Raw genomic sequence first — 86,179 nt, 5'->3', positions numbered from 1 at the left:
AATTTACTTTTTTGATAAATATCAACGAATAAGATTAACAAGCAGAATATTCAGTAAGAATTAACAGAATGCCCGGATATATATTTTAAGGGCAGATAGATGTTTATTTAATATTCATGAGGTCATTATATTTAATCTGTGAGATTATTCTGTTCGGTGCTCCATCATGCTTGCGGTAAAACCGTTTGCTGCTGTCTGCCTGTTGTTGTATCGCTTTGTCGTGCTTGCAAAATCAGTTCCACCGGGAATTTGTGTTTGCAGGTGCTCGGTTTATTTGTTGATTCAGGGAGCCGGGAAATCCATTCAATGGGAATAGCTTTCTGAAAGCCGGAGAGTGAAGCAGGCTCAGCCCAGGTCTGCGTATCATCCAGCCAGGTTGAAAGCATAAAAAAGCCCCATCAGAAAATTGATGAGGCTATTGTTGTCTACCCGCCGGATCGTTCAAACGATCCTTTTTCTTAACCGATCAGTGTTACGCCGGAGCGAGGTTTTATCAGCATTTTACGGTTGGTTGCCGCAAAGCACACTGTGTTATGTCAACAACAAAAGTATACGCGTTCTGCGGAGAACACGCAATTTCGGCACGAATTTTGACGCATTTGAGTATGGATCAGAAGTTCGTTACCGTCCACAAATAACTGTTCATTTATACAGTATTTATCTATAATGTCTCAGTACGCAATGTGTTAGGTGGGGCCGCATCGTAAACCGGCGCAACAAAGTCCTGGCTGAAACGGGTGGTGCCGTCAGCGCCTTAACCCCCCCGGTGAGCACACTGTGTTATGTCAACGAAGGTGCTGACAACAGGCGGCGGAAAGGTACGTCAGCACCGTGCTCCTTTGTTTAAAGGAGACGCGTATGAGCCTCGTGGATATCGCTATTCTTATCCTGAAACTCATCGTTGCAGCCATGCAACTGCTTGATGCTGTTCTGAAATACCTGAAGTAATTCAGATTCAAGTCGCACCAAAGGGGAGCGGGCAACCGCTCCCCTTTTACATGTGGCGGGTGCTTGCATCGTGATGATATGTTACGTTTTTATGACATTCACTCACGACGCCCAAACCATGACCCTCTCCGTTTTCTGCATTTTGTTGTTCGCCGCACTGCTGCACGCCAGCTGGAACGCCATTGTGAAAGCAGGAAACGATAAGCTCTATGCGGCGATCGGCGTCAGCGGTTCCGCTTCAATTATGGCGCTCTTGTGTCTGCCTTTCGCGCCCCAACCTTCCCCTGCCAGCATCCCGTTTTTGGCGGCTTCAACCGCTTTACAGGTGATCTACACCGTGCTGGTCGCCAGAACATACACCGTCTCAGATATGAGTCAAACCTATCCGCTGATGCGCGGTACTGCGCCGCTGCTGGTGGCGATTATCAGCGTACTGTTTCTCGGTGACAGCCTGTCAGTACTTGCGTGGGCTGGTATCGCGGTTATCTGCACAGCGATTCTCTGCATGGCCTTTAATGGGCGCTCGCGGTCGCAGCAGGGCATTATTCTGGCGCTGATTAACGCCTGCTTTATCGCCGGATACACTCTGGTTGATGGCACCGGCGTCAGACTCTCTGAAACCGCGCTGGGGTATACGCTCTGGACCTTCTTTTTGAACGGTTCCTGTCTGCTGGGATGGGCGCTGATGGCCCGTCGCCGCGAGGCGTTGCGCTATCTGACGCAGCACTGGAAGAAAGGCATTTTTGGCGGCATCTCTACCATGGGCTCTTACGGCCTGGCGTTATGGGCGATGACGCTTGCCCCGCTGGCCGTCGTCGCCGCGTTGCGCGAAACCTCAATCCTGTTCGGTGCGCTGATCGCCTGGTTGCTGCTGAAAGAGCGCGTGGCGGGATTGCGTCTCGTTGCTGCCGGGGGAATTGCCGCCGGAGCAATCCTGTTGCGCCTGTCGTAAAATACATACTCGGCAACATTTGTTGCCGCTTTTTGTTTACATATCCTGCCGTCGCCGCCTTTTTCATTCCCGATGACCATCTGGTCTTCTTTTTTTAGTGTGGTAGATTTCACTCGCATTTATGGGAATGCGTAGCACCTTATTCTTATTTTTTCTCTTTTTGAAAAGTATTCAGCGAAATGAAAAGGCAGAGAAACGTCAATTTGTTGTTGATGTTGGTATTACTTGTGGCTGTGGGTCAGATGGCGCAAACCATTTATATCCCTGCCATTGCCGATATGGCACGGGATCTGAATGTCCGCGAAGGAGCCGTACAAAGCGTCATGGCAGCCTATCTGCTGACCTATGGCGTGTCGCAACTGTTTTATGGCCCGCTTTCCGACCGCGTTGGACGCCGCCCGGTGATCCTCGTCGGGATGTCGATTTTTATGCTGGCCACACTGGTCGCCATTACCACCGACAGCCTGACAGTCCTGATCGCCGCCAGCGCGTTGCAGGGAATGGGAACCGGTGTGGGTGGGGTTATGGCGCGAACGCTGCCGCGCGATCTGTATGAAGGCACGCAGCTACGACACGCCAACAGTCTGCTCAACATGGGGATTCTGGTCAGTCCGTTGCTGGCCCCGCTGATTGGCGGTCTGCTGGATACGGTATGGAACTGGCGTGCCTGTTACGTTTTCCTGCTTGTGCTCTGCGCAGGTGTAACCTTCAGTATGGCGCGCTGGATGCCTGAAACGCGTCCCGTTGGCGCACCACGCACCCGACTAATCACCAGCTATAAAACCCTGTTTGGTAACGGCGCATTTAACTGCTATCTGTTGATGCTGATTGGTGGACTGGCAGGCATTGCCGTGTTCGAAGCCTGTTCCGGCGTGCTGATGGGCGCGGTGTTAGGGCTAAACAGCATGGTGGTTAGTATTCTCTTTATCCTGCCGATCCCGGCGGCCTTTTTCGGCGCCTGGTTTGCCGGTCGCCCAAATAAACGCTTCTCCACGCTGATGTGGCAGTCGGTAGTGAGTTGCCTGTTGGCAGGGCTGATGATGTGGATCCCCGGCTGGTTTGGCGTGATGAACGTCTGGACCCTGCTGATCCCTGCCGCGCTGTTCTTCTTCGGCGCCGGGATGCTGTTCCCGCTGGCGACCAGCGGGGCGATGGAGCCGTTCCCGTTCCTCGCCGGAACGGCGGGCGCGCTGGTGGGCGGTCTGCAAAACATCGGTTCCGGCGTGCTGGCCTGGCTTTCCGCTATGTTGCCGCAAACCGGACAGGGCAGCCTCGGCCTGTTGATGACGCTTATGGGTCTGCTGATTTTACTGTGCTGGCTGCCGCTGGCGGCGCGTTTTTCACACCAGGGACAGGCGATTTAACCGCCGCGTGGCCGGGTTTTTCACAGTCCGGCGTAATCATCGTGATAAGCAGCGGCTCCAGCGCGGGCCGCCACGCCCCCTCTTCTCCATCATAAAACAGCGTATCGGCGTTGATCGCGTAGGGAATTTTCGCTTTTTTTAGCTCGCAGGCCATGAATGTGGCGAATGCAAGCTGTGAGGTGGAAGGGGGATTCTTGCTGGTTTCGCCGGTCGCCCAGCCGCCCACCCAACTGACATGACCGGTTTTTTGTTGCCAGTGTACGGCGCTGGCAATACGCGTGCGGATGGCTGTTTTTTCTGCCGCCGTACCCGATGTCCAGGGATACTTCCCGTTATTTTTCACCGGCCCCCACGGGAAAATATGCCACTCTGCCAGCACGTAACTCTGACTCTGCGGCGGCAGTTTGAGGTTCGCCAGATCTTCCGGCACGGCGCGCAGACGCGGCGCGACAAAAATCATGCGTTGCGGATCGATAGCATGGACAGTGCGAATGGTTTTGTCATACACCCGGTTCAGCGAGGCCAGATCGTGATTCAGTTTACCGGCGGGTTCGTAGATCAGATCAAACCCCAGCAGTGGCGCGCTTCGGGAAAAATAGTGCGCGACCGCCACCCACCAGTTGGTCACCTCTTTTTCGTTACTCGCGCTGGGGTCATTTTTATACTCGTCCGCCTGATACGCGATAATCGGTATAACGCCGTACTGCTCGCAGGCCTCCACCAGTTTGCGCAGATGGATGAGTCGCGCCTCGGTGGGCTCGCCCGCCACCCGGATGCGCACATGGCTTATCCCTTTCTCGTGGAAATCCCGCACCACCAGCGGATCAAACTCCCGAATGCCTTGCTCAGTGCGTGCCCAGTCGACGTCCATTCCCACGCCAAGCTGTTGCGCATAACGTTCTGCCGTCAGCGGCGTCTGTGTCGCGCACAATGTGAAACTGGCAAAAGCCAGCAGAGCGATAAGCGGTTTTAGCACGATAACCCTCAGCAACGTTACAGGCGTGATATCACGTATTTAGCACGCTTTTTTGTTTACCGAGAAGCAGTTTCGCTTCCAGAAAACGACGTCGCCTGTTCATGCAGCCAGCCGATAAATGCCTCAATTTTCGGCCACTGTCTGCCGGGCAACGTGGTCATGTAGTAATGCTGGTGGCAGGTTAATGCCATTTCGCCAAAGGGCGCGACCAGTTCGCCGCTTTCCAGACGCTTTTGTACCAGCCGTTTACGGCCCATTGCGACGCCGATGTGGTTCATGGCGGCAATCACTGCCAGGTCGGAGCGATCGAAACCAATTCCCGATGATGTCGGCAAGTTCACCCCAAAGTGCTGCGCCCAGCTATGCCACTCATCAGTACCTGAATCATTGCTCCAGGCCTGGCGATCGTGCAGCAGCGTGCAGTGCGGCAGGTTCACCAGCGAGTCCATTAAATCAAAACGCCGCGCATAATCCGGGCTACAAACGGGGAGAATCGCTTCGTCCATTAAGAAGTGGTGTTCCAGTTGCGCCGACGGCGCATCGTCAAAATAGAGCGCCAGATCGATACCCGCACGTTGCAGGTTTACGTTGTCATTGCCGGTTAATATGGTGAGCGAAATCGACGGGTAGCGACGGGTAAAATCCCCCAGCGCAGGCACCAGCCAGCACTGCGCGATAGAGGGGCGAGAATAGACGGTTAGCGTCCCGGAGAGTTCCTGATTCTTGATGTCGAGAATCTCCTGATTCAACGTATCCAGCGACGATTTCAACGCCCAGAACACCCGTTTACCTTCATGGGTCAGCTCCACTTTACGGTGCGAGCGAACAAAAAGCTGGATCCCTAACTCTTCTTCCAGTTGGTTGATGCGATGGCTGACGGCGCTGGGGCTCAGTGAAAGCTCCTCAGCCGCCATAGCAAAAGACTGATGCCGGGCAGCCACCTCAAACGTATAAAGTTTAGATAATTGCCAGCCGTTCAGAAGATGATTTCTGACTTCGCGAAGGGGTTCCATAATCACCTCAATAACGTCAACGTCGGTCCGTCGAAGTGTAAAAAAAATCGCAGAAAAAATCCGCAGTAAGATGAATGAGAGTGAACCATATCGCAAAATACAGTGATTATTCGAAGCAAATCACCCCCTTGATTCAATCTGGTTCATGTGAAAGGGGATTTATATCGTTTGTCAGCCCACGCCGAATTTTTGTCCAATAGGGGCAGGTAAATCACAGGGCAAGGTGAGATATGCACTCTCAAATCTGGGTTGTGAGCACGCTGCTAATCAGCATCGTGTTAATCGTTCTGACCATCGTGAAATTCAAATTCCACCCATTCCTGGCGCTGCTGCTCGCCAGTTTCTTCGTGGGAGCCATGATGGGCATGGGGCCGCTGGATATGGTCAATGCCATTGAGAGCGGAATTGGCGGAACGCTGGGCTTCCTCGCCGCCGTCATCGGTCTTGGTACTATTCTCGGCAAAATGATGGAGGTCTCCGGCGCGGCGGAACGCATCGGTTTGACGCTCCAGCGCTGTCGTTGGCTCTCCGCCGACGTCATTATGGTGCTGGTTGGGCTGATTTGCGGGATCACGCTGTTCGTTGAAGTGGGCGTGGTGTTGCTGATCCCACTGGCGTTTTCCATCGCCAAAAAGACCAATACGTCGTTGTTGAAACTGGCGATCCCGCTGTGTACCGCGCTGATGGCCGTACACTGCGTCGTGCCGCCGCATCCGGCAGCGCTGTTTGTTGCCAATAAGCTGGGGGCGGATATTGGCTCGGTGATCGTCTATGGCCTGCTGGTAGGTCTGATGGCATCGCTGATTGGCGGCCCGCTGTTTCTTAAATTCCTCGGTAACCGTCTGCCGTTTAAACCGGTTCCCGTTGAGTTTGCCGACCTCAAAGTGCGCGAGGAAAGCACGCTGCCATCACTGGGTGCCACGCTGTTTACCGTCCTGCTGCCGATCGGTTTGATGCTGGTAAAAACCGTGGCTGAACTGAACATGACCAAAGGCGGCACGCTGTATACGTTCCTGGAGTTTATCGGCAACCCCATTACAGCGATGTTTATCGCTGTCTTCGTGGCCTATTACATTCTCGGCCTGCGCCAGCATATCGGCATGAGCGCACTGCTCACCCATACCGAAAATGGCTTTGGCTCCATTGCTAACATTCTGCTGATTATCGGTGCTGGCGGGGCGTTCAACGCCATCCTCAAGAGCAGCGGGCTGGCAGATACGCTGGCGGTGATCCTCTCCAATATGGACATGCACCCCATTCTGCTGGCGTGGCTGGTGGCGCTGATTCTGCACGCGGCGGTCGGTTCCGCCACGGTCGCGATGATGGGGGCGACGGCGATAGTTGCACCTATGCTGCCGCTCTATCCCACCGTCAGTCCGGAGATAATCGCCATTGCTATCGGTTCCGGCGCCATTGGCTGCACCATCGTCACCGACTCACTCTTCTGGCTGGTTAAGCAATACTGCGGGGCCACCCTGAATGAGACGTTCAAATACTATACAACCGCGACATTTATCGCCTCGGTCATTGCACTGGCTTGCACATTCCTGCTTTCCTTTATCATCTAAGCGCAGAGAGACGTACTATGGAAAACATGCAAAAACTCATCGCTCAATATCCTTTGGTAGAGGATCTGGTGGCACTGAAAGAAACAACCTGGTTTAACCCGGGGACCACCTCTCTGGCGGAAGGTTTACCCTATGTGGGTCTCACTGAAGACGATGTGAAGGACGCCCACGCCCGCCTCGCGCGTTTCGCGCCGTATCTGGCTAAAGCCTTCCCGGAAACCGCCGCAACCGGGGGAATTATTGAATCTGAAATTGTCGCCATTCCGGCGATGCAAAAACGGCTGGAAAAACAGTTCGGACAGACAATCTGCGGTGAAATGCTGCTGAAAAAAGACAGCCATCTGCCGATTTCGGGTTCGATCAAAGCACGCGGCGGCATTTATGAAGTGCTGGCGCACGCCGAAAAACTGGCTCTGGAAGCCGGAAAGCTTCGTATTGAAGATGACTACAGCATCCTGCTGGATCCGCAATTTAAGTCGTTCTTTAGCCAGTACAGCATCGCGGTAGGTTCAACCGGTAACCTGGGGCTGTCTATCGGCATCATGAGTGCCTGTATTGGCTTTAATGTCACTGTACATATGTCCGCCGATGCCCGGGAATGGAAAAAAGCCAAACTGCGCAGCCACGGTGTGACGGTGGTGGAATACGAAGAAGATTACGGCGTGGCGGTTGAACAAGGCCGTAAAGCGGCGGAGTCCGATCCCAACTGTTTCTTTATCGATGATGAAAACTCGCGCACCCTGTTTTTAGGTTATGCCGTTGCCGGACAGCGTCTGAAAACGCAATTTGAGCAACAAGGTCGCGTGGTGGATGCCAGTCATCCGCTGTTTGTGTATCTGCCATGCGGCGTGGGCGGCGGACCGGGTGGGGTAGCGTTTGGCCTGAAACTGGCGTTTGGCGATAACGTGCACTGCTTCTTCGCTGAACCGACGCATTCCCCCTGCATGTTACTGGGCGTCTATACCGGACTGCATGATGGTATTTCCGTCCAGGACATCGGTATCGATAACCTGACCGCAGCAGACGGATTAGCTGTCGGTCGCGCCTCGGGTTTTGTGGGCAGAGCGATGGAACGCCTGCTGGATGGACTGTACACCCTTGACGATCAGACGATGTACGACATGCTGGGCTGGCTGGCGCAGGAGGAGAACATTCGTCTGGAGCCGTCAGCGCTGGCGGGAATGGCCGGACCTCAGCGCGTCTGCGCATCCACTGACTATCAGGAAATGCAGGGCCTCAGCGCAGGCCCGTTGCACAACGCGACACACGTTGTCTGGGCGACGGGCGGCGGAATGGTCCCGGAAGCGGAAATGGCGCAGTACCTGGCAAAAGGGCGTTAACCCTCTTCAGCGCAGCATTGCCATCAGCTCTGCCGGTGAGCGATGCTGCCTGATGAGATCGCGCATGACACGCATATAGGGCGCGGAATGGTTGATGAATGCGTGGTAGCCCGCACAGAGCTCACTTTTCCCACTGTCGTCCCGATGTTTTGGACAATCGCCACGACAAAAGCGAAAGACTGAACAGTTCCGACACGCCTCGCCGGGTGTCGGTTTTTCCGCAGAATGCGAATGCCCACACCACAGATCCAGCATGACATCAAAAAGCCGGATAGAGACACGTCCAATATCTTCACGCACCCAGATATCAAATATGGCGGTAAGAAAGGTTCCCCATGCCTGCGGCTCGACCGACTCTGCCGTCAACATGCCGCACGCATCCCACTCGACAAGTGGAATAAACTGGAGTGACGCGCCGCTCTGGCGAAGTTGCTGATATACCTGTTCGGGTTGTTGACTGTTCTGGCGATCCACCAGTACGGAACCGGAAGAGGTATCATTGTAAAAGCAGTAACAGCAATCCAGGGCGCAATGAGAAAGCGCTGTCCTTGCCATAACCTGACATCCTGTCATGTGAAATTCCCGATAAATACGATGAGTTGGCGAATATGCGTTACAGCAAACAGTATTGCGAGAGATAACACCGCGAGGGAGATCATAAATTTGTCACGAACCGCACGGGATTGAGAAAAATCTGGGTGCGTAACATCCATCAGATTGCGATTGCGGGTATAACGCCAGAGGATCAGCGCCACAATAGCCAGCACCACCAGCGAGACCCAGAACAGATATCCCGCCTGATGCCAGCTGTGTTTCACCGCCAGCGCCATGAGTGCGATATAACCCAACAGCGTGCGAAACCAGGCCAGCGAGGTGCGCTCAGGTTGCAGGCCGGGATCGGCCATGCGACGAGCCTTACGGCTATCCGGCATACAGCACCAGTAGCATGACAACGGCCGCCACCGCCATCAACAGCAGACTGATAATCAACAGGCTACGGGTGTAAGGTAAATCATCCTTCAGACGCATCGCCTTTTCATTACGCAGCCAACGCAGATAACCGTAAATCGCCAGACCGCCGGCGAACAGGCACAACAGCAGCGCCAGCAGTTCACGAATGACCGGGGTGGCGAAATCGGGGGCCAGTTGGTCAAGGCCCACGCCCGCGGCCAGAAACCCCAGGGCGGTGCGGATCCAGGCTAAAAATGTGCGCTCATTGGCCAGAGAGAAGCGGTAATCCGGCGCTTCGCCGAGGCGAGAAAGTTTCATGAATATTCCTTGTCGGGCTGTAAGCTGGCTCCAGAATAGCCTAAATCGACAGGAACGAGGAGACCGGCATCGGCTGATGCCGGTCCGAAGGTTTAGTGTAATTCCGGCCAGTAATCTTTATTGGCTACAATCAAATCATCGAGAATGGCTTTCGCTACGGACGCGCTCGGTACCGTTTTCGATAAGGTGATCGCCTGCCAGAGCTTCTGATACGAACGCTGTTCCCAGGCATCCACCACCAGTTTTTCAACCGCCACCTGCTGGCTCATCAGTCCTTTCTGGAAGTGCGGAATATCGCCTACGGTTAGCGGTTCCGGGCCGTTATGTCCCACCAGACATGGAATTTCCACCATGGCTGTTTCATCAAAGTTATGAATTGCCCCGTTGTTTGGCACAATCAACAGCATGCGTTCCTGGGTATTGAAGGCGATCGCCGCCGCCAGATCGACGATGTAGGAAGCATGTTCATCAATTTCCAGTTCCCCCGCAGAAGAATGACCCGCATTGATAATCGCCCGGCATGAACTGAAAACATGCTTCTCACGGTGATCCATCACTTCGTTGGCGCGGGTGCGTTCCGGGTTAGAGTGCGCCACCACATAGTCCGGGAAGAGATAATATTTCAGGTACGTGTTCGGCATGGTTTCCGGATCGAGCGCCTGCACATCTTTGGCCTTGGCAAAGGTGTCATTCCAGCTTGCTTCAGTATGAGCATCGTCAGAAGGCGGCACATAGCCATTTTTCGCCACATATTCACGGAGTTTCGGCATCAGATCGTTTCCGTTCAAATCTTCAATCGACGTCCACCAGCCAAAATGGTTCAGGCCATAGTAACGAACACGCATTTGTTTACGATCTTTGAGGCCAACAATCTGCGCCATGCGCCCTTCAATCCCGATCGGCATATCGCAGATATTGAGAATTTTGGCATTCGGCCGTAAACGACGGGTCGCTTCCGCCACAATCGCCGCCGGGTTGGAGTAGTTCAGCATCCAGGCATTAGGCGAGTATTTTTCCATATAATCCACCAGTTCCAGCACGCCGCCGATGGAACGCATGCCATAGGCTATCCCGCCGGGACCGCAGGTTTCCTGGCCCAGAACACCGTGGCGTAACGGGATTTTTTCGTCTTTTTCGCGCATCGGGTATTTTCCTACGCGAATGTGCGCCATCACGAAATCTACATCGGTAAAGGCGGTTTCGGGATCGGTGGTGTAACTAAATTCAATTTCCGGCGCCTGCTCCTGAAGAATGATTTTGCACGCCTCGGCAATCACCTCCTGGCGCGCCCCGTCGTTGTCATAAAATTTCAGCGAACGCAGGGGAAACCGGTCCTGATTAGCCAGTAACATCAGTACGATGCCAGGCGTAAAAGTACTCCCGCCGCCTGCGATTACCACCGAGAATTTTTTCATGATACTGCCTCCGTCATGGGGATCTGTTCGTTTGATAAAGAAGATTTCATTAGCGTTTCGAGCTGCTCGCGAACCTGAGGAACATGCAGGCCGACAATCACCTGGATACCGTTGCCGCTACGCACAACGCCGTGTGCGCCGAGCGCTTTGAAGACGTCATCACTTTGGGTTTTTGCCATGTCAACCAGGGCGATACGTAACCGGGTGGCACAGTTGTTAATACTTTCGATATTGGCAGCGCCGCCGAGCGCCTGGAGCAAACCGGCAGCCAGGCCTGCCTGGGTATCTGGAGTGGCTGCGGCGCTGGTTTTACCGCGCGCGGCCTGGTAATCCGCTTTGCTGTAGAGTTTGATTTCACTCTCTTCACGGCCTGGCGTATTGAGGTTGAAACGCAGGATCAGGGCGCGAAAGATGACGAAGTAGAGGCCCGTAAAACAGACGCCAACGGCAATCTGGATAAACATCATGGACGCATGGTTGTGGAACATCGGTATCCAGTTTTGCGGCAGGAACTGATCCAACAGACCACCGCCAAAATTGCCTACCACGCCGCATATATACATCACTGTCGCCATTGAAGCTGCCAGCACCGCGTGCACGGCAAAAAGCAACGGCGAGATAAACAGGAAGGTGAATTCCAGCGGTTCGGTAATCCCTACCAGCATGGCTGTTAACGTTGCCGGAATCAGCAAACCAGCCACTTTTACACGGTTTTCCGGGGCGGAAGTATAGTAGAGCGCCAGCGCAATGCCGACGGAGCCAAAGACTTTCGAGTTGCCATGAAGCGCAAAACCGCCTTCAGGGAACAGGACTTTCAGGGGTTCAGTACTCTGGCTGAATTCCTGCAAGTGCTGCGCCCAGTAAACCTGAATGCCACCTTCCACCACCGCCGGGCCAAAAATGAACGGACCATAGACAAAGTGGTGTAAACCGGTTGGGATCAGGATACGTTCGAGGAAAATATACACCCATACGCCCAGGGCGCCGGCAGAGCGCAAAAATGCCTGTAACGATTCGATACCCATTTGTACTTTTGGCCACCCCAGCAGAGTGAGCCAGGCACAGGGAATCATCACCAGGAAGGCAATGATGACCACAAACGACGATCCCTGGAAAATGCCGAGAAAAACCGGCAGCGGTTTATCGAAATAACGGTTATGCAGCGCAGTGACAATGCCTGAAATGACAATCGCGCCGATAATGCTGGTATCCAGCGTTTTAATCCCGGCTATCATGGTCAAACCGCTACCCGCGGTCGGGTCAACGCTGAAATCGACACCAAAGAAATGACCCCAGGTCATCCCCATCGCATTGATAAAGTAATTCCATGTCAGAAAGCTGACCAGCACAGCGAGGCAGGCGCGACCCTGAGCCTGTTTCGCCAGACCAATGGGCAAACCCACCGCGAAAATCAGCGGCATATTGCGGAACACCGCCCAACCGCCTTCTTCAATAATGGTCACAATTTGCGCGAACAAACTGTTGGGATCGGTAAGCGCTTCACCCACAAAAAGCGGGTTACGGAGCATGATTGCGATACCCACCACAATACCGGCAAAGGGAAAAAGCAGTACCGGGGTGAACATCGCGCCACCAAAGCGTTGTATTTGACTGAGCATCTTCACATCCTCATATAACAACCAGTAGGGAATGGCCTTTTTTGTAGTGATTGCTGGCCTGATACGAGAATAGGAAGTTGCGATCATCGGAACATGACATGTCGCTGCGATTCGTGATCGCTTTCATGGTTTTAATTTCACCAATGAGGTCTACTTTTTTAATAAAATTTAGACATCTATGGTTTTTTATGGCGGTGTTTAAAGGGAAAAAGAGGTCTGGTAGTGATCTACAAATCGATAGCCGAACGACTACGAATTCGTCTGAACTCTTCCGATTACAACATCGGTAGCCCGTTGCCGGGTGAAAAAAAGCTCGCCGTCGAGTTTGCGGTCTCGCGGATGACGATCCGTAAAGCCATAGACGTGCTGGTGGAGTGGGGTTTAGTTGTGCGGCGTCACGGTAGTGGAACCTACGTGGCGCGCAAAGATGTCCATCATGAAACCTCCAACCTGACCGGGATGGCGGAAATACTGAAGCAACAGGGCAAAGAGGTGACCAGCCAGGTGCTGGTTTTCGAAGTTATGCCTGCGCCACCGGCGATTGCCAGCCAGCTACGCATTCAGATTAACGAACGCATCTATTTTTCACGCCGCGTACGCTATGTTGACGGTAAGCCCTTAATGCTTGAAGACAGTTATATGCCGGTAAAACTCTTTCGCAATCTTTCACTTGCCCATCTTGAGGGGTCAAAATTCGATTACATTGAGAATGAGTGCGGGATTACGATCAGCGGTAATTATGAAAGTCTGTCACCTGTACTTGCCGATAAACAGCTTTCCAGCCAAATGAATGTACCGGAGCAGACACCGCTGTTACGGATTACATCACTGTCCTACAGCGACAGAGGGGAGTTTTTGAATTACTCGGTGATGTTCAGAAACGCCAGCGAGTATCAGGTGGACTACCATTTACGGCGCGTCCACCCGGACTCAGCCTGAGATTACCCCATTCCCCAGAAAATCACCGCCAGCAGTTGTGGGGTGATGATGCGCAGGAACATCACCAGTGGATACACAGTTGCATACGACAGCGCCGCTGCGCCGCTGGTGGCGTGAAGGTTATTGGCAAACGCCAGCGCGGGTGGATCGGTCATGGAGCCAGCCAGCATCCCGCACAGTGTCAGGTAGTTCATTTTGGCAAAAATACGCGCCAGTAACCCGACGGTGATAAGCGGGATGGCGGTGATAAAAATCCCGTAGCCCACCCAGCTCAGACCATCGCCTTGCGTCAGGGTGTCGATAAAATCACCGCCCGATTTCAGCCCTACAACGGCGAGAAACAGCACAATACCCAGCTCACGTAGCGCCAGGTTCGCACTCGGCGGCATGAACCAGTACAGCTTACCAATGCTGCCAATACGTCCCAGAATCAGCGCCATAATCAGCGGCCCGCCCGCCAGCCCCAGTTTTAACGCTACCGGGAAGCCGGGAACAAAGAGCGGGATTGATCCAAGCAATACCCCCAGTCCGATACCGATAAACACCGGCAGCATCTGCACTTGTTGCAGTTTTTGCTGGGCGTTCCCCACCACATTGGCAACGGCATCAATTGAAGAAGGACGCCCTACCAGGTTGAGGATGTCACCAAACTGCAGGCTGGCATCGCTACTGGCGACCAGTTCTACGCCCGCACGGTTGAGTCGTGAAATCACCACGTCATAACGTTCTTTAAAGTGCAGATCGCGGATACGTTTGCCGAGCACTTTTTCGTTGGTCACCACGACGCGTTCGACCCGTAAATCAGTACCGCGCGTCGACAGAGAAGTATCCACCTCCTGACCAATCACCAGTCGTGCGTTATGCAGATCCCCCGGCTGCCCGACCAGGTGCAGTAAATCGCCGAGTTGAATCACGGTTCCCGGCGAGGGGACCATCAGCGTCTCTTCACGCTTCAGGCGTGAGCAGATGATTTTGTCGCTGTTGAGGATAGGGACATCCTGAATCGCCATATTGTTGAGGTTGGGGTTCTCAACGCGGATGTTGATTGTCTGGATCAGCGAATGCCCTTTCGTCAGCGTGGACTCATGCTGCCTGGCCTCTGCTTCCACATTGACGCGAAATATCAAGCGCATCAGCCACATGGTCAGCAAAATGCCGCAAATCCCAAACGGATACGCCATCGCGTAGCTCATCCCCATCTGGTCCACCAGCTCCATTGGCGTACCCAGATCGCGCAGGATTTGTTGCCCGGCCCCCAGCGCAGGAGTATTCGTGACCGCGCCGGAGAATATCCCCAGCACCACCGGCAGCGGGATGGCGAACACCTTATGCAGGATCGCCGTGACCAGGCCGCCCATAATGACGATCAGAACGGCAAACAGATTGAGACGCAGACCCGATACCCGCAGTGACGCGAAGAAGCCAGGCCCCACCTGAATCCCGATGGTGTAAACGAAAAGGATCAGGCCAAATTCCTGAATGAAATGCAGCATATCGCCGCTCAGCGTCAGGCCAGCCTGATCGACAAAGTGACCGACGATGATACCGCCGAACAATACGCCACCGATGCCAAAGCCGACACCCCGCACCTTGATATTGCCGATCCATAATCCGACAACTGCCACCAATGCCAGAACGCTGACCGTCAATGCTATATCACTCATCTTCTGTTCCCTGTGAATAACATCATTGAGTAAATGGATTCTCGCAGAGTACAAGGGCAATGTATGGGTGGTAAAGCACAAAAAAGCCCCGTCATTTCTGGCGGGGCTAAGGCAAGGAGCTAATTAGCTATTTAATGCGGGACGTTCGCTGATGGCAATCCGTTGCGGGGCAATTGTTTCTGGCTCATTTCGGGTTAAATCGATGTGTAACAACCCGTTCGTAAACGTCGCGCCGGACACCTCCATATTCTCAGCCAGTGTGAAGCTCAGGCTGAACGACTGGGTGACCAGTCCCTGATGCAACCATTGCGTCTCTTTTTCAGGTTGCGGCGGCGTACCTTTAACGGTCAGACGCGTGCCTTCCAGTTGAATATCCAGATCTTCCTGACGGAAACCGGCTAACGCAAGGGTGATGCGATAGTGGTTGTCGTCGCTTTTTTCAATGTTATAGGGCGGGAAGCTCTGGCTTTCACTGGTGTTTTGCAGTGCGTTAGCCAGTTTGTCAAAACCGATCCATTGACGCAGCAGTGGGGATAAATCGTAGTTACGCATAAACATTCTCCTTCTAAGAAGCGAGTGATATCTGCAAATCCGTAGATTCGCATAGGCTCCCTGTCGGCGAGCCCGGGTTACCAGGCCGCGTAGTGCGGCCCGACTGAATTAGTTGATTTCGATACGGCGTGGTTTGTTCGCTTCAGGAATCACACGCTCAAGATCGATATACAGCAGACCATTCACCAGATTCGCGCCACGAACATGAATGTTCTCGGCTAACTGGAACTTACGTTCAAAGTTGCGTTCCGCGATACCCTGGTAAAGGTAGGTACGTTCTTTTTGCTCGTCCGCATGGGCGCCTTTCACCACCAGCAGGTTGTCCTGCGCGGTAATTTCCAGCTCGCTTTCAGCGAAACCGGCAACGGCGATAGCAATGCGGTAATGGTTTTCATCTACCAGCTCGACGTTATACGGAGGGTAGCCGCCATTACTCTGGCTCTGGTTGTTTTCAAGCAGGTTAAACAGACGGTCAAAACCAATAGCAGAACGGTACAGCGGGGATAAGTCAAAGTTACGCATAATCAATAGCTCCTGAAATCAGCGAGAATCAAAATAACCTTCCATCATGGACAGGTCGGGTAGTCAGAACACCCATCAGGCGTGCCCTTCAATTGTCTATGCTATTAAAATGGGTTTGATTACGAACTTTTCAAGACTTTCGGACTGACTTTTTTTTGCAGTTTGCTGTCTATTGCATAGACTGGGGAAAGGGCACTAAACGTTAAAGTGGGATAGCCGCCACAGTGCGATGTGATGAGGATGTTCTTTCTGGCAAGGGATAGCTATAACTCATCATGCAAACACCGATGATCAACAGATGAATAAATCATGATAAGAAATGTGTTATTAACGCTGATGATGTGCAGTGGGATAGTGTTTTTAAGTGGTTGCTCCAGCGTAATGTCACATACCGGTGGTAAAGAGGGAACGTATCCGGGTACACGTGCCAGCGCCACGATGATAGGTGACGATGAGACAAACTGGGGAACCAAATCACTGGCGATACTGGATATGCCCTTTACGGCAGTGATGGATACCATTTTGCTGCCGTGGGATCTGTTCCGGAAAGACAATTCGGTCCGATCGCGTGTCGAAAGAAGCGAGGAGAGAACACAGGTAACTAACTCCGTGATCCCCCCTGCGACGATGTCGGCTCCCTGATTACCGCCCGGTTTCGGTCATCCATAACTGACGGAAACCGTCCACCTCTTCCATCCACGCCACGAACTGACCGTCTGGCGAAAACACCACGGCATCCGCAGAGGGTGGATTGCCGTGATTCTGCGTTAAAAAGATGATGTCGCCGCTGTGGGCATCACAGCAGGCGATACGGTTATCCAGCACAAACCCCAGCCATTTCCCCGACGGATGCCAGTTAAACGCGGATTGAATGCCCGTGGCATGATGCGTCAACTGGCGAGGCTCACCGCCCTGCGCCGGGATCAGCCAAAGTTGCACAATGCCCATCTCATCGCGCATCAGGAACGCAATTTCTGTCGCCTGTGGATTGCTACGCACCCAGTGGCGCGGAACATTCACCAGGCCGGGAAAACGGCGCGTATGTGTGAATGTGAGACGGCGCTGAACCACGCCCCGCGGCGGAGCAGGCAGCGTAGTGTCCGTCCCCTCCAGCGGCGCATCCCCGGGCGTTTTCCAGCCCGTTTCATCCTGCGGCAGTTCAACCAGAAAGAGTTCAGGCACTTTCTCGCCATTGACGGAAAGCGTATCCCCGATAAACGCCAGGGCGTGATTTCCCACCCAGCCCTCTTCGTAAGCGCGGTTGATCTCATCACTGCCAGGTCGGGGGACGGGCGTGGTCTGGCTGACCAGAACGCACCAGTGGCTGCCGCTATATTCTCTGGGATGCTGCACAGAAACTGTCACCGGTCCGTAAGGCACTGCGACGCCGACGTTGCGTAAATCCAGCACCAGATCGCGTTCACGCATCACATGGTCGTTGTAGGTAAAGCTGACCCTCTCACCGTTCGGGCTGAACACATGCACGTGGCTGCCGCCGCGCAACGCCCCAGCCGTGTAGGGAGAGGTGATATCCATCGCATCCAGATTCACTACCTTTCCCTGTCCGGCAATCACACCGCGCCGATGGTGAAAATCGTATTGCCATGTGGCATCGGGGTTTTCAGGCCCATGAATAAACACATATTTTTCCGTCTCAGGATGAACGGTCACCACACCGACGTGTGCTCCTTGCGTTGCGCGGTAAATCACCTGCAGTTCGCCGGTGTGAACATTCACCCGTTCAATCGTCTCCCCGGTAAATGACGCGCCCGATGGACGAACATCAAATACCAGCCACTGGCTGTCCGGCGTCCAGGTACGGGTATTGGTCAGTTGATGGTGGCGCGGCGAAAAGGTGATTTGCTTCATGAGATGCTCGGTCCAGGACAATTTCATCCATCATACTTCACAAGGACTTCACTTTCAGGCATTAGCGTAGCGCCATCTTCATTTTGGTGGACAATATGATGGAACATTTCGACGTAGCGATTATTGGTCTCGGCCCGGCCGGTGCCGCGCTGGCGCGTAAGCTGAGTGGCAAAATGCGCGTGATTGCACTGGATAAAAAACGCCAATGCGGTAATGAGGGTTTCACCAAACCCTGCGGCGGTTTACTCGCCCCGGATGCACAGCGGTCATTTATTCGCGACGACATCACGCTGCCGGTGGAGGTTATCTCTAACCCGCAGATTTTCAGCGTTAAAACCGTGGATGTCGGCGCATCGCTGACGCGCAACTACCCGCGCAGCTATGTCAATATCAATCGTCATGCCTTTGATTTATGGATGAAATCGCTGATCCCGAATGATGTAGAGGTCTACCACGACAGCCTGTGTCGTAAAATCTGGCGAGAAGAGGGGAAATGGCACGTCATCTTTCGTGCTGACGGTTGGGAACAGCAGATTACAGCCCGCTATCTGGTAGGGGCTGATGGCGCTAATTCGCTGGTACGTCGCCATCTCTATCCGGAACATCAGATTCGTAAGTATGTCGCTATCCAGCAGTGGTTTGTAGAAAGCCATCCGGTGCCGTTTTACTCCTGTATTTTTGATAACACCGTGACGGACTGTTACTCCTGGAGCATCAGCAAAGACGGCTATTTCATCTTTGGCGGGGCATATCCTATGAAAGAGGGCCAGACACGCTTCGAGGCGTTGAAAGAAAAAATGGCGGCGTTCCAGTTCCGCTTCGGCGAGCCGGTTAAAAGCGAGAAATGCACTGTGCTTTTCCCTTCGCGCTGGCAGGATTTTGTCTGTGGCGAAGAGAACGCGTTTCTGATTGGCGAAGCCGCCGGGTTTATCAGCGCCAGTTCACTGGAAGGTATTAGCTATGCGCTGGATAGTGCGGAAATTCTCAAGTCTGTGCTGCTGCAAGGTGCGCCAGAGACGAATCGTGCATACCGCAAAGCCACTCGTAAACTGCGCATTAAGCTGTATGGCAAGATCCTGAAGAGCCGCTGTTTAACCGCGCCGGTGTTAAGAAAAGCCATTATGAAAAGCGGGTGGGGGCATATCCCACTGAATCAGAACGAACAGCCCGCCACAACGTCTGGCGGGCTGGCAAAGGAGCATTAACCCACGCGTTTTACATCACCCACCAGCAGGATGTAAGAGAGTGCGCCAATCAGGGCAACGGCGGAGATGTAGACCAGCGCAGGGCCAAAGCCGTAATCCTGCGCGAGGTAACCAATCACCAGCGGTACGGTGATACCGCCCAGCCCACCGACAAAATTAAACACCCCGCCTGTCAGACCAATCAGACGCATGGGTGCCAGTGAGGAGACCAGAGACCAGGTGATGGAGGCAAAACCGTTTCCGAAAAACGCCAGCGCCATCAGGGTCATAATCCACACCGGATCGTTGGTGTAGTTTGCCCCCATAATGCAGGTTGAGATCAGCAGCCCGCAGATAATCGGCGTTTTACGCGCCACGCCCAGCGAGAAGCCTTTTTTCACCAGCTTATCCGCCAGCCATCCGGAAAGCAGCACGCCGAAGAAGGCCGCCAGGAACGGAACCGTAGTCATAAAGCCTGCTTTCAACGCGGTAATGCCTTTTTCCTGTGTCAGATAGTTCGGGAACCATGTCAGGAAGAACCACAGCGTGGACGTTACTGCAAACTGGCCCAGGTAAACGCCCACCAGCTTACGGTGGAACACCAGTTTCCAGTCCGCTTTGGTCATCGGCTGACGCGCCTCTTTTTTCACCGGGGCATCACCGTCGACCAGGCCACCGCCGTCGCGAATATAATCCAGCTCCGCTTTGGTGATGCTTTTCGTCAGACGCGGCGGCTGATAGACCTTGAACCAGATCAGCGACCAGATAATCCCAATGCCGCCGGTGACAATGAACACCCAGTGCCAGCTCAGCATCTCCTGGATCCAGATCAGCAAGGGGGTCAGGAACGCCAGCCCGACAAACTGTCCTGAGGTGTAAAAACCTACGGCGGAAGCGCGCTCATGTTCCGGGAACCAACTCGTCACCATCCGGTTATTGGTCGGGAAGGCTGGCGCTTCAAAAATCCCGGTAATCGCACGCAGGCCAATCAGCGACATTAACCCGGTGGCAAAGCCCTGGAAGAGGGTTGCTACCGACCAGCCAAATATGGCGATAAAGTAGGTGAGGCGTGAACCAATACGATCCAGGAACCAGCCCCCCGGGATCTGACATAGCGTATACAGCCAGGCAAAAGCCGAGAAGACGTAACCCATTTCCGCTTTCGTAATGCCAAACTCTTCCTGAATATGCGCCGACGCCACCGCAAGGTTGGCACGGTCGACATAACAAATGACCACAGTAATAAAGATCATCACCAGCGTCAGATAACGGCGACGCCCGGTTTTTGCAGCAGTAACTGGAATATCCATCGCAATCTGTCTCCAGATTTTGGGCATAGCGAAGCCGCTCACCATGCCCTGTAATTTACAGAGGGTGTTTGTTTTTATATTTCAAACTTATTGCCCGGTGGCGCTGCGCTTACCGGGCCTACGAGTATGTAGGCCGGATCAGCGTAGCGCCATCCGGCGAATTACCACTCGGCGACCGATCCATCTTCATGCCGCCACAGCGGATTACGCCAGTCCGGCGCATTTTTACTCAGCTCAATAACTTTGGTTTCATCAATATCCACGCCAAGGCCCGGCTTCATCAACGGTTTAAAGAAACCGCCTTCCATGTTGAAGTCTTCCTTATTCTTCACAAAGTCGAGTAGCTCCGCGCCCTTGTTATAGTGGATGCCCATGCTCTGCTCCTGGAACACGGCGTTGCGTGAAACAAAATCAATGTGCAGGCAGGCTGCCAGCGCGATCGGCCCCAACGGGCAGTGCGGAGCCAGCGCGACGTCATACGCTTCCGCCATCCCGGCAATTTTGTAGCATTCGGTGATGCCGCCAGCGTGTGACAGATCCGGTTGCAGAATCGCAATACCGCCCGCTTCCAGCACCCGTTTGAACTCAAAGCGCGAAAACATCCGTTCACCCGCCGCGATCGGAATATGGGTCTGTTCCGCCAGTTTCGGGTAATACTCCGCCTGCTCAGCCAGCACCGGTTCTTCAATAAACAGTGGACGATAGGGTTCCAGCTCTTTAATTAATACTTTCGCCATCGGCGCGCTGACGCGTCCGTGAAAATCCAGCCCAAATTCAATCTCGTTACCAAACGCCTCGCGGATTTGCGCCACGGTATTCACCGCACGGTCGACCGCACGTGAGTTATCAATCACGCCCATCTCTTCGCAGCCGTTGAGCTTAAAGGTGTCAAAACCGATATTGCGCAGTTGTTTGATACCGTCGATCACTTCCGCAGGACGGTCGCCGCCAACCCAGCTATACGCCTTGATTTTGTCGCGCACCAGGCCGCCCATCAGTTGCCAGACCGGGGCGTTCAGCACCTTGCCTTTGATGTCCCACAGCGCCTGGTCGATACCGGCGATGGCGCTCATCAGGATCGGGCCGCCACGGTAGAAACCTGCACGGTACATCACCTGCCACAGGTCGTTAATCCGCGCCGGATCCTGACCAATCAGATATTCGCCCAGTTCATGTACCGCAGTCTCTACGGTGCGCGCACGGCCTTCAATTACCGGTTCGCCCCAGCCAACTACCCCTTCATCGGTTTCGATCTTCAGGAACATCCAACGCGGAGGTAAACGGTATGTCGTGAGTTTGGTTATTTTCATTTCACTGCCTCTCGATACGCTTTCACAAATGCCGCTGCCTGCTGTGCGGTACGTTCAACGGACTGCCCGGCACGATACAAATCGCTGCCCAGTCCGGCTCCCACACACCCTGCTTTCATCCATTGCGCCAGGTTTTCTGGCGTCACGCCGCCGACGGCAAATACCGGCACGCTGGCGGGCAATACCGCTTTCAGCGCCTTGATATAGTCCGGACCAAAGGCCGAAGACGGGAAAATTTTGAGCGACTGTGCGCCTGCATCAAGAGCGGTAAACGCTTCTGTCGCGGTGGCGCATCCGGGGCAGACGGTCATGCCATAACCCACCGCGCGGCGAATCACATCGGCATTAATGTTCGGTGTAACAATGAGCTTGCAACCCATCTTCGCCAGCTTGTCCACCTGTTCAGGTTGCAGAACCGTCCCGGCTCCGATCAGCGCTTTATCACCAAACGCCTCCACCACGGCCGGAATACTTTTTTCCCATTCGGGAGAGTTAAGCGGGATTTCCACAGCGTCGAAGCCAGCGTCGATCACCACACCAACGTGCGCGAGCGCTTCGTTCGGGGTGATGCCGCGCAGAATCGCGATAAGCGGAAGATTAGTTTGCCACTGCATGGGCGATACTCCTTATACCTGCCTGAAATGCCGTATCGCCGGACACAGCGGAGACGTCACGACCCACGGCGTGGAACGCCTGCTGATAGCGTGATGTCAGCGATGCGCCTGCGACAATCGTAAGGGGCTGCGATCCGGCGAATGATTCACTCATGCTGGCGACTTCTGCGCCAATCAACAGACCGGAGAGAAATTCGCTGACCTGTTCACGGGGGAGGTTTCCCAACACGTGCGAGGCGCGAACCTCAAAAAGCTGTGGCAAAACGGCAGGGGTGTTGATTCCGCGCGTCAACCCGGCAGCAAACGCCTCCGGCGAGGCCTCTTGCTCAGGCAACCCCGCGCCCACCAGCGAATGCTTCAGGAGCAGATGGTGCAATTCACCGGTCATCACCGTGCGAAAATCGTGGATCCGTTCCGCGTCGGCTAGTACCCATTTGCAGTGCGTACCGGGCATGACATAGACAGAAGAAGGAGAAAGCGTACGTGCGCCGAGAAGTTGCGTTTCTTCGCCACGCATGACGTTGTGGTTATCGTCACGCGAAACGCATAATCCGGGAATTATCCACACATTGTCGCTAACGGCGGTTAACCGCTCGCCAATGGCGGAGAAATGCACAGGAACGGGCAGGTATGGCGCAATCTTCCAGCCCACATTGCTGCCGACCATTCCCGCCATAACCACCGGCGTGGCGCTGTTGCGCCAGTGTTGTGTGATCTCTGCTAACACCGCTTCTGGAGATTTACCGTTCAGACGCGTAACGCCGGCTTCTGATTGCCTGCTTTCCAGGCAGTTGTCGCCCTCATAAAGCCAGGCGCGCAGATTGGTCGATCCCCAGTCAATTGCGATGTAGCGAGCTGTCATGTGATTTCCTTCAACCTTCGTGTCGAGCTGGCGATCATGGTGAGCGCCGCCTGCTCTGCCGCATCGCTATCCTGGTGCCGGATCGCATCGAATAGCGCCTTATGTTCCTGGAGCGTTTTTGGCATGTTGGCTTCATCGCCCATCCAGGTTTGTTCAAATACCGCACGCTGAAGTGACGTGATCGCCACGTTCAACTGCTGTAAAACCGGGTTATGTACCGACTGCAAAACCGCTTCGTGATAGCGAATATCGGCCTCATTAAACGCATCCCGGTCCTGATTGTTGGCGATCATGTCATTGAGCGCCGATTCAATTTCAGCTAAATCACTCGACGTTGCGCGTTCCGCCGCCCAACGAGCGATGGCGGGTTCCACCAGGTTTCGGACTTCGCTCATCGCGCTGATTAATCGCGGGTCGTAGTCGTTTTCCAGAACCCATTGCAGTACGTCGGTATCGAGGTAATTCCACTGATTTCGCGGGGTAACAAAGGCACCGCGATAGCGCTTCATCTCGATCAGCCGTTTCGCCATCAATGAGCGGAACACTTCGCGAATGATGTTGCGCGAGGTTTCAAACTCCTCACACAGTTCTGCTTCCGCAGGGAGCGCCGCCCCGGGTACGTATTTACCGCTGACAATCTGTTTACCCAGCGTGATCACGATGCGATCGGTTTTATTGAGAGTCATGGAGAGTCCTTGTGCTCTGTATGTCCATCACTACTTTACCGTTATCGCTGAAAATCGCCTCACTTTTGTACTACTAACGTGATGCCATTCATCGTTGTTATGTGTGCAATGTAGTACAACACAAATCAGTTGTACTACAATTTGGATCACAAAAACGACAATCGGTAATAAAAATGTTATGAGGAATACACTACAGACGTAAAAAAACCCGCGATTAACGCGGGTTACAGAGCGTAAGGTGCAGGAATTACTTCAGGACGTGCTGCTCAATGGCATAGGCCACGCCATCTTCCAGATTGGATTTGGTAACAAAATTTGCGATCTCTTTCACCGCAGGAATAGCATTATCCATCGCAACCCCCATTCCGGCATATTCGATCATGGCAATATCATTTTCCTGATCGCCAATCGCCATAATTTCTTCCGGTTTGATCCCCAGCGCATCAGCCAGCGATTTTACACCGGTGCCTTTATTGACGCGTTTATCGAGGATTTCGAGGAAGTACGGCGCACTTTTCAACACGGTATACTTCTCTTTTACTTCTGCCGGAATACGAGCGATTGCCTGATCCAGAATAACCGGCTCATCAATCATCATCACTTTCAGGAACTGCGTTTCTGGATCCATTTTCTCCGCTTCACAGAACACCAGCGGAATGGTCGCGACATAGGATTCATGCACGGTGTAATAGCTGATATCACGGTTTGCGGTATACAGCGTTGTGCGATCCAGCGCGTGGAAGTGAGAACCGACGTCGCGGGAAAGCTTTTCCAGATAGCGATAATCGTCATAGCTCAGCGCGGTTTGCGCGACAGTACTGCCATCACCCGCGTTCTGTACCAGCGCGCCGTTATAGGTGATGCAGTAATCGCCCGGCTGGTTCATGTGCAGCTCCTTCAGGTAGCTGTGTACACCTGCATACGGACGGCCTGTGGTCAGTACCACGTTCACCCCTTTTTCACGGGCGGCGGCGATCGCGCGTTTAACCGCCGGTGAAATGGTGTGATCGGGCAGCAGAAGGGTGCCATCCATATCGATAGCAATGAGTTTGATAGCCATGAATTCCCCGCATTAAATGAGTCCTGACTCATGCTAACGCGATTCCGCTCAAAAAACAGTAGGGAAAAGGGGGATAAGAAGGGGAATCGAGATTCCCCTTTTGTAAATCGGAAGTCGGTTATAAGCCTGATAAGCAACGCGCCATCAGGCATAACGCAGAATCTTGCCGGATGGCGGCGTAAACCGCCTTATCCGGCCTACAGGCATGGATTAAATATCGATATTTGCCGCTTTCAGCGCGTTCTCTTCAATGAAGGCACGACGCGGTTCAACGGCATCGCCCATCAGGGTCGTGAACAACTGATCGGCAGCAATCGCATCTTTCACGGTCACGCGCAGCATGCGGCGGCTTTCCGGATCCATGGTGGTTTCCCACAGCTGATCCGGGTTCATCTCACCCAGACCTTTATAACGCTGAATAGCAAGGCCACGACGAGACTCTTTCACCAGCCAGTCCAGCGCCTGTTCGAAGCTGGCAACCGGCTGACGACGTTCACCACGTTCAATGAAAGCATCATCTTCCATCAGGCCGCGCAGTTTTTCACCCAGCGTACAGATGCGACGGTATTCCGCACCGGTCACAAACTCGTGATCCAGCACGTAGTCGGTATCCACACCGTGGGTACGCACACGAACGACAGGCTCAAACAGATTCTGTTCGGCGTTGTTCTGGATGTCGAACTTCCACTGGCTACCGTGCTGCTCTTTTTCGTTCAGCTCAGTAATCAGCGCATTCACCCAACGCGTCACCGTCTGCTCGTCAGAGAGATTAGCTTCGGTCAGCGTCGGTTGATACACCAGCTCTTTCAGCAGCGCTTTCGGGAAACGACGCTCCATACGACCAATCATTTTCTGCGTACCGTTGTACTCAGAAACCAGTTTTTCTAACGCTTCACCCGACAGCGCAGGCGCGCTGGCGTTGGTATGCAGCGTCGCGCCATCCAGCGCGATAGAAATCTGGTACTGATCCATCGCTTCATCGTCTTTTATGTACTGTTCCTGCTTGCCTTTCTTCACTTTGTACAGCGGTGGCTGTGCAATGTAGACATGGCCGCGTTCAACGATTTCCGGCATCTGGCGATAGAAGAAGGTCAACAGCAGCGTACGGATGTGCGAGCCGTCGACGTCCGCATCGGTCATGATGATGATGCTGTGATAACGCAATTTATCCGGGTTGTACTCGTCACGACCAATACCGCAGCCCAGCGCGGTGATAAGGGTCGCCACTTCCTGGGAAGAGAGCATCTTGTCGAAGCGCGCCTTCTCCACGTTGAGGATTTTACCTTTCAGCGGCAGAATGGCCTGGTTCTTGCGGTTACGCCCTTGTTTTGCAGAGCCGCCCGCCGAGTCCCCTTCCACAAGGTACAGTTCGGACAACGCCGGGTCGCGTTCCTGACAGTCCGCCAGTTTACCCGGCAGACCCGCCAGATCCAGCGCACCTTTACGACGCGTCATTTCACGCGCCCGACGGGCCGCTTCACGGGCACGCGCCGCATCGATAATTTTACCAACGACGATTTTAGCGTCAGACGGGTTTTCCAGCAGGTATTCGCTCAGCAGTTCGTTCATCTGCTGTTCCACTGCCGATTTCACCTCAGAAGAGACCAGTTTATCTTTGGTCTGCGAGGAGAACTTCGGATCCGGTACCTTCACGGACACCACGGCAATCAGGCCTTCACGGGCATCGTCGCCGGTCGCGCTGACTTTCGCTTTCTTGCTGTAGCCTTCTTTATCCATGTAGGCGTTCAAAGTACGGGTCATCGCCGCACGGAAGCCTGCCAGGTGCGTACCGCCATCACGCTGCGGAATGTTGTTGGTGAAGCAGTAGATGTTTTCCTGGAAACCGTCGTTCCACTGCAACGCCACTTCTACGCCAATACCGTCTTTTTCGGTGGAGAAGTAGAAAATATTCGGGTGGATCGGCGTTTTGTTCTTATTCAGATACTCAACAAATGCCTTGATGCCGCCCTCGTAGTGGAAATGGTCTTCTTTACCATCACGCTTGTCTTTCAGGCGAATAGAAACGCCAGAGTTCAGGAATGACAGCTCGCGCAGACGCTTCGCCAGAATGTCGTATTCGAACTCGGTGATGTTGGTAAAGGTTTCATAGCTCGGCCAGAAACGCACCATCGTACCGGTTTTATCCGTGTCGCCGGTGACAGCCAGCGGTGCCTGCGGCACGCCATGCTCATAAATCTGACGGTGAATTTTGTTATCACGCTGGATAATCAGTTCCAGTTTTTGCGACAGGGCGTTTACTACGGAAACACCAACGCCATGCAGACCGCCGGACACTTTATAGGAGTTATCGTCGAATTTACCGCCTGCGTGCAGAACGGTCATGATCACTTCCGCCGCCGATACACCCTCTTCCGGGTGAATACCGGTTGGGATACCACGCCCGTCATCCTGTACGGATACGGAGTTATCAGCATGAATAGTGACGATAATGTCTTTACAGTGACCCGCGAGCGCTTCGTCGATAGCGTTATCTACCACCTCGAATACCATGTGGTGCAGACCGGTGCCGTCATCCGTGTCGCCGATATACATACCAGGGCGCTTACGCACCGCATCCAGTCCTTTCAGGACTTTGATACTGGAGGAGTCATAAGAATTCGACATCAACGTTTCTCGCTCATTTAAACTTGGGTTAATCCGTTATTTTACCCTTTTCCACGGTGAACATCTTCGAATTTTTATCCGACATGTCCAGAACGTGTTCAGCGCTGATTGCGCTGACAAAGACCTGCGATTGCGTCGCTTTTAATCGACTGGCCAGCAGTCCACGACGCGCATCGTCTAGTTCAGAGGCAAAATCATCAATCAGGTAGAGACACCGCCGCCCGCTTTCACGAGTGAGGAACTCCCCTTGCGCCAGACGTAAGGCGCACATCAGCAGTTTTAACTGTCCACGCGACAACGTATCTTCCACCGGCGCGCCGTCGGCGCGAATGCGAAAATCCGCTTTATGCGGACCGTGCGCGGTGTAAGTCAACATGCGGTCGCGTTCAAAACCGCGTTCCAGCACTTCAGCATAATCGGTCTCTTTCTCCCAGCCGCGCTGGAAAGAGAAAGAGAGAGAAAACTCAGGAAGAAACTGCTGGCAGGTATCCGCCATATCCTGCGCGATACCGGCGCTGTACTCCGCGCGCCAGGTGCTGATTTGTTCCGCCAGTGGAATAAGTTCTTTATCCCACGGACGCAATTGCTCGTAACGACTCACCTGGCGCAGCGCCGCATTGCGCTGTTTGAGCAGACGCTTAAGATTGCTCCAGGCGGTGAAGAATCCCGCTTCGTTGTGAAAGCATCCCCAGTCGAGAAATGCTCTTCTGTATTTGGGACCACCGTTGAGTAAAGTAAACCCCTCAGGGGTGATCAACTGCATTGGCATTAACAGCGCCAGTTCCGCCACTTTGTGACCGTCAGTGCCGTCGATGCGCACTTTGCTGTCACCCTGTTTATCTTTGGTTAAGCCAATCGATGTCTCGCGCTCTTCACCCTGCAACCGTCCGTGAAGCACGAACGATTCCTGCTCGTGCCGAATGACGCGTCCAATCTGCAAACTGCGAAACGCCCGACCGTGGCCGAGCGTATAAATGGCCTCAAGCACGCTGGTTTTGCCGCTGCCATTCGCGCCAACCAGGAAGTTAAAGCCGGGAGATAAAGCGAGATCCGCGCTTTCGATGTTGCGAAAATCTTTAATTAAAAGGCGCGTCAGTGACATATCTGGTTTTCTTCGGGCCAGGGCGTAATCGGCGCAGCCAGTTTCAACGCGGACTGCGCGCAGACCCTGGAGCGTACACGAAGTACGTGACAGGGGCGAGCACAGCCCAGGTTGAAACTGGCAAGTAAGATAGCCCGATAATTTTCACTAAAGTCTCATTGGCATGACAACGTAAGCCGCACTCTGGCTGGCCGCATCTTCAATTTGAACGCTCGAAACGGAATCAGTCAGCATAATGCGCACATTTTCGCACTTCAGCGCATTCAGAACATCCAGCACGTAGCTGACGTTAAAGCCGATTTCCATCTCGGTTCCCGGATAGGTGACGTCCAGAATCTCTTCCGCCTCTTCCTGCTCCGGGTTGTTGGCGGTAATTTTGAGCTGGTTTTCGCTCACATACAGACGCACGCCGCGGAATTTCTCGTTGGAGAGAATTGCCGCACGGGCAAAAGCCTGTTTGAGGATGTCGCAACCAGCTTCCAGATGTTTATCCGGGTTCTTCGGCAGTACGCGACGGTAATCCGGGAAACGACCATCCACCAGCTTTGAGGTAAAGATAAAGTCGCCGACATGCGCACGAATGTTGTTACTGCCAATCTGCACGCGCAGTGGGTTATCACCGCCGTCGAGCATTCGCATCAGCTCAATCACGCCCTTACGCGGTACAATCACCGAATGGCTGGGCAGCGACTGACCGATGGGCATTGAACAGACCGCCAGACGGTGTCCGTCGGTCGCCACGGTACGCAACTCCTCGCCTTCAGTCTCAAACAGCATACCGTTTAAGTAGTAGCGAACGTCCTGATGTGCCATTGAGAACTGCGTGGCTTCAATCAGGCGTTTCATCGTCGCTTGCGGGAGCGTAAATTCCACTTCACTCTGCCAGTCATCCAGATTCGGGAAGTCGGCAGCAGGCAGTGTGGAAAGCGAGAAACGGCTTCGCCCGGAACGCACCAGCATGCGGTCGCCTTCCAGTTGGACGGCGATTTCCGCCCCTTCAGGCAGACCACGGCAGATATCAAAGAACTTCCGCGCCGGGACGGTGGTTGCGCCTGGTTCATGCGGCTGAATCAACGCAACGCGAGCCACCATTTCCATTTCAAGATCGGTGCCCGTCAGAGAAAGCGCACCGTCAGCCACCTGCAGTAACAGGTTACCCAGAATCGGCAGCGTAGGACGACCACCCAGCGGGCCGCTGACCTGCTGAAGCGGTTTTAATAAATGTTCACGTTCAACGGTAAATTTCATAGCGTCACGAAGATAATGTTCTGATTAAGTTTGAGAAATCTTCTTTAATATCATGGCTTTCTTCACGCAACTGCTCAATCTTGCGGCAGGCATGAAGCACCGTAGTGTGGTCGCGGCCACCAAACGCATCGCCAATTTCCGGCAGACTGTGGTTAGTAAGCTCTTTCGCCAGCGCCATGGCCATCTGACGCGGACGTGCGACCGAGCGAGAACGACGCTTGGACAGCAAATCCGCAATTTTAATTTTGTAATACTCTGCCACCGTCTTCTGAATGTTGTCGATGGTGACCAGCTTTTCCTGCAACGCCAGCAGATCGCGCAACGCTTCACGCACGAAGTCGATGGTAATCGCCCGGCCGGTAAAGTTCGCGTTGGCAATCACACGGTTTAATGCGCCTTCCAGCTCACGCACGTTAGAGCGTAGTCGCTTAGCAATAAAGAAGGCCACTTCACCCGGCAGACGAATGTCATTTTCGTCAGCTTTTTTCATCAGGATCGCCACGCGGGTTTCCAGTTCTGGCGGTTCGATCGCCACTGTCAGCCCCCAGCCGAAGCGGGATTTCAGACGATCCTCGACGCCATTGATCTCTTTTGGATAACGATCCGAGGTCAAAATGATCTGCTGATTACCTTCAAGAAGGGCGTTAAAGGTGTGGAAAAACTCTTCCTGGGATCGTTCTTTATTAGCAAAGAACTGGATGTCATCAATGAGCAGGGCGTCAACAGAACGGTAATAGCGTTTAAACTCTTCGATCGCGTTGTTTTGCAGGGCTTTAACCATGTCCTGGACAAAGCGTTCGGAGTGCATATACACCACTTTCGCATTGGGTTTACGCGCCATAATGCCGTTACCCACCGCATGCAATAAGTGGGTCTTACCCAGACCTGTGCCGCCATAAAGGAACAACGGGTTGTAGGCACCGCCTGGGTTGTCTGCCACCTGTCGTGCCGCCGCGCGGGCCAGTTGGTTGGATTTACCTTCCACGAAGTTATCAAAGGTGTGTTTGACGTTGACGTTAGAACGGTAGGTCGGTTCCGCAGGCGCGGGCACATTGTCCCAGCCTGGACGCGCCGCCGCGGGTGCTGCACGCTGTGGCTGCACCTGATGAGCGACCTGCGCAGGCGCGGTAACGCTGTTATTGACGGGGGTTTTCAGCGTCTGGCTGACGGGTTTTGTTCCCACTTCAAAACGCAGTTGCGGGGCATCCGCACCGCAGAAATTATTCAGCAGCCCATTGATATTATTGAGATACTTGTCTCTTACCCAATCGAGTACAAAACGGTTTGGCGCATACAAAGCCAGCGTGTTATCGCTAAGTTCCGCCTGCAACGGGCGTATCCACATACTGAATTCTGTGGCTGGTAACTCATCCTGCAATCGGGCAAGACACTGCTGCCAAAGCGAAAGTGACACGGCGGACTCCACTCGAACAAAAGTCGATAAATGACAAAGGCTGAAACATTCATGATTGTTGGCGTGCGTCGACCAGGCCCTGTGTATAGGGTGACGCGCGAATTGCTATCTGCAATTTTACCCGATCAGGATCCTTTGAAACGATCGGGACCGTGGATCATAGCGTAAACCGCGAAAGAGATCTTCTGTTTCTCACAGATTCTTCCCGATTTATCCACAGGCCTTCCCGGAATTGGATAAGTGTAAACGATCCTGGAGAAGTGCTGCACGGTTTCGCACGCAGAATAGGAAAATTTAGTATCAAAATACACCAGAGAGATAAAACGATCTCATAAAGATCCCGCGCGATCCTTGCGCTTTACTCCCCAGGCCGTATAATCTTTCCCCCGTCGCGCGATGCCCATTACACGGCGTCACCGTTGCCTGTTTTTCACGCGAAAAGGTGCGTAAAAAGGCAGGGATTTAAGGAAAGAGAATTGACTCCGGAGTGTACAATTATTACAATCCGGCCTCTTTAATCACCCACGCTGAGGCGTTAGTCGTTCGAATCTCGTTCGGGTATACGCAAAAGTCAGTGAATTTATTCAAGTTTAGGTAGAAATCGCCATGAAACGCACTTTTCAACCGTCTGTACTGAAGCGCAACCGTTCTCACGGCTTCCGTGCTCGTATGGCTACTAAAAATGGTCGTCAGGTTCTGGCACGTCGTCGTGCTAAAGGCCGCGCTCGTCTGACCGTTTCCAAGTAATAAAAGCTAACCCCTGAGTGGTTAAGCTCGCATTTCCCAGGGAGTTACGCTTGTTAACTCCCAGTCATTTCACATTCGTCTTCCAGCAGCCACAACGGGCTGGCACGCCGCAAATCACCATCCTCGGCCGCCTGAATTCGCTGGGGCATCCCCGTATCGGTCTTACCGTCGCTAAGAAAAACGTTCGACGCGCCCATGAACGCAATCGGATTAAACGTCTGACGCGTGAAAGCTTTCGTCTGCGTCAACACGAATTACCAGCAATGGACTTCGTGGTGGTAGCGAAAAAGGGGGTTGCTGACCTCGATAACCGTGCTCTCTCGGAAGCGTTGGAAAAATTATGGCGCCGCCACTGTCGCCTGGCTCGCGGGTCCTGATAGCCCTTATTCGGGTCTATCAACGCCTGATCAGTCCGCTGCTTGGGCCGCATTGTCGTTTCACTCCAACGTGTTCAAGCTACGGAATTGAGGCATTGCGCAGGTTTGGAGTGATAAAAGGCAGTTGGTTGACGGTGAAACGCGTATTAAAATGCCACCCTTTACACCCTGGTGGTGACGATCCCGTCCCGCCCGGACCATTTGATACCAGAGAACACTAACGATGGATTCGCAACGCAATCTTTTAGTCATCGCTTTGCTGTTCGTGTCTTTCATGATCTGGCAAGCCTGGGAGCAGGATAAAAATCCGCAACCTCAGACCCAACAGACCACGCAGACAACGACCACCGCAGCGGGTAGCGCCGCCGACCAGGGCGTACCGGCCAGTGGCCAGGGGAAACTGATTACGGTTAAGACTGACGTGCTTGATCTGACCATCAACACCCGTGGTGGTGATGTGGAACAGGCCCTGCTGCCAGCTTACCCGAAAGAACTTGGTTCCAGTGAACCGTTCCAGTTGCTGGAAACAACCCCGCAGTTTATCTATCAGGCACAGAGCGGTCTGACAGGTCGTGATGGCCCGGATAACCCGGCTAACGGCCCACGTCCGCTGTACATCGTCGAGAAAGACGCTTTTGTACTGGCTGATGACCAGAACGAGCTGCAAATCCCCATGACTTATACGGATGCCGCAGGTAACACCTTTACCAAAACGTTTGTCCTCAAACGTGGTGATTACGCGGTTAACGTCAACTACAGCGTGCAGAACGCCAGCGAGAAACCGCTGGAGATCTCCACTTTTGGCCAGTTGAAGCAATCCATCAATCTGCCGTCTCATCGCGACACCGGAAGCAGCAACTTCGCGCTGCATACTTTCCGCGGCGCAGCGTACTCCACGCCAGATGAGAAGTATGAAAAATACAAGTTCGACACCATCGCGGATAACGAAAACCTGAACGTCAATGCGAAAGACGGTTGGGTTGCGATGCTGCAACAGTATTTTGCAACGGCGTGGGTGCCACGTAACGACGGTACCAACAACTTCTATACCGCTAACCTGGGCAATGGTATTGCCGCAATCGGCTATAAATCTCAGCCGGTTCTGGTTCAGCCGGGTCAGTCTGGCGCGATGACCAGCACCCTGTGGGTTGGCCCGGAAATTCAGGATAAAATGGCGGCCGTTGCACCGCACCTGGATCTGACCGTAGATTACGGTTGGTTGTGGTTCATCTCTCAGCCGCTGTTTAAACTGTTGAAATGGATCCACAGCTTCGTGGGTAACTGGGGCTTCTCCATTATCATCATCACCTTTATCGTTCGTGGCATCATGTACCCGCTGACCAAAGCGCAGTACACCTCCATGGCGAAGATGCGTATGCTGCAGCCGAAGATTCAGGCAATGCGTGAGCGTCTGGGCGATGACAAACAGCGTCAGAGCCAGGAAATGATGGCCCTGTACAAAGCAGAGAAGGTTAACCCGCTGGGTGGCTGCTTCCCGCTGATCATCCAGATGCCAATCTTCCTGGCGTTGTACTACATGCTGATGGGCTCCGTGGAACTGCGTCATGCGCCGTTTGCTCTGTGGATCCATGACTTGTCTGCACAGGACCCGTACTACATCCTGCCGATCCTGATGGGCGTAACGATGTTCTTCATCCAGAAGATGTCGCCGACCACTGTGACCGACCCGATGCAGCAGAAGATCATGACCTTTATGCCGGTTATCTTTACCGTGTTCTTCCTGTGGTTCCCGTCAGGTCTGGTGCTGTACTACATCGTCAGCAACCTGGTGACGATTATTCAGCAACAGCTGATTTACCGTGGTCTGGAGAAGCGTGGTCTGCATAGCCGCGAGAAGAAAAAGTCCTGATTCGGTTGTAGGCCGGATAAGGCGAAACCGCCATCCGGCAAACGGAACATAAAACAAAGGGCGGTCTTTTGACCGCCTTTTTTATGGGTATTGAAAGAGAACGATCATGAGCCATAACGACACTATCGTCGCCCAGGCAACCCCACCGGGACGTGGTGGGGTGGGCATTCTGCGCATCTCCGGCCTGAAAGCTCGCGAGGTGGCCGACGCCGTTCTGGGCAAACTACCCAAACCCCGTTACGCCGACTATCTGCCGTTTAAAGATGCCGACGGGACAGCGCTGGACCAGGGGATCGCCCTGTGGTTTCCCGGCCCAAACTCCTTTACGGGTGAAGATGTGCTGGAATTGCAGGGACACGGTGGCCCGGTCATTCTCGATCTGCTGTTAAAACGTATTCTGACGCTTCCCGGTTTGCGCATTGCCCGCCCCGGCGAGTTCTCCGAGCGCGCGTTTCTCAACGATAAGCTCGACTTAGCCCAGGCCGAAGCGATTGCTGATCTCATTGACGCCAGTTCAGAGCAAGCAGCGCGCTCCGCGCTGAACTCGCTGCAGGGCGCATTTTCCGCACGGGTTAATCATCTGGTGGAAGCGCTCACTCACTTGCGCATCTATGTGGAAGCAGCTATCGACTTTCCGGATGAAGAGATAGACTTCCTGTCCGATGGCAAAATTGAGGCACAACTCAATGGTGTGATTGCCGACCTTGATTTGGTTCGTGCAGAAGCGCGTCAGGGCAGCCTGCTTCGTGAAGGGATGAAGGTGGTCATTGCCGGTCGTCCTAACGCCGGAAAATCGAGCCTCCTGAACGCACTGGCAGGCCGGGAAGCGGCGATTGTCACTGATATTGCCGGTACCACGCGCGACGTACTGCGCGAGCACATCCATATCGACGGGATGCCGCTGCACATTATCGACACCGCCGGTCTGCGCGAAGCCAGCGACGAAGTAGAGCGTATTGGTATCGAACGGGCCTGGCAGGAAATCGAACAGGCGGACCGCGTGCTGTTTATGGTCGATGGGACCACCACGGATGCCATTGACCCGGCTGACATCTGGCCCGATTTTATCGCCCGCTTACCTTCTACATTGCCGATTACCGTTGTACGCAACAAAGCGGATATCACTGGCGAGACGCTGGGTATCAGCGAAGTGAATGGTCACTCACTGGTTCGTCTTTCGGCGCGTACCGGTGAAGGTGTGGACGTACTGCGCAACCATCTCAAACAGAGCATGGGTTTTGAAACTAATATGGAAGGCGGTTTTCTTGCCCGCCGTCGTCACCTGCAGGCGCTGGCCGAAGCGGCTGAGCATCTCCAGCAGGGCAAAGCGCAACTGTTGGGCGCGTGGGCGGGTGAACTTTTAGCTGAAGAACTTCGTCTGGCGCAACAGGCACTCAGCGAGATCACCGGCGAGTTTACCTCCGACGATTTACTCGGGCGGATTTTCTCCAGTTTCTGTATTGGTAAGTAATCCAGAAGCCGCGATAACCGCCTGTTCATTCGCGGCTGTATCGTTTTATAAGAGGACCTCTTTTTATGGAACATAAACGTTTACTTGATTGCTGTGCTTCAGATTTCGCCGGTATGGACAAAGCCGCGCTGCTGTATGCGATCCGGGCCAGCGAGGGCCGTGTGCTGGTCAGTGAAACCATTGCCATTACCCAACCGCTGCTGAACAACGTCACTAATGCCGAGCTTGCCGCATCGCAGGGGGCGGATATTTTGCTGATCAATATGTTCGACAGCGAAGCACCTCAGATTCAGGGTATGCCCGCCAATGTTGCACCGGAACAGACCTTACATGAACTGCAACGTCTGACTGGCAGACTTATTGGTGTCAATCTGGAAGCCGTCGATCCGCAATTTGCATCGGCGCATGATGACATCTGGAAAATGAAGCCAGGCCGCGCCGCAACGGCGGAGAATGCCCGTAAACTGGTGGCGATGGGGGCGAAGATCCTGGTCCTGACCGGGAATCCTAATAATGGCGTCAGTAATCAGTCGCTGACAATGGCAGTGAAGACTCTCCGGGAAGCCGTCGGCGACAACGCCGTCATCATCACCGGCAAAATGCACGGCGCGGGGATCGTCCGGGAGAGTGGAAGTGACATTATTACCGAAAATGACATCGCCGGGTTCGCCGCGCAGGGCGCAGATATCGTGCTCATTCCAGCACCGGGAACAGTACCGGGTATGAGCCAGCAAAAGGTAGAGTCGCTGATCGCATGTACACATGCTCACGGCGCGCTGGCAATGACGGCAATCGGTACCTCTCAGGAAGGAGCTGACGTCAGTACCCTTCGCCAGATTGCCCTGATGAGTAAAATGGCAGGCGCAGATCTCCATCATATTGGCGATACGGGATATATGGGGATGGCGTTACCAGAAAATATTATGGCGTATAGCGTGGCGATTCGCGGTGTCAGACATACTTATACGCGTATTGCACGTTCAGTAAATCGCTAAGGCAATATTTGAGCCTGATAATTAATTGAATGATCCTTAATTAATTATCCCAGATTTTAACTGTGAGTTTTATCACAGTTAAAATCATCTCTCGTGGACAAATAATTTCATTCCCATAATGTAGCATTGTGTCTAAAGAGGATAACTCAATCATGATTATCTTAAATGCATACATCATTTCTAAATGGTTTAACGTTGACAATAAAATTGTCAATCATCACCCTTAATCCCCCTGCCATTCTATTGCCATAACATAGAGCGTTTGTACTCTGTTCTTTTGGCATATCTCAAACATTCTCATTTTCATTATCGTTGCATAAAGCAATGCTGTAGTGACCTGTTTGTTTTAAATATTGTGAATGCAGACAGCGTTTGAATAAATGAGCATGTACTTATTGCTGGGCATATTTATATGCCTGCGGAGACCGTTTTTATCAAATAAAATGTAATAAAAGGATTAAGTCATGGACAACTTTAAACACTTACCAGAACCGTTTCGCATTCGTGTTATTGAACCCGTAAAACGCACAACAAGAGAACACCGGGAAAATGCGATTCTGAAATCCGGGATGAACCCATTCCTTCTCGATAGTGAAGATGTATTTATTGATTTACTGACCGACAGCGGCACCGGCGCGGTGACGCAAAATATGCAAGCCGCTATGCTGCGCGGGGATGAAGCCTATAGCGGTAGCCGCAGTTATTATGCACTGTCTGATGCTGTTAAAGATATTTTTGGTTACCAGTATACAATACCCACTCACCAGGGACGAGGTGCGGAACAACTTTATATTCCGGTATTAATTAAAAAGCGTGAGCAGGAAAAAGGGCTGGACAGAAGTAAAATGGTGGCTTTCTCAAACTATTTCTTCGATACCACCCAGGGCCACAGCCAGATAAACGGCTGTACCGTGCGTAACGTTTATATTAAAGAAGCCTTTGATACGTCCGTGCGCTACGACTTTAAAGGGAATTTTGACCTCGAAGGATTAGAGCGCGGTATTCAGGAAGTCGGTGCAAACAACGTACCGTATATTGTGGCGACAATTACCAGTAACTCCGCAGGCGGACAGCCAATTTCACTGGCTAACCTGAAAGCGGTTTACGCGATTGCCAAAAAATACGACATCCCTGTCGTGATGGATTCTGCGCGCTTTGCCGAGAATGCGTACTTTATCCAGAAACGTGAAGCGGAATACAGAGACTGGAGTATTGAAGAGATTACCCGCGAGACCTACAAATATGCCGATATGCTGGCAATGTCTGCGAAAAAAGACGCGATGGTCCCGATGGGTGGCTTACTGTGCGTGAAAGATGACACCTATTTTGATGTCTATACCGAATGCAGAACGCTGTGTGTCGTTCAGGAAGGCTTCCCAACTTACGGCGGGCTGGAAGGCGGCGCAATGGAGCGTCTCGCAGTTGGCCTGTATGACGGCATGAACCAGGACTGGCTGGCTTATCGTATTACACAGGTTGAATACTTAGTGGACGGTCTTGAAGCGATTGGCGTGACCTGCCAACAGGCGGGTGGACACGCGGCATTCGTGGACGCCGGTAAATTACTGCCACATATTCCAGCGGAACAGTTTCCGGCTCAGGCTCTTGCCTGTGAGCTCTATAAGGTAGCTGGCATCCGTGCCGTTGAGATTGGTTCGTTCCTGTTAGGGCGCGATCCTAAAACAGGTAAACAATTGCCTTGCCCGGCTGAGCTGTTGCGCTTAACCATTCCAAGAGCAACTTACACCCAGTCTCATATGGACTTTATTATTGAAGCCTTCGAGCATGTTAAAGAGAACGCGGTAAATATCAAAGGCCTGACATTCACTTATGAGCCGAAGGTATTACGTCACTTCACGGCGAAACTGAAAGAAGTTTAATTCTACGCATCAGGGGTGGCGATAATCAAACCACCCCTGCAATTAATCACTTCCTTTAATTGTTGCACACGTTAACAGTTATAGAATCACTATAATTAATGAGGCATCATGGAAGAAAATTCGAATGCTAAACATTCCTCTTTCTGGGGGATTATGGTTATCGCCGGAACGGTGATCGGTGGAGGAATGTTTGCTTTACCCGTAGATTTGTCCGGCGCCTGGTTTTTTTGGGGCGCGTTTATTTTAATAATCGCCTGGTTTTCGATGTTACACTCAGGTCTACTCTTGCTGGAGGCAAACTTAAATTATCCTGTAGGGTCCAGTTTTAATACCATTACAAAAGATCTTATTGGCAACACCTGGAATATAGTGAGTGGCTTTACTGTCGCTTTTGTTCTTTACATACTCACTTATGCCTATATTTCAGCAAATGGTGCGATCATCAGTGAAACACTTTCAATGAATCTGGGACACAGTGTTAACCCCCGAATTGTTGGAATCTGCACTGCAATCTTTGTCGCCAGTGTATTGTGGATCAGCTCATTAGCCGCAAGCAGGATTACATCGCTGTTCCTTGGCATTAAAATCATTTCCTTTATTATCGTTTTCGGATCATTTTTCTTCCAGGTCGATTTTTCGATATTGCGTGACACCGCAGGCAAAATCAATAACGAGACTTCTTACTTCCCTTACATTTTTATGGCGCTTCCGGTCTGTCTGGCCTCATTTGGTTTTCACGGAAATATCCCCAGCCTGATCATTTGCTACGGAAAAAGAAAAGATAAATTAATTAAAAGTATTGTCTTCGGTTCTCTGCTGGCGCTGGTGATTTATCTGTTCTGGTTGTATTGCACAATGGGTAACATCCCGCGCGAAAGCTTCAGTGATATCATAGCCTCAGGCGGAAACGTCGATTCATTAGTGAAATCATTCCTCGGTACCAAACAACACGGAATTATTGAATTTTGCTTACTGGTTTTTTCGAATCTCGCCGTGGCCAGTTCCTTTTTTGGTGTGACCCTGGGACTGTTTGATTATCTGGCCGATCTGTTTAAATTCGATAACTCCTCCACAGGTCGCTTTAAAACTGTTTTATTAACTTTCCTGCCGCCTGCAATTTTATACTTAATCTTCCCTAATGGTTTCATCTATGGCATCGGCGGCGCAGGGTTATGCGCAACCATATGGGCCGTCATTATTCCCGCCGTCCTGGCTATAAAAGCGCGGAAGAAATTCCCTGATAAGATGTTTACCGTCTGGGGCGGTATGCTGATCCCCTCCGTGGTGATTTTGTTCGGGATTGCGGTCATTATTTGCTGGTTTGGTAATGTATTCAATCTGTTACCAAAATTTGGTTAATTATCGAAGTTATAAGAAGGACATGTCGCAGAATGAAGCGGCATGTCTCTTCAACAAATCACTCTCCTCCCAAATGACCGGGTATGAAGCAAAAACATCCAATACGTTCCAGGAAATGTAAATACGTGCAAGTGAGGTTGATTCAGTCGTACTTTTTGGCGATTTACTCTGTCCATAATTTCCGTAAATGATACTCTCGTCACTCTCACCGACCATTAATCAGGGAGCGAAAAATGGCGACTCATTTTGCCAGAGGGATTCTTACGGAGGGGCGCCTGGTCTCAGTGCGTCTGTCATCATTATGCCACCTCGAAGCCCGGAAACTGCCAGCGCATCGCCAGACACGTTTTCTGGCCTCCAGAGGGCTTCTCGCCGAGCTGATGTTTATGCTCTATGGCACTCTTGAATTACCAGAAATCATTTACCAGGCGAAGGGAAAACCAGCTTTCCACGATAAAAATCTGCCCAGCTTTTCCATCGCCTACGCAGGTAATATGGTGGGTGTCGCGCTGACAACGGAAGGGGAATGCGGACTGGATATGGAACTCCAGCGCGCCACCCGTGGATTTATCAGCCCCCATTCCACGGACGTCTCTACCTTTTCCAGTAATGAAAACCTGTGGATTAGTAATCAAAACGATCCGGATGAAGCGCGCGCACAGATGATTACCTTACGTCAGAGTGTGCTGAAACTGATCGGTGATGTTCGCAATGACGATCCGCGCGAACTTCAGTTATTACCCGGCGCAGGGCGGCTGAAATGTGCGCATGTAGCCCAGATTGAGGCCATTTGTGACGCAGAGGAACTGCTGGTGTGGTCGATTGCGGTTACGCCAGACATTGATAAACTTCAGGTTTGGGAGTTTGATAGTAAGCAGGGCTGGAAAAGCCTGCCTGATATCCAGACCCGCGCTAATGCGCCAACGGGTCGTCTGATGCGATTCGCGCAATTATCTGCGGCGACGTCTTACGCCCATAACTGATGGAGTCACCATGTCTGAAACGTTGAAGGTTGTTACGTTACTGGGAAGCCTGCGCAAAGGCTCGTTTAACGGTATGGTTGCCCGTACGCTGCCGAAAATTGCGCCTGCAGGTATGGAAGTGAATGCGTTACCGTCTATCGGTAATATTCCGCTTTATGATGCTGACATGCAGCAGGAAGAGGGGTTTCCGGCAAGTGTAGAAGCGCTGGCTGAACAAATCCGTAAAGCCGATGGCGTGGTGATCGTCACCCCGGAATACAACTACTCGGTACCGGGCGGCCTGAAAAATGCCATCGACTGGCTTTCCCGTCTGCCTGACCAACCGCTGGCCGGAAAACCGGTACTGATCCAGACCAGTTCAATGGGCGCCATTGGCGGCGCACGCTGCCAGTATCATCTGCGCCAGATCCTGGTCTTCCTTGATGCGATGGTGATGAACAAACCGGAATTTATGGGTGGGGTGATCCAGAATAAAGTGGACCCACAAACCGGGGAAGTGATTGATCAGAGCACGCTCGACCATCTGACCGGCCAGCTCACAGCGTTTGGTGATTACATTCAGCGCGTAAAAGCCTGATAATAGAATGTGCCGTATTCTAAAATAATCCAGAAAGCACCTGATTTTCTGGATTATTTTAAATTCCCATTAATGTAAACCTGTCTAAAAAATCGATTTTTTCTGTTTTTTCTCTCAGCCCGCTGTGGCATAGTTATACAAAGTATTGCTGTTGCCTAATTATTATTAACAATTATATTTACTTCGTTTTTTCGACTTTTCAACATATTGCCAACCGGGAACAATGGATATGCCATGGACAGGACATTTTCACATTTGAGGAGTGCATTATGTAGTAGCACACAGCTGGAGAAAGCCATGTACGCCTGTCTACAGGCAATACCTGAGTCAATCGTTTGTGACGGTATTTTCTTCAACTACTATCGTAGTGATATTCGCTGTATCCAGTTTTTAGCCCTGGCGACACATAAAACAGCACGATTGAAACGGGATGTGATACCCATCCCTGAAAATATAGCCAGACAATTTAACCACACGAATAATTTTTCCACTCAACTTATCGAGACATTGAGTCAGTGCCCTCTGACTGAATATGTCGTCAATACCTGCTTCCGTAACATTAAATCCCTTATCCTGATGAGGATGCATCTGGATGGTATCCGGCTGGGAGCAATGGGTATATTTAGTCATCATGCTAATGCTTTTACGCCTCAACATGCTGAATTATTCGAGTCTGTACGAGGGGAACTCTCCTTACTGGCTTTTATTGCTCTTTCCAGGCACAATCTTTTATTGAATCATTCCACCTCTGATATTCCAGAACTCCCCGTAATAGAAGAGAACGAGAAATTTGCCATCAGTCAGACCAACCCTTGTCTTTTACAGCTGTATCAGTCCTTGAATAAACTGGCAAATAGTGAATTGCCAACCCTGTTACTGGGTGAAGCGGGTGTCGGTAAACATACGTTTGCTTCAGAACTACAACAACGGTGTTTAAATCGCAGTGGTTATACGGGGCTAATTACCGCTGAAGGTGAGTTGGTTATTATGAGAAATGGAATACCCGATCGCACAATAACCCTTGATTTCAATAAATTACCAAACATCGCTTTGTTTTTGATATTACATCATGGGTCTTTACTGATAACGGAAATTAATAGTTTACCTGAGCGCTGGCAAAGCTTTTTGTTGGGACTTCATGCAAACTATCGTGAATATTGTCAGCTACAGGTTATTGCTATACAAACACAGTCTTTTTCGTTGCAGCAAAATGCCATCAACCACGATGAATTTAATCAATATCTGACAAACCAAAGATATGCTAACAACCTTTGTCAGGTCATTACATTACCTCCGCTGAGATATCGTCGTGATGATATTCCGCTACTGTTAACATATTACCTGAGAAAATTATCAAGTCAGCATAAGCATACATCTATACCTGTACTGGGTGATGACTCTCTTCGCTTACTATTGAAGTATCATTGGCCCGGTAATATTGCGGAATTATTTGGTTTGCTGGAAAATGCTTACTTTCGCTGTACTAACAACGAATTAAATATTATTTTACCTGGAGAGATGAGCTCTTTATCAATAGCGCCTCTTGATCATGCGATGCGTCAACATATACAAATGGCGTTAAAACAAACTCAGGGTAAAATTTCTGGAAAAGGTGGAGCAGCAGAGTTGCTTGGCATTAATAGTAATACGCTATATAGCAAAATAAAAAAGTTAGGTATTGTTGTGAGGAAAAAATAATCTCCCCTTTCTCTGTTCAGAAAAAGGGGAGATATTTTTTATTTCTGATTTCTGGAACGGTGGAAACCGTCAAGCATTCCTTTAATCAGAGCACCCGGTGTGTCGCCTGTACTGCATAAATAAAGATGCACAATAATGAATGCCGCCATGATCACAGCCAGACCATAGTGGAGCCACGCCACAACCTGCTTGCCCGGCAACGTAAAGAGTGTTTCAGGCGTAAAGCCAGGATACATCATCAATAATCCAGTCACTATCACTAACGGCAATAATAAGAACATCACACAGATATAGCCCAGTTGCTGGAGAATATTGAATTTAGCCATGGGTGATGCATGCTCCGGGTGAGGTTCATTCCGGAAAATTCCATACAGATAGTAGCGAGTTTGACGAATAAGTCGCCCGACAATACCCTGCCAGCGCACCCGATAATGATGCCCGTTGCCGCATAATGCAACCAGGATAAAACCCAGCCAAATAACACATAACGATATACCTGCAAGATTATGCAAATCGACCCAAAGAGAGAATCTCGCACTTACCCGGTGTAGTGCAAAACCACTAACAAGCAGCACGGCGAAACAGAGCGCATTCAACCAATGCCAACAGCGCACAGGGAGCGTATAGAGATAGCTTTTCTCCAATGGCATGTCCGTGATCCGGCGAGACAGGATAATCCGCCCCAGTCCATGGCAGAAAAGCAAGGCAACAAAGCCACCTAACGCCCAGACGATATAACGATCGGCTTGTCCGCTTCCGTTATTACCAATCATGTAGGTATTGGTAAATAAAATGCCATCAACCTGGCGAATAACGGGCGGAGCATTCGTTACCGTTGCCAGTTTTTCCCTGAGTACACGCTCATCAAAGAGTCCTTTACCCAACAAACTTCCGGCTAAAGCGTTTTCATCTGGTGCGAACGTTTTTTGCCGGGTCGCCAGCAGCGATTTATCCCCATGACACTGTTCACAACTGATGGCTTGCGAGGCTGGCAAAATGCGATGCAAAGAAGCATCCGTAGCATCAACATGACAATCAATACAGCGCAAACTTTTAAGATGCTCAGGAGCATAAGGCAGCGCGGAATGCGCCATGTCCTGAGATGTAGACGTTTTTCCCCCTGACAACTGCGTAAAGACACCTGCCCGCGAATGGCAATTCGTACACATCAAATTGTCATCGTGAATACGCTGCTTATCGGGATGATTCAGTGCTCCAGCGGTCATGATGTGCGCGTTGTGGCATGAGGCACAAGAGAAGCGTCCTTTTTCTATCTTTTGACCATGTACACTCTGCTCTAAGGCGTGCACCATATCGCTCATTACCACGCCATGACAACTTTCACAGCTTTTATCGCCATCAGCCGCCAGAATATGCGGAGTAACAGAGAATCCCTCACTCCCGGGCTTACTCTTGTGGCAAGCAATACACGGTACCTCACCATGTACGCTATCGTGATACTTATCCGGAGAAACGAATAAATTCGTTTGTACTTTGTCCATTGAGATGCTCTCAATATCTTTGTCAGCATGACATGCCAGACAAGGTTTATTGAGTTGCGTTGTCGGAATCGGTGCAGAATAAACCGACGGAGGTATTAATCCCAGCAACAGAAAAAAGAACACTCTGATTAAAAATCCGCTCATGATATTCCTCATGGCTTCATATCCGGATATTTAAAAAGATGACAATTATTACAATAAATTACCGAGGGTTTGTGTTCATTGTGGCAAGCGGTACAAGGGACATCTTTGCCGTAATGCATTGAATCATGCGGATTAGGCTCTGCATTCTTGTCATGTGGATCAGGTCGCGTTAATTCGGCAATCTGATCGCGTGAACCGTGACAACTCAGGCAAGATTTATCATTGGGAGCCTTAACCGGTGTGCTGGCGCCATGACATAACTGACATGAAGTATCGCGTCCCGTTGCTTCCAGCGAATGATGATAAGGTTTAACGGTCATTGTATTCAGTTGCTGGTGAAACGAGGCTTCATCATCCGCAGCAGCCATCACCTGGAAAAAACCGCTCCCCAAAAGCAGCAACAGGGCCATCCAAAATTTTGCCATGTTACACTCCCTCAACATCAAATATGTCACCCACTGAACTTGCGGAGGCAACGCTGGCACCCGCTATCCGGCCAAAAACCAAACAATCCGCAACGGCGCAACTGCCAAGACGACTTCCGCCGTGCGAACCTGCCGTAGCCTCTCCGGCAGCATACAAACCCGGAATAGGTTTACTATCAGCAGCGCTAAGGACTTCTGTCCGCATGTTTATCTGCACACCGCCCATCACGTAATGCACTTTTGGCCACACGCGTACAGCGACAAATGGCCCTTTATCAAGCAGCACCGCGCGACTCACATCTTTCTTCATGCGATCGCCCCCTTTGCGGGCAACGGCTGCATTATAAGCATCCACTTCTTCTTGCAGCGGGTTGTAAGGTATACCAAAATGCGCCGCCAACTGATTCAGTGAGTCAAATTGCCAGGCCACGCCATAGTGCAGAGCATGCCCAAGACTTTGGGCTAATTTTGCACCTTCAAGTGTGGTGAAACAGATGGGATATAGAGGATTCCCCTTTTCATCAACCTGCGCCAGAATCCCCTCTTCACGCTCTTTACGGTCGGCAAGTTCGTTGGTAAAACGACGGCCTGAACGCGGATTAACCATGATTCCATTAGGAAATCCGGAGATGGTATTGAATTGTGATACGTAGCCAAATCCGCGCTCATCAGGCGAAGACCATGGGCCTAACTGAATAAGGTCAAGCTGCACTGGTGTTGCGCCAATACGCAGCATTTGGACCAGGCATTCCGATGTGGCGCCGGGGTGATTTGTGGAATCGACACGTTCATCAAGCATAGGGTTTTGCAATTTACGAAAACGTAAATCATTGGAAAAACCGCCTGAACACATCACCACGCCGTATCGTGCACCGTAATTCCTTATCTGACCGCTCTGTTCGTCAGGGAAACGATAACCATCGCGAACCGTCAGACCAATCACTCGTCCCTGAGCGTTTTGTTGGAAAGATTCCAGTTTGCAACGAGAGCGGAAAACAACCCCCATTTTAACCGCAGACTCTTTCAACGGTCTGGTAATCCCCGCCCCTGAACTCTCAACCGTTTGTAGAGTACGAGGAACAGAGTGACCGCCAAAATGCTGCACGAAGGGTTTATATTTAACTCCGTGCCTGAGCGTAAACTCATAGGCCGCCATGGTATTACTGACCAATATCTTCAACTGTTCTTTATCATTAAGCCCACGCCCGGCTTTAAGCATGTCCTTAAACATCAGTTCAGGGGAATCAACAATCCCCTCTTTTTCCTGTAATGGGGACCCCGCAACGGCAACAGCGCCACCATTGATCGCAGAATTGCCGCCAAAAACAGGCATTTTATCAATCACCAGTACACTACGGCCCATCTGAGCGGCTTCCAGTGCGGCGGCTAGTCCGGCAAAGCCGCTCCCGACGACAATCACATCATAGACTTTATGGTAACGCACCGCCGAAGCTGAAGAGCAGCTATCCTGTGCCTGCGCTTTCCCCGCCAACGCCGTAAGCACGCCGCCTGTCGCCAGGATAGTGCTTTTCGTTAAAAAGGATCGCCGCGACGCATTAACGGTTTTTTTCATTGTCGTCATTTGCTCCCTGCTTGCGTAGTGACCAAACTCCCGGCGGAAAACGATGCAATTAACGCTGATGAGTCTGCAATGTTGTCGGTGAAAATCCGATCCTGTGAAACAAACGGCACTTTTTTACGATAAGCGGTAAAGAGTTGGCTGGTCATTTCCCCCAGCTTCAGGTCAGGATTCTTTTGCTTACGCAGATCGATAGCCTGACTGGCGTGGAACAGTTCCAGACCATAAATGCTACGCATATCATCAGCAATCTGACTCAAGCGTTTGGATGCGCGCAGATTATTGGTATAGGTATCTTCAATCGTTCCCGCCATCGGCTGGCCATCAAGGGATACCGGGTTAACCAGATCGCGAATATCAGCCAGTAAAGCAACCTGCGGTTTCTGGATCGCGCCGAAAGCATGCCCTTTTTGATTAGTGTCAGAGGCCAGGAATCGGCTCAGTCCGGTGAAATGGTCATCAGATAAATGCAAAGTACGTTGAACGCTGTTATGCGCCAAATGCCCCATTGCTAAAGACAGGTTCTGAATCGCCAGTGCTAAAGGTAAGGGTTCAAAGTTAGACGTTGGGAAAATTGCGCCGCTGATGGTTTCACCATTCGCCTCTTTTGCGCTAACAAAATATTGCTCAACCTGGCTATTTTCCGCCAACGAACGATCAGCATTCACTATCACCGCTGGGTTATCGTCAGAGCTGTTCATCTGAATGTTCAGCATTTGATGTGCTTCATTCCATTCACGACGCGCCTCATTGAGAACAAATACCGTCGTACGGAAAGAGAGCGGATCCTGTAAAGGACGTCCATCATGATGTTGCCAGAGATAAGAACCTGCCAGCGCTGTACGAATACTTCCTGCGGTATCCTGAATTCCAGGGAAAGGGCGCACACTTAAACTTTGATACAGGAATGGAGCAACATTGCCGTCCAGAGCTTCCAGCGACAAACCGAACAATACAGGGGTAACGTTAATAATCTGTCGTGTTTCCAGTAAGGCCTGAGCAGAATATGCGGTTGATATCGCATTAGAAGAAAGAATCGAAAGTGCATCTTTGCCAAGTGGTTCCAGCTTCTCAATGCCCGCCTGGTTCAGTGCCTTTGCCGAATCCATCTCAACACCTTTCACGCGGACACGCCATTCGCCGATCATCGCGTCGCCAATATGGGAGGCAAGCGTTATATCCGCTTCACCCACAGAGCCACGAGAAGGCACGAGGGGGGTAATATGCTTATTCAGGAATTGCTGATACATTTTGGCTACTTGCGGTTGAGCGCCGGTGTTTCCCGTCAACATTGTATTGAGGCGAATAACCATCGCCAGACGTACGAGTTCATCCGGCATGTAAGGACCCATACCCGCAGCATGTGCATGCAGCGCATTGATATTAAACTCGCGTGAGGCCTGAATAACTTCCGGAGTCAATTTTCCATGCGCATCGAACAATGATTTATCTTTGTTAAGACCGACTCCTACCGTAAGTCCGTACACCGGCACCCCTTTTCCGGCTGCAATCATTAACAGTTTGTTAGCTTTATCGACGCGATCCATTGCTATTGAAGCGATGTCGACTTGTTTTTCTTCATGAGCAATGGCCCAGGCATCATCCAGTGTCAACGAGTGACCATCCAGCGTTACGCTGGTGGCTGAGTAAGCGAACAGAGGGAAAAACAACGAGACACAGAGTGTCGCAATGACAGTCTTCTTCATTTCTAAACTCCTTTTTATAGAGAAAAGAAACAGTAGCGAAAAAAGTCTGTGCGAAAGGTGAAATAGACCCTGCATTTAATCAGTCTATTTTTGATATTTCAAAAAAATCAAAATAAAAACATTTCAATATATTAACAGGTGATTCACCTGATTAAACCATCACTCGCGTCAGGCACAGCAGAATAAAGAAGCGCTAATACATTACTCTGTTTTTTAAGAGTGACAGTTTGCAGGTTTGAGGATGAATAAAGGAGAATAACAAGACCATCAGAAGAGATATGCTTCAGTCTTATAATATAAAACTGAAGCATGCCCTATATTAGTGTGCGTCGATAAACACAATCTTCAGCACGAACAGCAGCGCCACAACAACAACGCAGGGGCTAAGATCACGCAGACGACCCGTGCCGATTTTCATCACGCAGTAAGAGATAAAGCCCAGCGCGATCCCTTCCGTAATGGAGAAACTGAACGGCATCATCACGGCGGTGATAAACGCCGGTACGGATTCGGTCAGGTCTTCCCATTTCACGCGCGCCAGACTGGACGTCATTAACACGCCGACATAAATCAGCGCGCCTGCGGCCGCATAGCCAGGCACCATTCCCGCCAGCGGAGACAGGAAGATTACCAGCAGGAACAGCAGACCCACAACCACAGCGGTCAGGCCGGTACGTCCACCGACAGAAACACCGGAAGAGGACTCGATATAGGCGGTCACGGAAGAGGTGCCGATAAACGCGCCGCTGACCGAGGAGACGCTATCGACAAACAGCGCCTGCTTCATGCGCGGGAATTTGCCTTTTTCGTCTGCCAGACCCGCTTTATCCGTCACACCAATCAAGGTGCCAGAAGAGTCAAACAGGTTAACCAGCATGAAGGAAAAAATCACGCCTGCCAGACCGAGGTTGAACGACCCCGCCAGATCGACATGACCAATGACCGAAGAGACGCTCGGCGGCGCAGAGACGATGCCGTTATAGTGAACATCCCCCATCATCCAGCCTAAAAGCGTGGTGGCAATAATCGATACCAGTACGGCGGCGTGAATGTTACGTGACGCCAGAATCGCGATAATAAAGAAACCGAGTACACCCAGCAGCACGCTATGGGAGGTCAGGTTACCGATGCTGACCAGTGTTTCCGGGTTCGCGACGATCACACCCGCGTTTTTCAATCCCATCATGCCGATGAACAGGCCGATACCACTGGTGATACCAACGCGCAGACTGACAGGGATATTGGCAATCATCCAGTAACGCACGCGGAAGATGGTCAGCAGCAGTAATCCAACGGCTCCCCAGAAAATCGCGCCCATACCAACCTGCCACGGTAAGCCCATTGCGCCGACCACAACAAACGCAAAGAACGCATTCAGCCCCATAGCAGGAGCCAGCGCTACCGGCAGGTTAGCGAACAGCCCCATCAGAATGCTGCCGAATGCGGCAATCAGACAAGTGGTAACGAAGACAGCGCTGGTGTCCATGCCGGCAACGCCCAAAATTTGCGGGTTAACAAAAACGATGTACACCATCGTCAGGAAGGTGGTTAAACCGGCGATCACTTCGGTCCGTACCGTTGTGCCATGTTCGCGCAGTTTAAACACGCGTTCCAGCATCCCCTGACCTGACGTCTGGGTTGTGTGTTGTTGACTCATTATCAATTTCCGAACAAGGAGGGAAAATTCGTCGCTATCCTATACCAAAATGCGACAATAGGGGGCGATTGTGAGATGTTTTTTTCATTGAATTTGCTTATACGGCAACGATTGCGTTTCACGATCAGGCACTACGTAAACGTTAAACTAGTGAAAAGGGAAAGGCATGTCCGGAATTGAAGCGGTATTTTTTGACTGTGACGGTACGCTGGTAGACAGTGAAGTGATCTGTTCCCGCGCCTACGTCGCAATGTTCCAGGAATTCGGTATCACGCTCGATCTCGACGATATTTTTAAACGCTTCAAGGGCGTAAAACTGTACGAAATCATTGATATCATTAATAAGGAGCATGGGGCTACCCTGGCGAAAGCTGATTTAGAACCCGTCTACCGCGCCGAGGTCGCACGCCTGTTCGATTCAGAACTGGAGGTGATTCCTGGGGCAAATGCGCTACTGGACAGCATGACAGTGCCGATGTGCGTAGTCTCTAACGGTCCGGTCAGCAAAATGCAGCACTCACTGGGTAAACTCGGCATGCTGCACCATTTTCCGGAAAAACTGTACAGCGGCTATGACATCCAGCGCTGGAAGCCCGATCCGGCGCTAATGTTCCATGCGGCAAAAGCGATGAACGTTAACGTAGAGAATTGCATTCTGGTAGATGACTCTTCTGCGGGCGCGCAGTCTGGTATTGATGCAGGCATGGAGGTGTTCTATTTCTGCGCCGATCCGCATAACAAACCTATCGATCACCCCAGGGTGACCACCTTTACCGATCTGGCGCAATTACCGGAACTGTGGAAAGCGCGTGGGTGGAATATTACGCGTTGATAAAAAAGCCGGATGGCGCTCGCGCTTATCCGGCCTATAAGCTCCATGGTTTTGTAGGGCGGGTAAGCGAGGCGCCACCCGTCAAAAAATCACTCTTTCGGATCTTTACCCGCCAGTAGCTTATCCAGCTCATCGCCGCCCACGTGACGGAAATCCTGGCCCTTCACAAAGTAGAAGATGTATTCGCAAATATTCTGGCAGCGGTCACCGATACGCTCGATTGAGCGAGCACAGAACAGCGCGGTCAATACGCTCGGAATGGTGCGAGAATCTTCCATCATGTAAGTCATCAGTTGACGCACAATACCTTCGTATTCCTGGTCAACTTTCTTGTCTTCACGGTAGATACGCACCGCTTCGTCCAGATCCATCCGCGCAAACGCATCCAGCACGTCATGCAGCATCTGTACGGTATGACGTCCGAGCGATTCCAGGCTTACTAACAGCGGCTGGTGCTGCTGGGAAAATTTCTCCAGCGCAGTACGACAGATTTTATCCGCCACGTCACCAATACGTTCCAGTTCGGCGATGGTTTTGATAATCGCCATCACCAGGCGCAGGTCACTCGCCGTCGGCTGGCGCTTCGCGATGATGCGAACACAGGCTTCATCGATCGCCACTTCCATCATGTTGACGTGCTTATCGCCATCAATAACGCGCTTCGCCAGTTCGCTGTCCTGATTGTGCATCGCGGTGATGGCGTCAGAAAGCTGCTGCTCAACCATACCGCCCATCGTCATAACCTGGGTGCGGATGCTTTCCAGTTCGGCATTGAACTGACCGGAAATGTGTTTATTAAGGTTTAAGTTGTCCATCTTTTCTCCAGATGCCCGGGCATATCAACCGTAGCGACCAGTAATATAATCTTCAGTTTGTTTTTTCGCGGGCTTGGTGAACAGATCGTCCGTGTTACTGAACTCAATCAACTCGCCCAGATACATAAACGCCGTATGGTCAGAACAACGCGCAGCCTGTTGCATGTTGTGGGTCACGATCACCACGGTGTAATCCTGTTTAAGCTCAGTGATCAGCTCTTCAATACGCCCCGTTGAGATGGGATCCAGCGCTGAACATGGCTCATCCAACAGCAACACTTCCGGGCGAATGGCGATCCCCCGCGCAATACACAGACGCTGCTGCTGGCCACCGGAGAGAGAATACCCACTCTGGTGCAGTTTATCCTTGGTTTCATTCCATAATGCGGCCTTGGTCAACGCCCATTGCACGCGCTCGTCCATATCCGTACGGGATAGCTTCTCAAACAGACGCACACCAAAAGCGATGTTGTCGTAAATGGACATTGGGAACGGCGTAGGCTTCTGGAATACCATGCCCACTTTGGCGCGCAGCAGTGCGATATCCTGGGTGTTGGTGAGGATGTTGTCGCCATCCAGCAGGATTTCCCCTTCCGCACGCTGTTCCGGATACAGTTCAAACATCTTGTTGAACGTACGCAGCAACGTCGATTTACCGCAGCCAGAAGGCCCGATAAACGCTGTCACCTGGTTCTTTGCGATATCCAGATTGATATTCTTCAGGGCATGGAATTTGCCGTAGTAGAAGTTCAAATCACGAACCTGAATTTTACCCGGGGCAGTATCAACCATACTCATTTCACTCTTTTCCTCATTCGGCGTCGCATCCGCCACGCCGTAAATTTTGCCTGATGGCGCGCAGCTTTCAGGCCTACAAAAGGTACAACCGTAGGCCGGATAAGGCGATTACGCCGCCATCCGGCAAGTCGTCTTAACCGTGTTTACGCTTAGCGAAAATAACGCGCGCCAGAATGTTCAGCAGCAGAACACACAGCGTGATAATCAGTACCCCGGCCCAGGCCAGTTGCTGCCATTCCGCAAACGGACTCATCGCAAATTTAAAGATGGTGACCGGCAGGTTAGCAATCGGCTGCATCATGTCGGTACTCCAGAACTGGTTGGAGAGCGCGGTAAACAGCAGCGGGGCGGTTTCACCTGCGATACGCGCAATCGCCAGCAGGATACCGGTCATGATCCCGGAGACAGACGCTTTCAGCGTAATCGCGGAGATCATTTTCCACTTCGGCGTTCCCAGCGCATAGGCTGCTTCACGCAGACTGTCCGGCACCAGCTTCAACATGTTTTCAGTGGTTCGAATCACGATAGGCACCTGCAACAGCGCCAGCGCAATCACGCCCGCCCAACCGGAGAAGTGCTCCATCTGCGCGACCACGATGGTGTAGACGAACAGACCGACCACGATAGACGGTGCGGAGAGCAGAATGTCGTTGATGAAACGAATCACTTCCGCGAGCCAGGATTTACGGCCATATTCTGCCAGATAGATCCCCGCCATAATTCCCAGCGGCGTACCAAACACGGTCGCCCAGAGGATTAACAGGCCGCTGCCCGCCAGGGCATTCGCCAGCCCGCCGCCCGCCGTGTTGGGCGGAGGCGTCATTTCAGTGAACAGCGCCAACGACATCCCATCAATACCGCGGGTTATCGTCGACATCAGGATCCAGATAAGCCAGAACAAACCAAACGCCATTGTCGCCATAGAGAGCGTCAACGCGATGCGGTTTTTCATCCGGCGCTTAGCCTGCATTTTACGGCGGGATTCAGCCAGTTCTGCGGTAGTTTGCATGTCAAGCGTTGCCATTAGCGCGCCCCCTCGTTCTTCGCAAGGCGCATAATCATCAACTTAGATGCAGCCAGCACAATGAAGGTAATCACAAACAGAATCAGGCCCAGCTCCATCAACGCGGCAACGTGCAGACCGGATTCGGCTTCCGCGAATTCATTCGCCAGCGCAGAAGTAATGCTGTTGCCTGGCATATACAGCGAGACGCTGTCGAGCTGGTAGGTGTTACCGATAATGAACGTAACCGCCATCGTTTCACCCAGCGCGCGACCTAAGCCCAGCATGATGCCGCCAATCACGCCATTTTTGGTGAACGGCAGCACGATGCGCCAGATAACCTCCCAGGTAGTACAGCCGATACCGTAGGCGGACTCTTTCATCATCACTGGCGTTTGTTCGAACACATCACGCATCACCGCCGCAATGTACGGAATGATCATGATGGCGAGGATCACGCCTGCCGCCAGAATACCGATACCAAACGCCGGACCAGAGAACAGGGCGCCAACAAACGGAATGTTGGAAAGAATATTCCCGACCGGTTCCTGGAACCAGGTGGCGAACAGCGGAGCAAAGATGAACAACCCCCACATGCCGTACACGATACTCGGAATGGCTGCCAGTAGTTCAATAGCGATACCCAACGGGCGACGTAGCCAGCCAGGTGCAAGTTCAGTCAGAAACAGGGCAATACCAAAGCTCACCGGAACGGCAATCAGCAGGGCGATAAAGGAGGTGACCAGCGTGCCATAAATAGGCACCAGCGCGCCGTAAATATCGTTTGGCGCGTCCCACTCCTTGGTCCACAGGAAGGAGAAACCGAATTTCTCAATGCTGGGCCAGGAGGAGATGATCAGAGAGACAATAATGCCACCTAACATCAATAGCACAATCAGCGCAGCCAGTTTGACCAGCGCGCTGAATATCATGTCACCCTTTTTACCCGGTGGGTTAAAAGCAGGCTTGGTTGCAGCCATAAATCACTCTTTCCATTAAACGCGTTTACGAAATTGCCCCAACCGGATGGCGCTACGCTTATCCGGCCTATAAAGCGGGCCTACATTCGGAACTGTAGGGCGGATAAGCGTAGCGCCATCCGCCAATTCGTCAAAGATATTCTATTAGTAAAGGGCTTTACCGCTGCTATCCTTCACATTGGTCTTCCATGCGGCACGAATCTGCTCAACCACACTGTCCGGCAGGCTGGCGTAATCCAGGTCGTTAGCCTGTTTGCCGCCATTTTTGTAAGCCCAGTCGAAGAATTTCAGCACTTCAGCACCCTGCTCAGGTTTCTTCTGCTCTTTGTGAACCAGGATGAAGGTCGTGGACGTAATCGGCCACGCATCATCTCCTTTCTGGTTCGTCAGATCCTGGGCGAAAGATTTACTCCAGTCAGCGCCTTTTGCCGCGTTAGCGAAGTTCTCTTCCGTCGGACTTACCGGCTTGCCATCCGCAGAGACCAGTTTGGTGTAAGCCAGGTTATTCTGCTTAGCATAGGCGTATTCAACGTAGCCGATTGAGCCCGGCAGACGCTGTACGAACGCGGCGATACCGTCGTTACCTTTACCGCCCAGACCGGTCGGCCAGTTAACCGTTGAGCCTGCGCCCACTTTGGTTTTCCACTCTTCGTTCACTTTTGCCAGATAGCTGGTGAAAACGAACGAAGTACCGGAACCATCAGCACGACGCACAACGGCGATATTCTGAGAAGGCAGTTTTACACCCGGATTCAGTTTGGTGATGGCTTCATCATCCCACTTTTTGATTTTACCCAGATAGATATCACCCAGGGTTTTCCCATCCAGCACCAGTTCGCCAGACTTCAGACCCGGAATGTTCACCGCCAGCACCACGCCGCCGATCACGGTCGGGAACTGGAACAGACCTTCCTGATTCAGTTTTTCGTCAGACAGCGGCGCATCAGAGGCACCGAAATCAACGGTATTTGCGGTAATTTGTTTTACGCCACCGGAGGAGCCGATACCCTGGTAGTTCACTTTACTACCGGTCTCTTTCTGATAAGTATCCGCCCATTTGGCATACACTGGCGCAGGAAAAGTTGCACCTGCACCTGTCAGACTTGCTGCTGCGAATGCAGAGAAAGCACTCATCGATAAGGTCGCGGCGACAACAGTTGCGACAGTGGTACGCATAACTTTCATAATGTCTCCTGCACGATTTTCGTAAATCATTGTTAAGTGGCTACGATGAGCAAAATAGGACAAACAGGTGACAGTTAAATGTACGAAATATGACAGTTTTATGACAATGCAAATCTCACTGAAAAACAAAACAAATTTTTGTTTTTAATCAGTGTGTTAAATAGCCATATGACAACGGTATTTCAGAAAAATTTTCTTTATATGACACTGAAAAAAGTAGCTGAAGATGACGATTTGTCACAATAAAACGGCAGGATAATTGATTAAAAACAGAGCGGGAGCAAAAAAATGCCCCGCTTTCGCAGGGCATAAATGTGTTACTCGACGGTAACCGATTTTGCCAGGTTACGCGGCTGATCCACGTCGGTGCCTTTAATCAGCGCCACGTGATAGGCCAGCAGTTGCAGCGGAACGGTGTAGAAAATAGGCGCAATCACCTCTTCCACATGCGGCATCTCAATGATGTGCATGTTATCGCTGCTGACAAAACCAGCGTCCTGATCGGCGAAGACATACAACTGGCCGCCACGGGCGCGCACTTCTTCGATATTGGACTTCAGTTTTTCCAGCAGTTCGTTGTTCGGTGCCACAACAATCACCGGCATATCAGCATCAATAAGCGCCAGCGGGCCGTGTTTCAGCTCACCTGCCGCATAGGCTTCGGCATGAATGTAGGAAATCTCTTTCAGCTTCAGTGCGCCTTCCAGGGCGATCGGATACTGGTCGCCACGTCCCAGGAACAGCGCGTGATGTTTGTCAGAGAAATCTTCCGCCAGGGCTTCAATACGTTTGTCCTGAGAAAGCATTTGCTCAATACGGCTAGGCAGCGCCTGCAGACCGTGAACAATGTCATGCTCAATTGACGCATCAAGACCTTTCAGACGCGCCAGTTTCGCCACCAGCATCAGCAGAACGGTCAACTGAGTGGTGAAGGCTTTTGTTGAAGCCACACCGATTTCCGTCCCGGCATTGGTCATCATCGCCAGATCCGATTCACGCACTAGGGAAGAACCCGGAACGTTACAAATGGCGAGTGAACCCAGATAGCCCAGCTCTTTTGACAGACGCAGGCCCGCCAGCGTATCGGCCGTTTCACCGGACTGAGAAAGGGTAATCATCAGGCTGTTGCGGCGCACAGCAGATTTACGGTAGCGGAATTCAGAAGCGATTTCGACATCGCACGGAATGCCTGCCAGAGATTCAAACCAGTAGCGAGAAACCATCCCGGAGTTGTAGGACGTCCCGCAGGCGATGATCTGGATATGCTCAACCTGGGACAGCAGTTCGTTGGCTTTCGGTCCCAGCTCGCTTAAATCCACTTCACCGTGACTAATGCGCCCGGTCAGGGTGTTTTTAATCGCGTTTGGCTGTTCGTAGATCTCTTTTTGCATATAGTGGCGATAAATACCTTTATCACCGGCGTCATATTGCAGATTGGATTCGATATCCTGACGCTTCACGTCTTCGCCATTTTTATCAAAAATCGCGACGGAACGACGGGTCACTTCCGCAATATCCCCTTCTTCAAGGAAGATAAAGCGACGAGTCACTGGCAGCAGTGCCAACTGATCGGAGGCGATAAAGTTTTCACCCATGCCAAGCCCGATAACCAATGGGCTACCTGAACGCGCTGCCAGCAGCGTATCCGGATGGCGGGTGTCCATAATGACAGTACCGTACGCACCGCGTAATTGCGGGATGGCGCGCAGAACTGCATCACGTAATGTCCCCCCCTGTTTCAGTTCCCAGTGCACTAAGTGAGCAATCACTTCGGTGTCGGTTTCAGAAACGAAGGTGTAGCCGCGCGCTTTCAGCTCTTCGCGCAGCGGTTCGTGGTTTTCGATGATACCGTTATGTACCACCACAATATGTTCAGAAACATGCGGATGCGCGTTTGCTTCTGAAGGCTCGCCGTGAGTCGCCCAGCGGGTATGAGCAATCCCTGTGCCACCGTGCAGCGGATGTTCTTCCGCCGCCTGAGACAGCATTTGTACTTTGCCCAGACGACGCAGACGGGTCATATGACCTTCCGCATCCACCACCGCCAGTCCCGCAGAGTCATAACCACGGTATTCCAGACGACGTAAACCTTCGAGAAGGATTTCAGCTACATCACGTTGCGCGATTGCGCCAACAATTCCACACATAGTTTTTTATTTCCGAATCAAGGCATTATGCCTGTCGTTGTCTTTCGACCTGTTTCCCCTTCGTCTTTCACTCCGTAGCGGCGTTGGCTACAGCGCGAAATACTTTGGGTAATGCCCGTATTTTCGGGCGCCCCGAGCCTTGTAGAGAGTGGGGTTATTTTTATGGGTACTGCTTGTGGGGGGAGATATATATTTATCTCCTCTCCCGGGTTTGCCTGATGACGGCTACGCCTTATCAGGCCTACTCAATCGTAGGGCGGGTAAGCGTAGCGCCACCCGCCTTGTTGTTACTTTTTCTTCACCGGGCGTTTCCAGCCCTGCTTGCTGACCTGCGGAACGCGGCTCAACACCAGCTCGTTCTCGGCCACATCGCGCGTTACGGTTGTTCCGGCGGCGATGGTCACCCCGTTACCCACGGTAACAGGTGCCACCAGCTGCGTATCGGATCCAACAAACACATCATCACCGATGATGGTTTTAAACTTATTCGCGCCGTCATAGTTACAGGTGATAGTTCCTGCACCAATATTCACGTTATTGCCAATTTCCGCATCGCCCAGGTAGCTGAGATGACCGGCTTTCGAGCCTTTCCCCAGGCGCGCTTTTTTCATTTCAACGAAGTTGCCAACGTGAGCGCCTTCCATTAACTCAGCCCCCGGACGCAAACGGGCAAACGGTCCAATGGTACAAGCCGCTTCCAGGTGCGCATCTTCCACCACGCTGTACGGACTGATTTCACAGTCATCGCCGATCACACTGTTTTTGATGACGCAGCCGGCACCAATCTTCACGCGATCGCCCAGGGCGACATGACCTTCGATGATAACGTTAGTATCAATTTCAACATCGCGCCCGTGAACGAGCGTACCGCGCAGATCAAACCGTGCCGGATCGCGCAGCATTACACCCGCCAGCAGCAATTTTTCAGCCTGTTCTGACTGATATACGCGCTCCAGACGGGAAAGTTGCAGGCGGTTATTCACGCCTTCCACTTCACTCAGACGATCCGGGTGAACCGCCGCGATTTCACGCCCTTCCTGGTACGCCATCGCAATAATGTCGGTGATGTAGTATTCACCCTGCGCGTTGTTGTTGGTCAGTTTTGACAGCCAGCGTTTCATGTCCGCACCGTTGGCAATCAGGATCCCGGTGTTAATTTCCTGAATCTGACGCTGTTCTTCGCTGGCATCTTTGTGCTCAACGATACCGGTGACTTTGCCGTTTTGACGCGTAATACGACCATATCCGCTGGGGTCGTCCAGCTTGACGGTAAGCAAGCCAATCCCACCCTGCGGCTTTGCATCACGCAGGCGCTGTAGTGTTTCAGTGGAGATCAGCGGTACATCGCCGTAGAGCATTAAAATGTCTTCGTCATCGCCAAAGAAAGGCGCTGCCTGCTGCATAGCATGACCGGTTCCCAACTGCTCAGCCTGTAAAACCCAGTTAAGGTTGTCCTCTTTCAGGGTATTTTTAAGCAGATCGCCACCGTGACCATAGACCAGATGCACCTGAGATGCGCCTAATTCATTAGCTGCATCAATCACATGCTGAACCATCGCTTTCCCGGCAAGGGTGTGCAATACCTTAGGAAGATCCGAATACATACGCGTGCCTTTGCCAGCGGCAAGGATCACAACGCTCATAGCTTTATTCAACATACGCGTCCTGACTGTAATTTGAGAACGAATTTATACTGTTTCACATTGAAAATACTACATTTTTTTCAGCGTGAAATGGGCAGAGGATAAAACGTGCAATCACAGATTTTCCTCAACGGAATATAGAGACATTTTCGTCCATTCGCGCGGCTTTTGTCTTCTGAAAAGTCACTCCAGAGAGTGATTAACGCGGCAGGTTAATGTTTTTGCTCTTTTTTTGATTCATAAAGAAAGATGACGCAACAGTACAAAAATAGCAGGCAAAAAAAACCAGCCTGAAGTCAGACTGGTTTTTATGTTTTCAAGCCGGTGTTACATCGCTTTTTTGGTCAACTCGATAACGCGCAGTTTAGCGATCGCTTTGGCCAGTTCCGCAGACGCCTGAGCGTAATCCACGTCACCATGAGAGCTCTTAATGTGCTCTTCAGCCTTACGTTTCGCTTCCAGGGCTCGCGCTTCGTCGAGATCCTGGCCGCGAATCGCGGTATCAGCCAGTACGGTCACGTTGCCAGGCTGCACTTCAAGAATGCCGCCGGACAGATAGATAAACTCTTCATGACCGTGCTGTTTAACGATGCGAATCATACCAGGCTTAATGGCGGTGAGCAGCGGGGCGTGACCCGGGTAAATTCCCAGTTCACCTTCGCTACCCGTTACCTGGATTTTCTCGACCAGACCAGAGAACATTTGTTGCTCTGCGCTGACGACGTCCAGGTGGTAAGTCATTGCCATATCACCCTCCGATTAAGGCGTTAAAGTTTTTTGGCTTTTTCCACGGCTTCGTCGATGGAACCGACCATGTAGAACGCCTGCTCCGGCAGGTGATCGTATTCGCCTTCCATGATGCCTTTAAAGCCACGGATGGTGTCTTTCAGGGAGACGTATTTACCCGGAGAACCGGTAAATACTTCTGCCACGAAGAACGGCTGGGACAGGAAGCGCTGAATCTTACGCGCGCGAGCTACCACCAGTTTGTCTTCTTCAGACAGTTCATCCATACCCAGGATGGCGATGATGTCTTTCAGTTCCTGGTAACGTTGCAGGATAGACTGTACGCCACGCGCGGTGTCGTAGTGCTCCTGACCAACCACCAGCGGATCCAACTGACGGCTGGTGGAATCCAGCGGGTCAACGGCCGGGTAGATACCCAGAGACGCGATCTGACGGCTCAGTACCACGGTTGCATCCAGGTGAGCAAAGGTGGTGGCTGGAGATGGGTCTGTCAAGTCATCCGCAGGTACGTATACCGCCTGAACGGAGGTGATAGAACCGGTTTTGGTTGAGGTGATACGTTCCTGCAGAACGCCCATCTCTTCCGCCAGAGTCGGCTGATAACCTACCGCTGAAGGCATACGACCCAGCAGCGCGGATACTTCCGTACCGGCCAGGGTATAACGATAGATGTTATCGACGAACAGCAGTACGTCACGACCTTCGTCACGGAATTTCTCCGCCATGGTCAGGCCGGTCAGTGCAACGCGCAGACGGTTTCCCGGCGGCTCGTTCATCTGGCCATACACCAGGGATACTTTATCGATAACGTTGGAGTCGGTCATTTCGTGGTAGAAGTCGTTACCCTCACGAGTACGTTCACCTACGCCCGCAAACACAGAGTAACCGGAGTGCTCGATCGCGATGTTACGGATCAGCTCCATCATGTTTACGGTTTTACCTACGCCCGCACCACCGAACAGACCGACTTTACCGCCCTTCGCGAACGGACACATCAGGTCGATAACTTTGATACCGGTTTCCAGCAGTTCCTGAGAGTTAGACAACTCTTCATAGGACGGTGCTGCGCGGTGGATAGCCCAACGCTCTTCTTCACCGATGTCGCCTTTCATGTCGACGGGCTCGCCCAGTACGTTCATGATACGGCCCAGTGTGGCTTTACCTACCGGGACTTCAATCGGGTGCTCAAGGTCTTTTACGTCAAGACCACGACGCAGACCGTCAGAAGAACCCATTGCGATGGTACGTACGATACCGCCGCCGAGCTGTTGCTGAACTTCCAGCACCAGACGCTCATTACCATTTTGCACCTCAAGAGCATCGTACACGCGCGGTACGGCATCCTGAGGGAATTCGACGTCAACTACGGCGCCGATTACCTGGACAATTTTTCCAGTAGCCATCTTGAATCCTCTACGAATTAACCTGGTTATACCGCGGATGCACCACCGACAATTTCGGTGAGTTCCTGAGTAATGCTGGCCTGACGAGCTTTGTTGTATACCAACTGCAGCTCTTTAATCAGGCTGCCGCCATTGTCGGTAGCGGCTTTCATCGCCACCATACGTGCGGCCTGCTCGCTGGCCAGGTTTTCTACCACGCCCTGATAAACCTGAGATTCCACATAACGACGCAGGAGGGTATCCAGCAGCGCTTTCGGATCGGGTTCATACAGGTAATCCCAGGACTTACGTTTCAAATCATCATCTTCTGAAGCCGGTAACGGCAGCAGTTGAGTGATCGTCGGAACCTGAGACATGGTGTTTATAAATTTGTTGCTGACAATATACAGCTTGTCCAGACGGCCTTCATCGTAGGCCTGCAACATCACTTTAACCGGGCCGATCAGTTCGGACAGAGAAGGGTTATCCCCCATGCCTGTCACCTGAGCAACAACATTGCCGCCCACGGAATTAAAGAAAGAGACCCCTTTAGAGCCGATCATTGCGAGTTCGCACTGAACGCCTTTATCGGACCAGGCTTTCATATCCGCCAGCAGTTTTTTGAACAGGTTAATGTTCAAACCACCGCACAAACCACGGTCGGTCGACACCACCAGGTAGCCCACGCGTTTAACGTCGCGTTCTTCCAGGTAAGGGTGCTTATATTCCAGATTACCGTTCGCAAGGTGACCAATCACTTTGCGCATGGTCTCTGCATAAGGACGGCTGGCCGCCATGCGATCCTGCGATTTACGCATTTTGGAAGCGGCGACCATCTCCATCGCTTTAGTGATCTTCTGCGTGTTCTGGACGCTTGCGATCTTACTACGTATCTCTTTTGCGCCGGCCATGAGCTTCTCCTCAATGCCTTGCGGCCTGTCCTAAGACAAGCCGCCAGACGTTACCAGGACTGGGTTGCTTTGAAGGAATCGAGGATGCCTTTCAGCTTGCCTTCGATTTCGTCGTTATAGCCACCGGACTGGTTGATCTCTTGCATCAGCGGAGCGTGATCACGGTCAACGTAAGCCAGCAGAGCGGCTTCGAAACTACCGATTTTCGCCAGTTCTACATCAGCCAGGTAACCACGTTCTGCTGCGAACAGAACCAGAGACTGCTGCGCTACAGACATCGGCGCATACTGTTTCTGTTTCAGCAACTCGGTCACTTTCTGACCGTGGTCCAGCTGCTTACGGGTTGCATCGTCAAGATCGGATGCAAACTGAGAGAACGCCGCCAGTTCACGATACTGTGCCAGTGCGGTACGAATACCACCGGACAGTTTCTTCATGATCTTGGTCTGCGCTGCGCCACCCACACGGGATACGGAGATACCCGGGTTAACCGCAGGACGAATACCTGAGTTAAACAGGTTGGTTTCCAGGAAGATCTGACCATCGGTAATGGAAATTACGTTGGTCGGAACGAACGCAGAAACGTCACCCGCCTGGGTTTCGATGATCGGCAGAGCGGTCAAAGAACCGGTTTTCCCTTTCACTTCACCTTTGGTGAAAGCTTCAACATATTCCACGTTGACACGTGCAGCACGCTCCAGCAGACGAGAGTGGAGATAGAATACGTCGCCCGGGAATGCTTCACGTCCTGGAGGACGACGGAGCAGCAGGGAGATCTGACGGTATGCGACAGCCTGTTTAGACAGGTCATCATAAATAATCAGCGCATCTTCGCCACGGTCACGGAAGTATTCACCCATCGCACAACCGGCATATGGTGCCAGGTATTGCAGTGCAGCGGATTCGGACGCGGTAGCAACCACAACGATGGTGTTTTGCAGGGCGCCGTGCTCTTCCAGTTTACGTACCACGTTAGAAATGGTGGACGCTTTCTGGCCGATAGCGACGTATACGCATTTGATGCCGGAGTCACGCTGGTTGATGATGGCGTCGATAGCCAGAGCGGTTTTACCGGTCTGACGGTCACCGATGATCAATTCACGCTGACCACGACCGATTGGGATCATGGAGTCAACGGCTTTATAACCGGTCTGAACCGGCTGATCGACGGACTGACGTTCGATTACGCCCGGTGCGATAGCTTCGACAGCAGAGAAGCCGTCGTGCTCAACCGGACCTTTACCATCAATTGGCGCACCCAGCGTGTTAACCACGCGACCCAGCAGGCCACGGCCAACCGGAACTTCCAGGATACGACCCGTACATTTCACTTTCATGCCTTCGGCAAGGTCAGCGTACGGACCCATAACAACCGCACCTACGGAGTCGCGCTCCAGGTTCAGTGCGATAGCGTAACGGTTACCCGGCAGGGAGATCATTTCACCCTGCATACAATCGGCCAGGCCGTGTACGCGGATAACACCGTCACTTACAGAAACAATAGTACCTTCGTTGTGAGCTTCACTCACAACATTGAACTGAGCAATGCGCTGCTTGATCAGTTCGCTGATTTCGGTGGAATTCAGTTGCATGCTCCAGTCCCCTTAAGACTGCAAGACGTCTGCAAGGCGTTCAAGACGGCCGCGTACGCTGCCATCAATGACCATATCACCCGCACGGATGATTACGCCTGCCATTACAGACTTATCAATTTTGCAATTCAGCTTAACTTTGCGTGACAGACGTTTTTCCATCGCAGCGCTAATTTTCGCAAGCTGTTCTTCACTCAGTTCGGTCGCGGAAGTGACTTCTACCTCAGAGGTAGACTCACTCGCGGCACGCAGGTGAATAAACTGCTCAAGAACATCCGGGAGCGCGTTCAGACGGTTATTCTCAGCCATGACCTTAATCAGGTTCTGACCATTTTCGTCCAGTTGCTCACCGCAAACTGCGATAAACGACGCGGCGAGCGTTTCCGGCGCCAGTGCGCCTGAGAGAAGCTCTGCCATTTGTTCGTTCTTCGTTACCTCGGCGGCAAACGCCAGCATATCCTGCCAGCGCTCTACACTTTGGTGTTCGACCGCAAAGTCAAAAGCTGCTTTGGCGTAGGGGCGAGCTACCGTAACAAATTCAGACATCGGCCCCTCCCTCCTTACAGTTCAGCGACAAGTTTATCCACGATGTCGCTGTTAGCAGCTTCATCCACGGAACGTTCGATGATCTTCTCGGCGCCAGCAACAGCCAGGATAGCAACTTGCTTACGCAGCTCTTCACGGGCACGTTTACGCTCGGCTTCAATTTCCGCCTGCGCCTGTGCCACGATTTTAGTACGTTCCTGCTCTGCTTCCGTTTTGGCTTCGTCCAGGATCTGAGCGCGACGTTTGTTCGCCTGCTCGATGATTACCTGAGCTTCCGCCTTCGCTTTTTTCAGCTGGTCGGTCGCGCTGGCCTTTGCAAGGTCAAGATCCTTGTGTGCTCGTTCAGCAGAAGCGAGACCGTCAGCAATTTCTTTTTGACGCTTCTCGATGGCAGCCATTAACGGCGGCCATACATACTTCATGCAGAACAGAACGAACAGGACAAACGCGATGGCCTGGCCGAGGATTGTTGCGTTAAGATTCACAGCACAATGCCTCTATCTAGTTAACGTTCTGATATTGCTCTTAATTCAAGCAACGCTTACTACGCGACAGCGAACATCACGTACAGACCCAGACCTACAGCGATCATCGGGATAGCATCCACCAGACCCATAACGATAAAGAACTGAGTACGCAGCAGAGGAATCAGATCAGGTTGACGCGCTGCGCCTTCCAGGAATTTACCCCCGAGGATGCCGATACCGATCGCAGCACCGATTGCCGCCAGACCCATCATCACAGCGGCAGCCATGTACAGCAGATCCATATTCAGGTTTTCCATGACAGTCTCCAGTTTGTTTCAGTTAAAACGTAGTAGTGTTGGTAAATTAATGCTCTTCAGACGCCATCGACAGATAGACAATCGTCAGAACCATGAAGATGAAGGCTTGCAGCGTAATAATCAGGATGTGGAAAATGGCCCACGGCACATTCAGAATCCACTGTGACCACCACGGCAACAGACCAGCAATCAGAATGAAAATCAGCTCACCGGCATACATGTTGCCGAACAGTCGCAGACCGAGAGAGACCGGTTTGGACAGCAGGCTTACCCCTTCAAGGATTAAGTTGACAGGGATGAATGCCCAGTGATTGAACGGCTGCAGCGTCAACTCTTTCGTGAAGCCACTGATGCCTTTCATTTTGATGCTGTAGAACAGAATGAGGATAAATACGCCGAGCGCCATGGACAGGGTAATGTTCACGTCAGCAGACGGAACCACACGCAGTGCTGGCAGACCGAGGATATGCTCGCCAATGTAAGGCAGCAGGTCGATTGGCAGTAAGTCCATCAGGTTCATCAGGAATACCCAGACGAAGATCGTCAGGGCCAGCGGCGCAATCAGCTTGCTTTTGCCATGGTACATGTCTTTCACGCTACCATGCACAAAGCCGATTATCAGCTCAATCGCGGTCTGAAATTTACCTGGTACGCCGCTGGTTGCCTTTTTGGCCACACTACGGAACATAAGCAGGAACAACAGACCCAGAACCACCGAGAAAAACATGGAGTCAATATTGAGCGTCCAGAAGGTGGCTGGGGGGTTATACGGATCCACCAGCGAGAATGTACGCAGGTCCAACTGAAGGTTGTTCAGATGGTGACCTATGTAATCCTGCGGCGTCATATTTTCTGAAGCCATGATGCCTTTTACCCTTTGTTGTTAATTACAGCCGGCGCCAGTATCTGAACCACCAGCACCAAAACCCACGTAACGATGAGCGGCAAAAATACCGCCTTCAAAACCGCCAACGCCACCACCAGCAAAATCAACATCGCTAACACCTTGAAGGCTTCGCCGAAAGCGAACGTCCAGGCCACTCGGCCCTTAGCAGTTGTATGCGCCTGGTGACGCCAGGCAAATATCATAAACAACATGTTAGGCAGAAAGACTGCCATACCTCCGCATAATGCGGAAGTGCCCCAGAAGGGGTCTTTGAGGCTAAACAGCAATCCACTTGCTACTACCGTCAGAAACTGAATGAACAGAAGCTTACGAGCAACGTTTCGACTCAAGAGCGACACAGACATCACGTTTTTAACTCCTGCTCCCTTCGAGGTATGCCGCGTGTCGTATAAAACGTTCTTTAAGGCTTAGAGTCAAGCATCAAAAAGCGGTCAAATTATACGGTGCGCCCTCGTGATTTCAAACAATAAGTAGCTAAAAGGTGAATAAATGTTTAAATATTTTTCCCTGGCCCACATTTATGACTTTTAGCCAAACTGTGAACGATCATGCAAAACTGCAAATGGCGCGTAAATACTGGCGTTAAAGCGTGCTTCAGATCACATATTGGGCATATTCGCCCCGGCAGTATTTATTTACTTGGCAAATGATGCCTTTTCAACTTTCTGATATTTAAGCCTAAAATTACTCACTGTTTTAAAAACGACTGCTTACACTTCAAAAACCCGCTATTGACATTTTTAATAATTTTTTAACATCAATAAGTGGTTCGTAGCCTGCATTTTTAGCAGACTGATATTTTCAATGCTGACTTAATCGAAAAATGCCACGTAGCTATGTTGATAATAGACGGTAAACGTGGCGTTAAGTGTAACGAGTTATATCACGGGAAAAGCCCCTGGGTTGTAACAAGTTACAGAGCCATTTTTTTCTACTCTTTTTGATAAAAATTAAATTTTGTTTGGCTTAATCACCACCAGATGACGCTCGCCCTCCAGTTGTGGCACCTGTAATTTCACTACCTCATCGACACGAAACGCAGAGGGAAGCGATGCAATTTCCTCTTCCGGCAACTGGCCTTTCAGCGCATAAAAACAGCCCTTCTCACCCGGCAAGTGATGACACCACTCCACCATATCTTTCAGTGAGGCAAATGCACGGCTAATAACGCCATCAAACGGCGGCTCAGCAGGAAACGCCTCCACACGGCTCTGCACCGGCGTGATGTTAGTAAGCGCAAGCTCATGCTGAACCTGGCGTAAAAATCGCACTCGCTTGCCCAGACTGTCGAGCAACGTGAAATGAGATTCGGGACGAACGATAGACAGCGGAACCCCCGGTAGACCAGGCCCAGTACCAACGTCAATAAATCGCGTTCCCTGCAAATGCGGCGCAACCACAATGCTATCGAGAATATGGCGAACCAGCATCTCGTTGGGGTCGCGAACAGAGGTCAGGTTGTACGCCTTGTTCCATTTGTTCAGCATATCGACATAGGCCACCAGCAGGTTTTTCTGGTGATCGGTGAGCGAAATACCAGCCTGATCCAGCAGACGAGAGAGTTTATTGAGCACGTGAATACCTGTTTAGACATGATTTGCCCGGAGGATGTCCACCGGGCAATTTTCAACACATTAAGCGCTGCGGCGCAGCATACCCTGTTTTTTCAGCCATACCAGCAAAATGGAGATAGCGGCGGGCGTCACGCCAGAGATACGCGATGCCTGTCCGATTGAAACCGGTTTGTGATCGTTCAGTTTGGCGATCACTTCGTTCGACAGGCCAGAAACCTGGCGGTAATCCAGGGTTGCAGGCAACAGCGTATTTTCATTGCGCAGTTGCTTTTCGATCTCATCCTGCTGACGAGCGATGTAACCTTCGTATTTGACCTGAATTTCCACCTGTTCGGCAGCCTGTACATCAACCAGACCCGGCGCAAATGGCGTCAGTGCCGTAAGTTGCGCGTAAGTCATTTCCGGACGGCGTAACAGATCTTCGCCGCTGGCCTCACGCGATAGCGGCGCGGTAAGGTGAGCGTTCACTTCGTCGGCAGATTCCGCGGTCGGCGTCACCCAGGTGGATTTCAGGCGCTGGCGTTCCCGTTCGATGTTCTCAAGTTTCTCGTTGAAACGCGCCCAACGCACGTCATCCACCAGACCCAGCTCACGGCCCATTTCGGTCAGACGCAGATCGGCGTTGTCTTCACGTAGCATCAGGCGGTATTCAGCACGCGAGGTAAACATACGATACGGTTCTTTGGTTCCCAGTGTACACAGATCATCCACCAGCACCCCCAGATAAGCCTGAGAACGCGCTGGCGCCCAGCCCTCTTTGTCTGCGGAGAGACGAGCCGCGTTGAGTCCGGCAAGTAACCCCTGCGCAGCGGCTTCTTCATAACCTGTGGTGCCGTTGATTTGTCCGGCAAAGAACAGACCCTGGATAAATTTGCTTTCCAGCGTTGGCTTCAGGTCGCGCGGATCGAAGAAATCATATTCAATCGCATAACCCGGACGAACGATTTTCGCGTTTTCCATCCCCTGCATTGAGCGGACGATTTGCATTTGCACATCGAAAGGCAGGCTGGTGGAGATGCCATTCGGATAAATTTCGTTAGAGGTTAATCCTTCTGGCTCCAGGAAGATCTGGTGCTGGTTTCTGTCGGCAAAGCGCATCACTTTGTCTTCGATCGACGGACAATAGCGTGGGCCGATCCCTTCGATCACACCCGCGTACATCGGGCTACGATCGAGGTTATTGCGGATCACGTCATGGGTTTTCTCATTGGTATACGTGATATAGCACGGTACCTGCTGTGGGTGCTGGGCAGAGTTTCCCATAAACGAGAAGACCGGCATAGGGGTATCGCCATGCTGCTGCGCCAGTACGCTGAAGTCGATAGTGCGCGCATCGATTCGTGGCGGCGTGCCGGTTTTAAGACGGCTGACCCGTAGCGGCAGCTCACGCAGACGGCGAGAAAGTGGAATGGACGGCGGATCGCCAGCACGGCCACCGCTGTAGTTATCCAGACCAATATGAATTTTGCCGTCCAGGAAGGTCCCGACGGTGAGTACAACGGCTTTAGCACGGAATTTCAATCCCATCTGGGTAACGGCGCCAACGACACGATCGTTTTCAACAATCAGATCTTCAACCGCCTGCTGGAAGATCATCAGATTGGGTTGATTCTCCAGCGCAGTCCGCACAGCCTGACGATACAGTACACGATCCGCCTGAGCGCGGGTGGCGCGAACCGCCGGACCTTTGCTGGCGTTTAGTATCCTAAACTGAATACCGGCCTGATCGATCGCCTTTGCCATCAGTCCGCCAAGTGCATCCACTTCTTTTACCAGGTGTCCTTTCCCAATACCGCCAATTGCCGGGTTGCAGCTCATCTGTCCCAGGGTGTCGATATTGTGTGTCAAAAGCAGGGTTTGTTGACCCATACGCGCTGCGGCCATCGCGGCCTCAGTGCCTGCATGACCCCCGCCAATGATGATGACGTCAAAAGGATCCGGATAAAACATGGTAATTGCCTCGCATAACGCGGTGTGAAAATGGATTGAAGCCCGGGCGGTGGATTCTACTCAACTTTAGTCGATGGAGAAAGTCCCGGGATCCTGGGTATTAAAAAGAAGATCTTTTTATTTAGAGATCTGTTCTATTGTGATCTCTTATTAGGATCGCCACTGGCTGTGGATAAGCCGGATCCACCTATTAAGATCAATACGTTGGTAAGGATCATTAGCTGTGAATGATCGGTGATCCTGGTCCGTATAAGCTGGGATCAGAATGAAGGGTTATACACAACTCAAAAACTGAACAACGGTTATTCTTTGGATAACTACTGGTTGATCCAAGCTTTCCACCAGACTTATCCACACTCGATCGCTCGATCTTTACACTTATTTGAGTAAATTAATCCAGGATCCCAGCCAGGCTTCCGCTGGATCTTCCGGAATATCGTGTTCCAGGATGTTGATCCGGAGCGTTTCGCCAATCTGTTTGGCTCCTGAATTTTTCAGTTCTGCTTCTATTTTCTCTATAGCGCCACAGAAAGTGTCATATTCACGACTACCGATACCGATCGCACCAAAACGCACCTGCGACAGATCGGGGTTCTGAGACTGAAGATCTTCATAGAAAGGGACAAGGTTATCTGGAATATCTCCCGCACCATGCGTGGAACTGATAACCAGCCAGAGCCCGGATGCGGAGAGATCGTCTAACAGCGGGCCATGCAGGGTTTCAGTCGAAAAACCGGCATCCTCCAGCTTTTCAGCCAGGTGTTCTGCAACATATTCAGCGCCGCCGAGGGTGCTGCCGCTAATAAGAGTTATGTCAGCCATACGAGCCCATCCTGTTAAAGAAGGGCTATTGTACGCTGTGAGTGAGCTGGGATCTACCTGTGGAAAAATGTGGGATTAAAAATGGCGATCACGGCTTAATGGTACGCATGATAGGGTTTTGCAGAACGATCAGCGTCTCGGTGGATTGTATTTCATCAATTGTTTGGATCTTGTTGATAAGTACATGCTGGAGCGCATCGATCGATCGGCACATGACTTTAATAAAGATACTGTAGTGGCCCGTGGTGTAGTACGCCTCGGTGACTTCATCCAGACTTTCCAGTCTGGCCAGTGCCGAAGGATAGTCCTTGGCGCTTTTAAGAATGATGCCGATAAAGCAGCCAACGTCATAACCCAGTTGCTTCGGGCTGACGTCAATGCGTGCGCCGGTGATGATCCCCGCCTGTTTCATCTTTTCTACACGAACGTGAATCGTCCCCGGGCTGACGCCAAACTGTTTCGCCAGTTCGGCGTAGGCGGTACGGGCATTTTCCATTAAGGCATCCAGAATGCCGCGGTCCAGATTGTCGATCTGATAATTTTCCATAGGTTTTTCTTATGTGTATTAATGATTCACTCTATTTTAGCGGCTAATTTTAACGAATCAAAATCGAATTCGGCTTTTTGTTTGTTGATTATTGAATGTTACCCCCTTTCTGTTGCTTAATCATAGGCAACAGGACGCAGGAGTAAAAAAATGAAAACCGCTTACATTGCCAAACAACGCCAAATTAGCTTCGTGAAATCTCACTTCTCTCGTCAACTGGAGGAGCGTCTGGGTCTGATTGAAGTCCAGGCACCGATCCTCAGCCGTGTAGGGGATGGCACGCAGGATAACTTGTCGGGCTGTGAAAAAGCGGTGCAGGTAAAAGTGAAAGCGCTGCCAGATGCTCAGTTCGAAGTGGTGCATTCACTGGCGAAATGGAAACGTCAAACGCTGGGACAACACGACTTCAGCGCGGGCGAAGGGCTCTACACGCACATGAAAGCCCTGCGCCCGGATGAAGACAGACTTTCTCCGCTCCATTCGGTCTATGTCGATCAGTGGGACTGGGAACGTGTGATGGGCGACGGTGAGCGTCAGTTCTCCACTCTGAAAAGCACGGTAGAGGCTATCTGGGCGGGAATTAAAGCGACCGAAGCCGCAGTGAGTGAAGAGTTTGGTCTGGCACCGTTCCTGCCAGAGCAGATCCACTTTGTTCATAGTCAGGAATTACTGAGCCGTTATCCGGGTCTTGATGCCAAAGGTCGCGAACGTGCGATCGCCAAAGAATTAGGCGCGGTTTTCCTCGTGGGGATCGGCGGCAAGCTCAGCGACGGTCATCGCCATGATGTTCGCGCGCCGGACTATGATGACTGGAGTTCCGCATCCGATCTCGGTTATGCCGGTCTGAACGGCGATATTCTGGTCTGGAACCCGGTACTGGAAGATGCGTTTGAACTCTCTTCCATGGGGATCCGTGTGGATGCCGACGCGCTGAAACATCAGCTCCGTCTGACCGGCGATGAAGATCGTCTGAGTCTGGAATGGCACCAGGCGCTGCTGCGCGGTGAAATGCCGCAAACTATCGGCGGCGGCATTGGCCAGTCTCGTCTGACCATGCTACTGCTGCAACTGCCGCACATTGGCCAGGTACAGTGCGGTGTATGGCCTTCAGAGGTTCGCGAAAGCGTCGCTTCTCTGCTGTAATCCTATCGCCGCCAGCGTCTCAGCAGGCGGCTTCGCATCCCGGTATCAAAGCGCCAGATATGATCGAAAATGCGCATGATGCCGGGTTTGCCGTGGGCTGACATCGCCACCGCGTGGAAGCGATGCTGGTGAACCCGCTGTAGTTCTCCGACTTTACTCACCACGTCGTCAGGCAAGCGCTGGGCGATAAAATCCGAAATCACTACCGCATCGGCGTCAAACCATTCCCGTCCCTGCATGCGCTCAATAATGGCGCGAAAACAACTGGCGATATCCGTACCGCCGCGAAAGCGCTGGCTCAGAAAACGGATAGCCTGTTCGATACCCTGCGGGCCGGAAAGCTCATAGCGCACCACTTCTGTGGAAAACAGCATAATGAAGCAGCGACGATTATCGGCCAGTGCGATACGCATGAGCGCCAGGCAAAAGGCCTTTGCGCACTGCTCGTTAAAGCCGCCCATTGAGCCGGAAGTGTCTACGCACACAATGAACGGTCCGCGCGGTTGCTCGTCGAAATCCTGATGAATCACCGGTCGTTCGGTAATCTTCTCGCGCCAGGCTTCACCGTGCAGGCGATAGGTAAGCAACTGTTTTTCCACCAGCCGCCGGTAGAACTCATACTCCAGTTCCGTTATGCCGAGGGTAGCCAGTTCCGGCGGCAACAGGCGTAAAATATCGTCGCTTTGCTGAATGCCATCGACCTGCTCAGGAACCGTGGCGGGTTCGCGCACCAGCGTACGAAAAGTCTCCATCGGCGCGTCTTTACGCGGGACGGATTTCGCTTCTCTTGAACGTCCCAACTGTTCTGCCAGCCGTTTCAGCTCGGGCTGTTCAGTCAGAAATTCACCGTATTTCACGATGAGCTGATAATCTCCGCGTTTAAGCTGGCCTGCGCTCATATCCCACAGACGACCCGCCGCCGTTTCGTTTTCTGCCAGAACCGGATCCAGTTGGCCGCTCAGCGTCATTCGTTCCTGAACTTCGCTGAGCAACTGCTCGCGTTCTTCTTCCAGCAATTGCTGGTTAAGCGTGGTTGCCTGCACCACCAGACTCAGCCGCCAGCGCTGTAGAAAGAGCGTGTGCAGGGCAGAGGTAAAGGCGGCATTGTTGTCGACCAGTTGCTGTGCCTGCTCTGCATAGGGCGAGTGCAGCCGGTGCAGCAGCGCCAGTATTTGAGGGAGTTGCACGATAAATTGTGGCGTAGAGAGGAGCTGGCTTTGCTGATAGCACATCACCTCTTCCGTTAATTCAGGCGGGACGCGCGTCTCTTTTAATCGGCTTCGTAGCGTTTCACGCCAGCGTGGCAGGTCGTCGGTAATCGCCGCTTTCAGACGAGGGAATTTCTCAAAAAACACTGCCAGTTGAGGCGAAGCCAGCAGAGCGAGGATTATCTCTTCGATCATCCCCTCTTCGCTGACGGCTAACATGACATTGAGGGTATCCAGCGTCAGCATTGTTTCGCCTGACGAATCTGTTCGCCCACATCCTGAAGGCTGGCTTCAATTCGACCTAACCAGTCGCTATGAATAAACAGGCACTTTTGCTGCTCGCTAAAGCGCGTATGCTGCTGATGCCAGTCGTTTTCCAGTTCTTCCAGTTGTTGTTTTATTTCACCAGGCATCTCCTCTTCTGAGGAACCTGGCTGTGCCAGGCGCGTTCCCTGTAAACTGACATCACGTACCACCAGATGCTGGGCGCTATCCACTTCCATATTCAGCGTCTGGGCAAAGCCTATCCCATTGAGCTTGCCACGGATCTCGCCGCCTTTTGCCAGCCATTGCGCCAGCGCGGAGCGATCAAAAGTGATATGAATGACTTCCATATCATGCAATTTCAGCGGTTTTTGCAGCAGTAGTGTCAGGCTGGATGCGGTAACGCCAGGCGGTAAATCATAATGCGGACGACGACTGAACATCCCTCCCTGACGGATCACGGTGAATGCGGTTTTATCGCTTTGCTGCTGTTGCAACTGGATGCGCCGCTGAACGATACCACCAAGGCGTGTCAGTAGCGTCTGCTGTTGCCAGGCGTGTCCGGTCATCAATATTTCGAGCTGCTGTTGCATCAGGTTCAGACTCTGAGCGTCATACCATAAACAATCTTTCAGCAGAATCAGATCAACTGGCGCTACGGCATCGCGACCGCTGAAGAAGGCGCTGGCCTGTAACAGGCGGATGGCTTTCTTCCAGCGACGGTCTGAAACGTATGGCGCATCTGGAATATTCTCCAGTTGCTGACGCAGCGTAAAGATCAGTTCAAATACATGATCGGGCAGCGTAATGGCGCCAATCTCTTTTTGCCACTGGTTGTACTCTTCATCACTCACCTGCAGCGAGGCCGGTACGGGGTTTTCAGTTTCGTCCTGTTGGCTGGTCAGCAGAGAACGAAAGTTCGCTTTATCCTGCACTTTGTCCAGCCATAAACGGATCAACATTCGGTCGTACAGTGCTTCCAGACTGCTGTCCGCCTCAGGTAATTCGTTAGAGGCCGCTACCAGCAGACGCATGGGGATTTTTTCTTCGTGCGCGCCATTACGGAAATGACGTTCGTTAATCGCAGTTAACAACGTATTGAGAATGGCCGGACCTGCCTTCCAGATCTCATCAAGAAAAACGATTTCTGCTTCGGGAAGGTATCCTGCAGTTAAGCGCTCGTAACGCCCTTCATCTTTTAGCGCCTGAATAGAGAGTGGACCAAACACCTCTTCCGGCGTGGAGAAGCGTGTCATCAGATATTCAAACGCGCGTGCATTCTGGAAGGCAAATTTCAACCGGCGTGCGATCAGGCTTTTGGCGATACCCGGTGGTCCAAGTAAGAACACGCTTTCTCCGCTCAGGGCAGCCAGCAGGCAAAGCCGAATGGCGTGGCTACGTTCATAAAGCCCTTTTTCCAGCGCGCTGCTCAGGCGGGAAATTCTTTCCGCTAATAAATGTGGGTGAGCCATAATAGAGTGGCGTCCTTTCATAAAATGTACTGCGTTAAGTGCGAGTATAGACGTTTCATCCCAGAGGCTGAACCTGTCTGAGAGGCGGTTTATTTTTCTTTGAGCCAGGTTAATCTGGACACATTTAGGGGTACGATTTTTCCATTAATCGTGCATACTGTGCGCTTTTGTGGGCCAAGGGACTACGCACACATTTCTTTTATATATGAAAGACTAGTCTATGAGCACTGATAATAAGCAATCATTGTCTGCGATAACCCTCGCAGCTATTGGGGTTGTCTACGGTGATATTGGTACCAGCCCACTTTATACACTTCGTGAATGTTTGTCCGGTCAGTTTGGTTTTGGCGTTGAACGTGATGCTGTTTTTGGTTTTCTGTCGCTGATTTTTTGGCTGCTTATCTTTGTGGTATCCATTAAGTATCTGACTTTCGTCATGCGTGCTGATAACGCGGGCGAAGGGGGGATCCTGACGTTGATGTCGCTGGCGGGGCGTAATACCTCTGCCAGAACGACCTCCATGCTGGTCATCATGGGCCTGATTGGAGGAAGTTTCTTTTATGGCGAAGTGGTGATCACTCCGGCAATTTCCGTGATGTCGGCGATTGAAGGTCTGGAGATCATTGCGCCGCAACTGGATACCTGGATTGTCCCGTTGTCGATCATCGTTCTGACGCTGTTGTTTATGATTCAAAAACACGGTACCGGAATGGTGGGGAAGCTCTTTGCGCCCATTATGCTGGCCTGGTTTTTGATTCTCGCCGTGCTTGGCCTGCGCAGTATTATCGCCAATCCGGAAGTCCTGCAGGCGTTGAACCCAATATGGGCGGTGCATTTTTTCCTCGAATATAAAACCGTTTCGTTTATCGCTCTTGGCGCGGTGGTGCTGTCAATTACCGGCGTGGAAGCGCTGTACGCGGATATGGGCCATTTCGGGAAGTTTCCCATTCGGCTGGCATGGTTTTCCGTGGTGCTGCCCTCACTGGTGCTCAACTATTTTGGTCAGGGCGCGCTGTTGCTAAAGCATCCGGAAGCGATTAAAAATCCGTTCTTCCTGCTGGCGCCTGACTGGGCGTTGATTCCGTTGTTAATCATCGCGGCGATGGCGACGGTTATCGCTTCCCAGGCGGTGATTTCAGGCGTCTTCTCGCTGACGCGCCAGGCGGTTCGTCTGGGCTATTTGTCACCGATGCGTATCATTCACACGTCAGAAATGGAGTCCGGTCAGATCTATATTCCGTTCGTGAACTGGATGCTCTATATCGCGGTGGTGATTGTGATTGTCAGCTTCGAACACTCCAGTAATCTGGCGGCGGCATACGGGATTGCCGTCACCGGTACGATGGTATTGACCTCGATTCTTTCGACCACCGTGGCACGTAATAACTGGCACTGGAATAAATACTTTGTCGCGCTGATCCTCGTCGCGTTCCTGTGCGTGGATATTCCGCTGTTCTCGGCGAACCTCGACAAACTGATGTCTGGCGGCTGGCTGCCGTTGTCGCTGGGGCTGATGATGTTCACCATCATGACCACCTGGAAAAGCGAGCGTTTCCGTCTACTGCGTCGTATGCATGAACATGGTAACTCTCTGGAAGCGATGATTGCGTCACTGGAGAAATCTCCGCCAGTGCGTGTGCCTGGCACGGCGGTGTACATGTCTCGCGCGCTGAATGTGATTCCTTTTGCGCTGATGCATAACTTAAAGCACAACAAGGTGTTGCATGAGAGAGTGATCCTGTTGACGTTGCGTACTGAAGATGCGCCGTATGTGCATAACGTTCGCCGCGTGCAGATTGAGCAGTTGTCTCCAACGTTCTGGCGCGTAGTGGCCAGTTACGGCTGGCGTGAAACGCCGAATGTGGAAGAGGTCTTTCACCGATGTGGTCTTGAAGGGTTGAGCTGCCGAATGATGGAGACGTCTTTCTTTATGTCGCACGAGTCGCTCATCGTGGGTAAGCGTCCCTGGTACTTACGACTGCGCGGCAAGCTGTATCTTCTTCTCCAGCGAAACGCGCTGCGTGCGCCCGACCAGTTTGAGATCCCGCCTAACCGCGTGATTGAATTGGGGACACAGGTCGAGATCTAATCCCTTCTGAAAATGCCGGGTGGCGCTTTGCTTACCCGGCCTACCAAACCCCCCGCCAACCCACAATAATTGTCTCTGCATTTCACTTAGCGAAACGTTTCGACGGCGATCACAATTCTGTTACGTCATGATGGTTTTCTGCTCATATCTCAGACTAAACTTAAAACCAGCGAAACGTTTCGCTAGTGGAGCAAGAAAATGAAGAAAGGCACTGTACTCAACGCTGATATTTCGTCGGTCATCGCCCGTCTGGGACATACTGATACGCTGGTGGTGTGTGATGCGGGGTTACCCATTCCCGCCAGTACAACACGTATCGATATGGCATTAACCCAGGGGGTACCTTCTTTTATGCAGGTACTGGATGTGGTGACCCGTGAAATGCAGGTTGAATCAGCCATTCTCGCGACGGAAATTAAACAACATAATCCGCAACTCCATGAAACGTTGCTCAGCCACATTGAGCAACTGCAGCAACACCAGGGAAACACCATTGAAATTCGTTACACCACGCATGAACAATTTAAAAAACTAACCGCAGACAGCCAGGCTGTCATTCGCAGCGGGGAGTGCTCCCCGTATGCGAATATCATTCTCTGTGCCGGCGTGACCTTCTGAGGCCATCATGGACGCATTACTGCAACTCAAAGGGATCGATAAAGCGTTCCCTGGCGTAAAAGCGCTATCCGGCGCCGCACTTAACGTTTATCCAGGCCGTGTGATGGCGCTGGTAGGCGAGAACGGTGCGGGCAAATCCACCATGATGAAAGTATTGACCGGCATCTATACTCGCGATGCTGGGTCGCTGTTGTGGTTGGGGAAAGAAACCACCTTTAACGGACCTAAATCATCCCAGGAAGCCGGGATTGGTATTATTCATCAGGAGCTTAACCTAATCCCTCAACTCACTATCGCGGAGAATATTTTTCTCGGACGTGAGTTCGTCAATGGCTTTGGCAAGATCGACTGGAAGAAGATGTATGCCGAAGCGGATCGCCTGTTAGCCAAACTCAATCTGCGCTTTAAGAGCGACCGCCTGGTCGGGGAATTATCGATAGGCGATCAGCAGATGGTGGAAATCGCCAAAGTCCTGAGTTTTGAATCAAAAGTCATCATCATGGATGAACCGACGGATGCGCTCACCGACACTGAAACCGAATCCTTGTTTCGTGTGATTCGTGAGCTGAAGTCGCAGGGGCGCGGGATTGTCTACATTTCTCACCGAATGAAAGAGATCTTCGAAATCTGCGATGACGTGACCGTTTTCCGTGACGGGCAATTTATTGCCGAACGCGAAGTGGCTTCATTAACGGAAGATTCGCTGATTGAAATGATGGTGGGGCGTAAGCTCGAAGATCAGTATCCGCGTCTGGATAAAGCGCCTGGCGACATCCGCCTGAAGGTCGATAACCTGTGTGGACCAGGGGTGAACGATGTCTCTTTTACTCTGCGTAAAGGCGAAATTTTAGGCGTATCGGGCTTGATGGGCGCAGGCCGTACCGAACTGATGAAGGTGCTGTACGGCGCGCTGCCGCGCACCAGCGGTTATGTCACGCTCGACGGTCATGAAGTGGTGACTCGATCGCCGCAGGACGGGCTGGCAAACGGCATCGTCTATATTTCTGAAGACCGTAAGCGTGACGGTTTAGTGCTAGGCATGTCGGTAAAAGAGAATATGTCGCTGACCGCGCTGCGTTATTTCAGTCGTGCTGGTGGCAGTCTGAAACATAAAGATGAGCAACAGGCTGTGAGCGATTTTATCCGTCTGTTCAACGTGAAAACCCCGTCAATGGAGCAGGCGATTGGTCTGTTGTCTGGCGGGAATCAGCAGAAAGTGGCAATTGCCCGTGGGCTGATGACCCGTCCGAAAGTGTTGATCCTCGATGAACCTACCCGTGGCGTTGACGTGGGCGCCAAGAAAGAAATTTATCAGTTAATTAACCAGTTTAAGGCCGACGGCCTGAGCATCATTCTGGTCTCTTCTGAGATGCCAGAAGTATTAGGCATGAGCGATCGGATTATCGTCATGCATGAAGGGCATCTCGGCGGTGAATTCACACGCGAGCAGGCCACCCAGGAAGTTCTGATGGCTGCCGCTGTGGGCAAGCTTAATCGCGTGAATCAGGAGTAAAAAAGATGACTACCCAGGCTGTTTCTGGTCGCCGTTATTTCACCAAAGCATGGTTAATGGAGCAGAAATCGCTCATCGCCCTGTTGGTGCTGATCGCGATTGTCTCAACATTGAGCCCTAACTTTTTTACCGTAAATAACCTGTTCAACATTCTTCAACAGACCTCCGTTAACGCCATTATGGCGGTAGGCATGACGCTGGTGATCCTGACATCGGGTATCGATCTGTCCGTCGGTTCCCTGCTGGCGCTCACCGGCGCTGTTGCCGCTTCAATTGTAGGGATTGAAGTGAATGCGCTGGTGGCCGTTGCAGCAGCCCTGGCGCTAGGTGCCGCTGTTGGAGCTGTCACGGGGGTGATTGTCGCGAAAGGCCGCGTTCAGGCGTTTATCGCCACGCTGGTTATGATGCTGTTGCTGCGCGGCGTGACAATGGTGTACACCAACGGAAGTCCGGTTAATACCGGTTTTACCGATAATGCGGATCTGTTTGGTTGGTTCGGTATCGGCCGTCCGCTGGGGGTGCCTACGCCAGTCTGGATCATGGGGATTGTTTTCCTCGCGGCGTGGTACATGCTGCACCACACGCGTCTGGGCCGTTATATCTATGCGCTGGGCGGTAACGAAGCGGCAACACGCTTGTCCGGCATTAGCGTCAGTAAAATTAAGATTATCGTTTATTCACTGTGTGGGCTGCTGGCATCGCTGGCGGGCATCATTGAAGTGGCGCGCCTCTCCTCCGCACAGCCGACTGCCGGTACGGGCTATGAGCTGGATGCCATAGCCGCCGTGGTGCTGGGTGGAACCAGTCTGGCGGGCGGTAAAGGACGTATTGTTGGGACCTTGATCGGCGCATTAATTCTTGGTTTCCTCAATAATGGTTTGAATTTGTTAGGTGTTTCCTCCTATTACCAGATGATCGTCAAAGCTGTGGTGATTTTGCTGGCGGTACTGGTAGACAACAAAAAGCAGTAACAACGACTACAGGACATCTTAAATATGAACATGAAAAAACTGGCTACCCTGGTTTCTGCTGTTGCGCTAAGCGCCACCGTGAGCGCGAATGCGATGGCGAAAGATACCATTGCGCTGGTGGTCTCCACGCTCAACAACCCGTTCTTTGTCTCTCTGAAAGAGGGGGCGCAGAAAGAAGCCGATAAACTGGGTTACAACCTGGTGGTGCTGGATTCTCAGAACAACCCGGCGAAAGAGCTGGCGAACGTTCAGGATTTAACCGTACGTGGTACAAAAATTCTGCTGATCAACCCGACGGATTCTGACGCGGTAGGGAATGCCGTGAAGATGGCTAACCAGGCGAAAATCCCGGTGATCACGCTTGACCGTCAGGCAACCAAAGGGGATGTCGTCAGCCATATTGCGTCTGATAACGTACTTGGCGGCAAAATTGCCGGTGACTACATCGCGAAGAAAGCCGGTGAAGGTGCAAAAGTGATTGAACTGCAAGGTATTGCCGGTACTTCAGCAGCGCGTGAGCGTGGCGAAGGTTTCCAGCAGGCTGTTGCGGCACACAAATTTAACGTCCTGGCCAGCCAGCCGGCAGATTTCGACCGTACCAAAGGTCTGAACGTCATGCAGAACCTGCTGACTGCGCATCCGGACGTGCAGGCTGTCTTTGCTCAGAACGATGAAATGGCGCTGGGTGCGCTGCGCGCTCTGCAAACCGCAGGTAAATCTGATGTGATGGTGGTCGGATTTGACGGCACACCAGATGGCGAAAAAGCGGTAAATGATGGCAAACTGGCTGCGACTATTGCTCAGTTACCAGACCAGATTGGCGCGAAAGGCGTTGAGACGGCGGATAAGGTGCTGAAAGGCGAGAAAGTTCAGGCCAAATACCCTGTTGACCTGAAACTGGTCATTAAGCAGTAACTGGCGATTCAGGTGATTTCGCATCACCTGAGGGACAGCATATAAAGAAAAGTAAAGTGTGGCATACGCCACCGGGTCAAACCGGTGGCGCTCTCAGATGGACACCCCAATCATGAAAACCGCAGGCAGTCTTGTCGTTCTTGGCAGCATCAACGCCGACCATATCCTGAATCTTGAAACCTTCCCGACACCTGGCGAAACCGTTACCGGAAATCACTATCAGGTGGCTTTTGGCGGTAAAGGGGCGAATCAGGCAGTGGCTGCGGGTCGCAGTGGGGCAAATATTGCGTTTATCGCCTGTACGGGCGATGACGATATCGGTAGCAATATCCGTAAGCAGCTTGTCAGCGACAATATTGATGTTAAACCTGTCAGCGTGATTAACGGTGAGTCTACCGGTGTGGCGTTAATCTTCGTCAATGGCGAGGGTGAAAACGTTATTGGTATACATGCCGGTGCCAACGCAGCCCTGTCTCCAGCGTTAGTTGAAGCGCAGCGTGAGCGTATTGCTCAGGCTTGCGCATTACTGATGCAACTGGAATCACCGATTGAGAGCGTGTTAGCGGCGGCGAAAATTGCAAAGCAAAACAACACGATTGTGGCGTTGAATCCGGCCCCGGCGCGTGAGTTATCCGACGAACTGCTGGCCCGGGTGGATATCATCACCCCGAACGAAACCGAAGCAGAAAAACTGACGGGGATCCGCGTCGAAAATGATGAAGACGCCGCAAAAGCAGCGCAGGCGCTGCATGCGAAAGGCATTTCAACCGTTCTGATTACATTAGGAAGTCGAGGCGTCTGGGCCAGCGTTAATGGCGAAGGTAGCCGGATTCCGGGATTTAAAGTTAACGCGGTGGATACTATTGCCGCAGGTGATACCTTCAATGGCGCGCTGATCACAGCTCTGTTGGAAGATAAACTGCTTCCCGAAGCGATTCGCTTTGCGCATGCTGCCGCGGCGATTGCGGTAACTCGCAAAGGTGCACAGCCTTCTGTTCCGTGGCGAGAAGAAATAGAGGCGTTTTTAGGTCAGCAGAGGTAACGCTTGGCTACAATGAAGGATGTTGCCCGCCTGGCGGGCGTTTCCACTTCAACCGTTTCGCACGTTATTAATAAAGATCGCTTCGTGAGTGAAGCGATTACTGAAAAGGTCGATGCGGCGATCAAGTCGCTAAACTACGCCCCTTCCGCGCTGGCGCGTAGCCTGAAGCTTAATCAGACGCACACGATTGGCATGCTGATTACGGCGAGTACCAATCCCTTTTACTCTGAACTGGTGCGTGGTGTTGAGCGCAGTTGCTTCGAACGCGGTTACAGTCTGGTGTTATGCAATACTGAAGGTGATGAGCAACGTATGAATCGCAACCTTGAAACCCTGATGCAAAAGCGGGTGGATGGCTTGTTGCTGCTTTGTACCGAAACACATCAACCATCGCGTGAAATCATGCAGCGTTATCCTTCAATCCCAACCGTGATGATGGACTGGTCGCCATTTGATGGTGAAGGAGAGAGCGATCTTATACAGGATAATTCGTTACTTGGCGGTGACCTGGCTACGCAACATCTGATTGATAAAGGATTTACCCGTATCGCCTGTATCACCGGGCCGCTGGATAAAACCCCGGCGCGACTGCGTCTGGAAGGGTATCGCGCAGCGATGGCGCGTGCTGGATTGGATATCCTGGACGGTTATGAAATTATGGGTGATTTTGAATTTGGCGGTGGATTTGAGGCGATGCAAAAGCTGCTTTCGCATCAGCACCGACCCCATGCTGTTTTTACCGGTAATGATGCGATGGCGGTTGGCGCTTATCAGGCGTTGTACCAGGCGGGACTTCGTATTCCGCAGGACATGGCAGTGATCGGTTACGACGACATTGAACTGGCACGCTACATGACGCCGCCGCTGACCACCATTCATCAGCCGAAAGATGAACTGGGTGAGCTGGCCATCGATGTACTGATTCACCGAATGGCACAACCCTCCCTGCAACAGCAGCGTTTACAACTTACTCCTGTTCTGATGGCGCGGGGCTCGGTTTAGTTTTGTGTCGATCCTTTATCAGGTTACGGCCATCTTTGGCTTTCAACAGCATAAACATCAGTGCGGACACGATCGTGATCGCGCCCATCGTAATAAAGGTATAGTGGAACTGTTCAACCGTACTGGTTCCCTCCATCCCTTCATAAATACGTAACACTGCTGCACTGATCGCGACCCCTAAACTGATGGACAATTGTTGCGTAACCGCCAGGACGCTGTTGCCGCTGCTGGCGTTGTCATCGGTCAGATCCGCCAGGGTAATGGTGTTCATGGCAGTAAACTGCGTCGACATTGCCATCCCGAGAATGAATAACGGCAGAATCAACATCCAGACGGGCATCGCCGGAGATTGCAAAGAAAACTGTGCAATCATCAGACCGATAAAGACAGTGATGCCAACCAGCGTGAAGCGATAACCCAGGCGACGTAATACCCGCGTCACCATCGATTTTGCCAGTATTGACCCGAGCGCGGTGGGGGCCATCATGCAACCGGCAATCAATGCCGGATAGCCGAACCCTACCTGAAGCATTAGCGGCATCAGGAACGGTACACATCCTGTTCCCAGTCGTGTGGCGAGGTTCCCGGATATGCCGACAGAAAAGGTACGCGTCTTAAACAATAACAGCGAAATCAGCGGAGTGGGATGACGGCGCGCGTGGCGGATATAAACCAGCAGTAACACAATGCTCAGAAGAATAATGGTCAACGCTATCCAGGTGGCGACAATTTTCTCGCCAAACAACTCCATCCCGCTGGAAAAGAGAACCAGACTCAGGCCGAAGAGAAAGAAACCGGTCATATCAAATTTGCGGCGTGGCGTGGTGAAGTTCGGCATATATTTGCGCGCATACAGAATACCTGCGACGCCTATCGGAATATTGATCAGGAAAATCCAGTGCCAGCTGGCCCAGGTGACCAGAACGCCGCCCAGCACCGGACCCAGAATAGGTCCTACCAGTCCCGGCATTGTCACAAAGTTCAGTACGGGCAGCAGTTCACTACGTGGATAAGCCCTTAACAGCGCCAGGCGTGCGACAGGCATCATCATTGCACCGCCAATTCCCTGAATCACACGAAAAACAACCAGCTCAGGCAACGAACTGGAGAGCGCACAGGCCAGCGAGCCCAGGGTAAACAGGCTGACGGCTATCATGAATACGCGTCGGGTACCGAAACGATCGGCCAGCCAGCCGCTCACCGGAATCAACATGGCGACCGTCAGGGTGTAACTTATAATGGCGGACTGCATGGCCAGTGGAGAACGATTGAGACTTTGTGCAATAGCGGGTAAGGCGGTATTAAGAATGGTTGCGTCCAGCGCCTGCATGAAGAAAGCCATGGCTGCGATCCACGGCAACCCGGCCATACTGCGTGCTTTTTTTGGGCTCATGCATGATCCTGTTTATTGTCTGGGCGTTCATTCGGGGCAAATAAAAGCGCCTGACAGGCCTTAAATGCCCCTTCTCCGTCGCTTTGGGCTATCGCATCAACAATCGCCTGATGCAAATCCAGCTTCACAACTGTGTTGTAGGTAATCGAATTGAAATAAGTCTGGTAGACGGAGTGAAACAGAGAGGCGAAGGAGGTCAAGAACGGGTTCGCGCTCATTTCATAAATATGCTCATGCCAGGCCATATCTACTTCTATCCAGCGTTCGCGCCCGAAGTTCTTTTTCAGCGCGACCATCTCTTCCATCAATGTATTCAGATGCGCTTTCTGTTCAGCGGTGCCTTTAGTCGCTGCCAGTAGACATGCCTGAGGCTCCAGACTAATACGCATTACGAGGAAGTGTTCAATAACCTGCGGAAAATTCTCTTCAGTCATCCACCAGGTGAGTAACTCCTGATCGAGAAAATTCCAGTTGGCCTGCGGCATGACACGAGTACCAATGCGAGGACGCGGTAGAACCATCCCTTTGGCGGTTAATGTTTTAACTGCTTCACGTACGGCGGTACGACTTACGCCAAACTGTTCGCCCAGTTCAATTTCTCCAGGGAGAATAGTGCCAGGTGCGTATTCACCTTTAAGGATCTGCTGAGCCAGCTTCTCAGCCAGAACATAGGAAAGGTTTTTCTGTGCGGCCAATTGTTGTGCGCTTAAAGGCATTGCTCTTTGTCCTTTCTCTTTTACTTACTCATTAGTATGCCACCAGGAAGTGTGATTGCGGCTGCAAAAACAGCAAATCGCTTATTTTATGCCACGTTAATACCGCTTTTGGTGAAAAAAGGAACACTCAGCAAATAATTTTAAATTTCCCCTTGTCAGTCCGGAATAACTCCCTATAATGCGCCACCACTGACACGGAACAACGGCACGCAAGCCGCCGGGTCAGCGGGGTTCAGCGATGAATTCCGGCAGGGAAAAGCAAAATAAATGCTT

Annotated in this window: 80 protein-coding genes, 1 pseudogene and 1 other annotated feature; of the genes and pseudogenes, 30 read left to right on the top strand and 51 right to left on the bottom strand. The window is 51.9% G+C overall.

Going from position 1 to position 86,179, the window contains the following annotated elements:
• Window positions 1-227: 227 nt before the first annotated feature.
• A pseudogene (locus WB371_RS20690) lies at window positions 228-386 on the bottom strand (IS4 family transposase); the annotation flags it as partial.
• A 472-nt stretch (window positions 387-858) separates the two neighbouring features.
• Here WB371_RS20690 and tisB point away from each other — a divergent pair.
• The 3 genes from tisB (at window position 859) to emrD (ending at window position 3,264) form a co-directional block, all read left to right on the top strand.
• On the top strand, window positions 859-948 hold the full coding sequence (gene tisB / locus WB371_RS20685) for a type I toxin-antitoxin system toxin TisB (protein WP_042323479.1): 90 nt from the start codon (window positions 859-861) through the stop codon (window positions 946-948).
• Window positions 949-1,066: 118 nt separating this feature from the next.
• Window positions 1,067-1,900 (top strand): DMT family transporter, encoded by an 834-nt coding sequence (locus WB371_RS20680; protein ID WP_336221911.1) that lies wholly within the window; start codon window positions 1,067-1,069, stop codon window positions 1,898-1,900.
• Window positions 1,901-2,079: 179 nt separating this feature from the next.
• Entirely contained in the window at window positions 2,080-3,264 is a 1,185-nt protein-coding gene (emrD, locus tag WB371_RS20675) for a multidrug efflux MFS transporter EmrD (protein WP_336221910.1), read from the top strand.
• Here emrD and WB371_RS20670 read toward each other — a convergent pair.
• Together WB371_RS20670 and dsdC are read right to left on the bottom strand one after the other, a co-directional pair.
• The gene (locus WB371_RS20670; protein ID WP_336221909.1) at window positions 3,191-4,240 is read right to left on the bottom strand and encodes a cellulase family glycosylhydrolase; all 1,050 of its coding nucleotides are present in this window, start codon (window positions 4,238-4,240) and stop codon (window positions 3,191-3,193) included. The genes emrD and WB371_RS20670 overlap by 74 nt on opposite strands.
• 56 nt (window positions 4,241-4,296) lie before the next feature.
• Window positions 4,297-5,253, bottom strand: coding sequence for a DNA-binding transcriptional regulator DsdC (gene dsdC / locus WB371_RS20665; protein ID WP_336221908.1), 957 nt, complete (start codon window positions 5,251-5,253; stop codon window positions 4,297-4,299).
• A 230-nt stretch (window positions 5,254-5,483) separates the two neighbouring features.
• Between dsdC and dsdX the strand changes: the two genes are divergently transcribed.
• Together dsdX and dsdA are read left to right on the top strand one after the other, a co-directional pair.
• A complete protein-coding gene (gene dsdX / locus WB371_RS20660; protein ID WP_336221907.1) occupies window positions 5,484-6,821 on the top strand; it encodes a D-serine transporter DsdX in 1,338 nt (445 codons plus the stop codon).
• Between the two features lie 17 nt (window positions 6,822-6,838).
• The gene (gene dsdA / locus WB371_RS20655) at window positions 6,839-8,161 is read left to right on the top strand and encodes a D-serine ammonia-lyase (protein WP_336221906.1); all 1,323 of its coding nucleotides are present in this window, start codon (window positions 6,839-6,841) and stop codon (window positions 8,159-8,161) included.
• 6 nt (window positions 8,162-8,167) lie between these two features.
• Here the strand turns inward: dsdA and WB371_RS20650 are convergent, their stop codons facing one another.
• The 5 genes from WB371_RS20650 to WB371_RS20630 form a co-directional block, all read right to left on the bottom strand.
• Window positions 8,168-8,716 carry a radical SAM protein gene (locus WB371_RS20650; protein ID WP_336221905.1) on the bottom strand — a complete coding sequence of 183 codons (549 nt, stop codon included), beginning with the start codon at window positions 8,714-8,716 and terminating at the stop codon, window positions 8,168-8,170.
• A gap of 14 nt (window positions 8,717-8,730) precedes the next feature.
• A complete protein-coding gene (locus tag WB371_RS20645) occupies window positions 8,731-9,093 on the bottom strand; it encodes a DUF202 domain-containing protein (RefSeq protein ID WP_336221904.1) in 363 nt (120 codons plus the stop codon).
• A complete protein-coding gene (locus WB371_RS20640; protein ID WP_336221903.1) occupies window positions 9,083-9,430 on the bottom strand; it encodes a YidH family protein in 348 nt (115 codons plus the stop codon). Before WB371_RS20640 ends, WB371_RS20645 begins: the two co-directional genes overlap by 11 nt.
• 92 nt (window positions 9,431-9,522) lie before the next feature.
• The gene (locus WB371_RS20635; protein WP_336221902.1) at window positions 9,523-10,845 is read right to left on the bottom strand and encodes a 6-phospho-alpha-glucosidase; all 1,323 of its coding nucleotides are present in this window, start codon (window positions 10,843-10,845) and stop codon (window positions 9,523-9,525) included.
• On the bottom strand, window positions 10,842-12,464 hold the full coding sequence (locus WB371_RS20630) for an alpha-glucoside-specific PTS transporter subunit IIBC (protein WP_336221901.1): 1,623 nt from the start codon (window positions 12,462-12,464) through the stop codon (window positions 10,842-10,844). The genes WB371_RS20635 and WB371_RS20630 overlap by 4 nt, the downstream gene beginning before the upstream one ends.
• Before the next feature lie 222 nt (window positions 12,465-12,686).
• Here WB371_RS20630 and WB371_RS20625 point away from each other — a divergent pair, with 222 nt between their 5' ends.
• Window positions 12,687-13,403, top strand: a complete 717-nt coding sequence (locus tag WB371_RS20625) for a GntR family transcriptional regulator (protein ID WP_336221900.1) — start codon at window positions 12,687-12,689, stop codon at window positions 13,401-13,403.
• 2 nt (window positions 13,404-13,405) lie between these two features.
• On the opposite strand, the gene WB371_RS20620 is transcribed toward WB371_RS20625, so the two are convergent.
• The 3 genes from WB371_RS20620 to ibpA form a co-directional block, all read right to left on the bottom strand.
• Complete coding sequence (locus tag WB371_RS20620) at window positions 13,406-15,067, bottom strand: putative transporter (protein ID WP_336221899.1); 1,662 nt, start codon at window positions 15,065-15,067, stop codon at window positions 13,406-13,408.
• A 123-nt stretch (window positions 15,068-15,190) separates the two neighbouring features.
• The gene (gene ibpB / locus WB371_RS20615) at window positions 15,191-15,619 is read right to left on the bottom strand and encodes a small heat shock chaperone IbpB (RefSeq protein ID WP_336221898.1); all 429 of its coding nucleotides are present in this window, start codon (window positions 15,617-15,619) and stop codon (window positions 15,191-15,193) included.
• A gap of 108 nt (window positions 15,620-15,727) precedes the next feature.
• Window positions 15,728-16,141, bottom strand: coding sequence for a small heat shock chaperone IbpA (ibpA, locus tag WB371_RS20610; protein WP_006687722.1), 414 nt, complete (start codon window positions 16,139-16,141; stop codon window positions 15,728-15,730).
• Window positions 16,135-16,209: a sequence feature (ROSE (Repression Of Heat Shock gene Expression) occurs in the 5'-region of heat shock genes and acts as an RNA thermometer to modulate expression.), on the bottom strand. It overlaps the preceding gene by 7 nt.
• Before the next feature lie 241 nt (window positions 16,210-16,450).
• On the opposite strand from ibpA, the gene WB371_RS20605 reads away from it, so the two are divergent.
• Window positions 16,451-16,783, top strand: a complete 333-nt coding sequence (locus WB371_RS20605) for a YceK/YidQ family lipoprotein (protein WP_336221897.1) — start codon at window positions 16,451-16,453, stop codon at window positions 16,781-16,783.
• Here the strand turns inward: WB371_RS20605 and WB371_RS20600 are convergent, their stop codons facing one another.
• Entirely contained in the window at window positions 16,784-18,010 is a 1,227-nt protein-coding gene (locus WB371_RS20600; RefSeq protein ID WP_336221896.1) for a DUF3748 domain-containing protein, read from the bottom strand.
• Window positions 18,011-18,108: 98 nt separating this feature from the next.
• On the opposite strand from WB371_RS20600, the gene cbrA reads away from it, so the two are divergent.
• Window positions 18,109-19,215 (top strand): colicin M resistance lipid reductase CbrA, encoded by a 1,107-nt coding sequence (gene cbrA / locus WB371_RS20595; RefSeq protein ID WP_336221913.1) that lies wholly within the window; start codon window positions 18,109-18,111, stop codon window positions 19,213-19,215.
• On the opposite strand, the gene WB371_RS20590 is transcribed toward cbrA, so the two are convergent.
• From WB371_RS20590 to dnaA, 10 genes are all read right to left on the bottom strand, one after another.
• Window positions 19,212-20,549, bottom strand: coding sequence for an MFS transporter (locus WB371_RS20590; protein ID WP_336221895.1), 1,338 nt, complete (start codon window positions 20,547-20,549; stop codon window positions 19,212-19,214). The two genes, cbrA and WB371_RS20590, sit on opposite strands and share 4 nt — an antisense overlap.
• Window positions 20,550-20,665: 116 nt before the next feature.
• Window positions 20,666-21,814 (bottom strand): galactonate dehydratase, encoded by a 1,149-nt coding sequence (dgoD, locus tag WB371_RS20585; protein ID WP_336221894.1) that lies wholly within the window; start codon window positions 21,812-21,814, stop codon window positions 20,666-20,668.
• Window positions 21,811-22,428: a 2-dehydro-3-deoxy-6-phosphogalactonate aldolase gene (locus WB371_RS20580; RefSeq protein WP_336221893.1), complete on the bottom strand. Its 618-nt coding sequence runs from the start codon at window positions 22,426-22,428 to the stop codon at window positions 21,811-21,813. Before WB371_RS20580 ends, dgoD begins: the two co-directional genes overlap by 4 nt.
• Window positions 22,412-23,290 carry a 2-dehydro-3-deoxygalactonokinase gene (locus tag WB371_RS20575; RefSeq protein WP_336221892.1) on the bottom strand — a complete coding sequence of 293 codons (879 nt, stop codon included), beginning with the start codon at window positions 23,288-23,290 and terminating at the stop codon, window positions 22,412-22,414. The genes WB371_RS20580 and WB371_RS20575 overlap by 17 nt, the downstream gene beginning before the upstream one ends.
• Window positions 23,287-23,976: a D-galactonate utilization transcriptional regulator DgoR gene (gene dgoR, locus WB371_RS20570; RefSeq protein ID WP_336221891.1), complete on the bottom strand. Its 690-nt coding sequence runs from the start codon at window positions 23,974-23,976 to the stop codon at window positions 23,287-23,289. The genes WB371_RS20575 and dgoR overlap by 4 nt, the downstream gene beginning before the upstream one ends.
• A 247-nt stretch (window positions 23,977-24,223) precedes the next feature.
• Complete coding sequence (yidA, locus tag WB371_RS20565; protein ID WP_336221890.1) at window positions 24,224-25,036, bottom strand: sugar-phosphatase; 813 nt, start codon at window positions 25,034-25,036, stop codon at window positions 24,224-24,226.
• A gap of 210 nt (window positions 25,037-25,246) precedes the next feature.
• Window positions 25,247-27,661 (bottom strand): DNA topoisomerase (ATP-hydrolyzing) subunit B, encoded by a 2,415-nt coding sequence (gene gyrB, locus WB371_RS20560; RefSeq protein WP_336221889.1) that lies wholly within the window; start codon window positions 27,659-27,661, stop codon window positions 25,247-25,249.
• A gap of 28 nt (window positions 27,662-27,689) precedes the next feature.
• On the bottom strand, window positions 27,690-28,763 hold the full coding sequence (gene recF / locus WB371_RS20555) for a DNA replication/repair protein RecF (protein ID WP_336221888.1): 1,074 nt from the start codon (window positions 28,761-28,763) through the stop codon (window positions 27,690-27,692).
• 147 nt (window positions 28,764-28,910) lie between these two features.
• Window positions 28,911-30,011: a DNA polymerase III subunit beta gene (gene dnaN, locus WB371_RS20550; RefSeq protein ID WP_152400813.1), complete on the bottom strand. Its 1,101-nt coding sequence runs from the start codon at window positions 30,009-30,011 to the stop codon at window positions 28,911-28,913.
• A gap of 4 nt (window positions 30,012-30,015) precedes the next feature.
• Entirely contained in the window at window positions 30,016-31,425 is a 1,410-nt protein-coding gene (gene dnaA / locus WB371_RS20545; RefSeq protein ID WP_336221887.1) for a chromosomal replication initiator protein DnaA, read from the bottom strand.
• Between the two features lie 318 nt (window positions 31,426-31,743).
• On the opposite strand from dnaA, the gene WB371_RS23895 reads away from it, so the two are divergent.
• The 13 genes from WB371_RS23895 (at window position 31,744) to WB371_RS20490 (ending at window position 43,382) form a co-directional block, all read left to right on the top strand.
• The gene (locus WB371_RS23895; protein ID WP_420704070.1) at window positions 31,744-31,803 is read left to right on the top strand and encodes a hypothetical protein; all 60 of its coding nucleotides are present in this window, start codon (window positions 31,744-31,746) and stop codon (window positions 31,801-31,803) included.
• A gap of 228 nt (window positions 31,804-32,031) precedes the next feature.
• Window positions 32,032-32,172, top strand: coding sequence for a 50S ribosomal protein L34 (rpmH, locus tag WB371_RS20540; protein ID WP_000831330.1), 141 nt, complete (start codon window positions 32,032-32,034; stop codon window positions 32,170-32,172).
• 17 nt (window positions 32,173-32,189) lie between these two features.
• On the top strand, window positions 32,190-32,549 hold the full coding sequence (rnpA, locus tag WB371_RS20535) for a ribonuclease P protein component (protein WP_012000809.1): 360 nt from the start codon (window positions 32,190-32,192) through the stop codon (window positions 32,547-32,549).
• A complete protein-coding gene (yidD, locus tag WB371_RS20530; RefSeq protein ID WP_001307474.1) occupies window positions 32,513-32,770 on the top strand; it encodes a membrane protein insertion efficiency factor YidD in 258 nt (85 codons plus the stop codon). The genes rnpA and yidD overlap by 37 nt, the downstream gene beginning before the upstream one ends.
• A gap of 2 nt (window positions 32,771-32,772) precedes the next feature.
• Window positions 32,773-34,419 (top strand): membrane protein insertase YidC, encoded by a 1,647-nt coding sequence (gene yidC / locus WB371_RS20525; protein ID WP_336221886.1) that lies wholly within the window; start codon window positions 32,773-32,775, stop codon window positions 34,417-34,419.
• A 106-nt stretch (window positions 34,420-34,525) separates the two neighbouring features.
• Window positions 34,526-35,890, top strand: coding sequence for a tRNA uridine-5-carboxymethylaminomethyl(34) synthesis GTPase MnmE (gene mnmE, locus WB371_RS20520; RefSeq protein WP_336221885.1), 1,365 nt, complete (start codon window positions 34,526-34,528; stop codon window positions 35,888-35,890).
• A gap of 65 nt (window positions 35,891-35,955) precedes the next feature.
• A complete protein-coding gene (locus tag WB371_RS20515) occupies window positions 35,956-36,885 on the top strand; it encodes a haloacid dehalogenase-like hydrolase (protein WP_336221884.1) in 930 nt (309 codons plus the stop codon).
• Between the two features lie 152 nt (window positions 36,886-37,037).
• Window positions 37,038-37,112, top strand: coding sequence for a tryptophanase leader peptide (gene tnaC / locus WB371_RS23890; protein WP_225935006.1), 75 nt, complete (start codon window positions 37,038-37,040; stop codon window positions 37,110-37,112).
• Window positions 37,113-37,349: 237 nt separating this feature from the next.
• Window positions 37,350-38,765 carry a tryptophanase gene (tnaA, locus tag WB371_RS20510; RefSeq protein ID WP_336221883.1) on the top strand — a complete coding sequence of 472 codons (1,416 nt, stop codon included), beginning with the start codon at window positions 37,350-37,352 and terminating at the stop codon, window positions 38,763-38,765.
• 108 nt (window positions 38,766-38,873) lie between these two features.
• Window positions 38,874-40,124 carry a low affinity tryptophan permease TnaB gene (tnaB, locus tag WB371_RS20505; RefSeq protein WP_336221882.1) on the top strand — a complete coding sequence of 417 codons (1,251 nt, stop codon included), beginning with the start codon at window positions 38,874-38,876 and terminating at the stop codon, window positions 40,122-40,124.
• Between the two features lie 233 nt (window positions 40,125-40,357).
• The gene (locus WB371_RS20500) at window positions 40,358-41,107 is read left to right on the top strand and encodes a 4'-phosphopantetheinyl transferase superfamily protein (protein WP_336221881.1); all 750 of its coding nucleotides are present in this window, start codon (window positions 40,358-40,360) and stop codon (window positions 41,105-41,107) included.
• Between the two features lie 10 nt (window positions 41,108-41,117).
• Window positions 41,118-41,684, top strand: a complete 567-nt coding sequence (locus WB371_RS20495; protein WP_336221880.1) for an NADPH-dependent FMN reductase — start codon at window positions 41,118-41,120, stop codon at window positions 41,682-41,684.
• 297 nt (window positions 41,685-41,981) lie between these two features.
• On the top strand, window positions 41,982-43,382 hold the full coding sequence (locus tag WB371_RS20490; protein ID WP_336221879.1) for a sigma 54-interacting transcriptional regulator: 1,401 nt from the start codon (window positions 41,982-41,984) through the stop codon (window positions 43,380-43,382).
• A 38-nt stretch (window positions 43,383-43,420) separates the two neighbouring features.
• Here WB371_RS20490 and phsC read toward each other — a convergent pair whose 3' ends face one another.
• The 5 genes from phsC to adeP form a co-directional block, all read right to left on the bottom strand.
• Window positions 43,421-45,028 carry a thiosulfate reductase cytochrome B subunit gene (gene phsC, locus WB371_RS20485; protein ID WP_336221878.1) on the bottom strand — a complete coding sequence of 536 codons (1,608 nt, stop codon included), beginning with the start codon at window positions 45,026-45,028 and terminating at the stop codon, window positions 43,421-43,423.
• Window positions 45,029-45,036: 8 nt separating this feature from the next.
• On the bottom strand, window positions 45,037-45,453 hold the full coding sequence (locus WB371_RS20480; protein ID WP_336221877.1) for a cytochrome c3 family protein: 417 nt from the start codon (window positions 45,451-45,453) through the stop codon (window positions 45,037-45,039).
• Window position 45,454: 1 nt separating this feature from the next.
• Window positions 45,455-47,035: a flavocytochrome c gene (locus tag WB371_RS20475; RefSeq protein ID WP_336221876.1), complete on the bottom strand. Its 1,581-nt coding sequence runs from the start codon at window positions 47,033-47,035 to the stop codon at window positions 45,455-45,457.
• The gene (locus WB371_RS20470) at window positions 47,032-48,738 is read right to left on the bottom strand and encodes an aromatic amino acid ammonia-lyase (protein WP_336221875.1); all 1,707 of its coding nucleotides are present in this window, start codon (window positions 48,736-48,738) and stop codon (window positions 47,032-47,034) included. The genes WB371_RS20475 and WB371_RS20470 overlap by 4 nt, the downstream gene beginning before the upstream one ends.
• A 319-nt stretch (window positions 48,739-49,057) precedes the next feature.
• Window positions 49,058-50,395 carry an adenine permease AdeP gene (adeP, locus tag WB371_RS20465; protein WP_336221874.1) on the bottom strand — a complete coding sequence of 446 codons (1,338 nt, stop codon included), beginning with the start codon at window positions 50,393-50,395 and terminating at the stop codon, window positions 49,058-49,060.
• A gap of 166 nt (window positions 50,396-50,561) precedes the next feature.
• On the opposite strand from adeP, the gene yieH reads away from it, so the two are divergent.
• On the top strand, window positions 50,562-51,227 hold the full coding sequence (gene yieH, locus WB371_RS20460; protein ID WP_336221873.1) for a 6-phosphogluconate phosphatase: 666 nt from the start codon (window positions 50,562-50,564) through the stop codon (window positions 51,225-51,227).
• A gap of 89 nt (window positions 51,228-51,316) precedes the next feature.
• Here yieH and phoU read toward each other — a convergent pair whose 3' ends face one another.
• From phoU to asnC, 20 genes are all read right to left on the bottom strand, one after another.
• A complete protein-coding gene (gene phoU, locus WB371_RS20455) occupies window positions 51,317-52,042 on the bottom strand; it encodes a phosphate signaling complex protein PhoU (protein ID WP_012907987.1) in 726 nt (241 codons plus the stop codon).
• A 24-nt stretch (window positions 52,043-52,066) separates the two neighbouring features.
• The gene (pstB, locus tag WB371_RS20450) at window positions 52,067-52,840 is read right to left on the bottom strand and encodes a phosphate ABC transporter ATP-binding protein PstB (protein ID WP_042323546.1); all 774 of its coding nucleotides are present in this window, start codon (window positions 52,838-52,840) and stop codon (window positions 52,067-52,069) included.
• A 133-nt stretch (window positions 52,841-52,973) separates the two neighbouring features.
• Entirely contained in the window at window positions 52,974-53,864 is an 891-nt protein-coding gene (gene pstA, locus WB371_RS20445) for a phosphate ABC transporter permease PstA (RefSeq protein WP_336221872.1), read from the bottom strand.
• Window positions 53,864-54,823, bottom strand: a complete 960-nt coding sequence (gene pstC, locus WB371_RS20440) for a phosphate ABC transporter permease PstC (protein WP_336221871.1) — start codon at window positions 54,821-54,823, stop codon at window positions 53,864-53,866. The genes pstA and pstC overlap by 1 nt, the downstream gene beginning before the upstream one ends.
• Window positions 54,824-54,967: 144 nt before the next feature.
• The gene (gene pstS, locus WB371_RS20435; RefSeq protein WP_336221870.1) at window positions 54,968-56,008 is read right to left on the bottom strand and encodes a phosphate ABC transporter substrate-binding protein PstS; all 1,041 of its coding nucleotides are present in this window, start codon (window positions 56,006-56,008) and stop codon (window positions 54,968-54,970) included.
• A gap of 317 nt (window positions 56,009-56,325) precedes the next feature.
• Entirely contained in the window at window positions 56,326-58,155 is a 1,830-nt protein-coding gene (gene glmS, locus WB371_RS20430) for a glutamine--fructose-6-phosphate transaminase (isomerizing) (RefSeq protein WP_336221869.1), read from the bottom strand.
• A gap of 287 nt (window positions 58,156-58,442) precedes the next feature.
• On the bottom strand, window positions 58,443-59,813 hold the full coding sequence (glmU, locus tag WB371_RS20425) for a bifunctional UDP-N-acetylglucosamine diphosphorylase/glucosamine-1-phosphate N-acetyltransferase GlmU (RefSeq protein WP_336221868.1): 1,371 nt from the start codon (window positions 59,811-59,813) through the stop codon (window positions 58,443-58,445).
• Window positions 59,814-60,125: 312 nt separating this feature from the next.
• Entirely contained in the window at window positions 60,126-60,545 is a 420-nt protein-coding gene (locus WB371_RS20420) for a F0F1 ATP synthase subunit epsilon (protein WP_001251962.1), read from the bottom strand.
• 20 nt (window positions 60,546-60,565) lie between these two features.
• A complete protein-coding gene (gene atpD / locus WB371_RS20415; RefSeq protein ID WP_336221867.1) occupies window positions 60,566-61,948 on the bottom strand; it encodes a F0F1 ATP synthase subunit beta in 1,383 nt (460 codons plus the stop codon).
• 26 nt (window positions 61,949-61,974) lie between these two features.
• Window positions 61,975-62,838: a F0F1 ATP synthase subunit gamma gene (atpG, locus tag WB371_RS20410; protein WP_336221866.1), complete on the bottom strand. Its 864-nt coding sequence runs from the start codon at window positions 62,836-62,838 to the stop codon at window positions 61,975-61,977.
• A gap of 50 nt (window positions 62,839-62,888) precedes the next feature.
• A complete protein-coding gene (gene atpA, locus WB371_RS20405) occupies window positions 62,889-64,430 on the bottom strand; it encodes a F0F1 ATP synthase subunit alpha (RefSeq protein WP_336221865.1) in 1,542 nt (513 codons plus the stop codon).
• A 12-nt stretch (window positions 64,431-64,442) separates the two neighbouring features.
• The gene (gene atpH / locus WB371_RS20400; RefSeq protein ID WP_336221864.1) at window positions 64,443-64,976 is read right to left on the bottom strand and encodes a F0F1 ATP synthase subunit delta; all 534 of its coding nucleotides are present in this window, start codon (window positions 64,974-64,976) and stop codon (window positions 64,443-64,445) included.
• Between the two features lie 14 nt (window positions 64,977-64,990).
• A complete protein-coding gene (gene atpF / locus WB371_RS20395) occupies window positions 64,991-65,461 on the bottom strand; it encodes a F0F1 ATP synthase subunit B (protein ID WP_003023796.1) in 471 nt (156 codons plus the stop codon).
• Between the two features lie 59 nt (window positions 65,462-65,520).
• The gene (gene atpE / locus WB371_RS20390; RefSeq protein WP_000429386.1) at window positions 65,521-65,760 is read right to left on the bottom strand and encodes a F0F1 ATP synthase subunit C; all 240 of its coding nucleotides are present in this window, start codon (window positions 65,758-65,760) and stop codon (window positions 65,521-65,523) included.
• A gap of 46 nt (window positions 65,761-65,806) precedes the next feature.
• Window positions 65,807-66,622: a F0F1 ATP synthase subunit A gene (gene atpB, locus WB371_RS20385; protein ID WP_336221863.1), complete on the bottom strand. Its 816-nt coding sequence runs from the start codon at window positions 66,620-66,622 to the stop codon at window positions 65,807-65,809.
• Between the two features lie 8 nt (window positions 66,623-66,630).
• On the bottom strand, window positions 66,631-67,011 hold the full coding sequence (gene atpI, locus WB371_RS20380) for a F0F1 ATP synthase subunit I (RefSeq protein WP_336221862.1): 381 nt from the start codon (window positions 67,009-67,011) through the stop codon (window positions 66,631-66,633).
• 606 nt (window positions 67,012-67,617) lie between these two features.
• Window positions 67,618-68,241: a 16S rRNA (guanine(527)-N(7))-methyltransferase RsmG gene (gene rsmG / locus WB371_RS20375; RefSeq protein ID WP_336221861.1), complete on the bottom strand. Its 624-nt coding sequence runs from the start codon at window positions 68,239-68,241 to the stop codon at window positions 67,618-67,620.
• A gap of 60 nt (window positions 68,242-68,301) precedes the next feature.
• Window positions 68,302-70,191: a tRNA uridine-5-carboxymethylaminomethyl(34) synthesis enzyme MnmG gene (gene mnmG / locus WB371_RS20370; RefSeq protein WP_336221860.1), complete on the bottom strand. Its 1,890-nt coding sequence runs from the start codon at window positions 70,189-70,191 to the stop codon at window positions 68,302-68,304.
• Window positions 70,192-70,569: 378 nt separating this feature from the next.
• The gene (gene mioC, locus WB371_RS20365) at window positions 70,570-71,013 is read right to left on the bottom strand and encodes an FMN-binding protein MioC (protein WP_336221859.1); all 444 of its coding nucleotides are present in this window, start codon (window positions 71,011-71,013) and stop codon (window positions 70,570-70,572) included.
• 88 nt (window positions 71,014-71,101) lie between these two features.
• Window positions 71,102-71,560, bottom strand: a complete 459-nt coding sequence (gene asnC, locus WB371_RS20360) for a transcriptional regulator AsnC (RefSeq protein ID WP_042323573.1) — start codon at window positions 71,558-71,560, stop codon at window positions 71,102-71,104.
• Between the two features lie 150 nt (window positions 71,561-71,710).
• Between asnC and asnA the strand changes: the two genes are divergently transcribed.
• Entirely contained in the window at window positions 71,711-72,703 is a 993-nt protein-coding gene (gene asnA, locus WB371_RS20355; RefSeq protein ID WP_336221858.1) for an aspartate--ammonia ligase, read from the top strand.
• A 2-nt stretch (window positions 72,704-72,705) separates the two neighbouring features.
• Here the strand turns inward: asnA and viaA are convergent, their stop codons facing one another.
• Together viaA and ravA are read right to left on the bottom strand one after the other, a co-directional pair.
• Window positions 72,706-74,157, bottom strand: coding sequence for an ATPase RavA stimulator ViaA (gene viaA / locus WB371_RS20350; RefSeq protein ID WP_336221857.1), 1,452 nt, complete (start codon window positions 74,155-74,157; stop codon window positions 72,706-72,708).
• Entirely contained in the window at window positions 74,151-75,647 is a 1,497-nt protein-coding gene (gene ravA, locus WB371_RS20345; protein ID WP_336221856.1) for an ATPase RavA, read from the bottom strand. Before ravA ends, viaA begins: the two co-directional genes overlap by 7 nt.
• A gap of 220 nt (window positions 75,648-75,867) precedes the next feature.
• On the opposite strand from ravA, the gene kup reads away from it, so the two are divergent.
• The 7 genes from kup to rbsR all read left to right on the top strand — a co-directional run bounded on the left by kup (window position 75,868) and on the right by rbsR (window position 83,797).
• Window positions 75,868-77,736 (top strand): low affinity potassium transporter Kup, encoded by a 1,869-nt coding sequence (kup, locus tag WB371_RS20340; RefSeq protein WP_336221855.1) that lies wholly within the window; start codon window positions 75,868-75,870, stop codon window positions 77,734-77,736.
• 198 nt (window positions 77,737-77,934) lie between these two features.
• The gene (gene rbsD, locus WB371_RS20335; protein WP_336221854.1) at window positions 77,935-78,354 is read left to right on the top strand and encodes a D-ribose pyranase; all 420 of its coding nucleotides are present in this window, start codon (window positions 77,935-77,937) and stop codon (window positions 78,352-78,354) included.
• Between the two features lie 7 nt (window positions 78,355-78,361).
• Window positions 78,362-79,867, top strand: a complete 1,506-nt coding sequence (gene rbsA / locus WB371_RS20330; protein WP_336221853.1) for a ribose ABC transporter ATP-binding protein RbsA — start codon at window positions 78,362-78,364, stop codon at window positions 79,865-79,867.
• Between the two features lie 5 nt (window positions 79,868-79,872).
• Window positions 79,873-80,838 (top strand): ribose ABC transporter permease, encoded by a 966-nt coding sequence (gene rbsC, locus WB371_RS20325; RefSeq protein ID WP_042998765.1) that lies wholly within the window; start codon window positions 79,873-79,875, stop codon window positions 80,836-80,838.
• A gap of 24 nt (window positions 80,839-80,862) precedes the next feature.
• Complete coding sequence (gene rbsB, locus WB371_RS20320) at window positions 80,863-81,753, top strand: ribose ABC transporter substrate-binding protein RbsB (protein ID WP_336221852.1); 891 nt, start codon at window positions 80,863-80,865, stop codon at window positions 81,751-81,753.
• Window positions 81,754-81,865: 112 nt separating this feature from the next.
• Entirely contained in the window at window positions 81,866-82,795 is a 930-nt protein-coding gene (gene rbsK, locus WB371_RS20315) for a ribokinase (protein WP_336221912.1), read from the top strand.
• 3 nt (window positions 82,796-82,798) lie between these two features.
• Window positions 82,799-83,797 carry a ribose operon transcriptional repressor RbsR gene (gene rbsR / locus WB371_RS20310; RefSeq protein ID WP_336221851.1) on the top strand — a complete coding sequence of 333 codons (999 nt, stop codon included), beginning with the start codon at window positions 82,799-82,801 and terminating at the stop codon, window positions 83,795-83,797.
• Here rbsR and mdtD read toward each other — a convergent pair.
• Complete coding sequence (mdtD, locus tag WB371_RS20305) at window positions 83,763-85,190, bottom strand: multidrug transporter subunit MdtD (RefSeq protein ID WP_336221850.1); 1,428 nt, start codon at window positions 85,188-85,190, stop codon at window positions 83,763-83,765. The genes rbsR and mdtD overlap by 35 nt on opposite strands.
• A complete protein-coding gene (locus WB371_RS20300; protein WP_336221849.1) occupies window positions 85,187-85,906 on the bottom strand; it encodes a FadR/GntR family transcriptional regulator in 720 nt (239 codons plus the stop codon). Before WB371_RS20300 ends, mdtD begins: the two co-directional genes overlap by 4 nt.
• Window positions 85,907-86,179 lie beyond the last annotated feature (273 nt).

This window comes from Citrobacter amalonaticus (assembly GCF_037053465.1).
GTDB classification, from domain to species: Bacteria; Pseudomonadota; Gammaproteobacteria; order Enterobacterales; family Enterobacteriaceae; genus Citrobacter_A; species Citrobacter_A amalonaticus_H.
The sequence above is the reverse complement of the archived record's forward strand: the minus strand, read 5'-3'. Positions and strand labels throughout refer to the sequence as shown.

Coding starts and splice junctions, on each gene's coding strand:
- WB371_RS20420 (WP_001251962.1), bottom strand. CDS start 60,545: ATGGCAATGACTTACCACCTGGACGTCGTCAGCGCAGAGCAACAAATG.
- WB371_RS20640 (WP_336221903.1), bottom strand. CDS start 9,430: ATGAAACTTTCTCGCCTCGGCGAAGCGCCGGATTACCGCTTCTCTCTG.
- WB371_RS20580 (WP_336221893.1), bottom strand. CDS start 22,428: ATGCAGTGGCAAACTAATCTTCCGCTTATCGCGATTCTGCGCGGCATC.
- WB371_RS20300 (WP_336221849.1), bottom strand. CDS start 85,906: ATGCCTTTAAGCGCACAACAATTGGCCGCACAGAAAAACCTTTCCTAT.
- yidA (WP_336221890.1), bottom strand. CDS start 25,036: ATGGCTATCAAACTCATTGCTATCGATATGGATGGCACCCTTCTGCTG.
- ravA (WP_336221856.1), bottom strand. CDS start 75,647: ATGGCTCACCCACATTTATTAGCGGAAAGAATTTCCCGCCTGAGCAGC.
- WB371_RS20590 (WP_336221895.1), bottom strand. CDS start 20,549: ATGGTGAGCGGCTTCGCTATGCCCAAAATCTGGAGACAGATTGCGATG.
- mdtD (WP_336221850.1), bottom strand. CDS start 85,190: ATGAGCCCAAAAAAAGCACGCAGTATGGCCGGGTTGCCGTGGATCGCA.
- WB371_RS20515 (WP_336221884.1), top strand. CDS start 35,956: ATGGAACATAAACGTTTACTTGATTGCTGTGCTTCAGATTTCGCCGGT.
- dgoD (WP_336221894.1), bottom strand. CDS start 21,814: ATGAAAATAACCAAACTCACGACATACCGTTTACCTCCGCGTTGGATG.
- pstA (WP_336221872.1), bottom strand. CDS start 53,864: ATGGCAACGCTTGACATGCAAACTACCGCAGAACTGGCTGAATCCCGC.
- dgoR (WP_336221891.1), bottom strand. CDS start 23,976: ATGACTCTCAATAAAACCGATCGCATCGTGATCACGCTGGGTAAACAG.
- rpmH (WP_000831330.1), top strand. CDS start 32,032: ATGAAACGCACTTTTCAACCGTCTGTACTGAAGCGCAACCGTTCTCAC.
- mioC (WP_336221859.1), bottom strand. CDS start 71,013: ATGGCTGACATAACTCTTATTAGCGGCAGCACCCTCGGCGGCGCTGAA.
- kup (WP_336221855.1), top strand. CDS start 75,868: ATGAGCACTGATAATAAGCAATCATTGTCTGCGATAACCCTCGCAGCT.
- yidD (WP_001307474.1), top strand. CDS start 32,513: ATGGCGCCGCCACTGTCGCCTGGCTCGCGGGTCCTGATAGCCCTTATT.
- tnaA (WP_336221883.1), top strand. CDS start 37,350: ATGGACAACTTTAAACACTTACCAGAACCGTTTCGCATTCGTGTTATT.
- WB371_RS20635 (WP_336221902.1), bottom strand. CDS start 10,845: ATGAAAAAATTCTCGGTGGTAATCGCAGGCGGCGGGAGTACTTTTACG.
- asnA (WP_336221858.1), top strand. CDS start 71,711: ATGAAAACCGCTTACATTGCCAAACAACGCCAAATTAGCTTCGTGAAA.
- viaA (WP_336221857.1), bottom strand. CDS start 74,157: ATGCTGACGCTGGATACCCTCAATGTCATGTTAGCCGTCAGCGAAGAG.
- recF (WP_336221888.1), bottom strand. CDS start 28,763: ATGTCACTGACGCGCCTTTTAATTAAAGATTTTCGCAACATCGAAAGC.
- tnaB (WP_336221882.1), top strand. CDS start 38,874: ATGGAAGAAAATTCGAATGCTAAACATTCCTCTTTCTGGGGGATTATG.
- tisB (WP_042323479.1), top strand. CDS start 859: ATGAGCCTCGTGGATATCGCTATTCTTATCCTGAAACTCATCGTTGCA.
- atpH (WP_336221864.1), bottom strand. CDS start 64,976: ATGTCTGAATTTGTTACGGTAGCTCGCCCCTACGCCAAAGCAGCTTTT.
- atpD (WP_336221867.1), bottom strand. CDS start 61,948: ATGGCTACTGGAAAAATTGTCCAGGTAATCGGCGCCGTAGTTGACGTC.
- glmU (WP_336221868.1), bottom strand. CDS start 59,813: ATGTTGAATAAAGCTATGAGCGTTGTGATCCTTGCCGCTGGCAAAGGC.
- dnaN (WP_152400813.1), bottom strand. CDS start 30,011: ATGAAATTTACCGTTGAACGTGAACATTTATTAAAACCGCTTCAGCAG.
- WB371_RS20645 (WP_336221904.1), bottom strand. CDS start 9,093: ATGCCGGATAGCCGTAAGGCTCGTCGCATGGCCGATCCCGGCCTGCAA.
- mnmE (WP_336221885.1), top strand. CDS start 34,526: ATGAGCCATAACGACACTATCGTCGCCCAGGCAACCCCACCGGGACGT.
- dsdC (WP_336221908.1), bottom strand. CDS start 5,253: ATGGAACCCCTTCGCGAAGTCAGAAATCATCTTCTGAACGGCTGGCAA.
- WB371_RS20680 (WP_336221911.1), top strand. CDS start 1,067: ATGACCCTCTCCGTTTTCTGCATTTTGTTGTTCGCCGCACTGCTGCAC.
- adeP (WP_336221874.1), bottom strand. CDS start 50,395: ATGAGTCAACAACACACAACCCAGACGTCAGGTCAGGGGATGCTGGAA.
- phoU (WP_012907987.1), bottom strand. CDS start 52,042: ATGGACAACTTAAACCTTAATAAACACATTTCCGGTCAGTTCAATGCC.
- rbsD (WP_336221854.1), top strand. CDS start 77,935: ATGAAGAAAGGCACTGTACTCAACGCTGATATTTCGTCGGTCATCGCC.
- WB371_RS20600 (WP_336221896.1), bottom strand. CDS start 18,010: ATGAAGCAAATCACCTTTTCGCCGCGCCACCATCAACTGACCAATACC.
- rbsB (WP_336221852.1), top strand. CDS start 80,863: ATGAACATGAAAAAACTGGCTACCCTGGTTTCTGCTGTTGCGCTAAGC.
- dsdX (WP_336221907.1), top strand. CDS start 5,484: ATGCACTCTCAAATCTGGGTTGTGAGCACGCTGCTAATCAGCATCGTG.
- yidC (WP_336221886.1), top strand. CDS start 32,773: ATGGATTCGCAACGCAATCTTTTAGTCATCGCTTTGCTGTTCGTGTCT.
- atpB (WP_336221863.1), bottom strand. CDS start 66,622: ATGGCTTCAGAAAATATGACGCCGCAGGATTACATAGGTCACCATCTG.
- ibpA (WP_006687722.1), bottom strand. CDS start 16,141: ATGCGTAACTTTGACTTATCCCCGCTGTACCGTTCTGCTATTGGTTTT.
- ibpB (WP_336221898.1), bottom strand. CDS start 15,619: ATGCGTAACTACGATTTATCCCCACTGCTGCGTCAATGGATCGGTTTT.
- WB371_RS20630 (WP_336221901.1), bottom strand. CDS start 12,464: ATGCTCAGTCAAATACAACGCTTTGGTGGCGCGATGTTCACCCCGGTA.
- WB371_RS20490 (WP_336221879.1), top strand. CDS start 41,982: ATGTACGCCTGTCTACAGGCAATACCTGAGTCAATCGTTTGTGACGGT.
- rbsA (WP_336221853.1), top strand. CDS start 78,362: ATGGACGCATTACTGCAACTCAAAGGGATCGATAAAGCGTTCCCTGGC.
- WB371_RS20620 (WP_336221899.1), bottom strand. CDS start 15,067: ATGAGTGATATAGCATTGACGGTCAGCGTTCTGGCATTGGTGGCAGTT.
- WB371_RS20475 (WP_336221876.1), bottom strand. CDS start 47,035: ATGACGACAATGAAAAAAACCGTTAATGCGTCGCGGCGATCCTTTTTA.
- yieH (WP_336221873.1), top strand. CDS start 50,562: ATGTCCGGAATTGAAGCGGTATTTTTTGACTGTGACGGTACGCTGGTA.
- pstS (WP_336221870.1), bottom strand. CDS start 56,008: ATGAAAGTTATGCGTACCACTGTCGCAACTGTTGTCGCCGCGACCTTA.
- WB371_RS20470 (WP_336221875.1), bottom strand. CDS start 48,738: ATGAAGAAGACTGTCATTGCGACACTCTGTGTCTCGTTGTTTTTCCCT.
- atpA (WP_336221865.1), bottom strand. CDS start 64,430: ATGCAACTGAATTCCACCGAAATCAGCGAACTGATCAAGCAGCGCATT.
- cbrA (WP_336221913.1), top strand. CDS start 18,109: ATGGAACATTTCGACGTAGCGATTATTGGTCTCGGCCCGGCCGGTGCC.
- atpG (WP_336221866.1), bottom strand. CDS start 62,838: ATGGCCGGCGCAAAAGAGATACGTAGTAAGATCGCAAGCGTCCAGAAC.
- mnmG (WP_336221860.1), bottom strand. CDS start 70,191: ATGTTTTATCCGGATCCTTTTGACGTCATCATCATTGGCGGGGGTCAT.
- rbsC (WP_042998765.1), top strand. CDS start 79,873: ATGACTACCCAGGCTGTTTCTGGTCGCCGTTATTTCACCAAAGCATGG.
- asnC (WP_042323573.1), bottom strand. CDS start 71,560: ATGGAAAATTATCAGATCGACAATCTGGACCGCGGCATTCTGGATGCC.
- glmS (WP_336221869.1), bottom strand. CDS start 58,155: ATGTGTGGAATTGTTGGCGCAATCGCGCAACGTGATGTAGCTGAAATC.
- pstB (WP_042323546.1), bottom strand. CDS start 52,840: ATGAGTATGGTTGATACTGCCCCGGGTAAAATTCAGGTTCGTGATTTG.
- WB371_RS20605 (WP_336221897.1), top strand. CDS start 16,451: ATGATAAGAAATGTGTTATTAACGCTGATGATGTGCAGTGGGATAGTG.
- emrD (WP_336221910.1), top strand. CDS start 2,080: ATGAAAAGGCAGAGAAACGTCAATTTGTTGTTGATGTTGGTATTACTT.
- gyrB (WP_336221889.1), bottom strand. CDS start 27,661: ATGTCGAATTCTTATGACTCCTCCAGTATCAAAGTCCTGAAAGGACTG.
- WB371_RS20480 (WP_336221877.1), bottom strand. CDS start 45,453: ATGGCAAAATTTTGGATGGCCCTGTTGCTGCTTTTGGGGAGCGGTTTT.
- WB371_RS20495 (WP_336221880.1), top strand. CDS start 41,118: ATGTCTGAAACGTTGAAGGTTGTTACGTTACTGGGAAGCCTGCGCAAA.
- atpE (WP_000429386.1), bottom strand. CDS start 65,760: ATGGAAAACCTGAATATGGATCTGCTGTACATGGCTGCCGCTGTGATG.
- WB371_RS20500 (WP_336221881.1), top strand. CDS start 40,358: ATGGCGACTCATTTTGCCAGAGGGATTCTTACGGAGGGGCGCCTGGTC.
- phsC (WP_336221878.1), bottom strand. CDS start 45,028: ATGAGCGGATTTTTAATCAGAGTGTTCTTTTTTCTGTTGCTGGGATTA.
- WB371_RS20575 (WP_336221892.1), bottom strand. CDS start 23,290: ATGACAGCTCGCTACATCGCAATTGACTGGGGATCGACCAATCTGCGC.
- pstC (WP_336221871.1), bottom strand. CDS start 54,823: ATGGCTGCAACCAAGCCTGCTTTTAACCCACCGGGTAAAAAGGGTGAC.
- rbsK (WP_336221912.1), top strand. CDS start 81,866: ATGAAAACCGCAGGCAGTCTTGTCGTTCTTGGCAGCATCAACGCCGAC.
- dsdA (WP_336221906.1), top strand. CDS start 6,839: ATGGAAAACATGCAAAAACTCATCGCTCAATATCCTTTGGTAGAGGAT.
- WB371_RS20650 (WP_336221905.1), bottom strand. CDS start 8,716: ATGGCAAGGACAGCGCTTTCTCATTGCGCCCTGGATTGCTGTTACTGC.
- atpI (WP_336221862.1), bottom strand. CDS start 67,011: ATGTCTGTGTCGCTCTTGAGTCGAAACGTTGCTCGTAAGCTTCTGTTC.